Below are 106,905 nucleotides of genomic sequence, written 5' to 3'. Positions count from 1 at the left end.
AGTTTGGCCAATAATTCCTCTTCATCTTTAAAAACCAGATACAAGTAATTCAGCAGGGACGCATCTGCCTGATGAGGTTTCAAATAGTACTCCTGCCAATTGCCCTCCCATAGGTCGCAAAATTTTTGTTTCTTAAATAATGTCTGCATTGATAAATATTAAAAACCCCAGAATTGTTATTTGTACGTGCGACAGTAACAAACAAGAATAGCCTGGGGCTTTTGAAGCTCCTACACGAGTGTAGGAAATGCGTATCACTACCCTCTATTGTTACCATCGCTTTACTAATATAGTAAAAAATAACCGACTTCGTAACATGTCGTAGTAAAGCTATAGCGCAATATCTGTTTATGGTTCTATGTTGGCTTTCGCGCAACTAGCCGACGTGGTGAACGGTGGTTCCACGTCGGCTTCCTTTGATAATCAAGTAACGTAGATAGTTCGCGATGCGGTTGCCGATGCGAAGTGGCGACGAGAATCAATGCTACACCTGTTCGATATTCGAACATCCGAAATAAGCATTTGTAAATTGCCGCATATTATATAGTAATCGATTCGTGCCCGAGTATTCGCGCAATAGTAAATTACTTTAGCAATCCGCTTGACGCAACCGTCCCATTGGTAATAATAGGGACGGTCAATGCAAATTGAAATACACACCCCTTAAGGACGCGGGATAATACATGGAAACGAAGGGAATTATAAGAACTCTTTAATGGTCCTGAAAATCAAAGACGTAGCGCGGGCCCTTAATTGCTCCGAAAAGACCGTTCGGGGCCTAATAGAGCGTGGTCGCCTCCGGGCCGTAAACTTGTGCCCTGGCTCTCGGCGCGGGGCCTTGCGGTCCCAGAGGAGGCCGGAAAACGAACTAAAAATAGAAACGATGACGATTGGTGTCTTTTCCCGGAAACTGCTTCGACGACTGCAGCATTTGACATCATTGCGTTAAGCAACGCCCGCCGTGCGGGACACGGTCGGAGAAAGGCAATCCGGCTTTGCGTGCCGTCACCAATCGTTATCGTGCGCCCATCGTTAACCGCGCCATAAACGCGGGACCGGATGGGCTTTCAATGCCCCTCTGCAGGGGACACGCCTCGGCGCTTATCTTGCGATGCTACCGGAGGTAGTAACTTCGGCAGCATTCCTGCCGTCGTTCATCCATATCATAGTGCGTTTTTTCGTTGGGCTAACATCTGAAAAAACTAATTTTGCTTTGGCGACAATTATATAGCACTCGATTTGTGCTCGAGTATTTTACTAACATTTTTTTTTATTTCGAGGTGTTCAGAAACATGTGCTAATAGCCTATATATAACGAGTATGCGTGAGTCACAGTTACCGCAGGGTAACACTTCAATCATTAGCGCTAAAGAAGCGCAGCTTATTTTACGTTGTGGACCAACCACTTTTTACACCGTAGTACTGAAGAGCGGGCTATTAACTCGCATTCGGCATGGTAGATTGAATTATTATAGTAAAAAGAAGGTTCAGGACCTGGCCGAAAAGGGCTGGTGGCAATCGCACGCGTAGGAGTTAAGTATGGCTAGAAAAGACGGCTCCCAATCTATCGGCAAGCACCCCCTGAAGCCCGGGTACTACCGTGGCCGGGTATACCATGCGGGCAAAACCAGGTGGTTTGTCGGCACCAGGAAGGCTGAGGTCCAACGCCAGATAGACGGTTTTGTTGAGGAGCAGCGCGAGGCTAATCTGCCCCCTGGGACTGTAGGGGAGTATTTGCGCTCCTGGTTCGAGATGATAAGTCCGAATTGCAGAATTACTTATCGGGCTTTTGTCACTTCTACTTTAAAGACCCACGTTTACGGGCAAGCAGTCGAAAAAATCCAGATTAGCCAGTTGACCTCTGCGGAAATAATCACTTATTTTGACAGCCGTCGTAAGGCTGGAGCTTCGGAACAAACGCTATTTCGAATTTATAAAACGCTTCATGCGGCCTTTGAAGTAGGCGTCGAACTTCGTAAATTCAAATTTAATCCGATTAAATTACCGAAGCAGGTTAAACCGCAAAAGCCTAAGTTTTCGAACGTCGAGGCTTTTAGTCCAGAGGATGAATTGAAACTATTGAATTACGTGGCCGGGAAGCCTTGGGAAGCTTTGATACGTTTAGCTTTAGATTCCGGGGCTAGAGAAGCCGAACTTCTCGGTTTACAAAAAGTCGATTTAGCGGGTAATAAAATGCTAATTCGTCGGACCTTGAATACCGTGGTTGGTGGGCCTGTGCTAGAGGACCTAACCAAGACGGACGCCTCTCACCGGGAAATACAACTAGCGCCTTCGACGGTGGCCGTTTTGCGAAAGCACCTCGCAGCCAACCTCCGAAATGCTGGGTTCGTGTTCGCCAAGGCCACCGGGGAGCCGTGGGACCGCCGCGACTTCAATCGCGCTTGGACTGCTCTGCTTAAAGAGGCCGAGCTCCCGCACTCCCACTTTCATGCCCTCCGGCATACCTGTGCCACCCGGCTGTTGCGGGACGGGGCGTTCATCGTCGCTGTGAGCAAACGTCTAGGCCATGCCAAGCCGTCTATCACCTTGGATACCTACAGTCACGCGATACCCGAGGACCAGGGGGCTCTAGCTGCGCGTTTCGAGGCCCTGGTAGCGGGTTCAGGGTTGACCTGATACTTAGGCCTTGGCAAACCGCTTCAGACCCCTCTACGGCCCTGCAAAGGGCTATTTTCTTTTAGGCTCTTGGGATACGGTTTTCAGAAGGTGAGATACAAAGTGAGATACATTCACTTTCGCAACGCTCGAAAATCGGCACATTCAAAAAAGAGAAAAGCCCCGCAAACGTAGTGTTTGCAAGGCTTTCCGGGTTGGTGCGCAAGACTGGACTCGAACCAGCACGCCGTTGCCAGCGCTAGCACCTCAAGCTAGTGCGTCTACCAATTCCGCCACTCGCGCACAGAGGTACATGGAGCCGCCCGGTGGGCGGCAACCGATAGATAGTATCCCCTACCTCATGTTCGGGTCAAGTGCATCGCGCAATCCGTCGCCGATGTAGTTGATCGAAAGGACCGTTAGCAGGATTCCTACACCCGGGAAGACGGCCGCCCACCATGCCGTCTGTAGCGTCGCTTGCGCGTTGGCCAGCATGTTGCCCCACGACGCCGTCGGCGGCTGAATGCCGAAGCCTAGATACGAAAGGGTGGACTCCAGGACGATGACGTTGGCGACGTCGAGCGTCGCCTGAACGATGATCGGCGCGATCGCATTGGGCAAGAGGTGGCGGAAAATGATCCGCATGTCGTTGTTGCCCAGCGCCCGCGCGGCCTCCGCGAACTCGCGTTCGCGCAGCGTCAGGAACGAAGCGCGCACCAAGCGCGCGACGTTCGGCCAGGATAAAGCACCGATGATCAGCACGATCACGCCGAAGTTCAGGGCCGCCTTCGACGAGCTCGCCGCCACGATGGCCGTGAGGACCAAGAGCAGCGGCAGGAGCGGGATCGAGAGAAAGACGTCGGTGATGCGCATGATGACGTAATCGATCCAGCCGCCGTAGTACCCGGAGATCGCTCCCAGGAACGTGCCGATCACCACTTCCATCACTACCGCAAAGACGCCGACCGTGAGCGAGATCCGCGCGCCGAAGAGCAAGCGGGAGAGCAGATCGCGCCCTACTTCATCGGTTCCAAGCAAGTGCTTGGCGCAAAGCGAGCCGTCCACGAAGCACGGCGGCAGCGGATTGCCGAGCCAGTGCACGTTGTCGATGGCGTTCGGATCGAACGGCGCGAGCCATTTAGCGAAGACTGCCGCCAGCACGATCAGCGTGAGCACGACAAAGCCCGCAACGGCGAGCCTATGCCGGCGCAGACGCGTCCAAAACGTCACCTTGGTCGATTGAAAGTCGTCCTCTTGGAAGACGTTCGGTTGAACTGGAAGAGTGGTTGCCATACGTCCCCTAGTCGTACTTCACGCGCGGATCGAGCCACGCGTAGAGCACGTCCGCCAAAAGATTCGAAAAGACCACGAAAAATGCGAGGATGAGCAAGTAACCCATCATCAAGGCGATGTCGCTTTGCTGGAGCGCATTGTAGAACATACGTCCGGCGCCCGGCCACGCAAAGATCGTCTCAGTAACGATCGCGCCGCCCAGCACGCCGGGCAGCGAGAGTGCGAGGATCGTCACGACCGGAATCAGCGCGTTCTTCAATCCATGCTTGAAGAGGATGGTAGTAAAATCCAAGCCCTTCGCAGCGGCGGTTCGCATGTAGTCGGTCTTCATCACCTCGAGCAGCGACGAGCGCATGAACCGGCTGTAGAGCGCCAGCGAGAGCAACGAGAGCACGATCACCGGCAGAACCAAATGCGAGAGCCGATCGCCCAAGTTAAACGCATCCATACTCGACATACCGGCCGACGGCGTTTGAATGATGTAACCGAACGGCAGCGGGATGCCGTGCACCGCAAAGAGCAGTTGCAGCATCAGCGCAAACCAGAACACCGGCATCGACTGGCCGAAAAAGGCCAGCGTCGTGATGAAGTAATCGGCGAACGAGTACGGCTTGATCGCCGAGAAGATCCCGGCCGCGAGGCCGATCACGACCGAGAGGATGAACGAGGCGCCCATCAACTCCAGCGTCGCGGGGAGACGCTCGAGGATCGCCTGCATCACCGGCTGCGAGTTACTGGTCGAGTACCCGAAGTTGCCTTGCAAGACCTGACCGAGCCACTTGAAGTAGCGCACGATCGTCCACAGCCAATCCGGCACGCCGGCCGGCGGGGTGAGCCCGAGGTTGGCCTTGAGGCGCGCGATATCGGCCGGGGTGATGTGCGGATTCTGAAGATAGGGCGCTAACGGCCCGCCCGGCGCGTTGTTCAAAATGATGTACAGAATGAACGAAATCAGCAACAGGAGCGGAATCGACTGCAGCGTACGCCGCACCACGTAGTTAAACAGGGATAGTGCCCTCCAACAAACCGGGCCTAGTTACGAAGCCCGGGCCCGCATACCCTCCGGGCCACGAAGCGGGCAGTCAGGCGGCCGCGAGCTTCCGCAGGCCGAGAATTTCGCGCGCCTGGTCGGGGGTGGCCACGGCTCGTCCGGCCTCTTGCGCTATGCGGACAACGCGAGCGACCAGCTCCTCGTTCCGCGCCAAGCGGCCCTTACTGTAATAGAGGTTATCCTCCAATCCGACCCGGACGTGCCCGCCCATCGCGATCGCCACCATGGCAAGCGGCAACTGCTGGCGTCCGATCCCTGCCACCGTCCAAGTGCAGCCCGCCGGGAGATCGTCCACGAGCTCGCAGAGGTTTTGAACCGTCGCCTCCAAGCCGCCGGGAACACCGAGGACGAAGTCGGCGTGCTGCGGGAGCGTGAGGACGCCCTCGCTAGCCAGGCGGCGCGCGTTCGCGAGGTGGCCCTTATCGAAAATCTCCAGCTCCGGCTTCACGTCGTACTCGTGCATCTTTGCCAGAATGCCGCGCATGATGGGGAAGCTGTTTTCAAAGATGTCGTCGCCGAAGTTGACGCTGCCGCATGTGAGCGTCGCCATTTCGGGACGCAATTGCAAGATGCTCGATCGCTCCTGCGGCGTCATCCCGATCGCACCGCCCGTGGAGAACTGCACGATCAGATCGCTCTGCGCTCGGATCGCGGCGAAGGCTGCGCGGAAACGCTCGACGTCGTGCGTGTTCGTCCCGTCGTCGTTGCGGCAATGCACGTGAACCATCGAGGCGCCGGCCTCGCGAATCGCGGCAGCGGTCTGCCCGAGTTGTTCCGGAGTAACGGGCAGGTGAGGCGTCTGGTCGGGCATGATCTCGCCCCCGACCGGCGCGCAGGTGATGATGAGCGGTTCCATGCCCCGGACTTCTCCCCGCAGCCCGCAGGCTACTCCGGCCGCGGCTTTGCGGCCTTGGCGATGGCGACTGTGTACGCGGTAGTCAGCGCGAGCACCAGCACGGAAAATCCGACGATTGTCGGGATAAAACCGGGCGAAAGCGTTCCCCGGGCACTGGAGACCAACTGCCACTCTATGGCGGCAAATCCTACTCCTAGCGCCGCCTTGGTAACCAAAACCATCTCGCGTTTCAACGCATTAACGGCAGCGCGGTTCTCCGGAGTAATCGTGATTTTCATCGGCAGGTTCACCCGCGGTTGCGCCGAGCTCGCCGCGAAACCACTCACGAGATATGTAAATGCGCCGCATGCGGGCAACAGGAGGAGCGAGAGTTTTGAACCGTATCCCACTCCATCCGGTCCAAAATGCACGGCGATGGAATCGGGAAGTGTGCCGAGCCCCCAAGCGGCAATAGCGATCTGCGCCAGCGTTCCAAGGATCGCCAGCGATTCAAGTGCTGCACGGCGAGAGTTCATATACGGGCCTCTACTCCCGATGCCGGCTCCGGGTTACACCTGTGATTGCAAGCGTTTCCCCGGTGCCGTCGAATACTTGAAGTACATGGCAGACGCGTCGGACGCCTTCAAAGGCCGGGCGGAGAAACGCCGCACAAGCATGACGGCACACGTCGCCATTCAAAGGCCGAGGCGGCGGCATTCGAACGCGCCGAGGCGATTTGGCCCTTAGTCTGCGAGATCTTTTTGGCCCAAGGCGGCGATCCCGATGAACTCCGATTTGACCGATCTGTTGCGCGCCTAGAACGCAGAAGGCGCTGAGTAATTGCTCGCTACGGCTGACTAAAGGCGGCGCTCGCCGCTGCGATCAGGGCCTCGTCCAGGCCAAGCAACGCCGCAAGAGCGATCGCATCCGAGCGTTCTTCGCCGGGCCCGTTCACCTGGGCAATGGTGTAGTCCATCGAATCCGCTAGTGCGGCCAGCGCCGCATGCAGGTCGGCCGTTGCGGGGCGATGCGGGATCCCGCGCAGGCCGCGTACCGCGAGATGCGTCGCGCCCGTCGCGCCGGCGATTCCGCCGAGATGCGTGGCCACGATGCCGCAAACGCCGCGCTCGCGCAAACGCTCGATCACCGCAATCAGGAGCGCCTTGCCTTCGTGCGGGGTGGTCGTCCGAGCAAACTCATCCACAAGCAACAGTCTTCGCTGCGCTCCGCGTGCGAAGAGATCGCGCAGTCGCACGACTTCGGTAGCGAACGAGGAGAGCAACGATCCGCGCTCGTCGTCGCCTCCGATGCCAAGCCACGCGATGTCGTCGAAGAGTCCGACGCGCGCATGCGTCGCGGGCACCGGAAGCCCGTATGCGGCGCAAAGCGCAATAAAGCCGCACGTGCGTAATGCGACGCTCTTTCCGCCCATATTCGGCCCCGTCAGCACGGCGACGCCGTCGAGTTCGAGATCGAGCGGCGTAAAGGCACGCCCGTCGCGCTCCAGCGCCTCGACCGTCGGCAGATGACGCCCGCCGCTAAACGCCATCGCCGCACGCGCGACGTACTCCGGAACCACGCACCGATAGGATTGTACGAATCGCGCCTGGGCGACCAGCACGTCGAGCGTACCCAACGCTTGCATCGCTGCGTCCAGCGCCGCCGCGCGTTCGCGCAACACCGTCGAGAGCCGTTCGCGTACGCACTCCTCCGCCTCGGCCACGCTCGCCAGCGCGCCGTCGCGGCGTTCGATCGCACCGAGCGTCGCTTCGTCGGCATCGAGTTCGCAAACGAGGTACGTTGCGGCTTCGCGAATCACGCGCATGCCGGCGGGGAGGCCGCTAGCCGGAACGTCCGCGCGCATGACAATGAATTCGTTGCCGGAGATCTCCTCGCGACCCAGCCTCGCACAGATAGTTGCCGCAGCACGACCGCGTGCGGCATCGACCTGCGCCTGCGAACCGGTCAGGGCCTTTCGTCCTTCACCGAGTCGCGGATCGAATGCGTCCGAAAGATAGAATCCAAACGCACCCGACCGGCCCGGGTCGAGCGCTGCGACAACCTGACGCACGGCGTCGTTCGCGCACGGCTCCGCATCCACCGCGCATTCCAGGAGGGCGTCCAGCGCGATCATCGCATCGAAGCAGCGCTGCAGTTCCAGAAACTGCACGTCGGCCAGCGCTTCACCCATCGCCGCTCTTGCGAGGGCACCGGCGGCATCCGGAGCGCGGCGCAGGACATCGCGCGCGGCGTCCAGCCGCGATGGTTCGAGCGATGCCGCAACGCGCGCGATGCGCTGCGCGCACGCCGCGGCCCGGGCCTCTTCTCCCGGAGCAAACGCCCGCAGCGCCGCGAACGCGCGCAAGCCGTACTCGCTCGACGGGGTCAGGCGTACCTCCAGCCACGTACCCTCGATCGCGTGGAGCGAACTCCGGTCGATCGCCGGCCCGGCCATCACGCCGCCACCGCGCCGGCATAGACGTCGAACGTCGGCAAACCGGTCGCGGCTGCAACCGCGCGCGCAAATTCACGCGGTTCGAAAGCGCGCTCGCGACCGCTCGACGCCACCGTTACCGCCACCACCCGCAGCGGGCGTTCGCAGCGCAAGTTCAAGTGTTCGAGCGCGTAGGTTGCGGCAGGGCCCGCCATCGCGAGTTGCGTCGGATCGCGCAAAAGAATCGCGCGCCGCTCCCGTTGCGCGACCAGTTGCGAAACCATCGCCGGCGTGAGGGCCCCTTCGATCCGCACGTGTTCCACCGTCGGGTCGTATTGCGCGATACGCAGCCGGCCAACCAGCGCGCGTATTTGCGCGACCGCGTCGTCCATGGTCGAAGCCGCGTCGGCGCCGACCGAGACCACGATCGCGTCCCCGCCGCCGGCCAGCGCCGCAACGCGATCGACCGCGCCGTCGACGAGCGCATACGAGGCGTACCGCATCAAACCGGTGACCGCGTCGCGTACGCCGGATGCGGTCGGAGGCCCCACCAGCTCGTAGTAGCCGTCGTGCACGACGCGAGCGTAGAGCAGCGAACCGGCCGCGGTAACCAGCGTCGAGAGGTCGAGAATGCGGCTTGCGGGTGACTGCGGCAATACGGAACGCGCCGTCGCGATGACGGCACCGGGGCGCAGCAACAGCCGCGGTTTGGGCTGGCCGTCACCGCTGTCGATGGCCTCGCCGTCGCGTCCGATCGATGCTAGTCCAACGGTCATGCTGGCGCGAACGGTCGCCTCGTAGACCGCGCGCATCGCGACGGTCTTGCCGACGTTTTTCCCGACGCCGACGAAAAAAAGCGACGGTGCGCCGGTCGCCAGCGCCAGATCCAGGATCGCGTCCCCAACTCGCATATCGATGCGAGCCTTCGTTTAGCCGATGTGGAGCGCCTTGAGCACGATAAATGTTGCGCCCGTAAGGGCGAGGAGAATTCCGCCCAGCAGTTCGGCATGTTCGCCGATATGCACGCCCAGGCGTCGTCCGAGCGTAATGCCGGTTGCCGTTGCCGCGATGGAGACGATGCCGATCACCGCCAGAGACTCCACCAGCGGCACGTTGATGTACAGGATCGAGAATCCGATACCCAAGGAATCGAGGCTGATCGAGAGCGAGGCGATGAAGAGCCCCCACCCGCGCGACATATCGATCGGGTGGCTGGCCTCGCGCCGGCTCTCGAAGATCATAAAGCAGCCCAAGACGAGCAGCGCCACAAACCCAATATAGCCGGCAACTTCGCCAAGCAGTCTCCCGATGACCAAGCCGAGGGCGGCTCCCGCGAGATTCATCACGATCTCGGCGGTGGCGAACGCGACGCCGATCCGAATTTTTTCCTTGCGCGGGACCCCGCGGACACCGACGCCTACGCTCACCGCGAACACGTCGAGGGCAAGGGAGAGCGCGATCACAACGATTTTGATTGCGGCAGCGATAGTGATCATGGTCGGAGCTAACGCGATGGAGTGCCGGAGTACGAGTCTTTTCTGCCGGAACTTGAAAGAAGCTGGTTCACTGCCGCACGAAGCTGCGAAATCGTAAACGGCTTGTTCAGAAAGAGATTCGCCCCGGCGTTCTTCGCACGGCCGTCCATGGCATAGTTCGTATGCCCGGAAATCATCAAAATCGGCACGCCGCGCGTCCGATCCTTGGCGCGCAAGCGCTCGACCAAATCGATGCCGGAGATGCCGGGCAGCATAAAGTCGCAGATGATGATATCGAAGGGCCCGTCCCGATCGACCGAGACCAGGGCGCTCTCGGCATCGTTGCACATGATCATATCGTACGGCCCCTTCCGAAGGACCGTATCGATCAAGGTGCAGATTGCGGGATCGTCATCCGCTATGAGAACCCGCCAATTACGCTGCGCCATGCCACCGCCATTCGCGTCTATCGGCGCGCGGCCTCGCCGCCCGTCCGATACTGTTTGTAAACTTTCAGGGTGATGCGACACGTAGCGCGCTCGATCTTTCTCCTTCCGGCTGCCGGTGGGGCACCGGAGGCCGGCGCCAGGCCGGCCGACTTCGGATGGCGGATGCCTGGATTTTGTGGCCGAACGTCGTATTATAGCCCGGCAATGGCTGTACTCGATCGAATTTTTGCCCCCGATTCCACCTTTCAACGGAATTTTTTCTTTCTCGCCAAGCGCTTCGTTCCAGGCGAGAGCATCGACGCCGCGATCGGCTCCGTTCGCGACCTCAACGCGCAGCATATGAGCGCGACCCTGGATTTTCTGGGCGAGGACGTCCTCGAGCGCGACGCCGCGCTCAAGACCCGCGATGCATATATCACCATGCTCGACGCCATCCGTACCAGCGGTGCGGATACCAACGTCTCGATCAAACTCACGGCGATGGGGCTGCTGATCGACGAAGATTTTGCCCTCGATAACCTCACGCGGATCCTCGAACACGCGCAGCGCAACGCCGACCCCTTCGTACGGATCGATATGGAGGGCACGGCCGTTACCGACGCCACGCTACGCGTCTTCGAACGCGCGTTCGCAAAAAACAAGAACGTCGGCATCGTTCTGCAAGCGTACCTCAAACGCACGCCCGCCGACGTGCGGCGCGCGATCGAAATCGGCGCGCGCGTACGCTTATGCAAGGGTGCGTATAACGAGCCGGCCGAGATCGCAATCAAAGAGATGCCGCAGATTCGCGAACAGTATCTCGCGCTCGCCCGCGAATTGCTTACGAGCGGCACCTATCCCGGAATCGCGACGCACGATAAGGAACTGATCGAAGCGGTCAAGGCCGTCGCGCGCGAAGAGGGCGTCGCCTCCGACCGCTTCGAGTTCCAGATGCTCTACGGCTGTCGCCCCGGGCTCCAACGCGACCTCGTCGCGCAGGGCTATCGCATGCGAGTCTACGTGCCGTTCGGCACGCACTGGGCCGGTTATTTCTACCGTCGCGTCCTCGAGCGACGCGAAAACATGTTCTTCGCGATATCCTCGATGTTCTCAAAATAGTGCGAGCGGTCGTCCAGCGCGTCTCGCGAGCCTGCGTCAGCGTCGATGGCGAAACCACCGGCAACATCGAGGCCGGGCTCCTGGTGTTGCTCGGCGTCAGCGTCGACGACGCCGCAGCGGATGCGGATTGGATGGCCGAAAAACTGGCCAACTTGCGCATCTTCAAAGACGATCTCGGCGCGATGAACCGTTCGTTGCTCGACGTCGGCGGCGCGATGCTCTTAGTCTCGCAATTCACGCTTCTGGGCGACGCGCGCAAAGGGCGACGCCCATCGTTCATCCAGGCCGCCAAAGAGCCGCTCGCGCGCCCGCTCTACGAACGCGTCGGCGAATGCGTGAAGCGCCTAGGCATCGAGGTAGCGTTCGGATCGTTCGGCGCCGACATGGAAGTCGAACTCGTCAACCAGGGCCCCGTAACGATCCTCATCGATTCGAAGCAGTAATCCAGCCGTTGAACTGCGTTGCGTTGCGCGGAGCCCTAGCGCGAGGGTGTTTCGGGGAACGTGCGATTTTTGTGCAAAAGGCAGGATGCCGAACTTCCTTTGGAAGTTGCACAAAAACGCACGAGTAGGAGAGACGCAGGATGCGTCTCGACGAACGGTTCCCCGAAATACCCTCGCGCTAGGGCTTCGCGCAACGCAACGAACGCAACGCAACGAGCGCACGCTACAAGCGCACGTCCGCGATGCGTTCGACGCGAATGACGCGATCGGATTCGACAAGATGCGCGAGGACGTCGAATCCCGACGTCACTTGCCCGAAGACCGTGAAATCGCGGTCGAGGTGATACTGCGGCGAGAGCGTGACGTAGTATTGCGTTCCGGCCGAATCGCGGAGCGGCGTGTTCGTCTTGGAATCGTAATTCATGCCCATCGAGATTACGCCGGTGCCCTGCGCGAGCGGGTTCTCCTCGGCGCCGATCGTGTAACCGGCATCGCCGTTGCCGTCGTCGTTCGGGTCGCCGGTTTGCACGACGAAATCCGGGACGATACGGAACCAGCGGTTGTTGTCGTAGTAGCCGTGCGCGGCAACGTTGAGAAAGTTGGCAACCGTCAGCGGTGCCCATTCGGGAAAGAGCGTGACGTAGACGTTGCCCTTAGTTGTGACGATGCGCACGCGCGGATGCATGCCGGGTGCGGGCTGCGTCATCTGCGCCGCGGTGCGCGGATCGAGAAGCGGTGCATTCGGAACGCCGGCAACGCTGGGAGCCTTGGGCTTACCCGGGGCAATCGTGCGCGGCAACGCGGGCAGAGCGGCCAGCGGATCGGCGGAGAGTGCGGGGAGATGTACGGATGCGGGGATGGCCTTCCAATCGGCGGTGAAGGGTTTGCCGGCGATCGCGCGCAGCGATTCGCCGGCTTGTTCTTGGACGCGCCAAGATGGGTCGTTCAGCATCGGCAGCAGCAGCGGCCGTTCGCCGGCGCGTTTGCGCTTTCCGAGCGCGCGGACCGCCTCGATGCGTACCACATCGTCCCGGTCGCGAAGAGCGGTGCGTAAGAACGTTATGGGGAGGCGATCGGCATAGCCGCGGAAGAGACTCCACATCGCATCCCGGCGCACGGCCGGCGCGTTTCGAGCTTCGACCGCTCGCTCCAATCCGGCGGCGATGCTCGGGGCGCTTGCCTCCGCGCGAAAGAGTTCCAGCGCGATCGCCGCGCGGGACTGCACGATGGGGTCGGCATCGGCGACGAGCGTTTGAAGGAGCGCCTGGGCTGCCGCCGAGGGGTCGGGGAGGCGCTTTGCGGCTTCGTAGCGGCCCAGCGCATCGACGGCCGCGACCCGGACGGCCCCGCTTGGGTCTCGCAGGGCGGAGACCAGCGCGGGGGCATCGCTGCCCGAAGCGATGAGGCCCAGGCCGTAGATGCTCATGGCCTTAACCGCATCGCGCGGATCCCGGAGGTGCGCTTCGAGCAGGGCGACGCCGGCCGGTTGTTTGGTTCGGCCGATCGCTAGGGCTGCGCGAACCGCAATCGGCTCGTCGGCGGACGCCAGGTAGGCTGCCAGTTGCCCGCTGCCAAGCGAGCGCGCGCGCTCCAATCGGAGCATCGTCGGATAGGGGGCGGGAGCCGGTGCCGCTCCCATGACTAGCCCCGCCAATCCGAGCGTGACGATCGCCTTACGATAAAAAGAACCCCAAGCTAACACGGTACCCCCAACCAAGAGCGATGGACTTACGTTGTAGTAAGTGCAGCACCATCGCCGTCCTTCCTGGGCGGCACCAGCGATGCAGGTGAGGAACATCATGCCAGGCACCCCAGAGACCCCCAAAAAAACCGGCGGAATGTCGGTCCGTGAAGCCGGCCAAAAAGGCGGCGAAACGGTCAAAAAAAAGTACGGTCCCGAGTTCTACGAACAAATCGGACGCAAAGGCGGGCTCGCCACGAAGGAAGCCCACGGTCACGAGTTCTACGAACAAATCGGTAAGAAGGGTGGGAAGAAAGGTGGCGAAGCCACCCGCGACCGCTATGGGCCAGATTTTTACGAGCGTATCGGACAAAAAGGTGGCCAGAAAGTCAAGCAACTCATTGAAGAAGGAAAGCGCGCCGCCGCTGCGGCCGAGGAGAAACGCGCGAGCTGACGCCGCCGGTTTCGCGCTGATCGTCAGCGCGATCGTGGTGTCCTTTGGCTCGTTCGGTGCGGAACGAGCCATCGCGCTCCCCGTCACCACCCCATCGCCCGGGCCGACCGCCTCCGCATCGCCTTCGACTGCGGCGGCGCATGCTCGCGAACTGCCGTTTAACTCACCGCTCGTCTTCGTTCTCGATGGATCGATCTCGTCAAACGGCTCTAAGGCCGGCGACCGCATTCCGATCCACCTCAAAGATCCCATCGTGATCGACGGCCGGATCGTCGCGCCCGAGGGCACCCCGGGAATCGTGCGGATTCTCGGCGCGAATTCGGCGCAGATGGGAGACGTCTACGGATACGTCGACGTCTATTTCGAGCCGATCGCCCTGACTGACGGCGCGAGGCTCCCGTTGCGTTCGCCCACGACGCGCCTCTCCGTGCGCGTCACCGCCGGACATGCGTCCACGGTTGGGATCGAAGATAACGTTGAGGACGCCGTCATTCCGTTCCATTACATCTATCACGTGTTTCGCAAGGGGCAAAACTTCGAACTCGGGTCCGGTGCGCAACTCCAGGCGCGCACGCAAGCGATCGTCGCGATCGCGCCGAACGGAACGGCCGTCGTATCCACCCCGGCTCCCATCCCAATCGGCGTCCACGTCCCGCACGCAAGCTTCTCATCCTCACCCTTGGCAACGCCCGCATCGATGAAAGAGCGCGGGCCGATCGTCGAGCCGTCGATGGGTCCAGGATACCCGGCGCAGGCGCCCTCGCCGGTCACCCAGGTGACTCCCGGGCACGCTCCTATCACCCCACCACCGTCGTCATGAAGGGATCTCAACGCATGCTCGCACGCATTACTACCGCCACGCTGGCGCTCGTCCTTACCGTATGCTCCGCACTCTCGGCGGCGCAGTCGCCCTCGCCTAAGCCCCAGGGCGCGGAAGTCGCATTCGTGCAGTCGGTACAGCGCGCGCTCGCATCGCGCTATGCAACGCCTGCCGATGCCGAGCGCGACGGATACTTTCGCTTTACCAACGAGGACAGCAGCGGATCGATCAGCTACGCGAACCTGCATTGGCAGAGTAGCGACGTCGAACATCCCAGCCAGCTGTGGTACGACGTTCACGGCAACTTGCTGGGCGCCGACTATTCGGTCATGCAGAGCAGCTCTCCGGAAGCTCCCAAGCTTTGGGGTGTCAATCCCGCGCGCTGGCAGAAGTTCGACGAGCACCTGCACTACGTGCTTGCCGGGCCGCCGATGAGCAGCGACTATCACGGGATTGGAACCAAAAAATTCCTGGCGGCGGGCGGCAGCCTGGCCAATCCCTCATCGGCAACGCTCGTAAAAATGGGGCTCGTCAAAAACCCCGATCAGGTCGCGCGCGTCTTCGTCTTTCCGTCCATCTGGGATCTCCAGGTTTGGGTGAAACCCAACCCTAACGGCGCTTTCGCGATGATGAATCCGCTCGTTAAGCCGTCCAAAAATGCCGGCAAAGATTCGATGTAGCGTTTACTGACAGCTCGATTGAGCCAGCGCCAAGGCGCGATCGACGGCCGTCGATTGCGCCTTTTGCATGGTATCGCGCCGCGAATCGTAGCGCAGGTAACTCTTGATATCGCGCATGTCGCGCGGGATGCCGAGTTCCGATGGGTCCATTCCGCCGGCCGGGTGATCGTGCGCGAGCGGGTCGTACTCCATCATGCTCTGCACCAGGCCATGCAGATCGTACGCGATCTGCTTCTGCATCGCGTAGGCAGCCTCAAGGCTGGAAACCGTAGCCAGCATTTGTTCGCGGGCCGCGGCATCGTTCGTCAATGCCGCACCGGCGCGAAGCCGGTCGATTTGCGCTCCGATCTGCGGAAGCGAGCGGTCGATCTCACCGACTTGTTGCATCAGGTGGCCGCGCAAGACGTAGAAATCGCTCGCGTATGTCGGCCGCGTGAATAGGCCGTTCAAATCGTCGAGCTGCCCGCCGACGATACGCAACGACCGGTTGTTGCCGAGCATCGGAACGAACGCCGCGTTGAAGTGGCGTTGCAGGGCGCTACAAAACGGCGTAGACTTCACCGTCTGAATCGTTCGCAGGGCGGGCGGAGCCGGCGTCGGGCTTGCGACGAGGACGGCTAGAGCGAGCGCGAGCATCCAATCCTCGATCGGCTACTCGTTCGACCAGTAGTCCTTGAGCGCTTTACCGCGCGATGGGTGGCGCAGCTTGCGTAGGGCTTTGGCTTCGATCTGGCGGATGCGTTCCCGCGTGACGCCGAACTCTTGGCCGACTTCCTCGAGCGTCCGCTGGTGGCCGTCCTCCAAGCCGAAACGCAGGACCAAGACTTTGCGCTCGCGCTCGGTGAGGTTTTGCAAGACGTCGGCCATTTTCTCTTTGAGCAACATCACCGATGCGGCTTCGGCCGGAGCGACCGCTTCTTGATCTTCGATGAAATCGCCTAAATGCGAATCTTCTTCTTCGCCGATCGGGGTTTCGAGCGAGATCGGTTCCTGCGAAATCTTCATGACCTCGCGGACCTTCTCCGGGGTAAGCCCCATCGTCTCGGCAATCTCCTCGACCGTCGGTTCGCGGCCTAGCTCTTGCAAGAGCTGGCGCGAAATTTTGATCAAGCGATTGATCGTTTCAACCATGTGCACGGGTATGCGAATCGTACGAGCCTGGTCGGCAAGCGCGCGTGTGATCGCCTGACGGATCCACCACGTCGCATAGGTCGAGAACTTGTAGCCCTTGCGATAATCGAACTTCTCGACGGCACGAATGAGGCCGAGGTTCCCCTCCTGGATAAGATCCAGGAACAGCATGCCGCGTCCAACGTACTTCTTCGCAATCGAAACCACGAGCCGCAGGTTGGCCTCGGTGAGCTGGCGTTTCGCTTCTTCGCCGGTAACGACGATGCCGGAATCGGCGGTGCCGTTCTTGCCCAATTCGAGCACTCCGGCTTCGATGCGCATGGCCAGCGATTTCTCTTGCTCCATCGAGAGCAACGGGACGCGGCCGATCTCCTTGAGATACATGCGCACGGGGTCTTCGAGCGATACCCCTTCGGGGATCGGTTCTTCGACGCCGGCCTCAACTTCGGGCTTCTCTTCTTTGGTTTCGTCGACGATCTCGATGCCCATGGCAGAGATCTCTTCAAATAATTCGTCGATCTGGTCCGGGTTGACGTCGTCGAGCGCGTCGAACGCCGCGTTGATTTCCTCATAGGTCAGCGATCCGCTCACTTTACCGCGAGCGACCAGCTTCTTCTTGAGTTCGTCCAGCGTCAGCGTCGGGGTCTGCGTCGCTGCCGCACTTGCCTTCTTGCGTGCCATATTTGTACTCCTCACCTCCTTTCTCGTATGCTCTGGGGTCTGCGCCTGCTGCGCTGTTTCTCTCTGGTTGTTAATGTCGTCCTACCGATTTATCTTTTTAGTTTGGCCCGAAGCGTCTCGAACTCTCGCCACAGCTCTTCGGGAATGGGTTGCCCCTGCGTGAGCATCTCGTTCGTCCGAACGTCTAGTTCCTTGTACCGCCGGTGCGCGTCTTCGTGCGCGAACCGCTCGACCACCCGCTCCAAATGGCCTCGCCGCTCTTCCCGGTCGCCGTAACGAACGGTCGAGCTTCGATCCCGGCGGCCCAACTGCGCGAGCACCTCGAGCGCCGCATCGTCCTGCCCGAAGAGCGAGAAGACGTCCGCCGTGTCGCGCAAATCGTCCGCGCTCCGGACGATCCGTTCGTACATTTCCCGAAAAACGGTGTTTCGGAACCGCGACGGTTCGATGCGATCGCCGAACTCCCGCGCGAGCGCCGGATCCTCGAAAACGATCTCCAGGACATCGCGCTCGAATGCGGCGGACTCGCCCTGCGTGCCGCGCGCTGCCCCGTGTACGGAGACATGGCGGCTTCCGACCACGCCCGGCGCACCGGTGCGGGGAGCGAAATTTGCGCTGTTCGCGAGGAATCGGCTATTCCGAAGGTCATCTACGTTCACCTTCAGTCGTCCGGCAACATACACGCGCCAGCGGTCCCATTCTTCACGCGGCGTCATCTCTCGAATCAGCGCCTCGGCGCTACGCGCAACCGCGGACGGGGAATCGAATCCGGCTGCGAGCCGATCGATCTCCGGATCGAGCTTGTACTCGATTGCGGGTTTTGCCAGTTCGAGGAGCCGCGCGAACCCGGCGGCACCCCGGGCCTTCACGAAACTATCCGGGTCCTCGCCCTGTGGCAGGGCGACGATCCGGACGCTGGATCCCGTGTGTTCGATAACCTTTGACGCAATATCGACCGCTTTGGTTGCAGCGCTGCTCCCCGCGGCGTCGCCGTCGAAACAGAGAAAGACGTTGTCCGCATATTTGCGTAGCTCGGTGGCTTGCTCCGCGGTAAACGCCGTGCCGAGCGCCGCCACCGCATTCTCGAAACCGGCTTGGTGTAAGGCGATGCAATCCAAATAGCCCTCCACCACGATGAGCGTTCGGTTGCTCGCGGCAGACCTGCGCGCGACGTTGAGTGCGAACAGGTGCCGCCCTTTCGTGTAGACGGGCGTGGTGGTCGTATTGAGGTACTTAGGCTCGCCGCCGCCGATCGCGCGGCCCCCGAATGCGATCGCTTCGCCGGTGGTGGCATAGGTTGGAACCATGAGCCGATCGCGATAGAAATCGTAGTGGCCGCGCTGACCCTCTTTAACCAGGCCGGCTTTGGCCGCCAAGTCGAGATCGACGCCGTGGGAGCGTAGTTCGAGCGTGAGCGCGTCCCACGAGTCGGGAGCGTAGCCGATATGAAATTTCTCAATGGTCGCAGCGCCGAATCCGCGCGCCTCGCAGTACGCGCGCGCGGCGGTGCCGCGCGCATCCGCGAGGGCACGCTCGAAGAATTCCGTCGCGATGCGATTCGCTTCGTAGATGGCTTCGCGTTCGCTGCGCGACCGCGCGGTCTGCGGGTTTTCCGGTTCGAGCTCGACTCCGGCCTTGGCGGCCAACATTCGCGCGGCATCGGCGAACGGCAGGTTCTCGAGCTTCTGGATGAACGTGATAACGTCGCCGCCGACGCCGCAACCGAAGCACTTGAAGAATCCGCGGTCGGGGTGGACGTGGAACGAGGGCGTCTTCTCCCCGTGAAAAGGGCATAGGCCCACCAAATCGTTCCCGCGCTTTTTGAGCGGAACGTACTGGCCGATAAAGCTGGCGATATCGATCCGCGCATGGATTTCGCGGATCGCTCCTTGATCGAATTTCACGATGGACTCCAGGCAGCATGTTCGAGCGCGGGGTCGAAGAACCCGCGTGTGAAGCGGATCTTCGACCCCATCCATCACTTCATCGAACTCCACGAGCACGAGGCCCGGCTACTCGACACGTCGGTGATGCAGCGGTTGCGCCGCCTGCGGCAGCTTGGACTGGCCTATCTCGCGTTTCCGTCGGCCGAGCACTCTCGCTTCGGGCATGCCCTCGGCGCGCTCGCGATGGGGACCCGCGTCTTCGATGAAATCGTCCGGCATGGCCGCGATACGTTCGCGAATGACGCCGATATCGCATACCAGCGCCGTCTCGTGCGAGCCGCTCTGCTGTTGCACGATATCGGGCACGGCCCGTTCAGCCACGCCTGCGAAGCCGTGCTGGGCGTGCTGCACGAAGCCCGCACGCGCGCCTTGCTCCAACTCCCCGAGATGGTCGACCATCTCGGGGAGCTCGACGTCGATCCTCACGACGTGCTGTCGCTGATTCTCGGAGCGCACAACGGGCGCTACCCCGTGCTCAGCGAGATCGTTAGCGGCCCGAATCTCGACGCCGACCGCATGGACTACCTGCAGCGCGATAGCTATTTTACCGGCGTCGCAAGCGGTCGCTACGATGCGGACCAGTTGGTCGCTTCGATGCGCGTTATCGAACATCAAGGCCGCAGCGTGCTCGGCATCGACGCACGCGGCGTCGTCGCCCTGGAATCGTTCGTCCTAGCCCGTTACATGATGTTCGCTTCGGTGTACTTCCATCACACGACCCGCATGTTCGAGCGGATCCTCCAGGATGCGCTGCGAGAGCTCTGGCCGGATCCGCGCGCGCTGGATCCCATCGAGACGTTTCTGGATTGGGACGATTCGCGCGTTCTCAACGATCTGCGCGAACACCAGAGCGTCGCCTCGCGCGCCTTGCGCGAGCGCACCCGTCTCTATGCCGTGGTCGCAGAATTCAACGCCGAGCACGACCTCGCCCATTACGAACGCTGCGAAGCGGCCTTGATCGCCGCCTACGGGGCGCAGAACGTCTGGGGTGACGCGCAGGAGCAGGTGCTGCATCGCCTCCCGCTCGGCGCTTCCGAGCACCACCGCACGGTGCTCGTGCAGACGTCGAGCGGTGCGATCGACGCGCGCGAAGCCAGCGACCTGATCGCGAAACTCTCCGGAAAAGCGTATTGGCGCAAACTCTTCGTCGTCCGCGCCAATGTCGATCTCGCAGAGGCTCGGAGCCTCTGTCGCCTAACCGCCGCCCGCTAGCGGTGCGCGGTTAGCGGTTACTCGAGCGCGCCGATCGTGGCTTGCGCCGCAGCGAGGCGCGCGATCGGCACGCGATACGGGGAACACGAGACGTAGTCCAATCCAAGCTGATCGCAGAAGGCCACGCTCGACGGTTCGCCGCCGTGCTCGCCGCAGATCCCGATTTTCAGGTCGGCACGCGCGCCGCGGCCTTTGGCCACGGCCTCGCGCATGAGCGCGCCGACGCCGCGCCGGTCCAATATCTGGAACGGATCGTCTTTGAGGATACGCTTCTCGAGGTACTGCGGGATGAACGATTGCTCCGCATCATCGCGACTGTAGCCGTAAGTCGTCTGCGTAAGATCGTTCGTACCGAACGAGAAGAACTGCGCGTAGGCGGCGAGTTCGTCGGCAACCACGCAGGCACGCGGCAACTCGACCATCGTACCGATCTTATATACGAGATCGACGCCGTGCGCCGCCAGAACTTCATCCGCGACCTTCTTCGCAGAGTCGTACGTCGTCTGCATCTCTTCCTTGGTTCCGACGCCGGGGATCATCACCTCGGGCCGGGCGTCGACGCCGCGCTGTTTCAGCAAGCACGCCGCTTCGAAGATCGCGCGCACTTGCATCGCATAGATTTCGGGATAGACGATGCCTAACCGGCAAACGCGCAAACCGAGCATCGGATTTTGCTCGTGCAGTTGCTGGACGCGGCGCAAGATCGCATCCTGTTTTTTGAACTCTTCGGAGTCCGTGCCACGCGTCAGCCGTAGCTCGGTCGTTTCCACGAGCAGTTGCTCGAGCGACGGCAAAAATTCGTGCAACGGCGGGTCCAGCAATCGAATCGTTACCGGCAGGCCATGCATCGCTTCAAGGATCCCGACGAAATCCTCACGTTGAAACGGCAGGAGCTGCTGCAGCGCGGTTTCGCGCGCCTCTTTCGTATTCGCTAGGATCATCTGTTGGACGACCGGGAGCCGATCCTGTTGCATGAACATGTGCTCGGTTCGGCACAAGCCGATGCCTTCGGCCCCGAGCTCGCGGGCCTTTTGCGCGTCTTCGGGCGTATCGGCGTTAGCCCACACTTGCATACGGCGCAGCTCGTCCGCCCAAGAAAGAAAGGTCTGCAGCCACTCCGGTAACTGCGACGGCGGCGGAATCAGCCCCAGTTTGCCGAGCATGATGTTTCCGGTCGTACCGTCGATCGTCAGCCAATCGCCTTCGTGTAACGCCACGCCGCCCAGCGTGACGCTCTTGGTGCGGCGCTCGATCTGGAGCGCGTCGCACCCGGCGACGCACGGTTTGCCCATGCCGCGAGCGACCACCGCCGCGTGCGAGGTCGCGCCGCCTTTGGCGGTAAGGATGCCGCGCGCGGCGATCATGCCGTGCACGTCATCCGGCGTGGTCTCCACGCGCACGAGAATGACGTCCTTGCCGGCATCGCGCCATTCGACGGCGTCGTCCGCCGTTAGGACGATCTGCCCGGCGGCAGCGCCGGGCGAGGCGTTGAGGCCCTTGGCTGCAACGGCGAAGCCTTGCGTCGCGTCGATCCGGGCGTGGAAGAGCTGATCGAGCGACTGCGCGCCGACGCGGCCGACCGCCGTTTTGCGGTCGAGCAGGCCTTCGTGGACGAGGTCGATCGCGATCCGCACCGCCGCCTCCGCGCTGCGCTTGGCGCTGCGCGTCTGCAACATGAAGAGCTTGCCTCGCTCGACCGTAAACTCGATATCTTGCACGTCGCGGTAGTGCCGCTCCAACCGATCGGCAATATCGACGAACTGCTTGTAGATGTCCGGCTGCGTTCGTTCGAGGTCCGAGATTTTCTCCGGCGTTCGAATGCCGGCCACCACGTCTTCGCCCTGCGCGTTGGTGAGGTATTCACCGAACAACTTGCGCTCGCCGGTATTCGGATCGCGGGTGAAGGCTACCCCCGTGCCAGAATCGCTCCCCATATTGCCGAACACCATCTCCATGACGGTGACGGCCGTTCCCCAACTATCGGAGATCTTATTGTATTGGCGATAGTCGATCGCGCGCTTGGAGTTCCACGAATCGAAGACGGCGCCGATCGCTAGACGGAGTTGCTCGCGCACGTCTTGCGGAAAGGCTTTGCCGGTCTGCCGGCTGACGATGTCTTTGAACTGCGCGGCCAGCGTTTTCCAGGACTCGGCGTCGATATCGGGATCGTTCGCGATTCCGAGCGCCTTCTTGCGTTCGTCGATCAGCTCTTCGAACGGGTCTTTGTGCAGTCCGAGAACGACCGACGAGAACATCATGATAAACCGGCGATACGCATCCCACGCAAAGCGTTCGTTGCCGGTGAGCTTCGCCAAGCCCTCAACCGTGCGATCGTTGAGCCCGAGATTGAGGATCGTGTCCATCATGCCGGGCATCGAGACGCGCGCGCCGCTGCGAACCGATACCAACAGCGGGTCGCCGTGGTCTCCGAAAGACTTTCCCGTGCGCTTCTCGAGCGTTTCGATGCCCTGAGCGACTTGCGCGTCCAAGCCGTCGGGGAAGTGTTTATCGGCGTCGTAGAAACCTAGGCACGCCTGGGTCGTAATCGTAAAACCCGACGGCACGGGCAAGCCCGCGGCCGTCATCTCGGCAAGCCCAGCGCCTTTCCCGCCCAGCAGGTCGCTCATCGACCCATTGCCTTCTTCGAAGAAGTAGACGTACTTGGTCATGCGCTGATCCGCTCGTGCAGATAGCGTTCGAGGCCCGGCTGCGACACCCGTTCCTGCTTCATCGAATCACGTTCGCGCACGGTTATCGTCCCATCTTCAAGCGTATCGTAGTCAATGGTCACGCACAGCGGCGTGCCGATCTCGTCTTGGCGTCGGTAGAGTTGGCCGATATTGCCTTCGTCGTATTGCGTGCGATAGGCCGGACGCAGCGCCATTTCGATGCTCCGGGCGCGCTCGACCAAGTCCGGTTTATTGCGGGCGAGCGAAAATACCGCTATTTGCACCGGTGCGATGTAGGGATGAAAGCGCAAAACGACGCGGTCGGTCGCTTTGCCGTTGGGATCGGTGCTGCGTTCGCGATCGTATGCATCGACGAGCATGGTGAGCGTCGTGCGGTCCATCCCCGCCGAACTCTCGATGAGGATCGGCGTGTAATGTGCCTTCGAGGCTTCGTCGAAGAAGCGCAGGTCTTTGCCCGAAAGGGCCATGTGCGCGTCGAGATCGTAGGTGCCGCGATGAGCGATCGATTCGAGTTCGCCCCAACCCCATGGGAAAAGATACTCGACGTCGATGCCGGCCTTGGCGTAGTGCGGGCGTTCCTTGTCGGTTAGTTCGTAGAAGCGCAGGCGATCGGGTTTGACGCCGTAACTCGCATACCAGTTCTTCCGCCGATCGACCCACTCGCGAAAGATCTCCAGATCCTTACCGTCGTCGGGGACGAAGTACTCCAGTTCCGCTTGTTCGAATTCGCGCACGCGGTAGGTGAAGTTGCCGGGCGTGATCTCGTTCCGAAACGACTTGCCGATCTGCGCGATGCCGAACGGCGGCCGCTTGCGAGCGGTCTGGTAAACGTTCTTAAAATTCACGAAAATGCCCTGAGCGGTCTCCGGGCGCAGATAAGCGGTCGACGCGCTGTCTTCCATCGGCCCGATCTGCGTCTTCATCATGAGATTGAAATTGCGCGGCTCGGTGAAAGACTGCTTGCTACCGCAGTCCGGGCATTGATTGGGATCCTTGAGATGATCGAAGCGAAAGCGATGCTTGCAGACGCGGCAGTCCACGAGCTTATCGTGGAATGCATCGATGTGCCCCGAAGCCTTCCACGTTAGCGGATGCATGATGATCGACGAATCGAAGCCGACGACGTCGTCGCGCAATTCGACGGTATCGCGCCACCACGCGTTCTTCACGTTACGCTTGAGGATCGCGCCCAGCGGCCCGTAATCGTAGAAGCCGTTGAGGCCTCCGTAGATTTCACTGGACTGAAAGATGAAGCCACGGCGCTTCGCCAGCGCCGTTATTTCGTCCATCGTTACGCGAGATTCGGAGGCAGCCATGTCCATAAGAGTTTGTAGATTTAATACACTATAAGAAATATCCCGGCTGCCCGGTGGCCCCGTCGGGCAGGAGAGTCCTTGAACGCTCGCTTCACAGCGCCCTTAGGTGTAGTGCCGCCCGCGCCACTCGACGCCGAGCCCGCTTGCATAGCGCACCAGCGACGTCGCGAAGATAGCGAAGAGTACCGCCACGCCGACCGGGATCGTCCAGCCCGACCCGCGAGGAAAACGGGCCCGAGCCATTCCGTACTCCGCTGCCAGGGACGCCGCCAGCATCGCGAACCCGACCGCAAGCGCGAGGCCGGCACGGTCGCCGGAGGCAAACAGACAGAGCGCGATCGGCGAAAGCGGAGAGAGGCTCGCCAAAAACAGCAGCCCGAGCGCCGTAGTCCCAGCCTTGCCGCGTGCGCCCAGCGCGAAATTTTTGACGAAACCATTCCACACTTCGTGAAACGAGCGGTACATTCGCGTGCGAACGAGCCCCTGCGCGCCGGCAAGCGCAATCGAAAAGCGGCCGTCGGCCTTGAGGAGACGCGCGAGTTCGAGGTCTTCGGCAATCTCGCCGCGGAGCGCCGCATAGCCGCCGATCGCCTCGTACGCGTCCCGTGTCATCAGAACGAACTGGCCGTTGAAGAGCGCCGCATCGGGTTTTAGCGGATCGTTGACATCGTCGAGGCCGCCGACGGCAAACGCAATAATCCACAGAATGCTTGGAAGGATCAGCCGCTCGGCCGGGCCGACCATCGTTTGGTCGGTGAGCAGGCTCAACGCATCGAGCCGATGCTTCACCGCATAGACGAGCGCCGAACCGGCCGCGAGCGGCTCGTGTTCGGTATCGGCATCGGTCGAAAGCAGCCACGTGCCGCGAGCCGCGCGTATCCCCTGTTCGAGCGCCCACGGCTTGCCGACCCATCCTTGCGGTAACGGCTCGCCGCCCACGACGATGAGCCGCTCGTCTTCAAGCGCGATCCGATCCAGGATCGCGCGCGTTCCGTCCTGCGAGCAATCGTCGACGACGATCACTTCGAAATTCGGATACTCCTGTGCGAGCAAGGAGCGCACGCACGCTTCGATCTGCCGCTCCTCGTCGCGCGCCGGAACGACGATGGACAGCGCGGGGAACGCCCCATCCAACTCTACCGCCTCCAAATGCGCCCGCGACCGCGCCGCAATCATCAACGACCGCACGGCGAACGCCGCATTGACGAACACGACAAAGATACACAACGCTACGAGCATCACGATACCAAGCCCCGTTCAGTCTTTTAGCGAAAAACCGGCAGCTGCCGAGCGAGCTCGTTCATGGGCACGAGCTCACCGTGCTCCCGCGCCACGAACGCAACCTCGTTACCCTGGAGTATCTCGGAAATCCAGGAAACATCGTGCCGCGGGAGTGCACCGAACGCCAGAACCGGGCTTGCACCCCCGATCGTCGCTCGATAACGCACGGAGTAGTCGAAGAGTTGTCCCATGCCGTATCGCATTCGATCGACGGTTGACGCTGGGTTGTTCAGGCTCTTGACTTCAACCAGGAGCCGGCGATCGTCAAATTGTGCGAGAAGGTCGATGTTGTTGTTATACAGGCAGGAGCCGCCGCTAGCATCGATCCGGTGCTTGAGCAGGCGTAACGTGTCCTGGTGGTCCGCCCGCGCTCGCTCTTGCAGGGCTGCAGCCTCGTAAACGTCCGGTCCGTCTCCCTGCGGCCGGTATCCGGTTCCCTCAGGGACCACAAGCAACGGTCTAAATTCGTCCAAGGGCGGGGCTTTCAACGGTGACGCGATTCCGGCCATCACATCATCGATCGTCGGGGCGTCGGCAATGGCGGCGCCGGTCAGTCCGGCGGCCTCCAAAATCCTATAAAAATCGAGGTCGTCGATATACCGGACCGAGTGCCCCTGAAATGCGTTGCGCGTCGCGAAACGCGACTCATACATTCGGTGCGTAGCGTCAGCGTAATTGACCACCCGAGCGAATCGGATGGGTTTCCGAACGCCGACATACCGGTGCGTGGGGTCGTAGGGGTCTTCCCAAACGTCGCCCAGTTCGCCGCAGCCAAAGTACGAACTCGCCTGCAGGGCATTCGCTCCCCGCGACGGCCGATAATAGACGAACTTCTCGCCGCCATGAATGCGATCGAAGTACTGCCGCGGATAGTGATAGACGACGAACTCCGTGTCCTTATATTTGGGATCGTCTTTCCAAGCACGCTGCATCAGCACAAGAGGCATCGTTGTAGGTTGTTCCTAGGGAAACCGGGCTTTCCTGGATCGACGCCGGATCGCTCAGCGACCCATAGCATTATATATTCCGAAGCTGCACCAATCAGTTCTCCGCACGCCTTAATGGCGCGTCCGTCAATACGCATAGTTCCGCCGCCGCTTGTAACGGGTACCTCACCGACGCCACTTGTTGGCAAGGCTTCGGTGTGGGAAGAGATCGGCGCTGGGGCGTTTCGACTGGTGTCGACTACCGGTGTGACACCCCGGGTAGGCCGGGTCCGATTCCCGGGCGCTCCAGCCACGACAGTCCACCCGCTGTTGTGCAGTCGTTTGAGGTGTGTTACCGTCGGAGAAGCCTGGGGTGTCATTCCGGCAGTACACATCGAAGCGCACGAGGCGTCGCAGTAATGCGGCGCCTCGTTTTTTCGTCTACGCGTTCCCAGCAGACCGACGGATTCATCGAACTCACCGGCGCCCCACGCTTGTTGCCTGCGTATACGCGCGGGATGGAGAGGCGCTGGGGCGTTTCGATGGCGTCGACCGAAGGTCTGATACGCCGCTCGGCTCCGGGTTCGATTCCCGGGCGCTCCAGCCGCGACGCTCCCCCGAGCGTTGTGCAGTCGTCGGAGATGTGCTATCGTCGGCCGTGTATCAGGCCTTCGGCTCACATCGAAACGCGCGAGGCGTCGCAGTAATGCGGCGCCTCGTTTTTTGTCTACGCGCTCGCCTTGTGCGCTTCCGGCTGCATCTGCGCCCTGAGTTGCCCGCAGGCAGCCGGACGAGTCGAACTCGTCTACCCTTTACTCGAGCGTCCTCGCGAGGGATGGAAGAAGGCTGGGGCGCTTCGATGGTGTCGACTGCGGGCTTGATACACCACGCAGTTCCGGGTTCGATTCCCGGGCGCTCCAGCCGCGACGGTCACACTCCGTTGCGCAGTCGCGCGAGGCGTGTTATTGTGGGTCTCGTATCAAGCCCGCAGGCACATCGAAGCGCACGAGGCGTCGCAGCAATGCGGCGCCTCGTTTTTGTCTATGCGCTCACTTTGTGCGCCTTCGGCTGCGTCTCCGCCCTGAGCTGGCCGCAAGCTGCGGCGATATCGCGACCCATGTTGTGGCGGACCGTGGTCGGCACCCCCGCCGCATCCAAAATGGCCGCGAATTTCCAAATGGCGTCGTCTGCCGTTCCCGCGAACGGGCCGTCCGGGGTGGCGTTATACGGGATGAGATTGACGTGGTACAGCTTGCCGCGCATCAGCTCGGCGAGCTGATGCGCGCACTCGTCGGTGTCGTTCACGCCGGCGAGCATGACGTATTCGAAAAACACCTTGCGACGGGTCGTCGCCACGTATCGCTCGCAGGCTGCAAGCAGTTGCTCGGTATTGTAGCGGCGATTCACCGGCATGAACGTGTTGCGTACTTCGTCGTTCGGGGCGTGGAGCGAGATCGCGAGATTCACCTGCAACCCCTCCTGCGCGAATTGATCGATGCGATCGACCAATCCGACGGTTGAAATCGTGATGTGGCGATGCCCCAGCCCGAAGCCGTGCGCGTCGTTGAGCAATGCGACGGCGCTCATCACCGCATCGTAGTTATGAAACGGCTCGCCCATCCCCATGAACACGATATTGGTGATCTTCTTGCCGCGCGTCGCGAGATCGCGAGCAAAGAAGCGCGCTTGATCGAAAATTTCCGTCGCTTCGAGGTTTCGCGTGAAGCCGGCTTGTCCGGTCGAACAAAACGCGCACGCGAACGCGCAGCCCGCCTGCGACGAGATGCACACGGTCGTGCGATCGCCTTTGTGTTCCATCAGCACCGCTTCGACTTCGTTGCCGTCGCGCAGACGAAACAGGCCCTTGGTCGTCTTCGCATCGTGCGAGCGCTGCACCACGATCGGCTCGACCGATGAAAACGAAAGCCCTCGTTCGGTCAGCCCGGCCCGCAGCTCTTTGGGAAGCGTGGTTACCGCCTCCACGTTTTCAAGCCACTCTTTGGTCGCGGCGCGGTAGATCTGCTTGAGCCGGTAGGGCTTCAAGGCAAACGCCAGCGCGAACTCGTCCACATCGGCAAAGCCGATGCGGCGGGCGTTATCGTTGAACCAGGTGGTTTGGGCGTCGCGTATCACGGCGCCCATGATACCACGGAGGGTGCTAAAAGAGTCCGACTTGTTCGGGTGGCCCCGGGGGCGCAGGCTCCCTCAGCTCGGCGAGCTTCGTCCGCACCGCCTTCAGATCCGACCAAACCAGGCGCTTGACGCCTTCGAGTTCGCCGCCGGTCTGGCGCAAGAGATAGGCCGGATGATAGGTGGCGATCAACGGGATGCCCAGTGGCCCCTCGTACCAGATGCCCCGCATCTTGCCGATCGCGAACTCGCGCCCGAGAAAGCTCTTGGCGGCCGGCGCTCCAAGCGCCAAGATCGCGCTCGGCCGAATGATATCGATCTGCTCGTCGAGGTAGGGGCGGCAGTTGGCCATCTCGCCGGGTTCTGGGGCGCGATTCTTCGGCCCGCGCGGGCTCGGTGAAGTGGGGCGGCACTTGACCGTATTGCAGATGTACACGTCCTCACGCGCGAGATCGATCGCGCCCAGCATCCGTTCGAGCAATTGCCCGGCGCGCCCGACGAACGGCCGGCCGAACAGGTCCTCCGTCTCCCCGGGGCCTTCACCGACGATCATCAGCCGCGCGCACGGATCGCCCTCTCCGTAAACATTATTGCGGCGCTCCGAACCGATCGCGCAGAGCCGGCAGGCCGCCGTCTTCGCTGCCGCGGCGGCCAGGAGCCTCGAACGGCGGGCCCGCTCTTCCAGCGACACTACTCGCCCTCGCCGATCGCTTCGACGAACACGGCCTGCCCGAAGGCGACGACCTTACACGACCCGTCGCCGTCCTCCGAGACGTAGAACTGCAAACCGACGACCGCGTTGGCTCCGAGCGCGTCCGCGCGCTTGTAGATGCCGTCCATCGCCTCAGAGCGCAGATGCTCGGCATCGCTCAAGAATTCGCCCGGCGACATGCCGATCAGCATGCCCAAGCTGCGAAAGGTGGCCCGCAGCCGATTGCGCGGCCGCGCGGCGATACCGGAGACGTACCCGAAGGTCCGCACGATGCGATACCCTTCGAGATCGTCGAAGGTCGAAACGGCTTCACGTGCGATCACGCCGAAGCTCCGCAATAGGACATGGCGCAATCTTCACCATCGGTGCTCATCATCCGTCTGGACGCGATCGGCGACGCGGTCGCGCTAACGCCGTTGCTCCAAGCCCTCTCGCACCGCGGAATCCCCACCGACATCGTGCTGCGGGCCGAAAACTTCGACGCGTTGACGCCGTCGGCCGCGCGCGAACGCTTTATCGCACCGTTCGCCCTTCGCTCCGATACGCACGAGAATCTCGCAGCGATCGCCCGTTTCGGTGCCGAGCTCGCGGAGCGTGCGTACACCCACGCACTGGTTGCGACGGAAGATCCCGGCGGATACCGGCTCGCTGCGGCAAGCAAAGCGCGGGCGCGAATCGGTTTCGACAACGGCTGGGGCAAGCCGTTGAAGACGCTCTGGGTGCGCTCGCTGCTCACGCAGACGCTGCATCGCGCCGCCGGATTGGATTCCAACGCGGCGCACGAATGCGAGGCGCTCTTCGCGCTGGGCCAGCAGCTCCTCCCCGCAACGTCGCCGAGCAAGGACCCCGCATTGTTGCGACCCTTCGTTGTCGACGGGAACGTTGCAGCGGATCCGCGGGTCGCTCTGCAGATCACCGACAAATGGGAACGCCTGGGTATCGCATTCGAACGCGTCACGCAACTCGCGCGCGATCTCGCCGGCGTCGCACCGTTGCGTGCCGTCGCTTCGGCTCGCGAATCGGCCTACGCCGCGCGCTGGCACGAGCGCACCGGCATCGAGGTCGAATTGTTCGAGACGCTGCCGCCCTGGAAAACCGCGATCGCAAACGCGCGCGCGCTCGTCGCGCCGGATTCGGGAGCCATCCATATCGCCGGCATGACGGGCACGCCGACGGTCGCAATCTTTCCGCCGGGCCCCGCCTTTGAGTTGCAGGTAGCACGCTGGCACCCATGGGCGGCCCCGTACCGAGCGATCGAGGCTACGCCGGAATGGCATCGACGCGCAAGCACGGCGTTAACGCAATTGCTCGGCTAGCCGCTAAAGCGCTCGGGAGGTGCTCGCCGTGGTTGGGGCACCTGTGATTTTTGCGCAATTGGCAGGATGCCAACTTCCTTTGGGCGTTGCGCAAAAACGCAGGAGCAGGAGGCGTGCAGGATGCACGCCGACGAGCGGTGCCCCGACCACGGCGAGCACGTCCCGAGCGCTTTAGCGGCACGCGCCGCGGCGGCGGTACAATTCGATTCCGCCACGGTGCAACACCGTCGCGTAGACGCCGGAGCGAACCAGCGCATCGACCCTCGATCCGTATTCGACCAGCCGCGGCGAATCCGGATAGTCGCGATCGAGCAAGACGAAGCATGCGTGCGTGATCCGCGCCGGATCGTCGGGGAGCGGGCGCGCATAGGGGTCGCGCAACGCGAGATGCGTGTAGGCTTCTTCTTGTGTTGCGATGCTGATATCCGGCGGCAGGCCGCGCAGCACGCGTTCTAGCGCTGCATCTCGGGGAGCGGGCGGGTGAAGATTCAGGCCCGGATGAAGCGGATTCGCCACGGCGTATTCCAGCACGCAGATTGCGATGCACCACCAGAGATATTTGCGTGCCCGCGGTGCCCCAAGGCCGCCGACCGCGAACGCAAACGCTACCAGAACGTAACCGATCCACGCGCCGGCGTAGTGCGTGCCCAGCGTGAATGTGGTCGACATTCTCGAGAGCAGTACCTCCGCCAGCGGGGCGGCGGCCAGCCACATCATGCACGAGCGAAACGGCAGAAAGAGCAGCGGCCCAAACGCCAACGCGAAGAATCCCAGTCGCTCCAACACTCCGAGCGGAACGAGCGCGCGGACATCGGCGGCAGTCCAAGCGTAGAAGCGCGTCGGGGCCCATTGAGGATTCGCCGCGGCATGCGGTTGGATCGCCAGAAAAAAGAGACCGAATACCGCAAGCGCTGCAACGCCGATCCCCAGTGCGTAACGACCGGCGGTACTGCCGCGATAGCGCCAGGCGCCGATGCCGCCGGCGGCGGCCAAGAAGAGTGCTTGATCTTCTTTCACGCACAACACGATCGCCGCCGCGAACGCGGTTGCGACCAAGTATCCGCCGTCGAACGCCCAGAGCATCCACGCAACCGCCGCGGGTGCGAATCCGTTTTCGTGAAAATCCGTGAAGATCGCGCCGCCGAGCGCCGGATAGAGAAAGACGACCGCAGCCGTCAATCGAGAGAGCCTCCGGTCGCCGTGCCGCGCCACGATCCCGGCAATCGGCGGTATCACGAGCGCTCCGGCAATCGCCTGAAGCGCGATCAGCGCGATCGGCGATCGAACGAGCGCTATGACAGCTCCCACGATATAGAGCATCGGCGAGAAATGGAACGCGTAATGGCTGCCCTCGACCGCATTGCAAAAGCACCCGAACGCGCTCGCCGCCGTCTGCGCGAAGATTCCAAAATCGACGAAATTGCGATGCGCCGAGTACCGCACGACGCCGAGGGCCGTAAAGAGCACCGCATAAAGCGCGGTAAGGCCCCAGACGACCCGATCCCTCACGCGCTTATGCCTTCGCCGGCGTACGGCGCTGCTGCAAGTACGGCCAAATAAACGGGTCGATATCGCCGTCCAACACGCGCTGTGCGTCTCCGACGTCAACGTTCGTGCGGTGATCTTTCACTAATTGATACGGCTGTAGCACGTACGAGCGAATCTGCGATCCCCATTCGTTGGCTTGCCGCTCTCCACGCAGCTCGTTCATCTTTGCGTCGCGTTCTTCGGCCGCCCGCAAGACGAGCTTGGCGCGCAGAATCGTCATCGCGACCTCGCGGTTTTGCGCTTGCGAGCGCTCTTGTTGCGATGCCACCACGATACCCGTGGGGATATGCACGATGCGCACGGCGGATTCGGTCTTGTTGACGTGCTGGCCGCCGGCGCCGCCGGACTTGAACGTTTCGAAACGCAAATCGTCGGGTTTGATCTCGATATCGCTCTTCTCGCCGGCTTCGATTTCGGGGACGATATCGACCGCGGCGAACGACGTGTGGCGACGATGCGCGGCATCGAAGGGCGAGAGGCGCACCAAACGATGGACGCCGCGCTCGCTTTCGAGCATTCCGTAGGCATTGCGGCCGCGCAAGAAAAACGTCACCGATTTGAGGCCGGCCTCTTCCGCCTCTGACTGCTCGACGATTTGGGTGCGAAACCCCTTGGTTTCGGCCCAGCGAAGATACATGCGCAGCAGCATCTGCGTCCAGTCGGCGGCATCGACGCCGCCGGCGCCCGCGAAGATGCTCACAATGGCGTTGTGCGTGTCGAATTCGCCGTCGAAATTGGCCGCCATCTCCAATGCTTCGATCGCAGCTTGAACGCCGTCGAGGTTGGCATCGATCTCCCGCTCGGCCGCGGGATCGGCGTCGAAAAGTTCGAGCATCTCTCGCGCGTCCGCAAGCGAGCTCGCGGCGCCGTCGATACGCGCGACCTCCTCTTTGAGGTCGGCCAGAAGTTTCATCGCCGTCTGCGCCCGTTCGGTGTCGTTCCAGAAACCGTCGGCACGGGTACGCTCGTCGAGTTCGGCTATCTCACGCGTCTTGGCAGCGTAGTCAAAGACGCTCCTTGAGGGTCGCGAGACGGTCGTGCAGACGGGTGATCGTGGTCATCTGAGAATCGCTCATTGCGGGTGGAGCGGTTTCTCACCGACCGGCCCGCTCCCTTGTCGCGGCATGCCTAACGCGTGATAGAGCGGCGTACTCGACACGATGGAGGGCTCCTATGATCGTTCAACCTCAGGCCGACCCAACGTTCGCGGCATTTGCCGGCGGCACCGATCCCGACGGCGGGGCGATCGCCCCGCCGTCCTTCAACCCTATGGGCACCCCGGCCGATGCGATCGCCCGGCTGATCCCGCCTCAAGGCCCCGGTGGCTACGGGGGCGGCTACTTCGGGCAAACGTCGGGGCAATCGGGCGGGCTGTGGGGCGCGATTCAAAGCCTCATCCAACAGCTCAGCTCGATGCTTTCGCAGTTCGCGAGCGGGGGCGCCGGCAACCCCGGCGTCCCGGGCGAGCAGTACTACGGCAATGCGAACGGCGCATCGCTGGGCGACCCGCATTTGAGTTTCAACGGAACGGCTTGGGACAACATGGGCAACCAGCCCGACCTGCTGCACTCCGATTCGTTCCCGGGCGGTTTCTCGCTCGCCACGCAGACGACGCCGCCCAACGCCCAAGGCATCGCGTGGAACCAGCGCGCGACGATCTCCACCAACTACGGCGCGACGAGCGTCAGCCTTGATAACGCCGGTACCGCGACCGTGATGCAGAACGGCATGCCGCTACAATTACAGTCGGGCACGCCCCTCAATCTCGGAAACGGCGACACCGTCATGCTCGGTACCGACGGTTCGGTGCAGATGACCGCGAATAACGGGCTAGGCGGAAGCATCACCACGACCTTGCGTAAAAATGGGAACGGCGTGGACGTCACTTGTAACGCGAACAACGTCGATTTGGGCGGCGCCTTGACGAACGGTCCAACGGGCATGCCGCAGACGCCGGCCGGCGGTAACGGCCTTCCCGGCACGTGGATGCGCCCCCGGCCGATCGAGCCGATCGCCTTTCAATACGGCGACCCGAACCTCTAAGGTGCTATGCGACCCCGCTGCCGTGGCATTTCTTGTATTTCTTCCCGCTGCCGCATGGGCAGATGTCGTTGCGCCCCACTTTGGGTTCGTTACGATGCACCGGTGCCGCCGGCGATTCGTCGTCCTTATTGGTGTGCAGTTGCGCGGGGCGGCGTTGCGAGCCGGGGATTGGGCCGAGCAGTTGTTCCGCCTGATCCGGCGAGAGCCGGCCGTTCGGAGCGGCCTGCGGCAGCATCGCTCCATCGGGAATCGTCTCGAACTGCTGCATCGGCGATTGCTGATCGGGCGGCGGCCCGTGCTCGATCACGACGCGGAATATCCCCTTGACGGCTTCGTCCGCGATGTTGTTCTTGAGCGACTCGAAGATTTCGTACGCTTCCTTTTCGTACTCGACCCGGGGATCTTTCTGGCCGTAACCGCGTAAGCCGATGCCGGTTTTGAGATGATCCATCACGTAGAGGTGATCGACCCACTGCCGATCGATGATCGGCAGCATCAAGTAGCGCGATTCCACCACGCGCATGATCTCGGGCGTCACTTCTGCTTCTTTGGCTTCGTATGCCGCGAGTGCTTTCTCTTGCAGAAGGGCGCGGATCTCTTCTTTATCTTTACCGCGCAGATCGTCCGGGCTCAACTCTTGCTTGATGGGGAAAATCAGTTCGAGTTCGTTGAGCATCTCGTCGTAATCCCACTCGCTCGGGTGGGCATTTTCCGGCGCGTTGTGCTCGACCGCCTCGTCGACTTTGGCCGCGAGAGATTGGAGCAAAAAGGTGCGCCCGTCGAAGGTTCCCTCTAGAATCGCGCGGCGATCGGCGTAGATGATCTCGCGCTGCTTGTTCATCACGTCGTCGTATTCGAGGACGTGCTTTCGCATCTCGTAGTTGTGGTTTTCAACCTTGCTCTGCGCGCGTTCGATCGACTTGGTCACTAGGCCCGATTCGATCGGCTGCTCGTCGGTAAAGCCGACGCGCTCCATGATCGCGTTCATGCGATCGCCGCCGAACAGACGCATCACTTCGTCTTCGAGCGAGATGTAGAAGCGTGTGGAACCGGGGTCGCCTTGGCGCCCGGCGCGGCCACGCAACTGGTTGTCGATACGCCGCGACTCGTGGCGCTCCGTCCCGATGATATGCAGGCCGCCGTTCGCGGCCACGCCTTCGCCGAGTTTGATATCGGTACCGCGCCCGGCCATGTTGGTAGCGATCGTCACCTGCGAGGGCTGGCCCGCATCCTTGATGATCTCCGCTTCTTGTTCGTGATATTTTGCGTTGAGCACGTTGCATTCGACGCCGCGACGACGCAGCATCGAAGCCAACAACTCGCTCTTCTCGATCGAGCGCGTGCCCACCAGGACGGGGCGGCCTTTGCCGTGCTCCTCGAGAATTTCGTTGACGACGGCCTCGAACTTCGCTTTTTCGGATTTGAAGACGATGTCCGTACTATCTTTACGCGCCATCGGTTGGTTCGTCGGAATGATGACGACGTCCAAGGCGTAGATATCGCGAAACTCGCGTTCTTCGGTTTTTGCGGTGCCGGTCATACCGGCCAGATGGTCGTAGAGGCGGAACAAATTTTGGAACGTGATCGTCGCGAGCGTCTGGTCCTCGCCACGAACTTTGATGCCTTCTTTGGCCTCGATTGCTTGATGGATGCCGTCGGAATAACGGCGACCGTACATCAGGCGTCCCGTAAATTCATCGACGATGACTACTTCGTCGTCTTTGACGATGTATTGCTGGTCGCGATGGAATAGATTCCAGGCTTTGAGCGCCGCATTGAGTTGATGCGCGAGCTCGATGTTGCGCTGATCGTACAGATTTTGAATGCCGAGCATCTTCTCGACTTTTGCGACGCCGGGTTCGGCGATCGGCACGGCGTGTGCCTTCTCGTCGACCGTGTAGTCTTCGCCTTTTTTTAAACGCGGGATGATCTGCGCGAACTTTCCGTAGAGTTCGGTCGATTCTTGCGACGGGCCGCTGATGATCAGCGGGGTGCGCGCCTCATCGACGAGGATCGAATCGACTTCGTCGATCAGCGCGAAATACAACTCGCGCTGAACCAAATCTTCTACCTGCCACGCCATGTTATCGCGTAGGTAATCGAACCCAACCTCGTTATTGGTAACGTAGGTGACGTCACACGCATACTGCGCGCGGCGCTCGATGGGTTCGAGCCCGTGTTGGATGATGCCGACGGTCAGTCCTAAGAACTCGTAAAGCGGCCCCATCCATTCGGCATCGCGACGCGCAAGGTAGTCGTTGACGGTGACCACGTGGACGCCGCGGCCCTCGAGGGCGCGGGCATATACGGGAAGCGTCGCGACGAGCGTCTTGCCTTCGCCGGTCTTCATCTCCGCGATGCGGCCTTCGTACAGCACCTGGCCGCCCATGATCTGGACGTCGAAATGGCGCATCCCTAGAACGCGCTTGCCGGCCTCGCGGACGACGGCGAACGTTTCGGGCAGGAGATCGTCCAGCGTTTCGCCTGCTTGCAGGCGTTCGCGAAACTCGATCGTTTTTGCGCGGAGCGCTTCGTCGGAGAGCGCTTGCGTCGCCGATTCTAACGCGTTGACCTTATCGACGGTGCGCCGCAATCGCGAGACTTCTCGCTCGTTGCCGTCAAACAGCGCTTTCAGGAATGCCATACGGGTACTCGTGTTCTCCTAGCGTGCGGGGCCTCTGCCCCCAGCCTCCTATTGTACACCGTCGGGATGCGACCGTTGTCGCACCCTTGCGAGCCGGGCGGATTAGGAGACTATGGGAAGGCTAACGATAAAGGTGCTGCCCTGGTTTTCCTTGCTCTGTACGACGATCGCCCCCTTGTGGGCCTCGACGATCTTGCGCGCAACGTAGAGGCCTATTCCGGACCCGGCGATCCCCTGGCGTCTGGCGTTGCTTGCTCGGCCGAATCGAGTGAAGAGCGTTGCCAACTCCTCGCTCGGAATACCGATCCCCTCGTCGCTCACCTCGATGAGCGCCCGATCGGCCGCTCGACGGACCCGCACACGCACGGTGCCTTCGGAGTATTTCAGCGCGTTCTGAAGCAGGTTATCGACCACGTGCCGGAACCTTTGAGGATCCAGCTCCACCGGAATCGGTTCGGACGGAACCTCTACGACCACGCGCTCGTTGTTGGGTGCCGCGGCCCGCGCGCAGTCCGCGACGAACGATCCGAGCTCCAGCGTCGTCCGAGCGAGCGAAAAGCCCTCGGATTGCGTCTGCGCCAAAACGAGCGCGTCGTCCGAAAGTCGCACCAGCCGGCGAGTCTGCGAAAAGATCGTCTCGATTTCCTCGCGCCCTTCGTCCTCGGCTTCCAGCAACAGTTCGCAGTATCCAAGAATCACCGTCAGCGGGCCCTTGAAATCGTGGGCCAACATTGCGAGCAGATCGTCTTTAAATTCGCTCGACTCTTGGAGCGCACGATTGGCGAAACTCATCGCCTCGTACAGTTCCAGGTTTCGCAAAGCCAGGGCCAGCAACGCCCCGAACTCTTGCAACAATCGCAGCTCGTCCCGACCAAATCGCCCGCGATTCTCGCGTCCGAGCAGCAAGAACGCATCGATGGTATCGACGGCGCGATCCGGCGCCGCCGATCGCGCGAGCGGGATCACGACGTAACCGGGCCCGTCGATCAAGCGCTGGACCCGCCGGTCGTCGCTCCCAAGCCCCGAGAGACGTTCGGCGCGATGGGCGACATCGAACCCGCTAGCCTCGATCAACGAAGGCACCTCGGCGCCGTAGTAGCCGACGCACTCATACGAGGTGCTGGCCCAGCGCAAGACACACGCACGTTCCGCCCCAACCAGGTTCGCGGCCAAGCGGCACATGACGTCGGCCAACGGTGAGATCGAGGTGTGGCTCAGAATCGAGCGCGCGGCTTCGGCCAGGGTTTCCCGCTCTTGCGCTCGCCGCAACTCGCGTTCGTATGCATGCGCGTTCGCGAGCGCGATCTCAAGATGAGAACCCAGCGTACGGAAAAACGTCGCGCGTTCTTCGTGCGGCCAATCGATTTCGCCCTCCGCGGCCCGCACCACGAACATTCCCCACAGCGTGCCGTCGATGCGCAACGGAACGACGACGCCGCTGCGATCGTCGAAAAGTGCCGAGCGAGCCGCGCGCGGCACCAAAGATTCGCTCGACGGCTCCTCTACCGCAAGAAACGGCTCCAATAGCGCGCGTTCGACCGATGCCGCCGGTTCTCGGCTGCGCTGCTCGCGCATCCGCAGAGCGCGGCGCACGAGCGACGCACCGTCGATCGCGTATGCCGCGCAATCGACGGGCAATTCGTGCGATACCGTAACCGCAAAGACCAATAATACTTCGTCGACGTACTGCGTATCGCGCAGGATACGCACCACCCGCTCGAGCGTCTCCGCTTGCGAACGCCGTGCCCGTTCCCGTTCGTACAAACGCGCGTTCGAGAGCGCGAGGCCCACGTGAAATGCCAGCGACCGCAGCGCCGTCACATCCGCATCTTCGAAGCCGCGCGGCCGATCGAACGCGAGCACCAGCGCGTCTTCCACCTGCCCGTCGACGACGAACGGGACGGCGATCGCACTCTTGGTCCCCGCACCAAAGGGTCCGCTCGCATCGATGTCCTCGCGGCGAACGGTGAGGCCGCCGAAGACTTTGCGCAAGTCCGCATCCAACTCGATCGGGGCCCGGGGCGGGGCGGCGGCGCCGTCGTGCACCGCGGAAGCGGCGATCACCGCCCGATCCGCGTTGGCCAGCCGTTCGTAAACGATGCAGCGATCGGCGTCGAATGCCGCGCGTACGCCGTCGACGATACCGAAGAGGACGTCGCGCCGATCCAGCGATTTGTGCAAGCGCTCGTTGACCATCGCCAGCAGTTGACTGTCGCGCGACTGACGGCGTGCCTTCACCAGTGCCCGATCGCGCTCGAGGAGGCGCGCGATCACCGCGCAGAGCGAAATGAGTTCTGCCCGAACTTCCGCCGACGCAGGCTCGTCCGGCATCGCGACGACGACCCCGATGGTCTGCGAACCGGCTACCAGCGGCACGAACAGCGCGTCGGCCCTCCCAAGCGTACTCGTGACGCCGACGAACGCGCGCTGCTGCTCTCTGGATACCAGAGAAGCGCCACCCTCGTCGAAGCGCGCGAGCGCGTGCAGAAAGAGCCGGCGCAGTTCGGCGGAGCCGTCGCGCAGCGCAAAACCCCGCGCCTCCAAAGGATCGGTGAGGCTGGTTTGGCCTTCGTCGTCGAAGACCAACACGCTCACCTCACCACCGGAAACGCAAGCGCGCACGGCACCGATGATGGCTGCCGCACGCGCTTGGGGTGTTGTTGCATCGGCGAGCTCGATTAGCGCGCGGAAACGGTCGGTCAGCGAGCTGACGGTGAGCCCTCCTGCATATTACGGGCTTAGCGCAAGCCCGCTAATCGAACCTGGGGAAGTCAGCGTCGCGGAAGGGGCGACGTTGCCGTTCGCGGTCGCGGCGTAAACGTACACCACGCCCGCTCCCGACGAGGTTGAATCGGCAACGTAAATCTTGCCGCTCGAATCGACCTTCACGTCGGTCGGCGCCAGCAGTAGCGTGGCGCTGCCCGTAATTTTGCGCACCGGTGCCGGCGAAACGCTGCCGTTAAGGCCCGGGCTGAAGACCAAGATCGAGGGCGGCATGCCCAGCGCCGGGTTCCCCTGGTCGCTGACGTAGATATTTCCCGAACCGTCTAGAGCCACGCTGGTCGGCGTGACGATGCCGGTCGCCGCTCCCGAAATTACGAACGCCGGAGCAAGATCGAGCGGGGTTGCGGTCGGAACGGGGGTCGGGCTTGTCGTTGGGCTGGCCGACGGGTTCGCCGTCGGGGTGGGCGACGGTGTCGGTGCCGGGGTCGCGCTGGTAGCCGGGGTCGGAGCGGGAGTCGGAAGGGCAAAGCCTTCGACCGAAGCGCCCTGCAGATTGGCCACATACAGCTTGTCGCTCGAATCGACCGCTATGCCGCTGGGCACGTTAAGGCCGGTATTCGGGCCCGCGATCACGGTGTACGGAGAGCCGAGTATCGTGCCGTCAAAAAGCAGCACCTGGCTGGTCACCCCGGCGCCGGCCGCCGAATTGACGTTGCTCACCGCAAGTTGAGGAGACGGCGTGCTTCCGGTCGTCGGATATGAGAAGACCGCGATGCCGCGCGGGTGCTGGACGTTCGTCGTGCCGTTGATCGGCAGGACGTTGCCCGTCGCCAGCGCTTTGATCACGATAATCGAAGCGACGCCGGTCGATTGCGCGTAGTTCGTAACGTAGAGGTCGCCAAAGGAGTCGAATCCGATGTACTGCGGCCCGGTAATCTGAGTGTTCGACCCGCCGATTTGGTTCGACGGCCCCGAGCCGGAAGCGGCGCCCGGCAAGTAAATGCTGACGGCATTCTGGGATGTGTTGGTCGCATAGAGCGACGCGGTGGGGAAATTGGGTCCGACGCTAATTGGGTTTGTGTTATTCGAACTGCACGCGACGAACGCGCCCGCAGCGACGAGGGACACAAATCCCAGGGTAAGCCTACGCAGCATGTACTCTCCTTGGGTTATTGAACGGTGCCGTGTTCCCTTAGTGGGCCGAGTTTCCTGGAGCGACGGCGTTCGCCCGGGCCCCGTGACGATGCGACCCGACAAACGTCCAGGCCGCATATGCGACCAAGAGCAGGATCGCGACCGCGACGAGCGCGGTCAGCCACCGCCGGCGGACGTAGGCCGGACGGCTGCTCTGGGTATCGATGATCTCTCTCGGCATAGTCTTATCGATAAACCTTAAAGGGAGCGGCGTTCGGGCCGGTTGATTTCCTGGGCGTTCACGCGGCGGAGCAGCTCTCCGACGGTCACGAACTGGTACCCTGCCCGCCGAAAGCGAGCGACTACTTCGGGCATCGCCTGGATCGTCGCAAGCTTCCCGCTATGCAAGAGGACGATTTCGGGCGCGGTCGCGTATTTGGCCATGTGCGTCTCGATTTGCCTGGGGGTAAGCGTTTTCCAGTCGCCGCCGTCGTCGGTCCACAACACGACCTGGTAGCCGAGCGATTGGACGGCGTGCAGGGTGGCGGTGGTATAGCGTCCGTGGGGAGGGCGCATGAGCGTGCGAACGGAGGGATCGTGGGTCAGGGACCACAGCACGTCACGGCCCCGGAGCACCTCTTCCTGTACTTGCCGATCCGATTCTTTGTCGAGGTCCGGGTGCGAATAGGTGTGGTCGGCGACCTCGTTACCATCGGCCTCGATCCGGTGCGCGAGCTCGGGCCATTGCTGAGCATCGCGCCCGATCAGGAAAAATGTCGCCGGGACGTGCAATGCATGCAACTGATGCAACAGCAGCGGCGTGAAAATCGGATACGGTCCGTCGTCGAACGTCAATGCGATCAACTTCGGATAGGCGTCCTTTCCGGCCGCCAGCGTTGGTTGATGGGTTACCCGGTACAGCCGCGCGCCCAGATCGCTCGAGAATTCGTTATGGACGTTCATCGACGGAGTGACCAGGGTGGGTCGCAACTCGTCGCTGCTACGAACCAGCAGATGCCAGCCGCCCAGCGCGAGGGCCGCGACGAACGCGAGAAGTGCAAAGAATCGCATGCGCAACCGCTACCTCGGGCCTAGCTTTGCGAGATCGCGACCGACGATGACCGTCACGTCGCTGGTGGGAGCGCCCGGCTGCGTCCCGGCCGCTGCCTGAGCGTCGGCGCCGTCCGAAAGCACGGGGATCGAATGCAGCGTTATCGGTAGTGCGTCGCGCACCTTGGCGCCGGCAAACGTCGTTTTCGAGTGTTCGTGAATGGTGGTGACACGATGATCCTGGGTGGGCGCATTACCGACGCTGCCGATCGTGAAACCGGCCTTTCGCAGGCGCTCCGCGACCGCGTGCGCGGCGTTGGGCACCCCGCTGCCGTTCTCAATGTCGACGCGCAGCGTACCGGGCACGATCGCGGCGAGCGCCATCGCATCGGGCGAAGGCTGCGGCACCGGAGGGGCGATCAGCATCGATTGGACCAATTGCGCCCGCGCCACGGTGTCGGGCACGAGCGAATCGCCGTAATCGGGCAGATTGATATCGGCGGTATACGGAACCTGTTTGGTCACCAACCCGCCGGGGGTCATCTCCGAATAGTAATTCGCGAGCGAAAGCAATTCGTTGTCGGTAAAGTCCGTCATGACGTCTTTGCGAAACACCGCCAGCAGCGTCCCGGCGTGCAGGAGGGTGTTGATGCGATCGCCTTTGAGCTTGGTAATGAGCGCGTGCAACACTTCTTGTTGACGCATGATGCGGCACGGATCGCTACACCAGTCGTGGCGGAAGCGCATGTAGCCTACGGCCTGGTCGCCGGTGAGATGTTGCATGCCCTCTTTGAGATGGATGTGCAAATGGCCCCACGAGTCGTCGTAGTTGATCGACCCGCCGGTGCAATTCGTTTTCTCGCGCAAACAGTCCGAGGTCTTCACGTAAACGTCGACACCGCCGATGGCATTGATCACATCCTTGGTTGCGTCGATGCGTAGCACGATGTAGCGGTCGAAACCCGGAATACCGAGCCAGCCCGCAATGACCGACTTGGCTTCGCTCACGCCGCCGTCGGCTTGAGCCTGGTTGATCTTGGCTTGCTGGCCATTCGGCATCGTCGCGACCATATCGCGCGGTATCGAGAGCTCGTAGATGCGCTTGGTCGGAAAATCGAAATTGACGGCCCAAATGACGTCGCTTCGCGAGTTCGTCGAGAACTCGATGTCGTTGGCCGTGTAGTCGTAATCCAAACCTTCGACCAGGACCAACAAATTCGACTTTCCGAAAACCTGTTCGGGCGACGGCACGAAGGCATCGGTGATGAGTTGCATCGGCGTTTTATGCTTGAACGCCGCGTACCCGACCAGAGCCGATGCGAGGCCGATGAACAGCAGCCCTGCGATCAGCAAGACGCGCCGTAGAAGCGGCGCGTTCGACCGCCGCGTACGCGGCGCTTCCGGCGACAGATGCTTACCCAACGATACTGGTCTCCCTCACGGTTGCACGGCCGTAGAAATCGAAGGCTCCGAGCCCGTCAAGCGTGACGGGAACGAACGCGCCGATCTGGGCCTCACCACTAAAATAGATGCCGCCGTCGACACCCGGGGCTTCACCCTGCGAACGACCGAACCATACCTGAGCCTGCCCCAACGCCGCCCGAAACGGATCGCTTTTACGAAGCGGTCGCCGCTCCTCAACCAGGACGTTCACCTGCGAGCCCAGTCGCCGCGACCGAGCGCGCTCCGAGGCCTGACGTTGCGCCTCGCGCAGCCGCACCAGCCGCTTGCGGCGCTCGCGCGCCGAAACGGTTCCCGGCAGCGTCGCGCCCGGAGTACCCTCTTCCGCGCTGTACTCAAAAAAGCCAACGCGATCCAGTTCGGCCCGGCCTATCCACTCTTCAAGATAGGCCACATGTTCCTGCGACTCTCCTGGGAAACCCACGATGAACGTCGAGCGCATCGTGATGCCCGGAACGCGGCGGCGGAATTCGTCGATGATCTCGAGATAGCGTTCGCCGTTGCTCGGCCGCAACATCGCCCGCAGCACGTCCGGATGCGCGTGTTGCAACGGCATATCCATGTATTTACAGACCTTCGGCAAGCGAGCGATCGCCTCGATCAGTTCGCTGTCCACCGTCGCCGGATAGAGATAGAGCAAGCGGATCCAGTCGATGCCTTCGACTTCGTGCAGACTTTCGAGCAGTTGCGCGAGGCCGCCGCGGCGCATCCCCCGGTCGCGTCCCCACATCGACGTATCCTGCGCGATGAGTACCAGTTCGCGCGTGCCGCCTGCAGCGAGCGCCCGCGCTTCCTTTAGAATTGATTCCTCGCTCCGGCTGCGGAACGCGCCGCGCAATTTGGGGATGATGCAAAACGTGCACGGATGGTCGCATCCCTCGGCAATTTTCAGATATGCGGTGGCCCGCGGCGTCGTAATGAGACGCGGCAGAAAATCGTGCTCGGGTTCGGCCTCGAAATCCAATCGAACCGGACGCTTACCGGCTTGAACGTCGTCGAGCAACTCCACGATCCCGGCGTACGAGCCGGTGCCGACCACGCCGTCGATTTCCGGAATCAACGCTTGCAATTGTTCGCCGTATCGCTGGGCCAGGCAACCCGCAACCACGAGTTGCTGCCCGGCGCGCTTCTGCTGCGCGTGCTCCAGAATGACTTCGGTCGACTCCGCCTTGGCGGGGTCGATAAACGCGCAGGTGTTGATGATGACGGTATCGGCCTGCGAGGCGTCGGCTTCCAGCTGCCATCCGGCCGCGCCGAGCTTAGCGATCATGACTTCGGTATCGACCAAATTTTTGGCGCATCCGAGGCTGACAAACGAAACTGAGGGCAACGTGCTACCTGTAATTCACAAATTGGAGAGGAAGTTCGAAGTTCATCGCTTTTAGTGCGGCGATCACCGCCTGCAACGCGTCACGATCCTTGCCGGAGACGCGCAATTGCTCGTCTTGGTATTGGGCATTGACCTTGAGCTTGAGCGACTTGATTTTCTCCGTGAGCTCCTTGCTCTTCTCTTTCGGGATCCCGCTCCGGAGCGTAATGATCTGGCGAACGGTGCCGCCCGCGGCCGGCTCGACGGCGCCCAAATCGAAGGCCTTGATATCGATGCCGCGCTTGATTGCTTTGCCCTGCAGGATGTCGATGACGTTCTTCATCTTGAGTTCGTCGTCGGAGACGACGGTGATTTTTTTGCCGTCGCTTTCGATGCTCGTTTTGGAGTTCTTGAAATCGAAACGCCCTTCGACTTCTTTGCGCGCTTGATTGAGCGCGTTATCGAGTTCTTGCTGGTCGATGCGCGACACGACGTCGAACGATGATTCGCTCGCCACGATTTCTCCTCCGGATGATGCAGTCAGCTGACGTCTTGCGACGCTATAACGAAAACGTACGTTCGACGACGCTTCCGTCGGCGCCCAGCTTTCCCAGGCCCTTTCCATCGACGTAGACGCTGACGCCGCCCGCATTTCCGATGCGCAGGCGAGCCGTCTTACCGTGGAAGAGCCGAGACGTCCCGGCCGGAAACGTACCCTCCATGCTAACATTTCCGTCAACCGTCACCCGCACCCACGAGGGAGCCGAGAGGACGACCTGGACGGTATTGGGGCCACCGCTCCCCGGGCTCGACGAGGGCACGGGGCTCGACGAGGGTGCTGAGCTCGGCGACGCCCCGGGGCTCGGCGTGCCGCCCGCCTGCGAAGCGATCGGAGTCTCCGAAGCGACCGGGCTCGGCAAAGCAACCGGCAGGCTGGAAGCGGCGGAGCTCGGGGCTGCCGACGATTGGGCCGTCACCGGGGCGGGGCTCTTGGTCCCGATCGTTAACTCGTTGTAGACGACGAAGGCGATCAACGCCACGGCAACCAAGGCGGCCAGCCACAGAACGGGGGTGAGGTTTCGCGGCGGTGGCTCAGCCTCGGCCGGAGGCGGCAAGGGTTGCCGGGAAGGACGGCTCGGGGGTTCGTGCGATTCGACGGCCGGCGGAATCGGCCGATCGGTGAAACTCGCGACGATCTCGTCGGCGTCGAGGCCTAAGAACCGCGCGTAGGTTTTGAGGAAGCCGCGGATGTATACGGGGGCGCCGATCGCCACCCAGTTCTCGTCCTCAATGGCAGCAAGATAGACCGAGCGAATACGAATCTGCTCGGAGACATCGGAAAGGGAGAGGCCTCGAGCCTCACGTGCGGCGCGAAACCGCTCGCCCAACGCTGGCATTGGGGCTTTGTGTTAGTTCCTTTCTCCTGTTATCCTGTGCACTTAGGAATCCAACGAGCATGCAGAAACCCCGCGTGATCGCCGCAATGAGCGGCGGCGTCGATTCAGCGGTTGCGGCCGGCCTTCTGGTTGAAGCCGGCTACGACGTGATCGGCGTAACGATGAAGATGTACTCACCCACTCGAGCGCCGCACGCGAAAAGCTGCTGCGGCATCGATGACTTCGACGACGCCCGGCGCACCGCCGCGACGCTGGACATCCCGCACTACGTCCTGAATTTCGAGGAGACGTTCCGCCGGAACGTCATCGAGCGTTTCGCCGACGACTACGCGCAGGGACGCACGCCCAACCCATGCGTCTCGTGCAACAACTTCGTCAAACTGGGGACGCTGGGAGCGTATGCCGACAAGCTCGGTGCGACGTACATCGCAACCGGACACTACGCACGGGTCGAGCATCGCGAAGACGGCACGCATCTGTTCCGCAACCCGCATGCGAAAGACCAGGCCTACGCTTTAGCGCAACTGACGCCCGCGCAACTCTCCCGGCTCCTTCTTCCGCTCTGCGATTGGGACAAAGCGACGACCCGTTCGCACGCGCAGCGGCTCGGGCTCGCGATCCACGATAAGACCGAGTCGCAGGACATCTGTTTTGTCGAAGGCGGCGATTATCGCGCGGTCCTGGAGCGCGTTCGCCCGGGTATCAACGCACCCGGAACGATCGTCGCGTCCGATGGGACCGTCCGCGGCACGCACGCCGGGATCGCGCAGTACACAGTCGGGCAGCGTGCCAAACTCCCTGCGAGCAACGCCGGGCCGCGATATGTCACCCGTATCGACGCCGCGACGAACACCATCACCATCGGGACCCACGACGAGCTTCTGGCGGATGGGTTGGAGGCGACGGAAGTCAATCTCTTACGCCCGGATCTCTTGGGCGAGCAACCGAGGCCGGTCGACGTGATGGTTCGCTATCGAGCGGTGCCGGCTCCGGCGCTCGCCAGCATCGATCGAACCGGGAACCTCCAGGTGCGATTCGACAAGCCGGTCCGCGCGGTGACCCCCGGACAATTGGTGGCACTTTTCGAACGCGACGGCGACGAAGTCTTGGGGGCGGCGACGATCGCGCATATAACCTAGCGGCTGCCGCTTTTGGAACCGAGCCGAAGCGGGTAGGTTGGGTTCGACGGGGAGCACACACTATCGATATGACGGTTTTTTCCTCTTACGCGGTTCAACGAACGCCGCCCGAGCCTCCCAGCGCCGATGCGGCGGATGCTCTGCTGGCACTCCTGATCGCTAGGGCGGACGTCCCGGCTGCCACGGTGATCTTCTGGAAAGCGGGCAATCCGTGGCTTGCCCACAGCATCGGGTTGCACGACGCTGTCGGGTTCGATCTCAGAAGTCTCGCCGTCCCGGCGCTCACGATCGTGGACGATCCCGAGCACGACGACACATTTTCGACATCGTCTCTCGTGCATGGCCCGGAACAGCTTCGCTTTATCGCGACCGCCCCGATTCGCTCTCCCGATGGCGCCGTGCTCGGAACGCTCGCTCTGCTCGATCGGATCGCACGCGAGGACGGGGCGCAGATCGAGCCGATTCTTCGCGACGGGGCCGCGATCGCCGCCGTCATCGCTCAGCAGCGCAGCACTCCGGAAGGACGAACCGAGCAGATCGAGATCCTCGAGCGCGCGGTCGATGCGGCCCAGAGCGGCATCGCGGTCTGCAGCCTCAACTCCGATGGTACTCTGCCCCGTTTCCTCTATGTCAACAACGCAATCGTCGGGCGATCCGGCATCTCGCGCGGGCAATTTCTCAGCGGCTTTCCCGGTGTATTCGATCGAGAACCCAACCTTGAATTCTCCCGTCGTATCGCCCGACATATGCGAGATAACGACGAAACGCCGTTCGAGACCGAGTATCAAGGCGCTAAAGGCGCGACGTACTTGTTGAATGTCTGCTGTTCGCGCCTTGAGAGTCGCCCCGGTGAAGAGCCGCACTATATCCTCGTGACCGAAGATATTACAGAACGGCGAGGCCGCACCCAAATCACCCGTTTGTTCGAATCGGTGATCGCCGATACGTCCGATCTCGTGTTAATTACCGATGCTACGCGACCGAGCGAGGGCGGCCCATACATTCGCTACGTCAACGGGTCCATGAGCGCGTTTTTACAGCGACCCAGCGGTGATTTGATCGGGCAGCCGACGCACCGTCTCGTGAGTGAATTGACCGAACTGCGCACGCTGCGCTCGATGGATCACAAGCTCGAACACTACCTTCCGATCGCGAACGAAGTGGCCTTCAGGCGAGGCGACGGCGAACGGATCTGGAGTAGCTTCACTGCCAGGGCATTGCGAGACGAACGCGGCGAGCCGACGTACTGGCTCTTCACCGGTCGCGACATCACGGCACGCAAGCAAGAGTATCGGCAGAGCGCCCAATTCGCGCAGGCGTTAGATTCGGCTGATGAACCGGTCGTGATCTATGAGGTCGTTCCTCCGTACGAACTCGAGATCAGCTACCAAAATCGCGCGGCGATGGAACAGGGCAGGTATCTGTCGACGACGCTTCTGGGCGCGGGCGACCCGTCGCACGAGATGCTCGTGCTGTGGCATCGTCTGGAACAGGGCATCTCGGTGCAGCGGATGATGTTCGTGCAGACCGACGAGGAACCGGGTGCGTGGGTATCCTTAGAGGTGCGGCCCACCCTCGACGATACCGGAGCGCTAGCGTCGGTCACCGCGATCCAGCACGTGCCCGGGGTGCGCACGCGCGCAGCCGGCACGAATCATCCCATGCTCTTCGCGATCGCGCTCGCCGACGAACTGCTCGGATATCATGCCCTAGCCGATCGGATGGACGCGCTTGCAACGATCCTCGAAGCAGAGTGGCGCGCGCAGGTCGCTTTCGAATATGTCGATCTCATGCCGTTCGGATCCGACGTCGTCATAGGCGTGGAGCCTCAAGTGGCAGAGTTCCTTAGCGCCGGCGGGGTGCTCGTACCGAGGGGCACGATCCGCATTCGCGTGACGTGGAACCTCCCGCTCTCGACCGACATGACGACCGCGTTACGGCTCTTTCTCGAAGCGATCGCAAAGCGTAATTTGATAGCCTAGGAGCCTGTCGGGCTCCTAGGCCGTCGCTAAAGCCATGTCGGCCCGCACGTTCCAATACGTATCGCGGATCACGGGCCGGAAGCCGGCTCCGATAACCGCATTTTCCAGATCGCTTCGCGTCGCGACGTTGGTGGAGCCCGCGTCGTGAACGACCTGCTCCTCGAGAATCGTGCCGCCCATATCGTCGCAGCCGTAGAATAGGGCGAGTTGGCCCATCTTCAAGCCCGGCGTCAGCCACGAAGCCTGCAAATGCGGAAAATTATCCATGTAGAGTCGCGATACGGCCAAGACCCGCAAGTACTCCAAGCCCGTCGATTCCTTGCCGCGTAGCGGGGTTTTGAACGGCACGTAATACCACGGAATGAATGCGGTGAAGCCGCCGGTCTCGTCCTGTAAGTCGCGCAACACCTGCATGTGCTCGATACGCTCTTCGTTGGTTTCGATCGAGCCGAACATCATCGTCGCCGTCGTCGGCATACCCAGCAGTTGCGCCTCGCGCATGACGCCGAGCCATTCGTCCGGCTTCACCTTGCGGGCCGAGATGCGCTTGCGAACGCGTTCGACCAGAATCTCGGCGCCGGCGCCCGGCAGCGATTTCATCCCGGCATCTTTGAGGCGTAGCAATATCTCGCGAACCGGCAGATTCTCCACGCGTGAAAGCCCGATCACTTCCGAAACGGAGAGCGAGTGGATATCGACGTTCGGATACTCGCTGCGCACGCGATTGAAGAGCCGTTCGAACCACGCGATGCCCAACTCCGGGTTCACGCCGCCCTGGATCATGATTTGCGTCGCGCCCTGGTCGGCTGCAAACTTGACCCGGCCGATCACGTCGTCGTGCGACATCGTGTAGCCTTCGGCATGTTTTTCCGGCCGAAAGAACGCGCAAAACGTGCAATGCACGTTGCAGACGTTGGTGTAGTTGATCGTCGTATCGATCACATACGTAACGACGTCGGTCGGATGCAACTGCATCCGGCGAGCGTGAGCGGCCATCCCAAGATCGTGGAGATCCGCCTCGTTATACAGACGAACGCCTTCATCGTACGAGAGGCGTCCGCCCCCGGCGGCTCTGTCGAGCAAGCTAGCGAGAGACGACACCGATGACCTCCGGAAGTGTTGACGGGACGCGCGGAATCGCGCCGATCGCAAAAAGCTCGCGGCAATACGCCGCTAGACCGCTCTGCGCGGCCGAATGAAACGTGAAATTGAGTTTCCCGTAGTACCGCTCGTAAAAGCCCTCGGGACGAGCGAACGTCCGCTGCGCTTCTCGGACGACATACTCCACGTTCGCGCGCGACCACGTGTAAGCGTCCGTCAGCGCGTGCATGCAGGCGCGCACCGCTTCGGGATCGAGCTCGTAGGCGTCGCGCCGCGCGGCCCATACGGCAAAGACCGTCTGCTGCGAGGTCCACTCGTGCCATAACGTGCCGAGATCGTACACGTGCTCCGGCTGAAACCGCAACAGCGCGTCGATGGCGGTATCGCCGATCAGCAGCGCCGGACGGCCTTGTTCCGCGCACGCAATCGGCTCGGCGTGGTCGACGTATTTCGGCTGCACGCCGTACCGCCGCTCCAACAAAACGCGCAGGAGATTGCGGCCGCTCTCGGATTCCTGCGTGACCGCGATCTCGACGCCGTCGAGCAACGCCGGCGGCGTCTGCGATACCAGCACGACCGAAACGACTTCGTCCCGAGCGCCGATGCAGAGGTCCGGCAACAGCACGAGTTCCTCCGCGTGCTTCGCCCAAGCGAAGGCGCTGATCGGGCTCAGATCGAGCTCGCCACCTAGAAGCATCGCGTTAAGACGGGCCGGAACGTCCGCATGCAGCGTGCCGGGGTAGGCGATCGCCCCGGCGTCAAAGGCCGCGTAGACCGGGAGGTCGTTGGTGTAGCGGATGCGTCCGCACCGCAAGCTCACGCGCCACCGCGAGGGACGGCGTTACGCATGGATCAGCTCTTGCTCGACGGGCGACCAATCGTAGGGAAACTCGTCGTACGTGGAGTTGCGTCGTACCGGCGTATAGCCGACCGCTTCGATCAGGCGGCGGAACTCGCGATCGTCAACGTATTGGCCGGACTGCGTCCCCGCGGAATGATAGATCATCTCTTCATCCGTCGATCCGTGCGTGCCGTCCATATCGTCGGCGCCGAACTCCAGCGCCACCTGGCAGATCTTGATGCCTTGAATCATCCAGTAAGCTTTGATGTGATCGAAGTTATCGAGCATCAGCCGTGCGACCGCGAAGGTGCGAATGTCGTCCAAGCCGCCGGTCCACCCGCAATCGTTGAGCTCGTTGCCGTCGGGATGGAACGCCAGCGGGATGAACGCGTTGAAACCGGGCGAGCGCTCCTGCGAGGCGCGCAAACGCAGCAGGTGATCGACGCGATCCTCGAGCGATTCGATATGTCCGTAGAGCATCGTCGCGTTACTGGCCACACCCTGGCGATGGAGCTCTTCGTGAATTTCGAGCCAGTTCTCGCTATTGACTTTGTTCGCGCAGATTTTAGCGCGCGTCTCTTCGGCGAAGATCTCGGCTCCGCCGCCGTTCACGTTGTCCAGGCCCGCCTCTTTGAGTTGGGCGATGATCTCCGGATAACTCATCCGATGGCGCTTGGCCATATAGTCGATTTCGGCGGCTGTGAATAGCGAAAGCTGTACGTGCGGCAGCGCGTCTTTGAATCGCCGCATGAGGGGGAGCCAATAGTCGAGCGAAAGCTGGCGCGGGTCGTGGCCGCCGACGATATGGAGCTGGTTGAAGTTCGTCCCCGTCTCCAGCGCCTTTTCGAAAACTTGGTCCGCGGTCATGCGAAAGACGCGGTCTTTTTCTTTGAACTCATCGGCCGCGAACGAACAGAACTTGCAATTCGCGTAGCACACGTTCGTCGAGTTGATATATCGGTTGAGGACGTAAAAGACGTTCTTTCCGCTCTTGCGTTCTTTCTGCGCACGCGCGATGCGCCCGAGATTATGCAAATCGGCCGTCCGATACAGCGCCAGCCCGTCGTCCATGCCGAGCGAAACGCCCGCCTCGACTTTGCGCTCGATCTCGACGAGTGCCGGATCCATCGCATATCCCACAGCTTTCTCTTCGCCTTCCTTAAAAAACAACCGCGGTACGCGGTTCCCCCTACTCTACGGTGCTGCGGTAGGGGAGCCAAAGACCTTTATCGGCACCGCCGCGACCCCTGCCGATACGAGCGCAACCGCCAGAAACCCACCGGCGACCAAATCCGTCACATAGTGAGCCCCTAACGCAAGCCGGGACCAATAGACGGCCACCACGACGACCGCGAGCAACGCGCTCAGGATGCCCCGGCCCGGCAGGCGGCTTTTGCCGATAAACGCCGACCACAACCCGTAGAAGCCCAGCGAGATGGCCGCGTGGGAGCTTGGGAACGAGAACGAGGTTTCATGATGGATCACCCAGTCTAAACGGCGCGGCCGCGCATAGAGATGCTGCAAGAGATCGGTGCCGCGCCAACAGAGCAGTAGCAGGATCAGGCTAAAGGCCACGCGCGCGCGCCATTCCGGGAAGCGCCAGGCAACCACGAGCAGCGCGATGCCGAGCGGACCCAGCACGTACGGATAGCAGAGTTGCGTCACGGCCCAGGCCGCTCGCGCGCCGTGCCCGACGACCGCCCGTTCGAAGGCTACCAGCCATAGCGGTTCGCCGTAAGCGGTGACGTACCAACCCAGGCCAAGCACCAGCGAGAACGACCCGAGCGCGATCGCTGCCGCAGCGAGCCGCCGGTTAGGAGGCGTCGTCGAAGAGGGACTGCTGCTCATCCTCGCCTTTCCCTAACCGCGGCGCGATGATCTCGAGCTCGGAGAGCCCGATGATGATCTTGCGCGGCTTGGTGCCTTCGTGGGGCCCGACGATCTTGAAGTCTTCCAGTTGCTTCATCACGCGCACCGCGCGAGGGTGTCCGATCGAGAATTGCGATTGCAGCGCGGCCGTCGATGCGTAATTGCTCTCGATGATGAACTTTGCCGCTTCGTAGCACAGGGGATCGGCATCTTTACGACCCTTTTCGTCATCGTCGCTCACCGGCACGACGTCGACGTCGAGCAGGTTCTCGGGCCGGGCCTGACGCGCCCAGAACTCCACGAGGCGATTGACCTCGCTTCCGGTGATGAGCGCGCCTTGCGAGCGGACGGGTTTGGGAGCATCGATCGGCAGATAGAGCATGTCGCCGCGGCCGAGCAGTCGCTCCGCGCCGGCCATGTCCAAAATCGTGCGTGAATCCACCTGCGAACTCACGGCGAATGCGATCCGCGACGGAATGTTCGCTTTGATCAAACCGGTGATAACGTCGACCGATGGACGCTGCGTCGCGACGATCAGATGGATGCCGGTCGCGCGCGCGAGTTGCGCGAGTCGCATGATCGTGGTCTCGACCTTCGCCGGAGCAACCAACATCAAGTCCGCGAGTTCGTCGATGACGATCACGACGTAAGGCAATTTCTCATTGGGAAACTTCGCGTTGTATTCTTCGATCTTACGCACGCCGGCCTTGGCAAATCGTTCGTAACGGGAATCCATCTCCTTGGTCATCTCGAAGAGCGCGCCGGCCGCCATGCGCGGATCGGTAATGACGTCCTTGATCAGATGCGGGATGCCGTTATAGACCGTGAGTTCCACGCGCTTCGGATCGATCATGAGCATCTGCACTTGGTCGGGTGTTGCGCTCACGAGTAGCGAGGCGATAATCGTGTTCAGACATACCGATTTGCCGGAGCCGGTCGCGCCGGCGACGAGCAGATGCGGCATCTTGCCGAGATCGCCGAACACGGGGCGGCCCGTAATATCCTTGCCCAGCGCCATCCATAGCGGCGGAACGACGCCGCGGTTGGGCAGCGCCTCGAGAATTTCGCGGATCGCGACTACCGAAACAGTGGTATTGGGCACCTCGATCCCGACCGCCGACTTCCCGGGAATCGGGGCTTCGATCCGCACGCTGGTGGCGGCGAGCGCCAGCGCCAGATCGTCGGCCAACGACGCGATCTTGGAGATTTTGACGCCGCGTTCGGGCTTGAGTTCGTAACGCGTGATCGAGGGGCCGCGCTCGATGTGCGCGACCCGCGCACCCACGCCGAAACTCGCCAGCGTGTCTTCGAGGACGTGCGCGCGATTGGAGTCGTCTACGACCTGCGCCTGGGGCGGGTCGAAGAGCGCAAGGTCCGGCAGCCGGTAGACCCGTTCGTGCTGCGCGGGCTCGTAATCGCCGCTAACGATCGGCGGCCGCACGGGCGGCGCCGTCACGGCCGGAACGGCCGCCGGGGGGCGAACGACCGAGGTTGCGACGACCGGCTCATCCTCGTAGCCGTCCTCATCGTCGAGATCGTCTTCCAACTCCGCCTCGGATAGATCCTGAACGTCGAAAACCGGGGGCTTGGTTTTCTTGGGCTCCGGCTTGGGAAGGGCGAAGGCATCGCGGAGGGTCTCGTGCCCTCCTGGCATCGCGATCGTGAACTTGGGGAGCTTGGGCATCGGGGGCGGCTTGATGCGACCGATCAGCAGCAAGACCCAGCCGATCGCCTTTTTCAAACTGGCGTTCGTTAAGTACAGGGTGAGGCTGAGCGCCGCCACCGCGAGCACGACCCAGCCGCCGCTCGGGCCCACCAGCGAGACCAGGGCCCACCAGATCTCCCCGCCCACCACGCCGCCGCGCGTCGCGCCGGCTGCCGCCAGTCCCGCTTCGAGCATAAGGAAATAGGCGAGCGCGGCGCTACCGAGCCCCACGATCATCTTGGGAACGTTGATTTCGAGGAAGACGATCGTCCCAAAGAGTGCCGCCAGCACCGGGAAAAGCGGAGCTCCCCCTCCAAACAAGTGGCGCAACGCCCACGCCGTCGCGTGGCCGACGTTGCCCGCATGCTGCGGCACCGCTAGAGCGATACCGAGGAGAACCGCTAGTCCGATCGCGGTAATGCCGACGATCTCAAGGTTAATCTTCTTCGCATTGCCCTTACGGCGCACGCGTGCCATGAGAGATACCGTTTCGTCGTTACACTAGGAGTTCATTTGACCACGCCGACCATCGTCGTTCTCGACGGCGACCAAACCGGACAAGAATTGCTTGAGCAATCGCTGCGCGTGCTCGATAAGTCGGTCATCGACATCGATTTGGCTTTCGAAACTTACGACCTTTCGCTTGAAAACCGGCGCGCAACGCAGAACCAAGTGGTTCACGACGCCGCAGCCGCGATGAAGATCCATCGGCTCGGGCTCAAAGCCGCGACGATCACGCCCGAGCAGAAGGGCGACGTCGGTTCGCCCAACGCCATCCTTCGCAAAGAGATCGAGGGCAAAGTGATCGTGCGCACCGGCCGCAAGTTGCCGCGCGTGCGGCCGGTCGCCGGCATCCACGCGCCCATCTCGGTCGTGCGCATGGCGGTGGGAGACGCATACGGCGCCAAAGAGTGGCGCGAGGGTGAGGGTATGGACGAAGTCGCCTACCGCACCGAGGCGATCTCGCGTAGCGTCTGCCGTTACGTTTCCGAGTACGCGTTCGTACACGCTACGAAAATGGGCGCGACGGTTTTTGGCGGCCCGAAGTATACCGTAAGCCCGGTGTACGAAGGCATGCTCAAAGAAGAGATGGACGCTGCCGCGGCAAGGTACCCGCACGTCCCTTACGATCCCCAACTCATCGATGCGACCTACGCCCTGCTGCTCTCGAACGCGGGCGATAACCCCTTGGTTATCCCGTCGCTCAACCGCGACGGCGATTGCCTCTCGGATCTGGTGATGCAGCTCTTCGGCTCCATCGCGGGCGCCGAATCGATCCTGTTGGCTTTCGACGAATCGCTCCAGCCCTCGGTGGTAATGGCCGAAGCTCCGCACGGAACGGCGCCGCGGCTTTTTGGGAAAAACGTGGCGAACCCGCTGGCGATGATCCTTGCAGCCGGCGCGTTAATCGGGTACGTGCAGGACAAGCGTGCCGCCAACGCCTCGCGGGCGATCTACGAAGCGGCGCTGGAGGCCGTCCACGGAGGCACCGCGACGGCCGACCTCGGCGGACAGGCGTCGACGACCGAATTCACCGATGCGGTGATCGAGGGCGTCAAGCGCAAACTCGACGTCTGGTCGACGCTTTAGACGAAAGTAAGGAGGCGGGCGCGGCGGGTCGAACCATAACGTGGCGATGTTATGGTCCTCTCGCCGCGTGGCCTCGACCGCGCGGTCGAACCAGCGGCAAACCTACCGCCAATCGATCGAGCTCCCTATAGCAGTGAGCGTCGATGGGTTGCCCGCGCCCGTCTATGCAACCCTCGTGAACATTTCGGAGACCGGCTGCCGCGTCCGCTCGCTCATCCTGATCGATCGCCATCGCGCGGTGGAATTCCAACTCCGCCGCCAAGCGCTGGCGCCGTTGCTGTTGCGCGGAAAGGTCATGAGCCGTGCCACGCCTTCAGGCGGGGGCGGATACGAGTACGGCATCAGCTTCAACGGCATGCCGCAGAGCGAGCGCGACGCGCTCTCGCAAGAGATCCTCGAATTGCAGCGGCGCGAGGCGGCGGCGCGAGCGCAGCAGCGCAGCGCCGAGGTAAAGCCCGCCATCCCACCGGGCACCCAGCGCCGGCGCAGCGTCCGCACCCTCTTCTCATTTCCGGTGCGCTACCGATTCGGCAAGACGTCTTCGCCGGCGGAGGCGAACGACATCAGCACCGGCGGTTTGCGGCTGATGTGCCGCGAAGACGTGCCGTTGGGAGTCGACGTCGAGATTCGATTCAGGCTACCCAACGCGGTGCTCGACATCTTCCCGCCCTCTGAGGAGCGGACCGAAATCACGCCGTTCGGTCCCCGCAAGATTCGTCTGCCGGATAACCGCCGTCCCTTCGCCGAGATGCTGCTACGAGGCCGTGTGATTTCGCGATTCGCCCCGCAGCGCGGGCGCGAAGTCTACGGCGTGCAGTTCACCGATATCGACGGCTACCATCGCGAAGAGATCGCGCGCTTCACCCACGCGGTCCAGCTACAAAAACTGCGCAACGAATAGCCTTAGGCCGCGATCAGGGCGACGCCGACGAGCGCCAAGCCCACGCCGAGTTTCTGGATAAGGCGCAACCGCTCTTTGAGCACCACGCGCGCCAACAATACCGTACTTGCCGGATAGAGCGACGTGAGGACGGCGGCGACGGCGAGTTGACCGTTGTATGTAGCGAGCAGGTAGAGCGCATTGGCGGTCATATCGATCGCACCGCAAAAAAGGACCAACGGCAGCGTTCCGCCGCGAGGCCGCAGATCGGTCTTCGTCACCGCCGCCAACAACACGAGAAACAGCACCGACGAAACGCGCGCGCCGACCAGCGGATCGAGCCCCATGCCCGGCCGCGCGTGCGCTAGAAAGACATAGAATCCACCCAAGATCAGGCCGGAGGCGACGGCTTCCTTAACCCCACGAGTGGAGAACTCGCGGGTGCCGTCGGCTTCGGTGGACGACGAGATCATGACAACGGCAACGAGCGCGATCGCGATACCCAGAGCCTGCCCGAGGCCCAGGCGGTCGCCGCGGAACGCTCCGAACGCGACCGGAACCGCCGCCGCCAGCACGGCGGTGATCGGCGAGACCACCCCCATCTTTCCGACCGAGAGCGCGTGGTAGAGCAGCGCGATTCCCGCCCCGCCGCAGATGCCCGCCAGTGCCGCCCACTCGAGGTCGGCCGCATGAACGCGCGCCGGAAAGAACGGCAGCATGAAAAGCAACAGCACGAGCCCCGCACTCTGCGAAATCACGGTCACGGAAAGCATCGTGGTCCGCCGGGTCGCCAGGCCGCCGCAGAAATCGGCGCCGCCGTAGAGCGCCGCCGCGAGGATGCCCAGTACAACTGCCATTACGGTGTTCTCGGGATTCGGGAGGCGCGAACTAAACCTTGTGCCGCTCTTCCCAGGGGGCGCCCAAAACCAAAGATGACCGAGGTTACAATCCGGATAAAAAAGACTTGCGGACTGCATCCTCAGACTCTAAGGTAACGTTAAGGTCATTAAGGCTGCGAAGGACTAGCGATACACCTTCTTTCTTTTTGCTATTCCCAAGCTGCCCCGACAACTAAATAGCCAAAAACTGCTCACTCACATTTCTGAGTTTTAGGGAGTTTTTTAGATGGGACTATCTCGTGCGTGGAGGCACGCGAAGGTTTCCATGAGGATCGTGGCTGTCGCCACCGTCCTTGTTGGCAATCTGTTCCTCACGCTTACACCAGCCTACGCCGGCACGACCGGCCTCTTACACGGTTTCGTCACAAATAGCGTCTCGAACGCGCCTGTCGCCGACGTGGCCGTCACGGCCACCGCTCCGACGGGAACGTATAAGGCCGTGACCGATGCCAAGGGCTTCTATTCAATCGCCGGCGTTTACGCGGACACCTATACGGTCTCGTTCGCTAAGGCCGGCTTTCAGCCGCAGAGCGTTACCGGCGTGACGGTCTTCGCCGATCAGTCGCAAACACTCAACCTCGCGATGACCAAATCGCTCACGACGATCGCGAAGGTCGTCGCAACGAGCGAGGGCAGCGCCTTCAAGCCGCGTCAAACGACCGACACCTATACGGTCACGCAGGCGCAGATCACGAACCTTCAGGGATCCACGCTCAATCTGAGCGAGTCGAATCTCCTCACGTCGCTGCCCGGCGTGGGCTATGATTCGAGCGGTTACCCCGTCATTCACGGCGGCCGCGAGAACGAAGAGGGCTTCGAATTCGAAGGCATTCCCTACACCGATGCGTTCACGAACCAGTTCGTCAATACGCTGGCCCTTCCGGGAGCCGGCATTTCGTCAGCACAGTTGACGCCGGGCGTCGGCGACGCATCGGTGCAGAGCAACGGTACGGGCGTGATCAATCTGGTAGCGCAGCGCGGAACCTATCCGGGATTCTCCAACTTGGAGTTCCGAGTGGGCGGCCCCGGCTTTAGCCACGCGTTTAACGGCGCGATCAGCACCGCATCGGCGAACGGCCATATTTCGGAGTACGCCGCATTCGCCGGAGCGCAAACCTCTCCGCAATTCGGCGACGCGAAATATCCGGCAAACCTCGTCGGTACGGGCACGCAAACGCTGCTCGAAACCGATCGCGAGTTTCTCAATAACCTCATCTTTCGCTTTGGCAAGGACAACAACCAATCGGTTCAGCTCTTCGCCGATATCGCCCAGCATAATTTCTTCCAGTCCTACGGTGGCCTCAACGGATGGTGCTTTGCTAGTTGCAATCCGTTCTTCACTGGCTTCTATGGGCCGGTGTATGGGCTCACCAATACGCAACTGGGGAACCTCTCTGGGCTCTATCCCGGCCAAGCGTATGAAGCGCAAACCCTCGCCTCAGCGGCAAACCGCGCTCCGAATACGTACTACCAGCCGAACGAGACGTATAAGCTCGCCTATACGCTCAGCATCAATCCATCGACATATCTCTCGATGGATGCCTACAGCGTCAACTCGGTTTCAACGTTCGACTTCCCAACCGGTGGCCAAAATATTCTAGGCGTAGGTGACCTCAATCTCCTACAGGGCGGTCACCGTCTAGGCGGCGAGATCAAACTACAGAAGCAGCTCAATGAAAAGAATCTCGTGGAAGCGGGATATGAATACAATTGGCTGCATCCGGTCTATCAATTCAACTCCCAGGGTTACGCGTTCTTCGCAGATATTATTGGCTCGAACGCGCTGGCTCCGTACGATTTCATCAGCCCGACCGATCCGAACTGCCCGCTCGGGCCGGGCGGGTGCGGTTACGCGTATCAGGCATTCGGCGCGAACCCACCGGCGCAACTCCAACTACCGCTATTCTCGCAGCTGAGCGACATGAACCGTCAAGACCAGTCGTTCTATCTGACCGATAAGATCGACGTAAACAACAATCTGACGGCGCACGTCGGCTTCCGCGTGGAGAACAGCCGTTATATCGGGTTCCCAACGCCGCAGTTGCTCTCGAATTGTACGTTCTTGTACAATCCCGCGTCGGCTCCGGCAAACCCGAACTACAACCCGGCAAACCCGGCCGTGACCGGCAACTGCCCGTACACCCCGAACTTCAGCAACATCACCAGCGGTATGACGAAACCCAGCGTTTTTGAGCCGCGCCTGGGCATTTCGCTCCGGGTCGCACCGCACACCGCGCTCAGAGCCACCTACGAACGCGCGGCGTCCATGCCGATTCTCTCGTTCGTCGACGCCGTCGTAAACCAAGGCGCATATAGCCCTTACGCCGGCCTGGCCTCGAATATCCCCGGCCCCGCTTGCGGCATCGCTCCCTATCTCGTGCCGTGCGCGAACTACGCGCAGCAAACATACTGGGCATACCAAAACTTCAACGGCGTACCCTATCAGCCGATTCTCCCGATGACCTCGAATAACTACGAGATCACGCTGGAGCATCAGTTCACCAAGGGCGCGCTCAACGGCGTTGCGGTGAGCATCTCGCCGTGGACGCGCCACCAATACGACACCACGGCAAGCGTTTCGCAGCCGCTGCTCAACGCGAGCGGCCAGCCGCTCGTCTTTGGCGGCGTCGTGCAGACGGGCCCCGCAACGCAAACCAATCTTGGTAAAGAGTACGCCAACGGCGTGGACGTACAAATCACCAAGGACGCGCGCTACGGACTCTCGGGACAACTCGCGATGTCGTACATCAATGAGTTTTCGAGCGTCATCCCAACCTCTCCGAGCGAGGACTTCTTCCCGAGCATTCCGTACTCTTCGGTTGCCGCTGGAGACGTTTACCGCGTCGGCTTCGTCTCGCCGTTCCAAGCGACGCTCGGACTCACGTACAAGACGAAGAACGGCTGGAACTTCAATCCACGCCTGCAATTCGACGATGGATATCCGATCGGCAACGGCACGCTAACGGCGAACTTCGTCAACGGTGTGGCTATCAACGTTCCCAATACCGACGTCCTTACCGGGAGCGCCGCGAATTCATCCGGCATCGGCCCCGTGTATTACGTCGACCCGCTCAACCCGGGCTCGGTACTCAAACCCAACATCATTGCGAACCGCGGAAATGCCGAAACGTCATCCGCCGGCGGAAAGCTCACCAAACCCGATCTGTTCGCCAACTTCACGATCAGCTATACGCCGCCGCACGCCAATTACACGGTTGGCTTCGACGTAGAGAACCTGTTCGATCGCATCTACGGCGGGCCGCTGAACCCGTCGTTTAACAATCGCTATCAGCCCGTGGCCACCGGCATCTCCGGCCCGTTGACCGGATACTCGGTGGTACCCGCGGCCTACACGACGCCCTACGCGAATCCGCAATATCTCAGCGCATTCGGCGGAAACAACGTCTTTACGAATTTCCCGAACCAACAAGGGCGTTCGTTCTACTTCTACCTGTCAACGAAAGTCTAGAGGTGCCGTACGTGAAACGACTCTCACTCACGCTCGCCATCGGCGCGGTTGCCGCACTCCTCGCAGGGTGCGGCGGCGGCTCGAGCAACGGCGGAGCCGTCCCATCGATAACTCAAACCAACCTGACCACGAACAAACTCCAAGTGGCGGTCGGGACGGCATACAATGCGGCAGACGGTACCACGGGACTCAACGTCGTCGCAACGTTCCGGCAACCGGGTGGCGGATCGGCCGTCCTGGCGGACACGCCGACCCTTACCGGTCCGGCGACCTTCACGCTTCCGGCAAACTTCCCGGGAGCATATGCAACCAATAGTGACGCGGGCACGCACACGATCAGCGCGTCACCGCAAGTGAATCTTTCGGTCACCCCCGCTCAAACGACGCTCGGAACCTTTACCGGAGTCTTCTCTTACGGTTTCGCGCCCCTCAACTCCGACCAACAGGGCGCGGGGGGCTACTACCCCGGCAATCCCAACGCAACGCCGGGCAATGGCTTCAGCAGCTCGAACTACTACTTCGGTGGTGCGCAGTGGTGGGCGCAGCCATTCGGGGCCGCGGCGGCTAGCCAAGGCGTTTATCTCATCGGGCCACCGGCCGTGCCGTTTTTTAACGACGGAACGTTTCCGGCGAACTTCGCGGGATACTCACCGGGCTTCACCCTGTTTGAAGTGCCGCCCGGTGTCGGCACGTACACCCTCGACGTCAATGTTGCGGCGGCGAACGCAGCATCGCAGTCGTTTACCGCAACCAGCAATAATCTCGCGACGGTAACGCCGCTGGCCGCACCGGTTGTCTCCGGCGTCGCCAACACCGCGGGTGGCCTCACCGGGACGGTGACGATCAACGCCGGTACGGAGACCCTGGTCTTCGTAGAGGACACGACGAACGGTCACTTCTACACGGTCGGTCCGATCTCGGGAGTGGGTGCGCAGACCTTCACCGTCCCGCCGAACCTTGGAGCCTGTAACGGCAACGGATGCCAGAACACCACACCCTTACCGGCGGCGCAAACCTCGTTCGCTACCGGCGATGCGTACGTGGTCACCGCAATCTCGTTCGACTACCCGGCGTTCGAGGACGCGCCTCCGGGCAACACCTCACAGACGCCGACGCTCACCGGTGCGGCCGGTCAAACCGATCTCTCGATCGGCGTACCGGTAGCGGGAACCTACTAAAGATATCGATCGCGGCGACCCGTCGCGATCGACAAACAAAAAGGGCGCAGCCTCGGCAGCGCCCTTTTTGTTTTTTACGGCTCCCGACCTTATGCCAACACCGGACGTTTGGTATGAAACGGCGTTCGCCGCTGTACTTGAGCCGCGATGGCGACGAGTTGCGCCTCGCCCCACGCGTTGCCGAGCAGCCCGAGGCCGGTCGGCAATCCGTGTTCGCCGAAGCCGTTCGGCACGTTCATCGAGGGAATGCCCGTGAGGTTGCCGGGCGTGACGGCGTCGATCGCACCAGGAGCATCGGGATAGACTTTGTCGAACGGCACGTCGATCGGGTATGCGACGGTCGGCAGCGTTGGAAACACCAGCGCATCGTATGGCTTCACGGCAGCCGTAACCGCTCGCACGATCTGCTTGCGTACGCGCATCGCGTCGACGTAATCGACCGCGAGCGTATTGTACTGCATATAGCCGCCGATACGATCGGCGGGGGAACGCAATTCGCGCGCGCGTCCGCTCTCGATCAGATCGCGAAATGCCGCGGCGCATTCACCGTTGATCAGCGCACCGATCACCGCGCCGTACGGCAGGTCGGGTAGCACGGCGCCTTCCACAACGTCTGCGAACTCCCGCAATACCGCGAGCGACGCCTCGAAGTTCTTGGTTACGGCATGCTGGTTCTTCTCGCGAGCGCCCTTGACGACCCCGATTCGCGGACGTTTCTTCGCTTTTACGAACCGCTCGGTGCGCGCGGTGTCGTCGTGCGGGTCGGCGCCGGCGATCGTTCGCAGGACCAACTCCGTATCGCGCGCAGAACGCGCCATCGGGCCGAGCTTATCGGAACTCCACATCAGCGCCATCGCGCCGTAACGGCTGACGCGGCCGAAGGTTGGGCGTAATCCCGTCACGCCGCACATCGCGGATGGTGTGAGGATCGAGCCGTTGGTCTCCGAGCCGATCGCGAAACCCACCAATCCAGCCGCGACGCAGGCGCCCGGCCCGCTCGAACTGCCGCCGCTCCAGTAGTCGCGGTTCCAGGGCGTGCGGCCCGGGCCGGTAAACGACGCGTCCGCCTCGTTGTATCCGAAACCGCCCGCGAGTTCGACCATCGCGAGCTTTCCGAGAAGTACGGCCCCCGCCGCGTGCAGACGGGCGACGACGGTCGCATCGAAATGGAAAACTTGATCGCGGTACGGCTGGGCTCCCCACGTGGTCGGCGCACCGACGGCGGCGAGCAGATCCTTGACCCCGTACGGCACGCCGTGCAGGGCGCTACGGCGATGCCCGCGCGCCAGCTCCGCATCGGCCGCACGGGCCTCACGCAGGGCCCGCTCGTGCATGATCGTCACGACCGCATTGAGGTGCGGTCCGTAGCGTTCCAGGCGATCGAGGTATAGTTGCGTCAATTCGACGGAGCTGATCTGCTTGCGCGCGATGCGCCGGCCCAGCGCCGTGGCATCGAGGTAGGCGATATCTTCGTCGGTCATGCGCCCACCTCAAATTCCGGCGTCGGCACATCGCCGTTTTTAAGCTTCTTGCCTTTAGGGTTGAGCGCGCCCCCGAGCCCAAAGCCCTCTTGGATGCCGTCGGCGATTCGCGCGAGCTGCGCGTCGTCCAGCTGCGGGTCGAACGCCCGCATGCGTTCGGCAAGCGCGCGAGCCGCTGCCGAGGGCGGGTGCGCGCTGGGCGTTGGAACGGGTGTGGGGGATGGTGCGGATTGTGCTAGCGCGGCCTCTTTCGATACGGTCATGCTCGCCCCCACGACGGCAGCCGCAGCAAGAAAGGCCTTGCGCGTGCTCTTCATGCTCCGTTTAACTCATCAAACGGAGCAAGATTTTCAGACTTCCATCACCACCGGGACGATGATCGGGCGCCGTTTGGTTTTGCCGTAAATCGCCTTGGAGAGCGCGTTGCGAATGTGCTCCTTGACCGTATTGACGTCGCGCAAACCCTCGACCGAGACCCCCTCGATCGTACGTTGAGCCAGAGCACGCAATTCATCGAGCAGCTCGTCGGAGTCCGGCAGGTAGAAGACGCCCTTGGAGACGATGTCCGGCGTGCCGATCAGACGCGCTTCTTCAGCATCGATCGTCACCACGACCATCAGGATCCCGTCGTTGGAGAGCGCTTTGCGATCTCGCAGGACGGCTTCGCCGATGTCGCCGACGCCCGATCCGTCTACGAGCACGTTGCCGCCGTACGTCTTACCGATTTTGTCGCCGTATTCGAGCGTGAACTCGAGCACGTCGCCGTCTTCGACGACGAACACGTTGCCGGAATCGACGCCGGTCTGCGCGGCCAGACGGCCGTGCTGCATCAGCATCCGATACTCACCGTGGATCGGAATGAAGAATTCCGGACGCACGAGGTTGAGCATCAGCAGCAATTCCTCTTGCGAGGCATGCCCCGAGACGTGCGACTTGCCCTCGGAACCGTGAATGACGATGGCCCCGATCTTGCACAGGTTGTTGATCGTTTTGTAAACGCTCTTCTCGTTACCCGGGATCGGCGTGGCGCTGATGACCACCGTATCGCCGGGGACGATTTTGAATTTCTTGTGGTCGCGGACCGACATCCGCGCGAGCCCGCTCATCGGCTCGCCCTGCGAGCCGGTGGTCATCACCATCACCTGCTCGGGCGGATAGTTATCGACTTCTTCGATTTTGATGACGGTTCCGGGCGGAATCCGAAGGTGTCCAAGTTCGCTTGCGAAGTGTACGACGTTCTGCATCGAGCGCCCCAAAAATGCAACCTTGCGCCCGAACTGCACCGCGTGATCGACGGCTTGCTGTACGCGCGGAACGTTCGAGGCGAACGACGCGACGACGATGCGCCCCTTGGCCCGCTGAAAGATCGCGGTAAAGGCTTCACCGACGATGCGCTCCGAGAGCGTGTGGCCCGGGCGCTCCGCGTTGGTGGAATCCGAAAGCATGCAGAGCACGCCCTCGTCTCCGATTCGCGCGATGCGGGCGAAGTCCGCCGGCTTGCCGTCGATGGGCGTTTGATCGAACTTGAAATCGCCGGTGTGGAAAAAGATGCCGACGGGCGTGCGAATCGCGATCGAACAGGCTCCCGCGACCGAATGATTGATGTGCACGAACTCCGCTTCGATCGATCCGTAGGCCACGCGGTCGCCCGGCTGCACCTGCACGAAATCGACGTCGCCCAATTTATGGTCGCGCGATTTCGCTTTGATCAGCGCGAGCGAGAGAGGGGTTCCAACGATCGGGGTGTCCGGAAACTCGCGCAGAAAATACGGAATCCCGCCGATGTGATCTTCGTGCCCGTGGGTGACCAGCACGGCACGCAGCTTGTGCGCGCGTTCGCGCACGTACGTGAAGTCGTTGATGACTACGTCGACCCCGAACATCTCATCGTCGGGGAACATCAGGCCACAATCGACCACCACTAAGTCTTCATTCGTCTCGACCACCGTCATGTTGCGGCCGATTTCGCCACACCCGCCCAGCGGGACGAGGCGGACGAAGGGCTCCTTCGGCGGGGCAGGGACGACCAAGGTATCGGAATTCAACGTCGTTCGTACTACTTTGCGAGCGCGAGAAACGCGTGATAGCGTTCTCGGAGGAATTGTATGTATATCGGATACCGCGCCGGGGTGGCCGTGACCTCGCTCGCGCTTGCTCTGGGCCTATGGGGAGCGGCTCCAAAACCCCACGCAAGCTGCCAACCAGTCCCTGCTCGCATTCGTGTCGCGTCCGGCCATCGGGATGATCCCGACGCCCTTTATTCGAGGCGTGCGTTGCGCCGCATGCGACTTATCCTACAGCTGCGGCTGCTGGAATTGCGCAAAGCGCGCCTCGAACGCGTGCGCCAAGCCATCGAACGGCATCTCTCGGTCGATCGCCTGCTGCGGGAGGAGAGACCTTCACCAACATCTTCGCCGTAGCGGCGGGGCGCTTCTTAACTCGAACGAAACAAATGGAGCAACCGAGCACTATGAAAGGGTGAGTATGGCTATCGATTCCACGACACCAGCACCGAGTAACGGTCTAAAGACCGCGCTCGATACGATCGTCGCCCCGAACGAGGCGTTTTCAGAACTACGCGTTTCGCCGACGTGGTTGTGGGCGTTCGTTATTTCGGCGATCCTCATGATCGCCGGCTACATTCTCGAGCGCCCGGCGACGGTGCATGCGAGCATCGGGATGATCCAGCACATGCTGGCAACAAGCCCTTTGATGACCAACCTCTCGGACGCTCAGCGCGCTAAAATGATCGCCAACGCGTCCCACCCGTCGACGCTCGCCGCGGCACTGGGCGCCGTTCAGCTCTTGGCCGTCTCTCTGATCGCCGCCCTCCTGAACGCGGTGTTTCTTTTAGTCGGCAACGCCGTAGGGCGTGGTACCGGCACCTTCAAATCGCTGTGGTGCGGATCGGTGCACATCACCATACCGACTTTCGGGCTGATGACCCTAATAACCGGAATCATCACCATGGCCGTCGGTGCGGACCATTACAACTCGATCAACGACTTGCTGGGCTCCATTCCGAATCTCGGGATGATCGCACCGGGCTTGGCGGGCTTCGGCGGTTCGTTTTTACATACCATCAACGTGTTCGTCCTATGGGGCCTCGCGCTCAATATCGTCATGATGCGCGCTACCGCGCGCGTGAGCGGGCCGATCGCCTGGATCGCTCCGCTCCTCATCACGGTCGTCGGCGCGCTCTCCTCGGCGGCATTCGCACACGCCTTTGGCGGCTAAGGACCTCATGCATCGCACTGGTTTGTCGGCAGCCGCAGCGTTTATCGCTGCGGCTGCCTTCCCGGCACTCGCTTCCGCGCAAACGCCGCCGCCGATGACGCTCGGCGACGCGGTGGCGTACGCGCTGAATCACAGTTCGACGGTCGCGCAGAAGGTCGCCGCGGTCGCGCAGGCCTACAACGCCCTCGGAAAGCAGCGCATCGCTTCGCTACCGACGGTCAACGGCTCGCTTCAAAGCTACCTCGCTAAGAACTCGAACTACGGCGGTGCGTATGCGATCATCGGCGCGCAACAGCAGCAGCAATTCAGCCAAAACACCGCGCAAATCGGGACGCAGTACACGCTGCAGACCGGCGGGCTGGGCATGATTCAGCTCACGACGGCCCGCGCTCAGGTAGCGCAAGCGCAACAGGACTTGGCAAACGCGGAGGACCAGGTCGCCACCACCGTCACCGACGCATTCTACTCGGTCGTTCAAAAACAAGCGATCGTAGCGGTCGACAGTTCGGATCTGGCATACCAAAACGTCCTCGTGTCCGATGCAAAGGCCAAAGAGCGCGCGGGCGTTGCCGCCGGAGTCGACGTCCTCAAAGCCCGTGTCGCGCAAGCCAAAAGCAACTCCACGCTCGTCGGCGCGCAGACCGACGTGGTGAACGCACGCGAAACGCTCGCCCAAAGCATCGGCGCGCCGCTCGAGACGCGCTTCATTTTTCCGGCCCAGATTCAGAGCCCGCCGCTGCCGTCACAGCCGCTCGCCAAGCTCGAGTCGATCGCATTGGCCGCCCGCCCCGATCTGAAATCCGCAGGCGAGGCGCTGGCAGCCGCGAGGGAGACGCGCAAGGGCTTTAGCCGAGAACTCTTTCCATCGGTTCAATTGGGAGCCGCGTTCGGCAACCAGTTCTCGCCGACCAACGTGCAGTACATCTTCAACTCCTCCGGCCAGCCGATCGGCATAGCCCCGCGGGTCGGTAGCCCGGGATTTTGGTCGCTCTCGGCCGTAAGCACGTTCACGCTCCCGCTGATGGACTACGGAGCCCGCCACTTCGAGATGAAAAACGACGATGCGCAGGTCGTTGCGGCGCAGGCCACGGTCGATCAAACCGCGAGCCAAGTCCGCTTGGACGTGCGCGAAAGCTTTCGTTCCGCGCAGACGGCGCTTGTCCAATTAGGCTACGCCAACGATGAATCGCGGCTCGGCACGGAATCGGCCCGAATCGCGCAACTGCAATACCAGCACGGCCTTATCGCCCTCTCCGACGTTCTCCAAACGCAGCAGCAATCGGTCGTCGCGCAATCCGACTTGGTCAACGCCAAGGTCGCTTACGTGGACGCCATCGTCAAACTCCGCGTCAGCCTGGGCATCTACGATGCGCGCAGCGCCGTCGCCGATCTGAGGTAAGCATGCATCGCACTCGTAATCTCATCATCGTCCTCGCGGCGATCGTCGTTCTGATCGTCTTCGCGGTCGTCATTTCGCGCCACAGCGGCAACGCCGCCGTCTCCGTAAAGACGCAGCGCATCGCGCTCGCGAACTTCACCGTGAAACTCCCGGAGAACGGGGTGGTGATGCATCCGCATACCGCGACGATCCCAACGCTGGTCGCAGGCAATATCGGCCAGATCTACGTTCGCTCCGGAGAGTACGTCTCGCAGGGCCAGCTCTTGGCGACGGTTCAAAACCCGACGCTTCAATTCAACGCAGCGGGGTCGGAGGCCGATTACTCCTCTTCGGTCGCCAACGTCTCGAGCGCGCGCGTCAACGAGCAAAACGCCAAGGTGCAGTATCAAGCCGCGGTCGATACGGCGCTTGCCAATCTGAAGGAAGCCAAACGCGTTTACGACGCCGATCTCGCGCTGCTGCAAAACAAGGCCATCGCTCGCAACGTCGTCGATGCCGACAAGGCGAAACTGGACGTCGCGCAAGTGACGTACGATCAGGCAGTAGCACAGCTCCGGCTCGGCGCGGTATCCGGCTACGGCCAAAATAGCGTGCAGGCCGCACAGGCAGCCGCACGCAAGGCGCAAATCCTCAACAGCCAAAACGAGCAACAACTCGCCTTCACCCGCATCGTTGCGCCGTTCTCCGGCATGATTCAGACGGTCGCGACGCAATCGGGCGATTCCCTCCGCTCGATGCAACCGGGCGACAGCGTGAGCGCCGGGCAATCGCTCTTTACCATCGCCGGCGGCGCGGGATATATCGTCAAGGCACAGGTCGACGAGCAAGACATCATCAACGTTCGCGTCGGCCAACACGCGATCGTCAGCGGCCAGGACTTCCCCGGAACGAAGATTCGCGGCCACGTCGTTCAGATCGCTCCGGTCGCAGTAAAATCGACCGACGCATCGAGCACCGCAAAACAGGTGCTCACGACGATCGCCCTCGACGAATCGCCATCGTTCCTCAAGGACGGCATGAGCGCCGACGTCGATATCCTCACCACCGAAATACCCAACGCGATCGCCGTCCCCAACGATGCGATCGTGAAGGATGGCGGAAAATCGTACGTCTATCTCGATGTGAAAGGTATCGCTAAAAAGCAACTCGTCACGACCGGCCGCATCGGCGATACGACGACGATCGTCACCTCGGGGCTCTCTCCCGGCGAGTTGATCGTCGCGCAGAGCAATCCGCTGATCAAAGACGGCTCGGCCGTTAAGCCGATGCCCTCGCCCTCACCTTCGAGTTCGCCAGCGACACCGTGAACCGACTCCTAGCCTACCTGGACGAAGCCGTAGCTTCGCTCTGGCGCAACCGCGTTCGCTCGATCCTCACGATGCTCGGGATGATCATCGGCAGCGCTTCGATCATCGCGGTGTTCGGTATCAGCCGTGCGGCCACCAGCGGAATCAACAGCACGTTCGCCTCGTTCGGGCAGTCGCCGGTCATCGTCTACGTCGACAACTCGCAGAATTACCCCCAGCAGGCGCAGATTCACTATCGCGATCTCGCGCCGGTGGAAGCGGCGCTGGGAAACTCGGCGGCTTCGGTGTTGCCGATTTGGCAGAAAACGTTTCCGGTAAGCTTCGGCAGCAAGCGCGATTACGTGCCGGTCAATCCCGATAGCGCGTACCACAGCGACGGGCTCAAGATGGCGGAGGGGAGACGCATCGACGCACAAGATGTGAACTCGGCCGCCCGCGTCTGCAATATCACTCAAGACATTGCGACGAAGTTTTTCGGAAACCAGCCCGCCGTCGGAAATTTCTTGCGCGTGAACGGCGGGCAGTATCGCGTGATCGGCGTTTTCGCCGACATCAAAGGTTCGTTTTTGAACAGTATCGGCGGCACCTCGAACCTGCTCGTGCCCTACACCACCTACCACTCGAACCTTACCGACGCTCCGATGGACTTTCTGGCGATCTACCCGACCGATCCGCTACGGGCCGATGCGGTCGGGAAAGTTGCGATCGCCGCGCTTCAGCACATTCACGGACGACGCGCCAAGTACACCATGCAGAACACCGCAGACCAACTGAAGATTTTCACCAACGTGTTGAGCATCGTCGGCCTGGGGCTCTCCGTGATCGGCGGCGTAGCCCTGGTCGTCGCGGGTATCGGGATCATGAACATCATGCTGGTCTCGGTCACCGAGCGCACGCGAGAGATCGGTATTCGCAAGGCGATCGGAGCCAACCGTAACGACATCGCGCTTCAATTTCTGATGGAGGCCGTGCTCCTCTCGATCTGCGGGGGCGGGATCGGTATGGCGCTGGGCTTGCTCACAACCATCGGCGCCGCCTCCCTTCTGAGCAAGCAACTCGGCACGCTGTTAATCCCGTACCTGCTGATCGTAAGCATCGCCCTGATCTTCTCGTTGCTCGTCGGAACCGTCTTCGGCACCTATCCGGCCCTTCGAGCGGCCGCCATGGACCCGATCGAGGCGCTGCGTTCGTAATGATGTACTTCGACGAAGCACTGCGGGTGCTGCTCGCCAACAAGCTGCGTTCGCTCCTGACGATCACCGGCCTCATCATCGGCGTCGGCGCGGTGATCGCCATTCAAGTGCTGGGAGCGAGCATGGCCGGCGCGGTGAACGGCGCGCTCGGAGCGTTAGCCGACAACTCGTTCGTCATCTTTCCGAACTCCCGGCAGCGCGACGCGTCGAAGGCAAGCATTCGGCTCAGCGATCTCGCCGCGATCCAGCAGAGCGTTCCCGGGATCCTCTCCGCCAGACCCCTCGGCATCTCGAGCCAACTCGCGCGCGTGGGGCACGTCCTCGCCCGTTTCAGTATCTCTCCCGAAGGCGCCCCGCCGTTCAGCAATCTCCCGATCGTTTACGGTCGCAATCTGAATTCCGACGACATTGCGGGCGCGACCAACGTGTGCGTGCTCTCGAACGCCGCCTATCTCAAGCTCTTTCCGGACGGGGGCGACCCAACCGGGCAGAGCCTCTACGCCGGAAGCCACCGCTACGTCGTGATCGGGGTGCTGGCGGCGCCGAAACGAGGCTTCCTCAATCTGCAGTTTAGCGGTGACATCACGATTCCGTGGACCACCTTCGTGCACGATTACGTCACCGGGCAAAATATTTTCGGAGCGGGATTTTTGGTGACCGATGCATCCCGGATCCCGCAGATCGAGATCGCCGTCCAAGACAAGCTCCGCGCCCTCCACGGCGGTAAAGACCTCCAATACCAAACCGCCGACAAGGCGAAATTCACGCAGGGCGTCGGCGGAGTCTTCAACGCCCTCACGCTCATCGTCGGGTTGATCGGCGCGGTCTCGCTGCTGGTCGCCGGAATAGGGATCATGAACATCATGCTGGTCTCAGTTGCCGAACGAACGCGCGAGATCGGCGTACGTAAGGCCATCGGAGCGCGGGGCGGCCAGATCTTATGGCAGTTTTTTATTGAAGCGCTGCTACTCTGCAGTGCCGGCTGTGCGATCGGGCTCGCGATTGGTCTCGGCCTCGGGGCCTTTATCAACGATGTGTTCATCATCAAGCTCACGGGAACGGTCGTGCCCATACCGTGGCTCCAAGCCACCGGCATTGCGGTAAGCTTCGCCGTCGTCGTCACGCTGGCGTTCGGAACCTATCCCGCCTACCGCGCGGCAAGCTTAGACCCGATTGAGGCACTTCGCTATGAATAATCAGAGCGCGATCGAGTTGCGCGACATCAAAAAAACCTATAAAAACGGCGCGCTGGAAGTCCCGGTACTGCACGGCATCAACGCGACGATCGCGCACGGCGAGTACGTCGCGATCATGGGGCCGTCCGGCTCCGGAAAGTCGACGCTGATGAACCTGATCGGTTGCCTCGATCGGGCGACCAGCGGTACCTACATTCTCGACGGCGTCGACGTCTCGAGCCTCAACGATAACGAGCTGGCCGAGATCCGGCTCAAAAAACTCGGATTCGTCTTCCAAGGCTTCAATTTACTTGCGCGGACCGACGCGATCAAAAACGTCGCGTTGCCCCTCTTTTACGCCGGGGTCTCCCAGCGTAAGCGCAACGACGCCGCCTTGGCGGTGCTCGAACAAGTCGGCCTGGCCGACCGGGCCAAGCACAAGCCGAACGAACTCTCGGGTGGCCAGCAGCAGCGCGTCGCGATCGCCCGAGCCCTGATTAACGACCCGGCAGTGCTCCTGGCCGACGAGCCGACCGGGAATTTGGATACCAAGACCAGCGACGATATTCTGGCCTTGTTCAACAAACTCTATGAAAACGGGCGTACGATCATCATGGTCACCCACGACGAAGAGGTTGCCCGTAATGCCAAGCGGATTATCCGTCTACGAGACGGGCTGATCGTTTCGGACGGGCCGCCAGGCGCCTAGTGGGCCGCCTTCCTACCCGAGCGAGGGGACGTTTTGCGACTTTTTTTCGTTCGTAGGGTAGTAAACGACATAGTTACTCGATTTGTAAAAGTTGGAGAATGGTGAAGAATCGCGTTATGCCCACGGTCATCGTCGGCCTGGTGGGCGCCGTCATCGGCAGTTTCCTTATGATGCTCTACGCGAGCACACACTTTTCAAATGCGGCCGGCCCCATGCACACGCCGCCCGCTATGGCTGCCGCTCCGCTGAACGGCGTGAGCGATCAAGACCGCATCGTCAGCGCCGTCAAGCGCACCAAAGCATCGGTCGTGGCGATCCAGGAAGAGGTGAACGGGCAGACGGTCGTCCCCGTCGATCCGTTCTTCCAGCAATTCTTCGGCGGATCGCAAGGGCCGGGCATGGTGCAGCCCTATAAGGGTCGCGCCTCAGGCTCGGGCTTCGTGTACGACACCAACGGCGACATCGTCACCAACGCCCACGTCGTCGAACCGCCCAACGGCGGAGCGGTCTCGAAGCTGACCGTGGTCTTCGCCGACGGGCAGAAGGTGCCGGCTCACGTCATCGCGGCCAACATCGGCGCCGACATCGCCATCATCCGCCCGAACAGCAACGTCAAACTCCCCCCGCCTCTACAACTGGCGGATTCGGATAAGCTCGAACAGGGCCAGTGGGCGATCGCGATCGGCGAGCCGCTCGAACTCCAGCAGACCGTCACTGTCGGCGTGGTCTCGGCCTTCAATCGCGACGAGCCGATCCCGACCGAGAGCGGAGGCGTGATCGATTTCAAAGGCATGCTGCAGACCTCGGCCCCGATCAATCCGGGCAATTCCGGCGGCCCGCTGATCGATATCAACGGCCAGGTGATCGGCATCAACCAGTCGACGGTGAAATCAGCCTACGCGCAGGGCATCGGCTTCGCGATCCCCTCGAACACCGTGAAGAAGGTCGTCGCCGAACTCATCAAGGACCCCGGCGTCCATCAGGGCACCGACATCGGGTTCATGGGTATCGTCATGACCAACCTCACCCCCGGCCTACGCAATCAGATCGGTTATAACGGTTCCGGCGGTGTCGCCGTCTACCAGGTCGTACCGAACTCTCCGGCCGGCAAGGCCGGGCTCCAGCCGGGCGATGTCATCCTCAAGGCCGACGGCAAAAACTTCAACGACTTCAAGGCGCTGCACGACTACATCGGCACCAAGAAACCCGGGCAGATCATCCGCTTGGACGTATGGTCGCAAGGGCTCGATAAATTCGTCGCGGTTAAGCTCGAGGAGCGCCCGGCGGCTATCCCCGTCGGCCAGGTTCCCGGACAGCAGCAGCAGGGGCCGCCCGGGCAACCATAAGCACCCCCGCTCCGTCACCCAAGGCACCCGCGGCTCCGGCCCGGGTGCTTCTTTTTTTGCCTCACAAAAAAGGTTAGCCCTGCAACCCCGGGCGGCATGACCGGGTCATAGGTGTTGTAAACCATGTCGGACCGAGGTCCGGCTGGCTGCATCTCCGACAAACTGTCGGATTTACATGGAACATTTTTCGGCCCAATCTTGTATGATGGGTCGGTAACACTCGTGCGGCCATCACCGTAAGCGGCAAGGCAAATCCGCCGCCGTCGCATCGCCGGATCGACGCGAACGCGCACTCACCTCAGTGCCCGATTTCGCCTCGGCTCGACTGCGTCGGCCCCCGGAGTAGCTGGTCCAGGCCGGACCGCACACTACACGTTAAGTGAGGTAGTAGTTTTTATGGCTAAAGTGGTCGGTATCGACCTTGGCACGACCAATTCCGTCGTTGCCGTGATGGAGGGCAACTCGCCCGTCGTCATCCCCAATTCCGAGGGTTCGCGCACGACGCCGTCGGTTGTCGCTTTCACGAAGACCGGCGAACGGCTCGTGGGCCAGCTCGCCAAGCGTCAAGCGATCACGAATCCCGATCGTACGATTGCCTCGATCAAGCGCCACATGGGCGAAGGCAATTACACCGTGAAGATCGACGGCAAGGATTACACGCCGCAAGAGATCTCCGCGATGATCCTGCAAAAGCTCGTCAACGATGCGAGCAACTACCTGGGCGAGCGAGTGACCAAAGCGGTCATCACCGTGCCCGCGTACTTCAACGACGCGCAGCGCCAGGCGACCAAAGACGCCGGCAAAATCGCGGGCTTGGAAGTGCTTCGCATCATCAACGAGCCGACCGCCGCAGCTTTGGCGTACGGCTTGGATAAAAAAGAGAAAGAGAACGAAACGATCCTGGTGTGGGATCTGGGCGGCGGCACGTTCGACGTCTCGATCCTGGAAGTCGGCGACGGCGTCTTCGAAGTGAAGTCGACCAACGGCGACACGCGCTTGGGCGGCGACGATTACGATATTCGCATCGTCGATTGGCTCGTTGCGGAATTCCGCAAAGAGCAAGGCATCGATCTCTCCAAAGATAAGCAGGCGATGCAACGTCTGACCGAAGCTGCAGAGAAGGCGAAGATCGAACTCTCCGCCGTCGTGCAGACCTCGATCAATCTGCCGTTCATCACGGCCGATCAAGAAGGCCCCAAGCATCTGGACATCACGCTAACCCGCGCGAAGTTCGAAGAGCTGACCTCCGACTTGACCGATCGTTGTATCGCGCCGTTCAAGAACGCACTGGCCGACGCGAAGATCGATCTCTCGCAGATCGATGAAATCGTCATGGTCGGCGGCTCGACGCGCATGCCCGTCATTCAAGAGCTCGTCAAGAAGCTCACCGGCAAAGACCCGAATCTCACCGTGAACCCCGACGAAGTCGTCGCGGTCGGCGCGGCGATCCAGGCCGGCGTCCTCGGCGGCGAAGTGACCGGCGTGGTCCTGCTCGACGTCACCCCACTCTCGCTCGGGCTCGAAACGCTCGGCGGCGTGATGACGACGTTGATCGAACGCAACACGACGATCCCAACCAAGAAGTCGCAAATCTTCACGACGGCCGAAGACGGCCAAACGTCGGTCGATATTCACGTCTTGCAAGGCGAACGTCCGATGGCGGGCGACAACAAGACGATGGGACGCTTCCGGCTCGAAGGCATCCCGGCCGCTCCGCGCGGCGTACCGCAGATCGAAGTGACGTTCAACATCGATGCCAATGGCATCGTCAACGTGAGCGCCAAGGATCTGGGCACGGGCAAAGAGCAGCAGATCACGATCACCTCGTCGACCAATCTCAACAAAGATGAAGTCGAACGGATGGTCAAGGACGCCGAGTTGCAAGCTGCGGCCGATAAAGCCAAACGCGAAGAGGCCGAGGTGCGCAACAACGCATCGAGCCTCATCTACTCGACCGAGAAATCGCTCAAGGAAGTCGGCGAGAAGCTCGACGTCACCGCCCGCGGTGAAGTCGAAACGGCCCTGGCGGATCTCAAGCGCGTCAGCGAAAACGGGACCGTTGCCGAGATCAAACCGGCGATCGAAAAGCTGCAGCAGGCGAGCTACAAAATGGCCGAACTGCTCTATAAAACCGCTTCGCCGAACGGCGAACCCGGTGCGAGCGAGGGCGCAGAGGCCGGCGCGAACGGACAGTCCAGCGGTGCGACCGCACCCGAAGACGTCATCGACGCCGAGTTCAAAGAAGCCAAGTAACAGCCTCGATCGTGTTGGGCCGGCCTTCCCAAGGCCGACCCAACTCGCAGGTGCCTTCACTCTTCTCTAGCGAGTACTACATGTTTGATAACGAATCGGTGCTAAGCACCGAAGCCGGCGAGGCCGTTCTCGACGACGCCGGCGATGTTCGCGAGCAACTGCAGGTTGCTACCGCGAAGGCCGAAGATAACTACAATAAGTTCCTCATGGCGATGGCCGACTTCGAGAACTATAAAAAACGCATGCAGCGCGACATCGAATCGATCGTCACGTCGCATCGCCGCTCGTTGCTCGAGCGTTTTCTTCCGGTTCTCGACAATCTCGAACGAGCGCTGCAATTCGACAACAGCGGCGGCGACAAGCTCCGCGGCGGCATCGAGCAAACGCTTAGGGGATTCGAATCGATTCTCGCCGCCGAAGGCGTCAAGATGATCGACGTCAAGGGCAAGCCCTTCGACCCGCGCGTCGCCGAAGCGATCGGCACGACGCAGGCCGACGGTATCCCTGACGACACGGTCGTCGAAGTTGCGGAGAAGGGCTACACGATCGGCGAGGAGTTGCTGCGCCCCGCAAAAGTGATCGTCGCTACGTCGGCCGGATGAATTACAAAGACTACTATGCCGTCTTAGGCGTCCCAAAGGGTGCGGCTGAAAAAGACATCAAGTCCGCATACCGTAAGCTCGCCCGCAAATGGCATCCCGACGCGAACCCCGATAAACCCAAGGAAGCCGAGGAGAAGTTCAAAGAGCTCTCCGAGGCCTACGAGGTTTTAGGCGATCCCGAGAAGCGCCGTAAATACGACGTGCTCGGTTCGAATTGGCAGCAAGCCGCGCAACAGGCCGAACAACAACGCCAATACCGCACGCGCTATAACGAACAGGATTTCGATTTCTCGAACTTCGGCGGAGCGGGCGGCGGCGCAGGGGCCGGCCCGACCGGATTTTCGGATTTTTTCGACATGTTCTTTTCGGGTATCGGCCGCCGCGGTGCGGGCGCCCAACAAGCGGGATTCGCGCAGCGCGGTCAAGATCTCGAAACGACGATCGAGCTGGGCTTACGCGACGTTTACGACGGCGGCAAGAAAGCCGTCTCGCTGCAAGTCGAAGATATCTGCCCGCGCTGTCGTGGAACGGGAACCGAGAACGGACGCCTCTGCACGCAGTGCAGCGGCACCGGCCGGTTGTTGCTCACGAAAAAGTTTGAAGTCTCGATTCCCAAAGGCATCGGCGATGGGCAACGCATTCGGCTTGCCGGGCAGGGCGGCATCGGGCTCTCCGGCGGCCCCAACGGCGATCTGTTTCTGGTCGTAAAACTCGTCGACGATCCGACCTACAAACGTAAAGGCGACGATCTCTACGTCGATCTTCCGGTCAGCGTTTACGACTTGATTCTAGGCGGCGAAGTCAAGGTTCCGACCATGACGGGGCAGGTCGCGATGACGATCCCCGAAGGCACGCAGAACAATCGCCTCTTGCGCCTATCCGGTAAGGGTATGCCCAAGGTCAAGGGCGGCACCGCAGGCGACCAATACGTCCGCCTGGTCGGCCAGTTACCGCAGCAACTCAGCGACAAGGAGAAGAAACTCTTCAAGGAGCTCTCCGCCTTGCGCAATGGAAAGAAGCCGGCATCATGATCAAAGAAATCGCATTCGTAGCCTATCCCGCTAAAGATGTCGCCGCACTCCGCGATTGGTACCACGAGCACCTCGGCATCGTCTTTCATCAGTCGATGGAAGAGGGCGGCGTCGTCCAATTTGCCGAGTCCAAGATCGGTGACGGATACTTCTCGCTGATGAACCACGAGTGGATGCATCGCGAACCCGGAAGCGCATCCGGCATCGCGTTTGAAGTTGACGATCTCAACGCAACGCTCGCCGAGCTTCGCTCGCAAGGCATGACGATCGAAGATCCCTACGACACGCCGGTTTGCAGAATCACTACGGCTAACGACCCCGAGGGCAATAGCGTCATGCTCCATCAAATCACGGTGCCGCACTAACCGATGCTCGGTGGCGGCCCCGGCATGCACGGGATGCTTTTCAACGCGGCCTATCGCGACGAAAAGCCGACCGGTCCACGACGCGTCGAATGGCGGCGCATCGGCGCGCTTTTCGCGCCCTATATCAAAGAGCTTTCGTTCGTCCTAGCCTGCATTCTCGCGACGTCGCTGCTTGGATTGATTCCGGGCTACATGACCTCGCGCATCATCGACACGGCCCTCCCCCATCGCAGCTTCAGCGAGCTGCTCCAGTTCATTTCCATCATGCTTGGAGCCGCGTTCGTTGCGATGGGCATCAACGTCGTGCAGGGCTATTTGAACTCGCTCGTGGGCGAAGGCATCATGCGCGATCTGCGCACCAGCCTGGTCGCGCATCTGCACAAGATGCCGCTCTCGTTCTTTACCAGTACCAAAACCGGCGAGATCATGAATCGCGTCTCGAACGACGTCGACAACGTGGACGGCGTCGTCACCGGTACGCTGACGACCATCGTCACCAATATCACGATGATCGCCACGACGCTGGTGTGGATGGCGATCTGGGATTGGCGCCTTACGCTGATCGCGATCATCGTCGTACCGTTCATGATCATTCCGCTCGGCCCGGTGGGCCGCAAGATGTACGAGATTCGCAAGAAAACGCGCGAATCACGCGACGAGATCGAATCGATCACCCAGGAAACGCTCTCGATCTCGGGCATCACCCTCATCAAATCGTTCGCGCGCGAGGCGTTCGAGCGCTCCCGCTTCTACGATGTCGGTACGCGACTCATGCGACTGGAGATCAATCTGGCCATGGTCGGCCGATGGTTCATCGCATCGATCGCCGCGATGGTGGTGGTCGGCCCGGCGCTCGTCTGGCTCGGCGGCGGTTGGCTCTCGCTCCAATACGGGACGCCTCAGATCGGCGTTATCGTAGCCTTCATCGGCTGGATCCAGGGCCGCCTCTACGGCCCCGCGTCGGCGCTGGTCGGCATCCAAGTGCAGATCATCAGCGCGCTCGCCGTCTTCGAGCGCATCTTCGAATATCTCGACATGACCACCGAGCAGTACGAACCGCCGAGCGCGGTCGTCTTGCCGCAGCTACGCGGCGACGTACGCTTCGACGACGTAACCTTCGCGTATTCGAGCGACCGCGAGATCCTCAAACATATTTCGCTGCATATCCAACCCGGCCAAGTTGCCGCGTTCGTGGGCCCCTCGGGTGCCGGCAAATCCACGATCACGCAGCTCGTCCCGCGCTTCTACGATCCGCAATCCGGGCACGTCCTCATCGACGGTTACGACGTGCGCACCCTCACCCTGGAATCGCTTCGCCGCGACATCGGCATCGTCTCGCAGGAGACGTATCTCTTTCACGATACGATCGAACACAATCTACGCTACGCAAAACCGGATGCCACCGATGCGGAACTCGTCGAAGCCGCGACCTCCGCGAACATCCACGAGTTCATCACCTCGCTCCCCGACGGCTACAAAACGATCGTCGGCGAGCGCGGTCACAAACTCTCCGGCGGCGAGCGTCAGCGTCTCGCGATCGCGCGCGTGTTGCTCAAGAATCCGGGCATCCTGATCCTCGACGAGGCGACCAGCTCGCTCGATTCGCATAACGAAGCCGCGATCCAGGCAGCGCTCGACGTGGTGATGCGCGGGCGCACCAGCATGGTGATCGCGCACCGGCTCTCGACGATCGTCGCAGCCGACGTCATCTTCGTCATCGAGGACGGCGCCGTCGTGGAACAGGGCACGCACGCCGAACTCTTAGCCCGCGGGGGCGCGTATTCCGCGCTCTACCGCACCCAATTCCGCGACGCGGCCACGGCCTGACGCGGTTCGGGAACGAGGTCGTTCCGCCGCCCGGGAACGGTGGTTGGGGAACCGCTGTTGGATTTTACGTCCTGTAAAATCCAACGCTGCTACGTTTTTTTGGCAAAGCGAAGCTTTGAAGCAAACATCCTGTTTGGGCCAAAAAAATCGCAGCTTCCCCAACCACCGTTCCCGGGCGGCGGAACGACCTCGTAGCGAATCTAGACGTTTGCGGGGATTCGCATTTCTTTGGGCGCGTCGGGGAGTAGTAGCGTCGGTTCGGTGGCTGCGCGCACGTCGTCGACGCTCACGCCCGGGGCCACCTCTCGCAGCACCAGGCCGTCGGGCGTGACGTCGATTACGGCCATGTCGGTAATGATCTGATGCACGACGCGGCGGCCGGTGAGCGGCAGCGAGCATTCGCGCACGATTTTATGCGCGTTGCCTTTGGCGACGTGCTCCATCATCACGATCACGCGTTTGGCGCCGTGTACCAGATCCATCGCGCCGCCCATGCCTTTGACCATCTTGCCGGGAATCATCCAGTTCGCAAGATCGCCGCGTTCGCTCACTTGCATGGCGCCGAGGACCGCTACATCGATGTGGCCGCCGCGAATCATGCCGAAGGAGAGTGCGGAGTCGAAGAACGACGCGCCGGGCAATACCGTCACGGTCTCTTTGCCGGCGTTGATGAGGTCGGCATCTTCTTCGCCTTCGTACGGGTACGGGCCCATTCCGAGGATGCCGTTCTCGCTCTGCAGCGTGACGGAGACGCCGCTGGGAACGTAGTTGGGAATCAGCGTCGGCAGGCCGATGCCGAGATTGACGTACTGGCCGTCGCGCAGTTCTTGCGCGACGCGCGCTGCAAGCTGGGTTCGCGTTAATGCCATGGTGTTATGCCTCCCGCTTGCGCGTCGTCGTGCGCTCGATGCGTTTGCCCTGTGCGCCGACTTTCACGATCCGCTGCACGAAGATGCCGGGGAGATGGACGTCCTCCGGATCGATCTGCCCGGGCTCGACCAACTCCTCCACCTCGGCGATCGTGATGCGCCCGGCCATTGCGCATAGCGGGTTGAAGTTTCGCGTCGCCTTGTGAAAGATGAGATTGCCGGACGTGTCGGCGACCGACGCACGTACTAACGCGAAATCGCAGACGATGCCCTCTTCCAACACGTAATCGTGTCCGTTGAACGCACGCGTCTCTTTCTTGGGCGAACCGAGGGCAATCGAACCGTCGGGTGCGTACTTCCACGGGAGGCCGCCGTCGGCAATCATCGTACCGTTCCCGGCCGGGGTGTAGAACGCGGGAATGCCGCAGCCGCCGGCGCGCAGGCGTTCGGCGAGCGTGCCCTGCGGCACCAGCTCGACCTCCAGTTCGCCGCTGAGGTACTGGCGTTCGAACTCTTTGTTTTCGCCGACGTACGAACCCGTCGTGCGCCGAACGCGCTTGTGATCGAGCAGCACGCCAAGGCCCCAACCGTCGACGCCGCAGTTATTCGAAACGGTCACCAAACCGGTAGCGCCCTGCTCGAGTAATGCCTCGATGAGGTTGTGTGGAATGCCGTTGAGCCCGAAGCCGCCGACCGCAAGCGACGCGCCGCTTGGGATGTCGGCAACGGCCTGGGCGCACGTCGCAAAGACTTTCTCCATAAGGCGAGTATTGCGCCCCGCCCCTTAACGGGTCCCTCTTGAGCGACCGTTGAAACGTTCGAAAGGCAATCCCACCCCACAATTAGGAGAGACCGGATCATGGCCGTAGCACCACCGCAAGCGCACGATGCCGAAGAGGAGGCGATGATCCTCCAAATGGTGCGCGAATTGGTTGCCGAAAAAGTCGCACCGCGCGCCGCAGAGATCGACGAGACCGCGGAGTTTCCAACCGATATCAAAGAGCTCTTCGCCCAAAACGACCTCATGGGCATTCCGATCCCGACCGAGTACGGGGGGTTGGGCGGAACGTTCTTGACCTACGTGAAGGTCGTCGAAGAGATCGCCAAGGCGTGTGCCTCCAGTTCGCTGATCGTGGCGGTGCAAGAACTCGGCATGCTGCCGATTCTCATCGGCGGAAGCGAAGAGCAAAAGAAGCGCTTCCTTCCCGATATCGCATCCGGTAAGAAGATTGCGGCTTACGCGCTCACCGAAGCTTCGAGCGGGTCGGACGCACTTGGTTCGATGCATACTCGGGCGACCAAACGCGGCGATAACTACGTGCTCGACGGCCAGAAGATTTGGATCACCAACGGCAGCGTCGCCGACATCGTCTGCGTCTTCGCCACCACCGATCCCACGGCGGGTTCGCGCGGCGTCAGTGCCTTCGTCGTCGAAAAAGGGACGAAGGGCTTCACCGTGGGCAAGAAAGAGAAAAAAATGGGCATCCGCGGGTCGCCGACCGTCGAGTTGGTTTTTGACGGATGCGAGATTCCCGCGGCCAATCGGATCGGCGAAGAAGGCGAAGGTTTCAAGATCGCGATGAAAGTGCTCGATAAGTCGCGACCGGGCATCGCCGCCCAGGCTCTGGGCATCGCGGCCGGAGCGCTCGACTACGCGATCAACTATGCTAAAGAACGCATCGCTTTCGGCAAACCGATCGGCCAGCACCAGGGCGTCGGATTCATGCTCGCGGATATGAAAACCGAAGTCGAAGCCGCCCGTATGCTCCTGTATGAAGCAGCGCGCAAATGCGACCAAGGTGCGGCCGACGTCTCGCTCTGGGCCTCGATGGCGAAGCTTAAGTGCGGCGACGTCGCGATGTCGGTCTCGACCGATGCGGTACAGGTCCTTGGCGGCTTCGGCTATTCGTCGGAGTATCCGGTGGAGCGCATGATGCGCGATGCCAAGATCACGCAGATTTACGAAGGCACCCAGCAGATCCAGCGCCTGGTCATCTCGCGCGCCCTCGTGGGCAAAGGCAAGTAAAGGGGCAGATTTCCCCGGGGCGAACTTTCGGGCTGAGCGTAACGTTGCTGAAAGGTAACGTCCCTTTCGTGGTTCTCACGAAGCGGGAGATTTTGCTACGAAAAGGAGGTGTACTACATGAATAAGATGATCGCATCGCTCGTTGCTGCCGCGTTTTTGATGACCGGCCCGGCGATGGCTGCTTCGGCGACGAAGACTGCCACCACCAAGACCGCGACGACCAAGAAGGCGTCCTCGATGAAGTCGGCTGCCAAGCCGGCCGCTAAGAAGACCGCCAAGAAGGCTACTTCCGCCAAGAAAGCCGCTCCGATGAAGAAGGCTGCCAAGCCGGCTGCTAAGGCCACCAAGGCTCCGCTTCAGAAGATGGCCGACAAGAAGGCTGTTGCCAAGAAGGCGTCCTCGAAGAAGTCGGCTGCCAAGCCGGCCGCTAAGAAGACCGCCAAGAAGGCTACCTCCGCCAAGAAAGCCGCAGCGAAGACGACCAAAAAGGCGTCCTCGATGAAGGCGACCAAGCCGGCTCCGAAGGCCACCAAGGCCCCGTAGCACAAACCTCGTCCTTATTATATCCATCCAATCACGGTGCGGTCCTCACGGACTGCGCCGTTTTTTTTATCGCAGCCGGCTCCTAGAGATGGCTCTCCCACCACGCGAGCATTCTCTCGAATACGTAGCGTGTATCCGGAAGCGCGGCCAATCCGTGCAACTGGCGAGGGTATAACATCAGGTCGACGTTTGTGCGGCCGGCTTCGATCGCTCGTTGTAGGAACGAGATCGTATTGGCCATGTGGACGTTGTCGTCGCTCGTGCCGTGATTGATCAGCAACGGCGCGCTTAAATTGCCGGCCGCGTTCAAGACCGAACTGCGATCGTACGCTTTTGCGTGTTGCTGCGGCAGGCCCATGTAGCGTTCGGTGTAGATCGTATCGTAGAGGTGCCAGTCGGTGACGGGCGCGACGGCTACCCCCGCGGCGAACAGATGCGAATGCGTGAGAGCGAAGGTCGTTTCGTATCCGCCGAAACTCCAACCCCAGATGCCGATTTTTTGCGCGTCTACGTACGGAAGAGACGAAAGATAACGAGCGCCGATCTCTTGCCCCAACAGCGAGCCGGGCCCAAAGTTCTCGCGGAGCAAGCGTACGTGCGCGTCGCTATCGATCTGCGATGCGGGGCCGTCGATGCTGAATACGATGAATCCTTGCTTTGCGAGAAGCTGATGGTAGAGAGCGGTGCGGTAACCGAACCCGTTCATCGTCGTCGGCGCAGCCGGCCCACCGTAAACGTACACGATCGCGGGGTAGCGTTTGGCCGGATCGAAATTCGGCGGTTTGAGCATCCATGCGTCCAGCGGCCCGTATTTCGACGGTACGCTGAGCATCTGGACCGGCTGCAGCATCGAGGCAAGCGCCGTGCTCCGATGCGCGAGCGTGGCGCGAACGCGATCGCCGCGCACGTCAACCAGATCGACCTGCGGTGGGTCGTTGATCGTCGAGTACGTATCGACGAAGCGCGAAGCGTCGGGCGAAAGCGACACGTTGTGGGTCCCGCCGCCGGGCGTAAGATTCAGCACCCGTCCATCCGGTTGCACCGCCAACAGCGAGGTATCGCGCCGGGTCGGATAATTCGCGACCACAAACGCTCGCTTCGTTCGCGGGTCGACGCCCAGGATCGAGTCGACGTGGTAGGTTCCGGTCAAGCGCGTCAGATGCCCCGTCCGGTCGCGGAGATACAGCCCTGCAGTTCCATCTCGGTCGAGTACCCAGAACGAAGTCCCGTCCGCAAGCCAATGCGGACGTTCGATCACGTCCACCCAGTCGGCGTCGCGCTGTTGAAGCACCACGCGCGGCTCCCGCGCGCTGCCGCTCCAGCGTAGCACCCGAACGTGCTGCTGGGCACGGTCCATCACCTCGGCGGTGAGATCGGACGTATGCGGAACCCAGGCGAACCACGGCAGATACTCATCGCGCTTGGATGCGTCGTAGACGAGCGTGTCGCGATGCGTCGCGAGATCGATGACGCGTAGCGAAACGCGGGGATTCTTTTCACCCGCGAGCGGATAGCGTTCGGTGTGAATGCGATTATCGTACGGCAAGAAATCGTCGATCGGAAACGCCGTTACCGCACGCTCGTCGAAGTGTAAGTAGGCGATGCGCTTGCCGTCGCCCGACCACGCGAATCCGTGCGCGGTCCCAAGCTCTTCCGGATATACCCAATCGAGATCGCCATTGATGACGCGATTCCCAACGGCACCGCGCGTCAGGCGTTCGATGCGTACGGCGGGAACGAGCGATGCACGGTAGAGATCGCCGGCGTGAACGTAGGCGATCGACGTACCGTCCGGCGACCATTGCGGGTCGACCGCACCCCGTGCGATGCGCCGGATCTTGCGATGCGTCAGGCTATCGACGAACAGGGCGCCGTGCTGTACGTAGAGCAGCGCGTTGCCGCGAGGCGCCCAGATGACGTTTCCCGGCGTGCGCCCGCGTTGCCCGAAAGCGACCGCCGGGAGCAATTCGCGCGAGCGCCCCGAGGCGACGTCGTAGACGTGCACGCCGAGCGGCTCGCTTGGATCGGCCCCGGGCAACACGTAGGTAAAGGCGTGGCCGTCCGGCGCCCATGCGATGCGCGATGGGAGGCGCCCCCAGAGGGGCTCGCGGCCGAAGGCCGCGGCGGCGGTGAGCACGGTCGCTGCCGGAGCGGGCGCGGCGCCCGAGCATGCGACAACGAGCCCGAGCAAGAGCCAGAGACGTCCGATCATACTGCCGGGCTTCAGCATCCCGAGCGAGAATACTTGGAGCCATCATCATGGCAGACCCATTCGAACCGGATTTTACCGCCCAGAACCCCATCGTCGCGGCCGCGTCGCGCATTCGCGATCGCCGCGAAATCGGCAAGCTGATCGACGCGGCCGGCGGCGGGCGGCAGGAGCGGCGTCCGGAAGATGCGGACGAGTCGCTCGCACTCTTCGCCGAGCAATTGGCGATCGCGTGTAAACGCCTCAACGCGATTCTCGGGCCGCGCGGCGTCAAATTCGTGCGATTGGAACGTCCGCTTCGCCTGCGCTTGCGCTTTGGCGAGCATCGCGTGACGATCGATCTCGATCCGGTACGGCAACTCGTGCAGATGACCGGCATGGGGCTGGAGGGCGAGTATCAGTTCGATCTGGAGGCTCCGGTGCCGTCGCTCGTCAACCTCTCGAAGATTTCGACCGAAGCCGGCTACGGCGAACGCCTCACCGCGTCCGGCGTGTTGAAAGTGCTCGCGCACGACGCGGAGCTTCCACCGCCGCCGCACCTTTCCGGGCCCGGACCGTTGTCATTTTAGCGATAATCGGCGGGGTCGGGCAGATCGCCGCGACGGGGCATTCGCCGCACCGCGGCACGGGCGCCTTGCAAATCGCGCGCCCGTGCAGAATCAGCCAATGATGCGCGTACCGCCACTTCTGCCGCGGCACGATCGCGGTAACGTCCGCCTCGACTTGTCGGGGCGTCGTCCCCTGCGTCAACCCCAAACGATGCGCCACGCGAAAAACGTGCGTATCGACCGCGAACGCGGCTTCCTCGAATGCAACCGACATCACGACGTTTGCCGTCTTCCGCCCGACGCCGTCGAGCGATTCCAGATCGTCGCGCTCGCGCGGCACCTCCCCGCCGAAACGCTCGACCAGATCGCTCGCCGCGCTAACGATATGCTTGGCCTTCATGCGATAGAACCCGCACGATTTGATGATCCGTTCGACGTCGGTGAGGTGGGCTTCTGCCAGCTCGTTCGGCGTTGGATATGCCGCGAACAACGCCGGGGTCGTGAGATTCACGCGCGCATCCGTGCACTGTGCCGAGAGAATCACCGCTACGAGCAATTCGAACGGATTGTGGTACTCAAGCGCCGTGACGGCCGCCGGATACGTGCGTTCGAGGATCGCCAGCTCTTGCTTAGCGACCGCCTTCGGGACGTTCTTGGTGGGAAACGGAATTTTCGGCATGGCAGGGTGACGACGTTCCAGAAGCCACCGGCCATGTCCCCGCAATCGATCGGCAAAACGCACAAATGATCGGCGATGCAGCCGTGCAGAACGCACGCGGCATCCAACTGCGCGCGGCCGGAAATCTCCATGCGGCCATAGCCGTATTTGCGCAGGCCTTAGAACGCTATCCCGACGTCCCGGAACTCGCGCTCAATCTGGCGCAGACGCAGTACGATGCGGGCGATAACGATCGCGCGATCGCGGCGTTCGAACGAGCGCTCGCGATCGACCCGGCTAACGTTGCCGCACACATGAGCTTGTGGGAATTATTGCAGATCAAAGGCACGATGACTGCGGCGCTGGCCCATCAGCGAGCGGCGCTAGCATCGCAACGCCTCTTCTCGGCGGTCGCCCCGCATCAAGCGCGCAGCATCTTGCTTCTCTGCGCTCCGGGTGATTGGCAAACCAATATTCCGGTCGATTTTCTCTTCGATCGATCGACGACGACCGCGCACAAACTGTATCTCGTGCAAGGCGAATCGCCGCCGAGTACGCTCCCCAAGTACGACGTGCTTTGGAACACGATCGCCGAATCGCCCGCCGCAATGCCCTATCTGCAACTCGCCGAGGCCTTTATGCAGCGCTCGGCACATCCGGCGCTGAACGCCCCCGCGCGCGTGATCGCGACCGCGCGCATGCAACTGGGGCGCACCTTAGAACGCGTCGATTGCACCGTCGCACCGATCTCCGAGGTGACGCGCGCGGCGCTGGCGCGCGGGCAAGATGCGTTCCCATATCCGATTATCGTTCGTCCGGTAGGTTCGCACGCGGGGCTCGGGCTCGAACGGGTCGAGGCCGCCGGCGATATCGCCGCGTACCTCGAACGAACGGCGGGCGAAGCGTTTTTTATCAGCCCGTTCATCGACTATCGATCGCCCGACGGGCTTTTTCGCAAATATCGCGTCGTGTTCGTTGACGGCGAACCCTACCCGGTCCATCTGGCAATCTCGCCGCGTTGGATGATCCACTACTACAATGCCGCGATGGCGGAAAACGCTTGGATGCGCGATGAAGAGGGGTCGTTTTTGGAGGACCTTCGGCGGGCGTTCGATGGGGACAAATACGAGGCATTGCAAGGCATCGCCCGGGCGATCGGCTTGGAGTACTTCGGCATCGATTGCGCCATCGGTCCGGACGGGCGCGTGCTCGTATTCGAGGCGGACCCGGCGATGTTAGTGCACAGCAGCGACCCGATCGAACTCTATCCTTACAAACATCGCTTCATCCCGAACATCTATCGCGCGGTCGAGCGTATGATCGACCGGCGTAAAGCTGCCGATACCTAGAAATAGCCATGAAACGAACGGAGGCCCTGGATTCCGTCATCGTCGGAGCCGGCCTCGCCGGCACCGTCGTTGCCGCGTCGCTTGCCAAGACAGCGCCGCCGTCGTTTCGCGCGATGATCTTCGATGCGGCTTCCCCCGGCCCGGGAACGGCATACGCTCCCGGCTCCGACCGTTTGCTTATGAACGGCCCGGCCAGGGCGATGAGCGCCGTACCGGAAGACCCGGCGGATCTGGTCCGCTGGCTCGGCCCTGAATCGGACGATCGCTTGATACCGCGCAAGCTCTTCGGGCGCTATTTGGCGGAGCAGTTCGATCGCGCGCTCGCAGCGCATCCCGGCATCGCGCTCTCGCGCAATCGCATCGTCGATATCGAGCGCCGCGGGGGAGGCTATGTCGCGCGTGACGACGCCGGGCAAGAATTCTCGGCCGGTTCGGTAGTCCTCGCGCTAGGCAACCACGAGCCGAACGATGCCTTCCTGCCGCGCGCGGTTCGAGCGGATGCCGGCTACGTGCGCGACCCGTGGCATTTCGACGCATCGGTACTGCGCGGGAGCGCCATCGCGCTGGTTGGAAGCGGTCTCACCGCAATGGATATCGTCGCGCTCTTGGAAGAGCGTGGCTACGACGGCACAATCCACATCATCTCGCGACGCGGGTTGCTCCCCGCCGTCGAGAACGTCCGCGCGCGCGGGCTCGATCCGGCTACGCTCGCGCTCGATACGGGCACCCCGCTCTCGCTATTACACACGATGCGCGCCGCGGCGGCAGCGCGAGAAGCGCGTGGCGGCGATTGGCGCGAAGTCGCCGAATCGATCCGCAAGATATCCCCGGCGATATGGGAAGGATGGAGCAGCCGCCAGCAGCGGCAATTTCTCGAGCATCTCCACTCATTCTGGACCGCGCATCGATATCGCGTGCCGCCTCAAACCGCGCAGGCATTCGAACGCCTCCGCGCACGTAACGCGATCGTACGCCATCGCGGGCGTATCTCGGCCGCTCATCGCGAGCGCGAACGTCTCGTCCTTCGCATCGTTAACGCCGAGGGCACGAGCGCGATCGGTGTCACCGACATCGTCAACTGCACCGGCCCAAACGGTGACTACGAACGCTCCCGTAATCAGCTCGTGGTCAACCTCATGCGCCGAGGCCTGCTGTTAGCCGACGAACTCCATTTGGGTATCGAGGTATCGCAAGATCTTCGCGTGCTCGACCGCTCCGGCCACGCTCAGCCGTCGATGTACGCGTTGGGGCCGCCGACCCGCGGCCGATGGTACGAGACGACGGCCGTTCCCGAGATTCGCGAGCAGGCCCGGCGTATCGCGAAATGCCTCATCACCGAGCATGGAATCGGCGCGTTGGAAGCCGTATCGTGATCGCCGATCTTCGCGGCGCTCTGTACGAGGCCATGGCCAATTACGACTTCGTCGAAGCGATGCTCCATAGTATCGGGCGTTTCGGCGAATACCGCGATACGATGCCGTTTGCGGCAGGCGCGTACACGCGAACGCGCTTGCAACGTAATGCCGAATTCGAAATCGTTGCAATGCTATGGGCACCCGGTTCCCGCAGCCCCATCCACGACCACGGAGACTCGCGCTGCTGGGTGGTCGTGTTGGACGGCAACCTCGACGTCGAGAACTTCGAACGGCTGAATGACGGCACCGATGCGGTGGCAGACCTGCGCAGCTTCGCGCCCTCGCGGCTCACGTCGGGAGCAATCGATCGCAGATCCGGCCCCAAGGAACTCCATCGCGTCAGCAATTCGTTCGAGCGCGCGGCGTACTCGCTACAACTCTACGCCGCGCCGCTGGGCGCCTATACGGTCGTCGACGATCGGGGCCTCACCAGCCTCTCACTCGCGCAAGCCGACGCCGGCCTGATCTAAGCTCACCAATCCCTCGCGATGCAACGCCGAAACCAATGCGGCGATCTCGTCGTCGGATCGCCGGGGCAGCAAGCCGGCCACATCCCGCGCAAGATCGAGCATCGAAATCTTCTTCCCGGGCGGGAGATCGCGAAGGCGATCGACGATGCGCCCGCGCGCAAACCGGGCGCTCTCTTCGAATCTTTCCGTGCTCCCGGCGCGAGGTTTGGCATGCGCGCGCCGCGCGCTCTCCAACGCCGCTGCGTCGATCGGCGCCGCCGCGCAATCCGCGGCGATCGGGCACGCTTCGCACTTGGGCGCGCGGGCGCCGCACAGCGTCGCACCCAAATCCATCATGGCCGAGTTCCAGTCGTGGGCTTGGCCGGGTGGAACCAGCGCTTGCGCGTGAGCCGCGAGTTGCGGCTCGCGCGCACGGATCGGGTATTCGATGCCGTAGAACAGGCGATGCACGATCCGCTTGATGTTGGTATCCACCGGAGCGTCGTCGATATCGAATGCGAACGCGCGGATCGCCGCGGCCGTGTAGGGCCCGATACCCGGCAATGCGCGAAGCGCGTTCGGGTCTGAGGGCATCTCGCCCAGGTAGTCGCGGGCGACCGCCTGCGCGACGGCGTGGAGACGAACCGCGCGCGAGTTGTATCCGAGGCCTCGCCACATTCGCAGCACGTCGGCCGTACTCGCCGACGCTAACGCGGCTAAGGTGGGAAAACGCTCGATGAACGCAACGAATGCAGGCACCACGCGATCGACTTGCGTTTGCTGCAACATGCATTCACTCACCAGCGTGAAGTAAGGATCGCGCGTCGTGCGCCAAGGGAGTTCCGCACGACCGGAGTTGCGATACCACCGCAGCAAACGGCGTTGCAGTCGGGTCACGGTTTCAAGGAGGCGACTGCACGGCCTATGCGCCCGATGCCTTCGCCGATCTCGTCGCGCGTGACGGCCGTCAGCGCTAGGCGAAAATTGTGATCGCCCCCCGAGTTCGCGAAAAACGCTTCGCCGAACAAAAACGACGCTCCGAGGCGTTCGGATGCATCCAGCAGCGCGCGCGCGCGAATGTCGCGCGGCGTGGTTACCCACACGTAAAAACCGCCCGAAGCCGGGCTAACGCGAAACGTCGAAGGCCACTCCGCGGCGATCGCCCGATCGGCCAGACCTCTTCGCAGTAACAATTCGTCGCGAAGCTGCGCCACGTGCGCGTCGTATCCGCGTTCGAGATAATCCACGATTGCGGCTTGGACGTAGAGACTCGTCGCCATATCGTATGCCTGTTTGCGCAGCAGCAACCGTTCCAGAATCGTGCGCGGCGCCGCCAGCCACCCCACGCGCAAGCTCGGCGCGATCGTCTTCGAGAACGTCGATAGATAGACGACGTGGTCGGGAGCCAGAGCCACCAACGGGGTGACCGGCTCGCGCAAAAGGGGACCGTAGGGATCGTCTTCGATGATCGGCACGCCCGAGCGTTTGGCGATCGTCACCAACCGCTCTCGACGGTCGGCGTTCATCGTCGCATTGGTGGGATTATGCAGCGAGGGCATCGTGTAGATGAAGCGCGGGCGCCGCGTGCGCAAGATCGCCTCGACGTGATCGACGCGCATGCCCTCATCGTCCACCGGGACCGGAATCGCGCGCAAGCCGCAGATCTGAAAGATTTGCAGCGCGCCGGGATACGAGGGAGATTCGACGATGATTTCGTCGCCGGGTTCGGCCAAGCTCTGCGCGACGATCATGATGCCTTGGGTCGAGCCCGTCAGCACGATAATGCTTCTGGGCTCGATCGAGGAAGCGCCCTGCGCGTTCATCCGAGAAGCGATCGCCGCGCGCAGCGGTTCGTAGCCTTCCGAATCGCCGTACGAAAGAATGAAGCGCGGATCGCGCGCGACCCGCTCGAACGACTGCGCGAGTTCCCCCAACGGCGACGGCTGGTCGGGAGCGACGCCTTGAACGAACGATATGCGCCCGGGCTCTTGCTTAGCGGCTAGCTCGCCCAAGATGTTTGGAAATTCGCCCACCCTCCAGGGCGGCAGGGTCACCCACCACGGCACACCGGCCGCCCGCTCGGGCTGGCCGCCGCGAAGCTGAGGCACCACGCGCGATCCGGATCCGACCCGTTGCTCGATCAATCCGTCCGCAACGAGTTCGCGGTAGGCGTGGACGACCGTGCTCCGATTGACGCCCAACTGCTCGGCCATCGAACGTTCGGGGGGCAATCGTGTAGATTCCGGCAGGGTTCCCGCCAGAATTGCCTCGCGCAAATGTTCGTAGAGCTGGCGGTATAACGGCACGATCGACTCTCGATCGAGGTCCGGCTGCAGGCCGCTCCATCCAATTTTCGCCATTGAGGCGATCCATTTTCGGTGTCGCTACCGGGAACGCTTCCCGTATGGCAGCGAATCTTACCGCATAGTGCCCGATTTCACTTCGGTCGATACGCGCGTGCCATTCGTTGGACGCGGCGCCGAGCTCAAGCGCCTCTTCGCACTCTTTGAGTACGGCGGGGCTTTAACGTTGGTCGGGCCGGGCGGCGTCGGAAAATCGCGTCTGGCGTTCGAAGCGATCGCGCGCTTCGAGCGGGACCGAGCCCGCGACGTGATCTTCGTGCCGCTTAGCGGCGTCGGCCCGGAGGCCGTCTTCGGAACCATCGTCGCCGCGGTCGGCGCGCGCGAGCAGGTTGGACGCGATCCGCTGGACATCATCAACCACGAGATGGCAGCTCGGCGCTCGATTCTGGTTCTCGATAACTGCGAGCACGTGCCCGATGAGGCCGGCGCGCTGATCGAGGCGCTGCAGCGCATTCACAACGTAGCGATCGTGGCTACCAGCCAACGACGCCTGGACTATCCGGACGAGCGCGTGCTCGAGGTCGGGCCGTTTGACGCGGCCACGGGCATCGAGTTCTTTCGCCAGCGAGCCAAGGCCGCCAACGTACAACTCTCAGCCGAAGATTTGCCGGTCGCGGCCTCGATCGTCGAGCGACTCGACGGGTTGGCCGTTGCGATCGACCTTGCGGCTGCGCGCCTCGCTTCGCTGAGCGTCCGCGAACTCGCGCGCGAATTGGAGACCCTGCGCCCATACCATTTTCGCTCGAGCGCCGGAAGCGATCCGCGACACCATTCGCTCGGAAAGATGATCGATTGGAGCCTCGCTCCACTCGATGAACGCGCACAGGCGGTCTTCGCCCTCGCCAGCGCCTTCGCAGGCGTCTTCGACGCGGACGATATCGTCGCGCTCGACGAGGGCGACGTGCCCTCAACCGCGCAAGCGCTTACGACGCTCGCCGATCGCTCGCTTCTTGTGCGGGCCGACTCGACACGCTACTCGATGCTGACGCCGATGCACGCGATCGCAGCCCGCATGCTGGGGGGGCGCTCCGATCGACAGGCGATCGAAGAACGCTTCGCGCTCCATATCAACACCCGGATCCTTCGCATCCACGGCCAATTGCTCACGCCCTCGCCCGGCGAAGCGATGCACGAACTGCTCGAAAGGTACGACGATGCTTGCGCGGCCCTGGCCTGGGCCCTGAAACGCCCGCACGATCGGCTTCCGAGCGTGCTCGACATCGCTACCTCGCTCGTTTCGATCTGGGCCGGCGGCGGCCGCTTGCGCGAGGGCTCGATGTGGATGGAGCGACTGATGGAGCAGGCCGGCCAGCTCCCGCAAGCCCTCTACGCCCGGCTCTCGAATGCCGCCATGCGCGTGGCCTACGCGAGCGCCGATTACCAGCGCATGCTCGCGCTGGGCCCAACGGCAATCAGCGCATTCACGATTTTGGGCGACCGACTGGGCCTTGCCCGGGCCTACAACGCCCTTGCCGTAGCCTCACTCTACGTCGGTAAAACCGACGAAGCCAGCCTCTACGTCGAAACGGCCGTCGCCCTCTATCGCGCGATCGAACATCCGACCGGCATCGGATCGGCGCTCCTGAATCAAGGCAATATCGCCCTAGAAGGGCACAGCGACCCGATCGGAGCGCGTAGCCGATACCTGGAAGCGTTGGAGATTTTGCTGGAGAGCGGCCCCGATACCCAGATCGGCATAGCTTATGGCAACCTCGCCGAGGCGACGTACTTTCTGCACGACCCGGCGGAGGCAGTGAATAGCGCCCAGAGCGCCATCCGATATTTCGAACGCTCCCAGAGCCCCTCGTTGATGGCCTGGCAACACGAAGTCATCGGCCGATCCAACCTCATCAAGGGCGACCTTCAGGGGGCGGCCCGGTCGCTTCGAACGGCCATTACCTTGCTCGACGGGGCTCCCCAGCCGATCTATCTCGCCCAGACCCTCGAAAGTGCCGTTCGCCTGCTGCTGCTCCAGCGAGAGTTCGAGCGGGCCGCGCCCCTCTCGTTCGCCGCGCGGCGTCTGCGCCGCGACAGGCGGATCCCGGCGATCGGCCTCACGCGCACGGAGATCCGCGCCGATGAAGAGCGCCTAGCGGCTGCCCTCGGCCCCGATGCGATGCACGCGGCCGCCGCGCAAGCCCAAGCTCTGGACCTCGGGCAGCTCGGGCGCCTCGCCGCCTCGGAGCTCGGCTAGCCTGCTAGACCGGCTAGACCGGCTAGCATGCTAGCCACTCTGGTCGAAGCCACGGCAGGCTTCGCCTGGTAGGATGTGGGAGGGTGCACGCTCACCCACGCACATACTCGAACTATTTAGGAGCGAACTTCGGTGGCAGAACATCAGGTTGACGCGGTCATCATTGGAGCCGGGCCGGGAGGCTATCACGCCGCGATCCGGTTAGGACAGCTAGGAAAGACCGTCATCTGTGTCGATCGCGACGAAATCGGCGGCGTGTGCCTTAATTGGGGCTGCATTCCAACGAAGGCGTTGCTTCACGTCGGCGAGGTCATCCGCCACATCGATCACGCCGCCGACATCGGCCTAAAGGTCCCCAAGGCCGAAGTCGATCGCGAGGGCGTTGCAAAATTCAAAACCGATGTGGTGACTTCCAACGTCGGCGGCGTCAGGACGCTCTTCAAGGCCAACAACGTCCAGTTCATGTACGGTGACGCCTCGTTCAAGAGCCCGACGCAAATCGTCCTTAAGAAAAAAGAGGGCGGCGAGGATAGCATCACCGCGAAAACCGTCGTGATCGCCACCGGCTCGGCACCGGTCGACGTCAAGGCTTGGCCGCGCGACGGCGAGTACATCATCAATTCGGACGACGCCGTCCAAATGAAGCGCATCCCGAAGAACATGCTGGTAATCGGCGGCGGCGTGATCGGTCTGGAATTCGCCACCGTCTACACGCGCCTCGGCGCGAAGGTGCTCGTTATCGAAGCGCTCTCGCAGTTGCTCACCGGCACCGACCTGGAAATTTCGAAGACGCTGGGCCGCATCCTCAAGAAACAAGGCGTCGAAATCATGCTCGACACGAAGGTCGGCAAACTCGAAAAGAGCGGCAAGATCGTTAAAGCCACGTTCAACGGCGAAGGCACCAACGGCAAAGACGAGACGCGCGAATTCGACATGGTGCTCGTCGCCGTCGGGCGCCGCCCCGTCACCGATACGCTCAATCTGCAAGCCGCGGGCCTAGCCGTCGACGATAAGGGCTTCATCGCGGTCGATCAGCAGTGCCGCACGAAAGTGCCGAGCATCTTTGCGATCGGCGACGTCACGGGCCAGCCGCTCCTCGCGCACCGCGCGATGAAGCAGGGCGTCATCGCCGCCGAAGTGATCGCGGGCGACACGTCGGCCGCATTCGATCCGATTGCGATTCCGAACTGCGTGTACACCGATCCGGAAGTCGCGACCATCGGCCTCTCCGAAGAGGAAGCAAAGGCCAAAGGCTACGAGGTACGCATCGGCAAGTTCCCGCTCGCGGCGAGCGGCCGCGCGCGCACGATGAATGAAAGCGACGGCCTGATCAAACTCGTCGGCGACGCCAAGACCGATATGCTGCTGGGCATGCACATCGTCGCACCGCAAGCCGAATCGCTAATCGGCGAAGGCGTCATCGCGCTCGAGATGGGCGCGACGCTCGAGGATATCGGGCTCTCGATCCATCCCCATCCGACCCTGACCGAAAGCATCATGGACGCGGCGGAAGCGGCGCACGGTAAGGCGATTCACATCGTCAATCCGAAGCCGAAAACGCCGGTCGGGGCAAAGTAGCTACGCGCGACGTCGTTGACGCTATGGCCCCGGGAGCCGGGTGGCGCGAGGTCCGGTCGGGGAAGCTGCGATTTTTTGGGCCTTCACAGGATGTGAACTTCAAAACTTTGTTTTGCCCAAAAAACGTAGCAGCGTTGGATTTTACAGGATGTAAAATCCAACAGCGGTTCCCCGACCGGGCCTCGCGACACCCGGCTCCCGGGGCCACAGCGTCGCGCGCTCTGGCTCGCCGTGCATCCAAATTCGCATCGGTGGCGGTCGTATGAGCGTGGCAACTCTGACGCGCGCGCGCGTACTCGATCTCGGATTCAAGCCTTACCGCGAAGTGTGGGACTTGCAGCATACGCTGCATGCCGCGGTGCGTGAAGGGCGCGAGCCCGATACGTTTATCGTCGTCGAACATCCGCCGGTTATTACGCTGGGACGCCAGGCAAAACGCGATAACGTCTTGATTGCGCCGGATCTTTTAGCACGGCGCGGCATCGAGGTCGTTGAAATCGAGCGTGGCGGCGACGTGACTTATCACGGGCCCGGGCAGTTGGTCGTGTATCCGATTCGTAAATTAGAACGCTTTCGCGAAGTCGTCCCGCTCGTGCGATCCCTCGAAGGAGCGGTCATCGAAACGTGCGCGCGCTTCGGCGTCGTCGCCGAACGGTGGAGCGAACATGCGGGCGTGTGGGTTGGACGCGATCAGATTTGCGCGATCGGGTTGGCGGTTCAGAAGATGGTTTCGTTGCATGGAATCGCGCTCAACGTCTCGACCGAACTCGATTACGATCGGCTAATTAATCCGTGCGGTTTAACCGATCGCGGCATCACGTCGCTCTCGCAACAACTCGGACGGCCGGTAACGCTCGATGAAGCGAAAGTCGTGCTGCTCGAAGAACTCGCTCGCTCGCTCAACGTGGAATTTTAACGAACGTGGCTATTGAAATCGACTTGATCTCCCCCGCAAAACCGCAGCACGCGCGCAAGCCGGATTGGCTACGCGTCTCGTTGCCGATCGGTGAGGATTACGAACGCGTCAAAGCCAAGGTGAATACGCTCGCGCTCAATACCGTGTGCAAAGAGGCCGCGTGCCCGAATCTTGCGGAATGCTGGGGCGCCGGCACGGCGACGATCATGATCTTGGGCGACACGTGCACGCGCGGCTGCCGCTTCTGCAACGTGAAGACTGGAAACCCGAAGGGCGTGGTCGATTGGATGGAGCCCGTACGGGTCGCCGAAGCGGTGCGCGATTTGGGCTGGAAGTATTTGGTGCTTACGGCCGTCGATCGCGACGATCTGGCGGATGGCGGAGCGCTGATCTTTGCGAATACGATTCGGGAGATTCACGAGCGCGTTGCGGGAGCGCGGGTTGAGATCCTCAGCGGGGATTATCACGGCGATCTGGTGGCGCTCGATATCGTGATGGATGCCAAGCCGGATGTATTCGCGCACAATCTCGAAAGCGTGCGACGCCTCACACCCACCGTGCGCGACAAGCGCGCGACGTACGATACCTCGCTACGCATTCTCGCCCATGCCAAATCTCGGGCACCCGAACGCTATACGAAGACCTCGCTCATGCTGGGGCTAGGCGAAACGGACGCGGAGATCGAGCAGACGATGGACGACGCACGAGCGGCCGGCGTCGATATCTTTACAATGGGGCAGTATCTGCAACCCACCAAGAAGCATCTTCCCGTGGTTGCCTTCGTTACGCCCGAGCGCTTTGCGCAACTCGGTGCGCTGGCACGTTCTAAAGGCTTCCATCAAGTCGTGTCGAGCCCGCTCTCGCGTAGCTCCTACCATGCCGAGCAGGCTTTTACGCAAGCGGGATAGCGCCGCGATCTGAGTTTCGCCTGGAATGCAACGGCTTTCCGAGGGCGAAGGTTTAGCATCACGATGACTGAGTTCTTCCTCCGGCGGCCGATCTTTGCCGCGGTCTGTTCGCTCGTAATCCTGATCGCGGGGCTCGTGGTTATGCCGACGCTGCCGATCGCGCAGTATCCGCAGATCGCTCCCCCGGTGGTGACGGTTACCGCTACCTATATCGGCGCCAGCCCGCAAGCGGTTGAAAGCGCTGTGACCACGCCGCTCGAGAACGCGATCAACGGCGTCGAAGGCCTACGCTACATCAGTTCGACGAGCGCGCAGGGCGTATCGACGATCACCTGTACCTTTAACCTCGGGGTCAATCTCGATATCGCGGCGACCGACGTGCAAAATGCCGTCCAGTCGGCGAGCGGCGAGCTACCGGCGGAAGTAACGCAAACCGGCGTCACGGTCTCGAAAAACGCGGGCGCATTCGTCATGGCCGTCGCGGTCACGTCGGATAATTCGAAGTACGATTCGCTGTTTTTGAGCAACTACGCCGAGCTCAATATCGTCAACGATCTCAAGCGCGTCCAGGGCGTCAGCGGCGTTCGGATCTTCGGGCAGCGTCGCTATGCAATGCGCATTTGGCTCAACCCGCGAGCGCTGGCGGCGCAGGGTCTTGCGACCAGCGACGTTATCAGCGCCCTCCAGCAGCAGAACGTCGAGGTTGCCGCCGGTAGTATCGGCTCGTCGCCTGAATCCGGTAGCCAACCGTACACCTACACGATCAACGCGATAGGCCGCCTCTCCACGCCGAAGCAATTCGCCGACATCGTGCTGCGCACCGACGCTAACGGTGGGTTTACGAAGCTTGGGGACGTCGCCCGCATCCAACTCGGTGCCGAAGATTACTCGAGTTTTCTAAGGTTCGACGGCAATCAGAACGTCATCGGGCTGGGCGTGCAACAATTACCGACGGCGAACGCGCTTTCAGTTTCACAGGGCGTCATTGCAACGCTCGATCGGCTCTCCAAAACTTTCCCGCCCGGCGTCCACTATAAAGTCGCGTTCAACTCGACCACGTTCGTGCAAGAATCGATCAAAGAAGTCGTCGTCACCCTCCTGCTCTCGATCCTGCTCGTGGTGTTGGTGATCTTCCTCTTCTTGCAAGATCCGCGCTCCACGCTGATCCCGGCCGCCACGATTCCGGTGTCGTTGATCGGCACGTTCTTCGTGATGAAGATCTTCGGTTTTACGATCAACACCATCACGCTCTTCGGCCTCACGCTGGCGACGGGGCTCGTGGTGGACGATGCGATCGTCGTCATCGAAAATATCGCGCGCTACATCCAACAGAACAACATGCGCGGCATCGAGGGTGCGGCGGCGGCGATGCGCGAGATTCAGAGCGCGGTCGTAGCATCGTCGCTCGTGCTCTTGGCGGTATTCGTGCCGGTCGCATTCTTCCCAGGCACGACCGGCCAGTTGTACAAACAATTCGCGCTGACGATCGCCGCCTCGATTACGATCTCGCTCTTCGCCGCCCTGACCCTCGCTCCGGTACTCTCGGCCAGACTCTTACGCGGCGAAACGGAATCCGAAACGGGCTTTTTCGGATGGTTTAATCGCGGCTTACACCGCCTGCGCGAGTTCTATCACGCCAAACTTCCGATTCTCTTTCGTCACCGATGGCCGGTATTCGGTATCTTCGTTCTCGCGCTGGTGCTCACCGGGATCCTCTTCAAGACCACGCCTACCGGCTTTATTCCAAGCGAGGATCAAGGGTACTTCATCGTCCTGGTCCAGGCTCCCGAAGGCACGTCGCTGGCCAACGAGCACGACATCGCGGTCAAAGCAGAGCAGATCATTCGCAGCACCAAGGGCGTCCGAGACGTTTTCGATGTCGGCGGATTTAGCTTCGCCGGCGCCGGGCCCAACCGCGGCATGATGTTCGTCCAGTTGGAGCCATGGTCGCAGCGCACCAGCTTCATGGAATCGATCACGGGGATACTATACGTCGGGCCCAATTCGCTGATGGCGCGCTTCGCCAAGGAGATTCCCGAAGCGCAAATACTCGCGTTCAATCCGCCGGCGATTAACGGCGTCGGAAGTTTCGGCGGATTCCAATTCGAGCTCGAAGACCGCGGCAACGTGGGCCTCGATAAGTTGATGCAGACTGCGTACGGGTACATGGGGCTGGGCAATGCGCCGGATTCGCCGCTCACGCAAGTCTTCACGCAGTTCCGTACGAATTCGCCGCAGTTGCAGGTGAACGTGGACCGCAATAAAGCGCAATCGATCGGCGTTTCGCTGGCCGACGTCTTCGATACCATGCAGACGGATCTCGGCTCCGTGTACGTCAATAACTTCGATTATCTCAACCGGTCGTACCGCGTGTACGTCCAGGCCGATACCCCGTATCGCGACCGCATCAGTTCGCTCCAAGGGTTGTACGTGCGCTCGAGCAAGGGCGGCGGAATGACTCCGGTCAGCGCCCTGATAAGCGCCAAGCAAACCTACACCTCGCCGATCATCAGCCACTACAATCTCTTCCGTTCGCTCGAAATCAACGGCAATGTGAAGACCGGGCACGGTAGCGGCGAGGCGATCGCAGCGATGGAGCAGATCGCCAAAAAGGTCGATCCGCCGGGCGTTAGCTACGAATGGTCGGGGCTGACCTTGGATGAGATCGCATCCGGATCCCAGAGCGCCCTCATCTTCGCGCTCGGCCTCGTCTTCGTGTTCCTGGTCCTCTCGGCGCAGTACGAAAGCTTCGTCGATCCGCTGATCGTCATTCTCGCGGTCCCGGCCGCGCTGCTCGGCGCACTGCTCTTTATGAATTATCGTCTGCTCATGGGCCACCTCGGCTTTCCATTCATCCTCCTCGCAGGCGATCCGACGCTCTCGCAGGATGCCTACGCGCAGGTCGGCTACGTCATGCTCATCGGCCTGGCCAGTAAGAGCGCGATTCTGATCGTGGAGTTCGCCAATCAGCAACTCGCGGCCGGGGCGGATATCGTCACGGCGGCGATGCGCGGCGCGCAGACCCGGCTCCGGCCGATCTTGATGACCTCGATCGCCTTCGTGGTAGCGGTGGTGCCGCTCGTGTTCGCTACCGGCGCGGGCTCGGCGGCGCGCCACTCGCTGGGCACGGTCGTCTTCGGCGGCATGCTCATCTCGACCGTACTCAACCTCGTGATCACCCCGGTGCTCTACGTCATCGTCAAATCGATCGAACACGGAGCCAAGGATCGCCGCCGGGCCAGGAAACTTCGGGCCTCCGGAGCCGTGGACTAGCGACTTTTCCGTCAAAGGCACGAGGGTTTTAATCGCCCGAACTCCAACAAAAAGCGGCAACCGGAAACTGATACTTTTAATACACCGGACCCACTGCGTTGGAGAGACTCTATGCTGAAAACCCTCATCCGCTCGAGCGCGGCCGCTTTATTGGCCGCGTCGTTCGGCTTGGTCGCCATCCCGGCATCGGCCGACGGCGGCACGGGCGAAGCCTTGGCGACATCCGTCGTCCAAGATGCCAGTGCCGGAATCAAGAATGCGATGAATGCATCGCAGAAAAAAACACCAGTGGTAATCACGCGAACGCAAGCCGGACAAGCGGACCAAACGATGGCGCTTCCCGACGGCTCGATCGCCCAGGTCCCGCCGGTACGACAGGCTCCCGTCGGCGGAGCGGCCGCCCAAGGTTTACCGACTGGCTTCACCTATATGGCGGATCTGTCGATTGCATATCCGTACGGAAACATCGGCACCTTCGGCAAGAAGTGGCTGCCCGGCGGCGCCGATGCCGACGCGGGATACGGATTCAATCCGACCACGCGCGTGCTGGCGTCGTATTACGAGATCCAGCACTATCCGGTCGGCTTCAATAGCGGCACCGCACCGCTCTATCTGCAAGGCTTCCAAAATCCGATCGGCTGCGTCGATCTCGGCGGCGGCAACGCGAACGGTTGCGCCCCCGCAACGTCGCAAGCGGATTTGACGACCAAGGACCGGTTCCTCATCTTGAACGCGGAGAAACTTTTCGCGATCAAGATGCCCGGCGGCCGCGCCCTCCCGATCGTCATCTCGCCGACCTACGTGTCGCGCTGGTCCACGGTCGCGGCGTCGAACGCGGGCAACGATGTCGTCGCATTCGAGCCGAACGCGCCGTTCGGTTTCCCGGTCACCGGCGTCCACACGCGCACCGCGCAGGTGTTCTCGCTGGCCGTCACCGTGCCGTTCCTCAAAACCTCGAAAATGTTCGGTACGTTTACGGTAGCACCGGGCTGGCTCACGCATACCGCGGGCATCAACCAGGTCAACAAACCCCAGCTCTACCAGATCGCGTATCTCGAGTACACGCCGAACGACCGCACGAAGTTCTTCTTCGAGCCCCAGAGTTCGCGCGACTATCTGCCCGCCGACCCGTACGCGCAGCACCTGATCGCCTATTTCTTGGGCGTCTCGGAGCGCGTCGGCAAAGCCGGATTCGTGCAGTTGGTACTCAACAGCGGCGGCCCGACCAACGAAGGTTCGTACGGCATTCAAAAGCTGACGTGCCAAGCGTTGCCGTGCGGCTCCAACCCGATCGTACCGACGATCGGCGGCCTCAAAGCCACCCAGATCCAACTCCAGTTCGGCATCGGTTCGCCGAGCGTGATTCCGATCTAGAGCAAGGACGAGCAACATGAAGATGACATATCTTACGAAGACCCTCGCCGTACTCGCGGTCGCGTCGCTCGCGGCTTGCGGCGGCGGAGGCGGCGGTTCAACCAGCAGCCTCACCCCGATCGCCCCCAAAGCGGGCGCGACCAACCCACTCTTCGCAACGTTCGTCGGCGTCGGCGACAGCCTCACGGCCGGCTACCAGTCCGAGGGTATCCTCGGCGTGAACTCGACCAACCCGTTCTCGATTCTTCCGGGCAACCTCGTTCCGGCGACTCAGGAGAACGGCTACTGGGCCCTGATGTTCGAACAAGCCACGGGCATGAGCGCGGCTCAGATGGCCAGCCCCGCGACCTCGGTGCTGCCGCTCATCAACGCTCCCGGCATCGGCAGCCAATTGATTCCCGTCAACCCCGCCAACTTCCAAGGCTCGCCGTTCTTCGTATCGCACCCGGGCTGCGATGCGTTTAACCTCTCAGCCTACTCGCCGTCGAGCTTTGCGACGGTTCGCGCCAACCCGCAGGGCACGATCCTCGACGTGGCCGTCCCCGGCATCACCGCCCACGAAGCAGTGAACATGGTCAACCCGCTGACCGGGCCGCCTCCGGCCGCGGTCGGAACCTATCCGGCGTATAGCTGCGCTCCGTATCCTTCCAGCACGACGGATGCAACGGCCGGTGGTCTCCAAAGCCTCGTCTCGGGCGAATCGTCGCTCTATATTCCCATCCTCGGCCAATACCTGAGCCAGACTGCGCCGCAGAAGCTGATCAACGGTCAGCCGGCAACGATGGTCAACGCCGCCGCGATGCTCAAACCAACCTTTGCAACGGTTTGGCTCGGCGCGAACGACATCCTGAAGTTTGCGTTCTCCGGCGGCAGAGCACCGATGGTGAACATGAGTCAGAGCGACATGCAGAACGACATCACGCTAGCGGTCCAGACGCTCCAAAAGGCCGGCGCGCAAGGCGTGGCCGTCGCAAACCTTCCGACGGTCCTGCAAACGCCGCAGTTCTTCCGTGGCGGATTGCCCGCAAGCCAAGCCGTCTGCGTTACCCAGAACTGGTTCTACTGCGATTTCGTATCGCAAGTCGCCCCCACGATCGGTCCGGCGAACGCCGCGGCCGCAGCGGGAGCGATCGTAGCCTACCTCCAGACCAAGTACGGCATTAGCTCGAACGGTTACCTCACCGAGAGCGGTTTCTTGGCCGTACTGCAGCAGTTCGGCCAGGGCAGCACGACGCCGCAACTCGATCCCAGCGGCGCGGGAACCGGCCTAGGCGGAGCCTACATCAGCGATACGTTCGCATCCCAGATCAACGCGATGAACGCCGCATTCAATACCGGCATCGCTGCAGCGGCCTCGACCACCGGGGTGGCGCTCGTCGACATCAATGCGGTATTCAACGGCCTCTATAACGGCACGGGCCCGTACTTCGCGCAGGCCGCCAGCATCAACCCGACGCCGAACCCGGTAACGGGCGCACCGTTCACGTGCTGCTCGCTCGTCTTCACGCAAGGCCTGCTCAGCTTCGACGGATTGCATCCCTCGAATACTGGCTACGCCTTGATCGCCAACGCGTTCATTCAAGCCATCGACACCAAGTATACGAACGCGAACATTCCGCCCCTAAGCGCGGCGCAGATCCAAGCGATCTACGCAACCGACCCCTACGCACCACATTAGGTGGTGGATTCGCCTGCGGGCGAATCCTTCGCGTTCGGCCTCACGGCCGAGCCGCAGGAAAGAGAGGCACTCGCGACAGCGGGTGCCTCTCTTCTAGCCCTCAGAGACTAGGTGGTGGATTCGCCTGCGGGCGAATCCACCAGAGACGAGAGTAACGCGACGACGCGATGCTAAAGATGATGGCGAACGGGACCATCACCAATTCGCATCCGGAGATTGCGAGCGACCAGCAAATCTGCGCCATCATGGAGAGCACGGTCGAGGCCATGCAAGAGACTACCCACGTGTACCGGGCGCTGTTTCGTGCGCAGCGGGCCGGACTTTATCTCATGGCGGACGCCGGTCGGGCCGTGTACGGCGTTCGTGGTTCCTGGCAAGATGAACGGCGATTGTCCGGGGCCGGCCCCTACGCCGTGGGTACGCCCTCGCGCAAGAGCCGGCACAAATCCGTGGCGACGAGCGGCACGCTGAAATGATATCCCTGTGCGTGTTCGCACGCGAGCTTGGAAACGAATGCGAGTTGCTCGGCCGTTTCGACGCCCTCGGCGATCAATCCGAAGCCCAGTGTTTTTGCCAGCGTAACGATGGCGCGTACGATCGCCTGATCGTACGAATCGTGGGCGATATCGGCGATGAAGGCGCGATCGATTTTCACCGCACCGACCGGCAGCCGCTTGAGATATCCGAGCGAACTGTACGCGATGCCGAAATCGTCAACGACGATCCGCACGCCCAGGCCGCGCAAATGCTCGAGCGTCTGGAGTGCGAGATCGTCGATCATCACGCTCTCGGTAATTTCGATATCCAATGCATCGGGCGGGAGGCCGCAATCCAGCAACGTCGCCTCGATATATTGGGCCAGGTCCGCTTCTGCAAAATCGCGCGCCGAGAGGTTGACCGCGATGCGAAAACCGGGATTGCCGCCCGCGCGAATTGCGGCCGCCTGCGCGCAAGCCTGCCGCAACACCCAGCGCGAGATATCCACGATCAAGCCGGTCTCTTCGGCGATCCCGATAAAGCGTTCGGGCAGAATCTCGCCCTGCTTGCCGTGCATCCATCGCAGCAGCGCCTCGGCCCCGATGATGCGTCCGTCGCCCACGTTCACGATCGGCTGAAAGCGCAGTTCCAATTCGCCGCGATCGACGGCGTGATGCAGATCTTGCTCCAGGCGCAGCTTCACCAGCGCGGCCGAATCGGTGGTCGCATCGTAGGATTTGATGCGATTGCGTCCGGTCTGCTTGGCGCGGTACATGGCGGAATCCGCGTGCATGACCAGCTCCTCGGCGCTCGTCCCGTCGTTCGGAAACGTGCTGGTCCCGATGCTGGCGGTCACGTAGAGTTCGCGGCCGGATACGTGGAAGGCTCCGCCCAGCGCGGCCTGTACGTCGGCGGCCACCATCGCCAGGCTCAGCGTTTCGCCCAGCGGCATCACGATGATGAACTCATCGCCTCCGCTGCGAAACACCGATCCGCGCGCGTCCAGCGAGGATCGCAACCGCGCGGCAAACGCGCGCAGCAGGTCGTCGCCCGCGCGGTGGCCGAGCGTATCGTTGATGTTCTTGAACCGATCGACGTCGACGAAGAGCACGCCCAACGCGCAGCGATCGCTGCGCGCGCGGTCCAGCGCTCCTCCCAGTTGTTCTTCCAGCGCGAGCCGGTTCGGAAGCTGCGTGAGCGCATCGACGCGGGCGAGGTGCGCGAAGTGGTCGGCCGTCTCTTTCATTTCGGTGATATCCAGCGCGACGCCGATGGCGCCGATGATGCTGCCGCTCATGCCGCGCAGCGGCTCGACGTGATGCTGCAGCCAGCGCCCGGCCAGGCGCGTTTCAAAGCGCTCCGAATCGCCGCCGAACGCGCGGCGAATAACCGCGAGCGCGCGCTCCTTGGATTCGGCATCGGCGAGCATCAATTCGAAGTTTTGGCCCAAGAGGTCGCGCTCGCTCAGCCCTTGCGTGCTCAAGCCTGCGCCGACGACCGAGGTGAAGTTCATGTCCAGG

At 61.9% G+C, this 106,905-nt stretch carries 87 protein-coding genes and 2 tRNA genes; 41 read left to right on the top strand and 48 right to left on the bottom strand.

What is annotated here, in order from left to right:
- The first annotated feature begins 1,539 nt into the window (after positions 1–1,539).
- On the top strand, positions 1,540–2,637 hold the full coding sequence (locus tag VMW12_11185; GenBank protein HUZ50278.1) for a site-specific integrase: 1,098 nt from the start codon (positions 1,540–1,542) through the stop codon (positions 2,635–2,637).
- Between the two features lie 195 nt (positions 2,638–2,832).
- Here VMW12_11185 and VMW12_11180 read toward each other — a convergent pair.
- The 9 genes from VMW12_11180 to VMW12_11140 all read right to left on the bottom strand — a co-directional run bounded on the left by VMW12_11180 (position 2,833) and on the right by VMW12_11140 (position 10,153).
- A tRNA-Leu gene (locus VMW12_11180) sits at positions 2,833–2,919 on the bottom strand.
- A gap of 51 nt (positions 2,920–2,970) precedes the next feature.
- Positions 2,971–3,909 (bottom strand): oligopeptide ABC transporter permease, encoded by a 939-nt coding sequence (gene opp4C / locus VMW12_11175; GenBank protein HUZ50277.1) that lies wholly within the window; start codon positions 3,907–3,909, stop codon positions 2,971–2,973.
- A gap of 7 nt (positions 3,910–3,916) precedes the next feature.
- Positions 3,917–4,903, bottom strand: a complete 987-nt coding sequence (locus tag VMW12_11170) for an ABC transporter permease (GenBank protein HUZ50276.1) — start codon at positions 4,901–4,903, stop codon at positions 3,917–3,919.
- 88 nt (positions 4,904–4,991) lie between these two features.
- Entirely contained in the window at positions 4,992–5,816 is an 825-nt protein-coding gene (locus VMW12_11165; GenBank protein ID HUZ50275.1) for a 3-keto-5-aminohexanoate cleavage protein, read from the bottom strand.
- A 29-nt stretch (positions 5,817–5,845) separates the two neighbouring features.
- Positions 5,846–6,331, bottom strand: a complete 486-nt coding sequence (locus VMW12_11160) for a DUF1648 domain-containing protein (protein HUZ50274.1) — start codon at positions 6,329–6,331, stop codon at positions 5,846–5,848.
- A gap of 311 nt (positions 6,332–6,642) precedes the next feature.
- Positions 6,643–8,250: a hypothetical protein gene (locus VMW12_11155; GenBank protein ID HUZ50273.1), complete on the bottom strand. Its 1,608-nt coding sequence runs from the start codon at positions 8,248–8,250 to the stop codon at positions 6,643–6,645.
- Complete coding sequence (locus VMW12_11150; protein HUZ50272.1) at positions 8,250–9,140, bottom strand: hypothetical protein; 891 nt, start codon at positions 9,138–9,140, stop codon at positions 8,250–8,252. Before VMW12_11150 ends, VMW12_11155 begins: the two co-directional genes overlap by 1 nt.
- 18 nt (positions 9,141–9,158) lie before the next feature.
- Entirely contained in the window at positions 9,159–9,725 is a 567-nt protein-coding gene (locus VMW12_11145) for a manganese efflux pump (protein HUZ50271.1), read from the bottom strand.
- Positions 9,726–9,733: 8 nt separating this feature from the next.
- Positions 9,734–10,153: a response regulator gene (locus VMW12_11140; GenBank protein HUZ50270.1), complete on the bottom strand. Its 420-nt coding sequence runs from the start codon at positions 10,151–10,153 to the stop codon at positions 9,734–9,736.
- Between the two features lie 204 nt (positions 10,154–10,357).
- On the opposite strand from VMW12_11140, the gene VMW12_11135 reads away from it, so the two are divergent.
- The gene (locus tag VMW12_11135) at positions 10,358–11,251 is read left to right on the top strand and encodes a proline dehydrogenase family protein (GenBank protein ID HUZ50269.1); all 894 of its coding nucleotides are present in this window, start codon (positions 10,358–10,360) and stop codon (positions 11,249–11,251) included.
- Positions 11,251–11,694 carry a D-aminoacyl-tRNA deacylase gene (gene dtd / locus VMW12_11130; GenBank protein ID HUZ50268.1) on the top strand — a complete coding sequence of 148 codons (444 nt, stop codon included), beginning with the start codon at positions 11,251–11,253 and terminating at the stop codon, positions 11,692–11,694. Before VMW12_11135 ends, dtd begins: the two co-directional genes overlap by 1 nt.
- Positions 11,695–11,917: 223 nt before the next feature.
- Here dtd and VMW12_11125 read toward each other — a convergent pair whose 3' ends face one another.
- Positions 11,918–13,396, bottom strand: a complete 1,479-nt coding sequence (locus VMW12_11125; GenBank protein HUZ50267.1) for a peptidylprolyl isomerase — start codon at positions 13,394–13,396, stop codon at positions 11,918–11,920.
- A 40-nt stretch (positions 13,397–13,436) separates the two neighbouring features.
- On the opposite strand from VMW12_11125, the gene VMW12_11120 reads away from it, so the two are divergent.
- Genes VMW12_11120 through VMW12_11110 form a run of 3 tightly spaced genes read left to right on the top strand, consistent with a single transcriptional unit; the run spans position 13,437 to position 15,329 of the window.
- On the top strand, positions 13,437–13,829 hold the full coding sequence (locus VMW12_11120) for a general stress protein B (GenBank protein ID HUZ50266.1): 393 nt from the start codon (positions 13,437–13,439) through the stop codon (positions 13,827–13,829).
- Complete coding sequence (locus VMW12_11115) at positions 13,777–14,649, top strand: hypothetical protein (GenBank protein ID HUZ50265.1); 873 nt, start codon at positions 13,777–13,779, stop codon at positions 14,647–14,649. Before VMW12_11120 ends, VMW12_11115 begins: the two co-directional genes overlap by 53 nt.
- A gap of 14 nt (positions 14,650–14,663) precedes the next feature.
- Positions 14,664–15,329, top strand: coding sequence for a hypothetical protein (locus VMW12_11110; GenBank protein HUZ50264.1), 666 nt, complete (start codon positions 14,664–14,666; stop codon positions 15,327–15,329).
- A gap of 3 nt (positions 15,330–15,332) precedes the next feature.
- On the opposite strand, the gene VMW12_11105 is transcribed toward VMW12_11110, so the two are convergent.
- The 3 genes from VMW12_11105 to dnaG all read right to left on the bottom strand — a co-directional run bounded on the left by VMW12_11105 (position 15,333) and on the right by dnaG (position 19,045).
- Entirely contained in the window at positions 15,333–15,965 is a 633-nt protein-coding gene (locus VMW12_11105) for a hypothetical protein (protein ID HUZ50263.1), read from the bottom strand.
- Between the two features lie 15 nt (positions 15,966–15,980).
- Positions 15,981–17,141, bottom strand: coding sequence for an RNA polymerase sigma factor RpoD (gene rpoD / locus VMW12_11100; protein HUZ50262.1), 1,161 nt, complete (start codon positions 17,139–17,141; stop codon positions 15,981–15,983).
- 89 nt (positions 17,142–17,230) lie between these two features.
- Positions 17,231–19,045, bottom strand: a complete 1,815-nt coding sequence (gene dnaG, locus VMW12_11095) for a DNA primase (protein HUZ50261.1) — start codon at positions 19,043–19,045, stop codon at positions 17,231–17,233.
- Positions 19,046–19,093: 48 nt separating this feature from the next.
- Between dnaG and VMW12_11090 the strand changes: the two genes are divergently transcribed.
- The gene (locus tag VMW12_11090) at positions 19,094–20,299 is read left to right on the top strand and encodes an HD domain-containing protein (protein ID HUZ50260.1); all 1,206 of its coding nucleotides are present in this window, start codon (positions 19,094–19,096) and stop codon (positions 20,297–20,299) included.
- 17 nt (positions 20,300–20,316) lie between these two features.
- Here VMW12_11090 and ppdK read toward each other — a convergent pair whose 3' ends face one another.
- From ppdK to VMW12_11070, 4 genes are all read right to left on the bottom strand, one after another.
- Positions 20,317–22,968 (bottom strand): pyruvate, phosphate dikinase, encoded by a 2,652-nt coding sequence (gene ppdK, locus VMW12_11085; GenBank protein ID HUZ50259.1) that lies wholly within the window; start codon positions 22,966–22,968, stop codon positions 20,317–20,319.
- Positions 22,965–24,278, bottom strand: coding sequence for a glycine--tRNA ligase (locus VMW12_11080; protein HUZ50258.1), 1,314 nt, complete (start codon positions 24,276–24,278; stop codon positions 22,965–22,967). The genes ppdK and VMW12_11080 overlap by 4 nt, the downstream gene beginning before the upstream one ends.
- A 129-nt stretch (positions 24,279–24,407) precedes the next feature.
- Positions 24,408–25,544, bottom strand: a complete 1,137-nt coding sequence (locus VMW12_11075; protein HUZ50257.1) for a glycosyltransferase family 2 protein — start codon at positions 25,542–25,544, stop codon at positions 24,408–24,410.
- Positions 25,545–25,570: 26 nt separating this feature from the next.
- Positions 25,571–26,533: a hypothetical protein gene (locus tag VMW12_11070; protein ID HUZ50256.1), complete on the bottom strand. Its 963-nt coding sequence runs from the start codon at positions 26,531–26,533 to the stop codon at positions 25,571–25,573.
- 827 nt (positions 26,534–27,360) lie between these two features.
- On the opposite strand from VMW12_11070, the gene VMW12_11065 reads away from it, so the two are divergent.
- Positions 27,361–27,432, top strand: a tRNA-OTHER gene (locus VMW12_11065).
- Positions 27,433–27,553: 121 nt separating this feature from the next.
- Here the strand turns inward: VMW12_11065 and rlmN are convergent.
- Genes rlmN through VMW12_11050 form a run of 3 tightly spaced genes read right to left on the bottom strand, consistent with a single transcriptional unit; the run spans position 27,554 to position 29,677 of the window.
- Positions 27,554–28,645, bottom strand: a complete 1,092-nt coding sequence (rlmN, locus tag VMW12_11060; protein ID HUZ50255.1) for a 23S rRNA (adenine(2503)-C(2))-methyltransferase RlmN — start codon at positions 28,643–28,645, stop codon at positions 27,554–27,556.
- 25 nt (positions 28,646–28,670) lie between these two features.
- A complete protein-coding gene (locus VMW12_11055) occupies positions 28,671–29,333 on the bottom strand; it encodes a uracil-DNA glycosylase (GenBank protein ID HUZ50254.1) in 663 nt (220 codons plus the stop codon).
- Positions 29,333–29,677 (bottom strand): heavy metal-binding domain-containing protein, encoded by a 345-nt coding sequence (locus VMW12_11050; GenBank protein ID HUZ50253.1) that lies wholly within the window; start codon positions 29,675–29,677, stop codon positions 29,333–29,335. The genes VMW12_11055 and VMW12_11050 overlap by 1 nt, the downstream gene beginning before the upstream one ends.
- A 21-nt stretch (positions 29,678–29,698) precedes the next feature.
- Here VMW12_11050 and VMW12_11045 point away from each other — a divergent pair, with 21 nt between their 5' ends.
- Entirely contained in the window at positions 29,699–30,670 is a 972-nt protein-coding gene (locus VMW12_11045) for a hypothetical protein (GenBank protein ID HUZ50252.1), read from the top strand.
- Positions 30,671–30,841: 171 nt separating this feature from the next.
- Here the strand turns inward: VMW12_11045 and VMW12_11040 are convergent, their stop codons facing one another.
- Both VMW12_11040 and prfB read right to left on the bottom strand, forming a co-directional pair.
- Positions 30,842–32,179 carry a DUF2079 domain-containing protein gene (locus tag VMW12_11040; GenBank protein HUZ50251.1) on the bottom strand — a complete coding sequence of 446 codons (1,338 nt, stop codon included), beginning with the start codon at positions 32,177–32,179 and terminating at the stop codon, positions 30,842–30,844.
- 4 nt (positions 32,180–32,183) lie between these two features.
- A protein-coding gene (prfB, locus tag VMW12_11035; protein HUZ50250.1) for a peptide chain release factor 2 occupies positions 32,184–33,294 on the bottom strand; the annotation gives its coding sequence in 2 pieces (ribosomal slippage) (positions 32,184–33,224 and positions 33,226–33,294; 1,110 coding nt in all).
- Between the two features lie 97 nt (positions 33,295–33,391).
- Here prfB and VMW12_11030 point away from each other — a divergent pair.
- Entirely contained in the window at positions 33,392–34,261 is an 870-nt protein-coding gene (locus VMW12_11030) for a hypothetical protein (GenBank protein HUZ50249.1), read from the top strand.
- A 4-nt stretch (positions 34,262–34,265) separates the two neighbouring features.
- Here the strand turns inward: VMW12_11030 and secA are convergent, their stop codons facing one another.
- The 9 genes from secA to VMW12_10985 all read right to left on the bottom strand — a co-directional run bounded on the left by secA (position 34,266) and on the right by VMW12_10985 (position 45,980).
- Positions 34,266–36,905, bottom strand: coding sequence for a preprotein translocase subunit SecA (gene secA / locus VMW12_11025; protein ID HUZ50248.1), 2,640 nt, complete (start codon positions 36,903–36,905; stop codon positions 34,266–34,268).
- Between the two features lie 102 nt (positions 36,906–37,007).
- Complete coding sequence (locus VMW12_11020; GenBank protein HUZ50247.1) at positions 37,008–39,494, bottom strand: GAF domain-containing sensor histidine kinase; 2,487 nt, start codon at positions 39,492–39,494, stop codon at positions 37,008–37,010.
- A 141-nt stretch (positions 39,495–39,635) separates the two neighbouring features.
- Positions 39,636–40,784, bottom strand: coding sequence for a hypothetical protein (locus tag VMW12_11015; protein ID HUZ50246.1), 1,149 nt, complete (start codon positions 40,782–40,784; stop codon positions 39,636–39,638).
- A 37-nt stretch (positions 40,785–40,821) separates the two neighbouring features.
- Complete coding sequence (locus VMW12_11010) at positions 40,822–41,004, bottom strand: hypothetical protein (protein ID HUZ50245.1); 183 nt, start codon at positions 41,002–41,004, stop codon at positions 40,822–40,824.
- 17 nt (positions 41,005–41,021) lie between these two features.
- Positions 41,022–41,834, bottom strand: a complete 813-nt coding sequence (locus VMW12_11005; protein HUZ50244.1) for a polysaccharide deacetylase family protein — start codon at positions 41,832–41,834, stop codon at positions 41,022–41,024.
- A 9-nt stretch (positions 41,835–41,843) separates the two neighbouring features.
- Positions 41,844–43,235: an LCP family protein gene (locus VMW12_11000; GenBank protein ID HUZ50243.1), complete on the bottom strand. Its 1,392-nt coding sequence runs from the start codon at positions 43,233–43,235 to the stop codon at positions 41,844–41,846.
- Positions 43,228–44,604: a 30S ribosomal protein S12 methylthiotransferase RimO gene (gene rimO / locus VMW12_10995; GenBank protein ID HUZ50242.1), complete on the bottom strand. Its 1,377-nt coding sequence runs from the start codon at positions 44,602–44,604 to the stop codon at positions 43,228–43,230. The genes VMW12_11000 and rimO overlap by 8 nt, the downstream gene beginning before the upstream one ends.
- A gap of 4 nt (positions 44,605–44,608) precedes the next feature.
- Positions 44,609–45,100 (bottom strand): YajQ family cyclic di-GMP-binding protein, encoded by a 492-nt coding sequence (locus VMW12_10990; GenBank protein ID HUZ50241.1) that lies wholly within the window; start codon positions 45,098–45,100, stop codon positions 44,609–44,611.
- Positions 45,101–45,143: 43 nt separating this feature from the next.
- A complete protein-coding gene (locus VMW12_10985; protein ID HUZ50240.1) occupies positions 45,144–45,980 on the bottom strand; it encodes a helix-turn-helix domain-containing protein in 837 nt (278 codons plus the stop codon).
- Between the two features lie 59 nt (positions 45,981–46,039).
- On the opposite strand from VMW12_10985, the gene mnmA reads away from it, so the two are divergent.
- Both mnmA and VMW12_10975 read left to right on the top strand, forming a co-directional pair.
- Entirely contained in the window at positions 46,040–47,119 is a 1,080-nt protein-coding gene (gene mnmA, locus VMW12_10980) for a tRNA 2-thiouridine(34) synthase MnmA (protein ID HUZ50239.1), read from the top strand.
- Positions 47,120–47,187: 68 nt separating this feature from the next.
- A complete protein-coding gene (locus tag VMW12_10975; GenBank protein HUZ50238.1) occupies positions 47,188–49,101 on the top strand; it encodes a PAS domain-containing protein in 1,914 nt (637 codons plus the stop codon).
- Positions 49,102–49,116: 15 nt separating this feature from the next.
- On the opposite strand, the gene mqnC is transcribed toward VMW12_10975, so the two are convergent.
- The 5 genes from mqnC to VMW12_10950 are packed head-to-tail and all read right to left on the bottom strand — an operon-like array spanning position 49,117 to position 55,094.
- Positions 49,117–50,202 carry a cyclic dehypoxanthinyl futalosine synthase gene (gene mqnC, locus VMW12_10970; GenBank protein HUZ50237.1) on the bottom strand — a complete coding sequence of 362 codons (1,086 nt, stop codon included), beginning with the start codon at positions 50,200–50,202 and terminating at the stop codon, positions 49,117–49,119.
- A complete protein-coding gene (locus VMW12_10965; GenBank protein HUZ50236.1) occupies positions 50,186–51,022 on the bottom strand; it encodes a menaquinone biosynthesis protein in 837 nt (278 codons plus the stop codon). The genes mqnC and VMW12_10965 overlap by 17 nt, the downstream gene beginning before the upstream one ends.
- 21 nt (positions 51,023–51,043) lie before the next feature.
- Positions 51,044–52,183: a CofH family radical SAM protein gene (locus tag VMW12_10960; protein ID HUZ50235.1), complete on the bottom strand. Its 1,140-nt coding sequence runs from the start codon at positions 52,181–52,183 to the stop codon at positions 51,044–51,046.
- 54 nt (positions 52,184–52,237) lie between these two features.
- On the bottom strand, positions 52,238–52,891 hold the full coding sequence (locus VMW12_10955; GenBank protein ID HUZ50234.1) for a phosphatase PAP2 family protein: 654 nt from the start codon (positions 52,889–52,891) through the stop codon (positions 52,238–52,240).
- A complete protein-coding gene (locus VMW12_10950) occupies positions 52,857–55,094 on the bottom strand; it encodes a DNA translocase FtsK (protein HUZ50233.1) in 2,238 nt (745 codons plus the stop codon). Before VMW12_10950 ends, VMW12_10955 begins: the two co-directional genes overlap by 35 nt.
- A 36-nt stretch (positions 55,095–55,130) precedes the next feature.
- Here VMW12_10950 and VMW12_10945 point away from each other — a divergent pair, with 36 nt between their 5' ends.
- Together VMW12_10945 and VMW12_10940 are read left to right on the top strand one after the other, a co-directional pair.
- Positions 55,131–56,207, top strand: a complete 1,077-nt coding sequence (locus VMW12_10945; protein HUZ50232.1) for an isocitrate/isopropylmalate family dehydrogenase — start codon at positions 55,131–55,133, stop codon at positions 56,205–56,207.
- 46 nt (positions 56,208–56,253) lie between these two features.
- Positions 56,254–57,108 (top strand): PilZ domain-containing protein, encoded by an 855-nt coding sequence (locus VMW12_10940; GenBank protein ID HUZ50231.1) that lies wholly within the window; start codon positions 56,254–56,256, stop codon positions 57,106–57,108.
- A gap of 2 nt (positions 57,109–57,110) precedes the next feature.
- Here the strand turns inward: VMW12_10940 and VMW12_10935 are convergent, their stop codons facing one another.
- Positions 57,111–57,944, bottom strand: coding sequence for a DMT family transporter (locus VMW12_10935; GenBank protein HUZ50230.1), 834 nt, complete (start codon positions 57,942–57,944; stop codon positions 57,111–57,113).
- A gap of 307 nt (positions 57,945–58,251) precedes the next feature.
- On the opposite strand from VMW12_10935, the gene VMW12_10930 reads away from it, so the two are divergent.
- On the top strand, positions 58,252–61,455 hold the full coding sequence (locus VMW12_10930) for a TonB-dependent receptor (protein ID HUZ50229.1): 3,204 nt from the start codon (positions 58,252–58,254) through the stop codon (positions 61,453–61,455).
- Positions 61,456–61,466: 11 nt separating this feature from the next.
- Positions 61,467–62,633, top strand: coding sequence for a hypothetical protein (locus tag VMW12_10925; protein ID HUZ50228.1), 1,167 nt, complete (start codon positions 61,467–61,469; stop codon positions 62,631–62,633).
- A gap of 89 nt (positions 62,634–62,722) precedes the next feature.
- Here VMW12_10925 and VMW12_10920 read toward each other — a convergent pair whose 3' ends face one another.
- Genes VMW12_10920 through VMW12_10910 form a run of 3 tightly spaced genes read right to left on the bottom strand, consistent with a single transcriptional unit; the run spans position 62,723 to position 66,159 of the window.
- Positions 62,723–64,114, bottom strand: a complete 1,392-nt coding sequence (locus tag VMW12_10920; protein ID HUZ50227.1) for an amidase — start codon at positions 64,112–64,114, stop codon at positions 62,723–62,725.
- Entirely contained in the window at positions 64,111–64,431 is a 321-nt protein-coding gene (locus tag VMW12_10915) for a hypothetical protein (protein ID HUZ50226.1), read from the bottom strand. Before VMW12_10915 ends, VMW12_10920 begins: the two co-directional genes overlap by 4 nt.
- Positions 64,432–64,464: 33 nt before the next feature.
- Positions 64,465–66,159: a ribonuclease J gene (locus tag VMW12_10910; GenBank protein ID HUZ50225.1), complete on the bottom strand. Its 1,695-nt coding sequence runs from the start codon at positions 66,157–66,159 to the stop codon at positions 64,465–64,467.
- Between the two features lie 439 nt (positions 66,160–66,598).
- Between VMW12_10910 and VMW12_10905 the strand changes: the two genes are divergently transcribed.
- From VMW12_10905 to VMW12_10850, 12 genes are all read left to right on the top strand, one after another.
- Positions 66,599–67,351 carry a hypothetical protein gene (locus VMW12_10905; GenBank protein ID HUZ50224.1) on the top strand — a complete coding sequence of 251 codons (753 nt, stop codon included), beginning with the start codon at positions 66,599–66,601 and terminating at the stop codon, positions 67,349–67,351.
- Between the two features lie 22 nt (positions 67,352–67,373).
- Complete coding sequence (locus VMW12_10900; protein HUZ50223.1) at positions 67,374–68,750, top strand: TolC family protein; 1,377 nt, start codon at positions 67,374–67,376, stop codon at positions 68,748–68,750.
- Between the two features lie 2 nt (positions 68,751–68,752).
- A complete protein-coding gene (locus VMW12_10895) occupies positions 68,753–70,057 on the top strand; it encodes an efflux RND transporter periplasmic adaptor subunit (protein HUZ50222.1) in 1,305 nt (434 codons plus the stop codon).
- Positions 70,054–71,250 carry an ABC transporter permease gene (locus VMW12_10890; GenBank protein ID HUZ50221.1) on the top strand — a complete coding sequence of 399 codons (1,197 nt, stop codon included), beginning with the start codon at positions 70,054–70,056 and terminating at the stop codon, positions 71,248–71,250. Before VMW12_10895 ends, VMW12_10890 begins: the two co-directional genes overlap by 4 nt.
- Positions 71,250–72,446 carry an ABC transporter permease gene (locus VMW12_10885; protein HUZ50220.1) on the top strand — a complete coding sequence of 399 codons (1,197 nt, stop codon included), beginning with the start codon at positions 71,250–71,252 and terminating at the stop codon, positions 72,444–72,446. The genes VMW12_10890 and VMW12_10885 overlap by 1 nt, the downstream gene beginning before the upstream one ends.
- Entirely contained in the window at positions 72,439–73,134 is a 696-nt protein-coding gene (locus VMW12_10880; protein ID HUZ50219.1) for an ABC transporter ATP-binding protein, read from the top strand. The genes VMW12_10885 and VMW12_10880 overlap by 8 nt, the downstream gene beginning before the upstream one ends.
- A 116-nt stretch (positions 73,135–73,250) precedes the next feature.
- The gene (locus VMW12_10875) at positions 73,251–74,480 is read left to right on the top strand and encodes a trypsin-like peptidase domain-containing protein (protein HUZ50218.1); all 1,230 of its coding nucleotides are present in this window, start codon (positions 73,251–73,253) and stop codon (positions 74,478–74,480) included.
- A 396-nt stretch (positions 74,481–74,876) separates the two neighbouring features.
- Positions 74,877–76,733: a molecular chaperone DnaK gene (gene dnaK / locus VMW12_10870; GenBank protein HUZ50217.1), complete on the top strand. Its 1,857-nt coding sequence runs from the start codon at positions 74,877–74,879 to the stop codon at positions 76,731–76,733.
- A gap of 80 nt (positions 76,734–76,813) precedes the next feature.
- Positions 76,814–77,335, top strand: coding sequence for a nucleotide exchange factor GrpE (locus VMW12_10865; protein HUZ50216.1), 522 nt, complete (start codon positions 76,814–76,816; stop codon positions 77,333–77,335).
- On the top strand, positions 77,332–78,366 hold the full coding sequence (locus tag VMW12_10860) for a DnaJ C-terminal domain-containing protein (GenBank protein HUZ50215.1): 1,035 nt from the start codon (positions 77,332–77,334) through the stop codon (positions 78,364–78,366). Before VMW12_10865 ends, VMW12_10860 begins: the two co-directional genes overlap by 4 nt.
- Complete coding sequence (locus VMW12_10855) at positions 78,363–78,731, top strand: VOC family protein (GenBank protein ID HUZ50214.1); 369 nt, start codon at positions 78,363–78,365, stop codon at positions 78,729–78,731. Before VMW12_10860 ends, VMW12_10855 begins: the two co-directional genes overlap by 4 nt.
- 24 nt (positions 78,732–78,755) lie before the next feature.
- Entirely contained in the window at positions 78,756–80,558 is a 1,803-nt protein-coding gene (locus tag VMW12_10850) for an ABC transporter ATP-binding protein (protein ID HUZ50213.1), read from the top strand.
- 200 nt (positions 80,559–80,758) lie between these two features.
- Here VMW12_10850 and VMW12_10845 read toward each other — a convergent pair whose 3' ends face one another.
- Together VMW12_10845 and VMW12_10840 are read right to left on the bottom strand one after the other, a co-directional pair.
- On the bottom strand, positions 80,759–81,427 hold the full coding sequence (locus VMW12_10845) for a CoA transferase subunit B (protein ID HUZ50212.1): 669 nt from the start codon (positions 81,425–81,427) through the stop codon (positions 80,759–80,761).
- A 4-nt stretch (positions 81,428–81,431) separates the two neighbouring features.
- Entirely contained in the window at positions 81,432–82,187 is a 756-nt protein-coding gene (locus VMW12_10840) for a CoA transferase subunit A (protein HUZ50211.1), read from the bottom strand.
- A 99-nt stretch (positions 82,188–82,286) separates the two neighbouring features.
- Between VMW12_10840 and VMW12_10835 the strand changes: the two genes are divergently transcribed.
- Both VMW12_10835 and VMW12_10830 read left to right on the top strand, forming a co-directional pair.
- Complete coding sequence (locus VMW12_10835) at positions 82,287–83,453, top strand: acyl-CoA dehydrogenase family protein (GenBank protein ID HUZ50210.1); 1,167 nt, start codon at positions 82,287–82,289, stop codon at positions 83,451–83,453.
- 126 nt (positions 83,454–83,579) lie between these two features.
- A complete protein-coding gene (locus VMW12_10830; protein HUZ50209.1) occupies positions 83,580–83,996 on the top strand; it encodes a hypothetical protein in 417 nt (138 codons plus the stop codon).
- An 82-nt stretch (positions 83,997–84,078) separates the two neighbouring features.
- On the opposite strand, the gene VMW12_10825 is transcribed toward VMW12_10830, so the two are convergent.
- Positions 84,079–86,208, bottom strand: coding sequence for a DPP IV N-terminal domain-containing protein (locus VMW12_10825; GenBank protein HUZ50208.1), 2,130 nt, complete (start codon positions 86,206–86,208; stop codon positions 84,079–84,081).
- 47 nt (positions 86,209–86,255) lie between these two features.
- Here VMW12_10825 and VMW12_10820 point away from each other — a divergent pair, with 47 nt between their 5' ends.
- Positions 86,256–86,774 (top strand): hypothetical protein, encoded by a 519-nt coding sequence (locus VMW12_10820; protein ID HUZ50207.1) that lies wholly within the window; start codon positions 86,256–86,258, stop codon positions 86,772–86,774.
- Here VMW12_10820 and nth read toward each other — a convergent pair.
- Positions 86,683–87,432 (bottom strand): endonuclease III, encoded by a 750-nt coding sequence (gene nth / locus VMW12_10815; protein HUZ50206.1) that lies wholly within the window; start codon positions 87,430–87,432, stop codon positions 86,683–86,685. The two genes, VMW12_10820 and nth, sit on opposite strands and share 92 nt — an antisense overlap.
- 65 nt (positions 87,433–87,497) lie before the next feature.
- Between nth and VMW12_10810 the strand changes: the two genes are divergently transcribed.
- Genes VMW12_10810 through VMW12_10800 form a run of 3 tightly spaced genes read left to right on the top strand, consistent with a single transcriptional unit; the run spans position 87,498 to position 90,645 of the window.
- A complete protein-coding gene (locus VMW12_10810) occupies positions 87,498–88,760 on the top strand; it encodes a tetratricopeptide repeat protein (GenBank protein HUZ50205.1) in 1,263 nt (420 codons plus the stop codon).
- 8 nt (positions 88,761–88,768) lie between these two features.
- Positions 88,769–90,133, top strand: coding sequence for an FAD/NAD(P)-binding protein (locus VMW12_10805; GenBank protein ID HUZ50204.1), 1,365 nt, complete (start codon positions 88,769–88,771; stop codon positions 90,131–90,133).
- Positions 90,130–90,645 carry a cysteine dioxygenase family protein gene (locus VMW12_10800; protein ID HUZ50203.1) on the top strand — a complete coding sequence of 172 codons (516 nt, stop codon included), beginning with the start codon at positions 90,130–90,132 and terminating at the stop codon, positions 90,643–90,645. Before VMW12_10805 ends, VMW12_10800 begins: the two co-directional genes overlap by 4 nt.
- Here the strand turns inward: VMW12_10800 and VMW12_10795 are convergent.
- Entirely contained in the window at positions 90,613–91,521 is a 909-nt protein-coding gene (locus VMW12_10795) for an A/G-specific adenine glycosylase (protein HUZ50202.1), read from the bottom strand. The two genes, VMW12_10800 and VMW12_10795, sit on opposite strands and share 33 nt — an antisense overlap.
- A complete protein-coding gene (locus tag VMW12_10790) occupies positions 91,518–92,984 on the bottom strand; it encodes a PLP-dependent aminotransferase family protein (protein HUZ50201.1) in 1,467 nt (488 codons plus the stop codon). The genes VMW12_10795 and VMW12_10790 overlap by 4 nt, the downstream gene beginning before the upstream one ends.
- A 67-nt stretch (positions 92,985–93,051) precedes the next feature.
- Here VMW12_10790 and VMW12_10785 point away from each other — a divergent pair, with 67 nt between their 5' ends.
- From VMW12_10785 to VMW12_10755, 7 genes are all read left to right on the top strand, one after another.
- Positions 93,052–95,181, top strand: a complete 2,130-nt coding sequence (locus VMW12_10785) for an AAA family ATPase (GenBank protein HUZ50200.1) — start codon at positions 93,052–93,054, stop codon at positions 95,179–95,181.
- 132 nt (positions 95,182–95,313) lie between these two features.
- Positions 95,314–96,759 carry a dihydrolipoyl dehydrogenase gene (gene lpdA / locus VMW12_10780; GenBank protein HUZ50199.1) on the top strand — a complete coding sequence of 482 codons (1,446 nt, stop codon included), beginning with the start codon at positions 95,314–95,316 and terminating at the stop codon, positions 96,757–96,759.
- Between the two features lie 268 nt (positions 96,760–97,027).
- Entirely contained in the window at positions 97,028–97,675 is a 648-nt protein-coding gene (gene lipB / locus VMW12_10775; GenBank protein ID HUZ50198.1) for a lipoyl(octanoyl) transferase LipB, read from the top strand.
- A gap of 5 nt (positions 97,676–97,680) precedes the next feature.
- A complete protein-coding gene (gene lipA / locus VMW12_10770) occupies positions 97,681–98,583 on the top strand; it encodes a lipoyl synthase (GenBank protein ID HUZ50197.1) in 903 nt (300 codons plus the stop codon).
- Between the two features lie 63 nt (positions 98,584–98,646).
- The gene (locus VMW12_10765; GenBank protein HUZ50196.1) at positions 98,647–101,856 is read left to right on the top strand and encodes an efflux RND transporter permease subunit; all 3,210 of its coding nucleotides are present in this window, start codon (positions 98,647–98,649) and stop codon (positions 101,854–101,856) included.
- A 111-nt stretch (positions 101,857–101,967) separates the two neighbouring features.
- Positions 101,968–103,230 (top strand): hypothetical protein, encoded by a 1,263-nt coding sequence (locus VMW12_10760; GenBank protein ID HUZ50195.1) that lies wholly within the window; start codon positions 101,968–101,970, stop codon positions 103,228–103,230.
- A gap of 16 nt (positions 103,231–103,246) precedes the next feature.
- Entirely contained in the window at positions 103,247–104,908 is a 1,662-nt protein-coding gene (locus VMW12_10755) for an SGNH/GDSL hydrolase family protein (GenBank protein HUZ50194.1), read from the top strand.
- A gap of 100 nt (positions 104,909–105,008) precedes the next feature.
- On the opposite strand, the gene VMW12_10750 is transcribed toward VMW12_10755, so the two are convergent.
- Together VMW12_10750 and VMW12_10745 are read right to left on the bottom strand one after the other, a co-directional pair.
- Positions 105,009–105,176, bottom strand: coding sequence for a hypothetical protein (locus tag VMW12_10750; protein HUZ50193.1), 168 nt, complete (start codon positions 105,174–105,176; stop codon positions 105,009–105,011).
- A gap of 138 nt (positions 105,177–105,314) precedes the next feature.
- On the bottom strand, positions 105,315–106,905 hold a 1,591-nt coding region (locus VMW12_10745), incomplete at its 5' end, for an EAL domain-containing protein (protein HUZ50192.1).

This window comes from Candidatus Dormiibacterota bacterium (assembly GCA_035532835.1).
GTDB lineage: Bacteria > Vulcanimicrobiota > Vulcanimicrobiia > Vulcanimicrobiales > Vulcanimicrobiaceae > DAHUXY01.
This window is presented reverse-complemented; position numbering and strand designations above follow the sequence as displayed.

Excerpts from the sequence above, each read along its gene's own strand:
- dnaK (HUZ50217.1), top strand. The coding sequence starts at position 74,877 with ATGGCTAAAGTGGTCGGTATCGACCTTGGCACGACCAATTCCGTCGTT.
- VMW12_10835 (HUZ50210.1), top strand. The coding sequence starts at position 82,287 with ATGGCCGTAGCACCACCGCAAGCGCACGATGCCGAAGAGGAGGCGATG.
- VMW12_10950 (HUZ50233.1), bottom strand. The coding sequence starts at position 55,094 with ATGGCACGCGTGCGCCGTAAGGGCAATGCGAAGAAGATTAACCTTGAG.
- VMW12_10865 (HUZ50216.1), top strand. The coding sequence starts at position 76,814 with ATGTTTGATAACGAATCGGTGCTAAGCACCGAAGCCGGCGAGGCCGTT.
- VMW12_10825 (HUZ50208.1), bottom strand. The coding sequence starts at position 86,208 with ATGATCGGACGTCTCTGGCTCTTGCTCGGGCTCGTTGTCGCATGCTCG.
- ppdK (HUZ50259.1), bottom strand. The coding sequence starts at position 22,968 with ATGACCAAGTACGTCTACTTCTTCGAAGAAGGCAATGGGTCGATGAGC.
- VMW12_10940 (HUZ50231.1), top strand. The coding sequence starts at position 56,254 with ATGTTATGGTCCTCTCGCCGCGTGGCCTCGACCGCGCGGTCGAACCAG.
- VMW12_10855 (HUZ50214.1), top strand. The coding sequence starts at position 78,363 with ATGATCAAAGAAATCGCATTCGTAGCCTATCCCGCTAAAGATGTCGCC.
- VMW12_10915 (HUZ50226.1), bottom strand. The coding sequence starts at position 64,431 with ATGAAGAGCACGCGCAAGGCCTTTCTTGCTGCGGCTGCCGTCGTGGGG.
- VMW12_10955 (HUZ50234.1), bottom strand. The coding sequence starts at position 52,891 with ATGAGCAGCAGTCCCTCTTCGACGACGCCTCCTAACCGGCGGCTCGCT.
- VMW12_10860 (HUZ50215.1), top strand. The coding sequence starts at position 77,332 with ATGAATTACAAAGACTACTATGCCGTCTTAGGCGTCCCAAAGGGTGCG.
- mnmA (HUZ50239.1), top strand. The coding sequence starts at position 46,040 with ATGCAGAAACCCCGCGTGATCGCCGCAATGAGCGGCGGCGTCGATTCA.
- VMW12_11015 (HUZ50246.1), bottom strand. The coding sequence starts at position 40,784 with ATGCTGCGTAGGCTTACCCTGGGATTTGTGTCCCTCGTCGCTGCGGGC.
- VMW12_10935 (HUZ50230.1), bottom strand. The coding sequence starts at position 57,944 with ATGGCAGTTGTACTGGGCATCCTCGCGGCGGCGCTCTACGGCGGCGCC.
- VMW12_11105 (HUZ50263.1), bottom strand. The coding sequence starts at position 15,965 with ATGCTCGCGCTCGCTCTAGCCGTCCTCGTCGCAAGCCCGACGCCGGCT.
- VMW12_11010 (HUZ50245.1), bottom strand. The coding sequence starts at position 41,004 with ATGCCGAGAGAGATCATCGATACCCAGAGCAGCCGTCCGGCCTACGTC.
- VMW12_10840 (HUZ50211.1), bottom strand. The coding sequence starts at position 82,187 with ATGGAGAAAGTCTTTGCGACGTGCGCCCAGGCCGTTGCCGACATCCCA.
- opp4C (HUZ50277.1), bottom strand. The coding sequence starts at position 3,909 with ATGGCAACCACTCTTCCAGTTCAACCGAACGTCTTCCAAGAGGACGAC.
- VMW12_10765 (HUZ50196.1), top strand. The coding sequence starts at position 98,647 with ATGACTGAGTTCTTCCTCCGGCGGCCGATCTTTGCCGCGGTCTGTTCG.
- VMW12_11145 (HUZ50271.1), bottom strand. The coding sequence starts at position 9,725 with ATGATCACTATCGCTGCCGCAATCAAAATCGTTGTGATCGCGCTCTCC.
- VMW12_10975 (HUZ50238.1), top strand. The coding sequence starts at position 47,188 with ATGACGGTTTTTTCCTCTTACGCGGTTCAACGAACGCCGCCCGAGCCT.
- VMW12_10750 (HUZ50193.1), bottom strand. The coding sequence starts at position 105,176 with ATGGCCTCGACCGTGCTCTCCATGATGGCGCAGATTTGCTGGTCGCTC.
- VMW12_11075 (HUZ50257.1), bottom strand. The coding sequence starts at position 25,544 with ATGCTCGTAGCGTTGTGTATCTTTGTCGTGTTCGTCAATGCGGCGTTC.
- VMW12_11185 (HUZ50278.1), top strand. The coding sequence starts at position 1,540 with ATGGCTAGAAAAGACGGCTCCCAATCTATCGGCAAGCACCCCCTGAAG.
- VMW12_10805 (HUZ50204.1), top strand. The coding sequence starts at position 88,769 with ATGAAACGAACGGAGGCCCTGGATTCCGTCATCGTCGGAGCCGGCCTC.
- VMW12_10820 (HUZ50207.1), top strand. The coding sequence starts at position 86,256 with ATGGCAGACCCATTCGAACCGGATTTTACCGCCCAGAACCCCATCGTC.
- VMW12_10850 (HUZ50213.1), top strand. The coding sequence starts at position 78,756 with ATGCACGGGATGCTTTTCAACGCGGCCTATCGCGACGAAAAGCCGACC.
- VMW12_10905 (HUZ50224.1), top strand. The coding sequence starts at position 66,599 with ATGGCTATCGATTCCACGACACCAGCACCGAGTAACGGTCTAAAGACC.
- VMW12_10760 (HUZ50195.1), top strand. The coding sequence starts at position 101,968 with ATGCTGAAAACCCTCATCCGCTCGAGCGCGGCCGCTTTATTGGCCGCG.
- VMW12_10845 (HUZ50212.1), bottom strand. The coding sequence starts at position 81,427 with ATGGCATTAACGCGAACCCAGCTTGCAGCGCGCGTCGCGCAAGAACTG.
- VMW12_10895 (HUZ50222.1), top strand. The coding sequence starts at position 68,753 with ATGCATCGCACTCGTAATCTCATCATCGTCCTCGCGGCGATCGTCGTT.
- VMW12_10930 (HUZ50229.1), top strand. The coding sequence starts at position 58,252 with ATGAGGATCGTGGCTGTCGCCACCGTCCTTGTTGGCAATCTGTTCCTC.
- VMW12_10880 (HUZ50219.1), top strand. The coding sequence starts at position 72,439 with ATGAATAATCAGAGCGCGATCGAGTTGCGCGACATCAAAAAAACCTAT.
- VMW12_11045 (HUZ50252.1), top strand. The coding sequence starts at position 29,699 with ATGGCGCAATCTTCACCATCGGTGCTCATCATCCGTCTGGACGCGATC.
- VMW12_10885 (HUZ50220.1), top strand. The coding sequence starts at position 71,250 with ATGATGTACTTCGACGAAGCACTGCGGGTGCTGCTCGCCAACAAGCTG.
- VMW12_10755 (HUZ50194.1), top strand. The coding sequence starts at position 103,247 with ATGAAGATGACATATCTTACGAAGACCCTCGCCGTACTCGCGGTCGCG.
- VMW12_11135 (HUZ50269.1), top strand. The coding sequence starts at position 10,358 with ATGGCTGTACTCGATCGAATTTTTGCCCCCGATTCCACCTTTCAACGG.
- VMW12_11140 (HUZ50270.1), bottom strand. The coding sequence starts at position 10,153 with ATGGCGCAGCGTAATTGGCGGGTTCTCATAGCGGATGACGATCCCGCA.
- VMW12_11165 (HUZ50275.1), bottom strand. The coding sequence starts at position 5,816 with ATGGAACCGCTCATCATCACCTGCGCGCCGGTCGGGGGCGAGATCATG.
- VMW12_11150 (HUZ50272.1), bottom strand. The coding sequence starts at position 9,140 with ATGCGAGTTGGGGACGCGATCCTGGATCTGGCGCTGGCGACCGGCGCA.
- VMW12_10790 (HUZ50201.1), bottom strand. The coding sequence starts at position 92,984 with ATGGCGAAAATTGGATGGAGCGGCCTGCAGCCGGACCTCGATCGAGAG.
- rpoD (HUZ50262.1), bottom strand. The coding sequence starts at position 17,141 with ATGGCACGCAAGAAGGCAAGTGCGGCAGCGACGCAGACCCCGACGCTG.
- secA (HUZ50248.1), bottom strand. The coding sequence starts at position 36,905 with ATGGCATTCCTGAAAGCGCTGTTTGACGGCAACGAGCGAGAAGTCTCG.
- VMW12_11080 (HUZ50258.1), bottom strand. The coding sequence starts at position 24,278 with ATGGACGAAATAACGGCGCTGGCGAAGCGCCGTGGCTTCATCTTTCAG.
- VMW12_11070 (HUZ50256.1), bottom strand. The coding sequence starts at position 26,533 with ATGCCTCTTGTGCTGATGCAGCGTGCTTGGAAAGACGATCCCAAATAT.
- nth (HUZ50206.1), bottom strand. The coding sequence starts at position 87,432 with ATGCCGAAAATTCCGTTTCCCACCAAGAACGTCCCGAAGGCGGTCGCT.
- VMW12_11005 (HUZ50244.1), bottom strand. The coding sequence starts at position 41,834 with ATGCGATTCTTTGCACTTCTCGCGTTCGTCGCGGCCCTCGCGCTGGGC.
- VMW12_10830 (HUZ50209.1), top strand. The coding sequence starts at position 83,580 with ATGATCGCATCGCTCGTTGCTGCCGCGTTTTTGATGACCGGCCCGGCG.
- VMW12_11110 (HUZ50264.1), top strand. The coding sequence starts at position 14,664 with ATGCTCGCACGCATTACTACCGCCACGCTGGCGCTCGTCCTTACCGTA.
- VMW12_10920 (HUZ50227.1), bottom strand. The coding sequence starts at position 64,114 with ATGACCGACGAAGATATCGCCTACCTCGATGCCACGGCGCTGGGCCGG.
- VMW12_10810 (HUZ50205.1), top strand. The coding sequence starts at position 87,498 with ATGATCGGCGATGCAGCCGTGCAGAACGCACGCGGCATCCAACTGCGC.
- VMW12_10985 (HUZ50240.1), bottom strand. The coding sequence starts at position 45,980 with ATGCCAGCGTTGGGCGAGCGGTTTCGCGCCGCACGTGAGGCTCGAGGC.
- VMW12_11030 (HUZ50249.1), top strand. The coding sequence starts at position 33,392 with ATGATCGTTCAACCTCAGGCCGACCCAACGTTCGCGGCATTTGCCGGC.
- VMW12_11155 (HUZ50273.1), bottom strand. The coding sequence starts at position 8,250 with ATGGCCGGGCCGGCGATCGACCGGAGTTCGCTCCACGCGATCGAGGGT.
- VMW12_11160 (HUZ50274.1), bottom strand. The coding sequence starts at position 6,331 with ATGAACTCTCGCCGTGCAGCACTTGAATCGCTGGCGATCCTTGGAACG.
- VMW12_10875 (HUZ50218.1), top strand. The coding sequence starts at position 73,251 with ATGCCCACGGTCATCGTCGGCCTGGTGGGCGCCGTCATCGGCAGTTTC.